The sequence below is a fragment of the Mycobacterium sp. NGS39 genome (assembly GCF_059812765.1).
On record NZ_JCALDH010000002.1, the window covers coordinates 1 to 112,289 of the forward strand.

Below are 112,289 nucleotides of genomic sequence, written 5' to 3' on the forward strand. Positions count from 1 at the left end.
AACACAAGCCCTGTGCCCCCCAATTCTGTTGGGGGGCACAGGCATTCGTGGACCATTTTCGTCTGCTCGCGCGATCGCAGACAAGCGTCGCGTCAGTCGAAAAGTGTCAGCGCCGCGCCTTTTCTACTGCGCTCCAATTGCAGAAGGTGTCGCTTGCGGTCCAGTCCGCCGCCGTAGCCGGTGAGACAACCGCTGGCGCCGATCACCCGATGGCACGGAACGATGATCCCAATCGGGTTGCGCCCGTTGGCAAGCCCTACTGCGCGCGATGCGCCCGGGGCGCCGATCTGTAGCGCAATTTCACCGTAGGACCGCGTCTGCCCGTAGGGAATCGTCTGCAGCGCACCCCATACCCGACGCTGAAATTCGGTTCCCGCCAAGTCCAGCTCGAGATCGAATTCTGTCAGCTCGCCGGCGAAATATGCGCCAAGTTGCTCAACGGCTTGCGGGAAGGCGTCGTCATCGCGTTCCCAGTCGACTCGGCTGGGCTCGTGAGTCTGATCCTGCATTCGCAAGTGCGCCAGGGCATTGCCGCGGCCTGCCAACGTGAGTGGACCTATTGGACTCTCGACGACCCGAAAACGTATGCCGCTCATATCTTCTCCTTCGGTGGCCAGTGGTTCACGGGATGGTCGAGGATGACCCACATGTGCTGGGCCGCATACGACCGCCAGGGGCGCCACCTCTTGCTGTACTCGCTCAACGCGCGTGGCTCTACTGGCAACCCGAGTTGTCTTGCTGCCGTGCGTATTCCACCATCGCCGACAGGAAACGCGTCGGGATCCCCCAGCGCGCGCATCGCCACGACTTCGGTGGTCCACGGCCCGATACCCGGCAGCTCGAGGAGTTGCCGTCGTGCCCGCTGCCAGTCGCAACCCGGCCCGAGCATCACCTCACCTGCGGCCAATGCATGCACCAGCCGAATGATGCTGTGGCAGCGCGTCTTTGGTAGCGCCAGGTCGGACGGATGCAGTGCGGTGAGTCGTTCGGCCGACGGGAACGTATGCGTCAGTGCGCCGTCGGGGTCGGTGATCGGGGTGCCGTACTTCGCCACAATTCGCGCGCAATGCGTTCGCGCGGCCTTGGTGGACACTTGCTGGCCGACCACCGCGCGCACCGCGAGTTCGTGTTCGTCGACGGTGCGGGGTATGCGCTGCCCGGGGTGCTTGGCCACGAGCGCGGCGAGGTCGGCGTCGGCACCGAGGAAGTCGACCACCGCCTCCGGATCGGCATCCAGGTCCAGCAGCCGCCGGCAGCGCGCGATGGCCGTAGCCAGATCCCGAAAGTCATGCAGTCGCAATACGCATCGAACGTGGTCGGGCGCGGGGGTGAGGCTGACGATGCCCGCGCCCCACGGCAGCCGTAACGTTCGCCGGTAGGTGCCGTCGCGGACCTCCTCGCAACCGGGTACCGCGGTGGCCGCCAAGTGCCCGAACACGCCCTCGAACGCGAACGGCGTGCGCGTCGGCAACCGCAGTGACACCGTTCCGGCTCCATGCGCCGTGGCGTCGGAATCCGCCCGGCGGGTGGCCTTTCGGCGCAGGTCGGTGGGCGTGGTGGCGCAGACCTCGCGGACGGTGTCGTTGAACTGCCGGATGCTGGAGAAGCCGGCGGCGAAAGCGACGTCGCTGAACGGCAGATCGGTGGTTTCGATCAGCACCCGGGCCGTCTGGGTGCGCTGCGCCCGGGCCAGCGCCAGCGGACCGGCGCCTACCTCCGCTTGAAGCACGCGCTCGAGCTGGCGCGGGGTGTAGCCGACCTTGGCCGCCAATCCTGCGACGCCATCGCGGTCCACCGTGCCGTCGGCGATCAGCCGCATCGCCCTTGCCACTGCGTCGCCGCGAACATTCCACTCCGGCGATCCCGGGGACGCGTCCGGGCGGCAGCGCTTACACGGTCGGAAGCCGGCCCGCTGCGCGGCCGCGGCGGTCGGATAGAACCGCACGTTGCGCGCAAACGGCGAGCGCGCCGGGCAGCTGGGCCGGCAGTAGATCTTCGTGGTCAGAACGGCAGTGACGAACCAACCGTCGAACCGGGCGTCCTTGGACTGGATCGCGCGGTAGCAGCGGTCGAAGTCGTCGTGCATACATCGACAATGACACGCATCAAGCGACAGCACTGGCGGAAATCCGACATCACGGTCCGGGCTCGGGGATGGCCAACCGCGTCGGCTTGTCGCGGCCGCGTAGCACCACTTCACCGTCGACCGACCAACAGCGGCGTTCGTCGTCGCTGGCCGCTTCGACAGTGGCCGCCGACGCCAGCAGTCGCTGCGGATACGACTTGGCCAGCTCGCACAACCGCGCAGCCTCGTTCACCGGATCACCGATCACGGTGTACTCGAAGCGCTCGTAGGCCCCGACGTTTCCGGCGACCGCCTTGCCGGCCGCCACGCCCACGCCGGCAGGGCATTCCGGTACGTCGTGACGCAGCCGCCGGATGATCGCGCGGGCCGCGGCGAGCGCCTCGTCCTCGGGCCGGGGCAGCCGCACAGGCGCGCCGAAAATCGCCAGCGACGCGTCGCCCTCGAACTTGTTGAGCAGACCATGATGGCGGTCGACTTCCTCGACCACCACCGCAAAGAACCGGTTGAGCAGATCCACCACCTCGATCGGCGGCTTGCTGCTCACCAGCTGGGTCGACCCGATGATGTCGACGAAAAGGACTGCGACATGGCGTACTTCACCGCCCAGTTCGAGCTCCTGCTGCTCGGCGGCGGCAGCGACCTCCCTGCCGACGTGGCGGCCGAACAGGTCGCGCAGCCGCTCCCGTTCCCGCAGCCCATGCACCATCGCGTTGAAGCCGCGCTGCAACTCGCCCAGCTCGGTGCCGTCGAACACCACCAGGTTGCAGTCGAGGTTGCCCTCTTCGACCTTCTTGAGCGCTGTGCGCACCACCCGCACCGGTGTCACGATGAGCCAGGCGACCAGCCACATCAGCAGCGCGCCGAAGAGCAGCGCCACGATGCCCAGGATCAGCACGGCAACGGCGAACTGCGTCTGGGTCAAGTTCTGCAGCGACAGGGAGAACACGGCCAGCAGCACGATGCCCAGCACGATGACGCCCGAGCCGAGCGCCCAGCCCGTCATGATCCGTCCCATGACGCGCGGAGCGAATCGGCGCGGGGGTGGGCCGGCCTCCAGCGCCTGGGCGGCGACGGGCCGCAGCGTGAATTCGGTGAACATGTAGCAGATCGCAGTGACGACGATTCCGCTGAAACTCACGGCGAACAGATACCGGGGGATGAAAGCGGTGTTGACGAGCCCGTACAGCGTAGTCAGCAGCGCCGTCCCGATGCCCCACAACACCAGATGGATGCCTGCGAGCCGCCACGGCGCCATGAAGGCGTTGCGCTGATCCTCGCGCGTTGGTGCGCGGTCCTCGATCGACCAGCGCAGCGACTTCACGATGCGCCGTGTCATCCAGACCACGCCCACGAACAGCGCAGCCCCGATGTAGGCGGGGCTGACGCCGAAGGTCAGCCACAGCGGCGCGTCGGTGAAGATGCTGGGCACCGGAATTGCGACAGTCACGACCAGTAACGCGACGCCGATACCGATGAGGTTCGCGCTGAGCACGAACACGGTGAGAATGGTCTGGATCCGCACGCGTCGGCGTCTAGGGCTTTCTTCGGCTCGGCCCAATATCCAGGTCCCGAAGTCGGGGGTATCCGGCAGTCGGCCGCTTTGCCGTGTCACGCGCTCCGCCAACCGGCCGAGCCGCTGACCTACCGACAACTTGGCAACCATCGTGGCGTCAGCCTAGTGGCGGGACCCGGGCCATAGAGTGAACGCGTGCGTCTCGTGATCGCCCGCTGCACTGTCGACTACCTCGGACGGCTCACCGCACACCTGCCGTCCGCGCGGCGCCTGCTGCTGATCAAGGCTGACGGATCGGTCAGCGTGCACGCCGACGACCGCGCATACAAACCGCTGAACTGGATGAGCCCGCCGTGTTGGCTGACGGAAACCTCGGACGGATCAGAAACCGTCTGGGTGGTGCAGAACAAGGCTGGTGAGCAGTTGCGGATCACAGTGGAGGACATCGAGCACGACTCGTCACACGAACTGGGCGTCGACCCTGGTCTGGTCAAAGACGGCGTCGAGGCGCACCTGCAGGAGTTGCTCGCCGAGCACATCGAGCTGCTGGGCTCGGGATACACCTTGGTGCGCCGCGAGTACATGACCCCGATCGGTCCGGTGGATCTTCTCTGCCGCGACGAACAGGGTCGGTCGGTTGCTGTGGAGATCAAGCGGCGCGGCGAGATCGACGGGGTGGAACAGCTGACCCGCTACCTCGAACTGCTCAACCGCGACAGCCTGCTGGCCCCGGTCAGCGGCGTGTTCGCCGCTCAGCAGATCAAGCCGCAAGCGCGAACCTTGGCCGTCGACCGCGGAATCCGTTGCGTGACACTGGATTACGACGAGATGCGGGGTTTGGACAGCGACGAATACCGGCTGTTCTGATGGCCAAGCGTCGGACACCAGCCAAGCGGCCGCTGCCGCCGATCGCCCGCCGGGTCGAAGCCGGGCCGGACGGCTACGACTACGAGGTGCGGCCCGTGGCCGCCGCACGCGCCACAAAGGTCTATCGCTGCCCCGGCTGTGATCACGAAATCCCTACGGCCACAGCACATCTGGTGGTGTGGCCGGTTGACGCCCATGGCGGTGTCGAGGATCGGCGGCACTGGCACACCCCGTGCTGGACCCACCGGGCCACCCGCGGCCCCACGCGCAAGTGGTCTTAGCGAATCAAGCGGCCGGCTCGACGAGTTCGATCAGTACGCCGCCGGCATCCTTGGGGTGGATGAAGTTGATCCGCGAATTGGCGGTGCCGCGCCGCGGAGCGTCGTACAGCAACCGCACGCCTTGGTCTTCGAGCCGCCGGGTGAGCTCATCGAGGTTGCTGACCCGGTAAGCCAGCTGCTGCAGGCCCGGGCCACGCTTGTCGAGGAATTTCGCGATCGGCGAGGAGTCGTCGATCGGGGCCATCAGCTGCACCTGTGCGCTACCTGCCGGGGCGGCGCGCACGGACAGCATCGCCTCACGCACCCCCTGGCCTTCGTTGACCTCTTCGTGCACGACGATCATGCCGAGGTGGTCGTGGTACCAGGCGATGGCGGCGTCGAGATCGGCCACGGCGATACCGACGTGGTCTATTGCTGTGACCAGCGCACTTGCCAGGACGGGTCGGGCATCAACCTGCTCGGTGGTCATAACGTCAAGGTAACCTAACGACATAGATTCCGCTTCTTGGGCCCATACTTACCCCGATTTCCGGATGCGGACACCAGTTCTGGAGGTATTTATGACGACGTCGGTCATCGTTGCTGGAGCCCGCACCCCGATCGGCAAGCTCATGGGTTCGCTGAAGGATTTCTCGGGAAGCGACCTCGGAGCCATCGCGATCAAGGGAGCACTCGAGAGGGCCAACGTGCCGGCGTCGCTGGTCGAGTACGTGATCATGGGGCAGGTGCTCACTGCCGGCGCCGGGCAGATGCCCGCGCGTCAAGCCGCGGTGGCCGCCGGCATCGGGTGGGACGTGCCGGCGCTGACCATCAACAAGATGTGTCTGTCCGGGATCGACGCGATCGCGTTGGCCGACCAGTTGATCCGGGCCGGGGAGTTCGACGTGGTGGTCGCGGGCGGTCAGGAGTCGATGACCGCGGCGCCGCACCTGTTGATGGGCAGCCGCGCCGGGTACAAGTACGGCGACGTGACCGTCCTCGATCACATGGCTTACGACGGGCTGCACGACGTCTTCACCGACCAGCCGATGGGTGCGCTCACCGAGCAGCGCAACGACGTCGACCGGTTCACCCGGGCCGAGCAGGACGAGTACGCCGCCCGGTCACACCAGAAGGCCGCGGCCGCGTGGAAGGACGGGGTGTTCGCCGACGAGGTGGTGCCGGTCAAGATTCCGCAGCGTAAGGGCGATCCGATCGAGTTCACCGAGGACGAAGGCATCCGTGCCAACACCACCGCGGAATCGCTGGCCGGGCTCAAGCCGGCATTTCGCAAGGACGGCACCATCACTGCCGGCTCGGCGTCGCAGATCTCCGACGGCGCCGCGGCTGTGGTGGTGATGAACAAACGCAAGGCCGAGGAACTCGGGCTCAACTGGCTGGCGGAGATCGGCGCGCACGGAGTGGTCGCCGGACCGGACTCGACGTTGCAGTCCCAGCCGGCCAATGCGATCAAGAAGGCGGTCACGCGCGAAGGCATTTCAGTGGACCAGCTCGACGTCATCGAGATCAACGAGGCGTTTGCCGCTGTCGCGTTGGCCTCCACCCGGGAACTGGGCGTTGACCCCGAGAAGGTGAACGTCAACGGCGGCGCGATCGCCGTCGGTCACCCGATCGGGATGTCAGGCGCCCGGATCACCCTGCATGCCGCGCTGGAGCTGTCGCGGCGCGGCTCCGGTTATGCCGTCGCCGGGCTCTGTGGTGCCGGCGGCCAGGGTGACGCGCTGATTCTTCGGGCGAGGTGACGCCAACGTTGCTGGCGGCGACGTCACGGCGACCGCAAAGCGGGTCATGTGAATTTCGTCATACCGGGCTTCATGACCGGTCCACCGGCCGCCACCGTGGTGCTCCCGCCGTGACAAACTTGATGACGTGAGCCGTCCCCGTCCACCCATTGCGCCCGCGATGGCGGGCGCCGTCGACCTTTCCGCCCTCAAGCAGCGAGCCACCCAGAGCGACACCGGCCCGGCTCCCGGCGCCCAAGCCGGGACAGAGGTCACCGAAGCCAACTTCGAAGCAGAGGTGCTGGTCCGGTCCAATCAGGTGCCGGTCGTGGTGGTCCTGTGGTCCCCGCGCAGCGACGCCTCCGCACAACTCGCCGATACGTTGGCGGGTCTGGCGTCCTCCGACGCCGGCAAGTGGGCGTTGGCCACCGTCAACGTGGACGCCACCCCGCGCGTCGCGCAGATCTTCGGCGTGCAGGCGGTGCCCACGGTCGTCGCAGTGGCCGCCGGCCAGCCCATCTCCAGCTTCCAGGGCAGCCAGCCGCCCGAACAGTTGCGCAGGTGGGTCGACTCGCTCGTCGCCGCCACGGCCGGAAAGCTCAGCGGCACAACCGATTCGGAGCCCGAGCAGGTGGATCCGGAGTTGGCCAGGGCGCGCGAGCTACTGGAGGAAGGCAACTTCGACGCGGCGCTCGCCGCCTACCAGTCCATCCTGGACAAAGATCCGGGCCACCCGGAGGCCAAGGGTGCCGTCCGGCAGATCTCGTTTCTGACGCGGGCCACCAAGCAGCGGCCGGACGCCACGCGGGTGGCTGATGCCAACCCCGACGATATCGAGGCCGCCTTCGCCGCCGCTGACGTCGAGATCCTCAACCAGTTGGTGGATGCGGCGTTCAACCGGCTCATCGAGTTGGTCAAGCGCACGTCGGGCGACGACCGCGCGAAAGTCCGCACCCGGCTCGTCGAGCTCTTCGATTTGTTCGACCCTGCAGACCCGGCGGTCATCACCGCTCGGCGCAACCTGGCCAACGCCCTTTACTGATCCCCAGATTTCGCGACCAGCCAGCTACTCGGGCTCGAACCACAGCGCCGACAGCGGCGGCAACACCATCACCGCGGACGCGGGACGCCCATGCCATGGCTCGTCTTCGGCCTCGACCGCGCCGAAATTGCCGATGCCGGCACCGTTGTAGATGGTCGCGTCGGTGTTGAGCACTTCACGCCACCGCCCGGCGCGCGGCAGGCCGAGCCGGTAGCGGGTGTGCTCGGTGCCCGCGAAGTTGAAGACACACGCCAGCATCGAGCCGTCGCTGCCGAATCGCAGAAAGCTCAGCACGTTGTTGGCGGAGTCGTTCGCGTCGATCCACGAGTAGCCCTCCGGGCTGCTGTCACGTGACCACAGCGCCGGATGGCTGCGATAGATCTCGTTGATGTCATGCACCAGCCGCAGGATGCCGTTCGAGTAGCTGTTTTCGTCGAGCTGGTACCAGTCCACACCGCGCTCTTCGGACCACTCTGCGCGTTGGCCGAACTCCTGCCCCATGAACAGCAACTGCTTGCCGGGGTGGGCCCACTGGTATGCCAGCAGACTGCGTAGCCCGGCGGCCTTCATGTGGTCATCGCCGGGCATCCGGCCCCACAGCGTGCCCTTTCCGTGTACCACCTCGTCGTGGCTGATCGGAAGCACGAAGTTCTCGCTGAACGCGTACAACAGCGAGAACGTCATCTCATGGTGGTGGTAGCTGCGATGGATGGGATCTCGGCTGATGTAACCGAGCGTGTCGTTCATCCACCCCATGTTCCACTTCATCGAAAAGCCGAGTCCGCCAAGGTTTGTCGGACGCGTGACGCCCGGCCAGGACGTGGACTCCTCCGCGACGGTGACGATGCCGGGCGCGATCTTGTGCACCGTGGCGTTCATCTCCTGGAGGAACTGCACGGCTTCGAGGTTCTCGCGGCCGCCGTAGATGTTGGGCGTCCAACCCCCTTCCGGACGGGAGTAGTCCAGGTACAGCATCGACGCCACCGCGTCCACGCGCAGCCCGTCGACGTGGAACTCCTGCAGCCAGTACAGCGCATTGGCGACCAGGAAGTTCCGCACCTCCGGGCGGCCGAAGTCGAAAACATAAGTGCCCCAGTCGAGTTGCTCGCCGCGGCGTGGGTCGGAGTGCTCATACAGCGGAGTTCCGTCGAAGCGGCCGAGCGCCCAGGCGTCCTTCGGGAAGTGAGCGGGCACCCAGTCCACGATCACGCCGATTCCGGCTTGGTGCAGTGCGTCGACCAGTGCCCGGAAGTCGTCGGGGGTGCCGAATCGGGACGTCGGCGCGTAATACGAGGTGACCTGGTATCCCCAGGAACCGCCGAACGGGTGCTCGGCGACCGGCAGCAATTCGACGTGTGTAAAACCCTGAGCGACAACGTATTCGGTGAGTTCAGTAGCGAGCTGACGGTAGCTCAGCCCGGGGCGCCACGACGCCAGGTGCACCTCGTAGGTGCTCATCGGCTCGAACACGGGATTGGTGGTGGCGCGGCGGGCCATCCAGTCCTGGTCCTGCCACTCGTAGCTGCTCGTGGTCACCTTCGACGCCGTGTGCGGGGGCACTTCGGTGGCGAACGCGAACGGATCGGCCCGGTCGGTGACCGCGCCGTCGGCGCCGTGTACGCGGAACTTGTACAGGCCGCCCACTTCGAAACCGGGCCAGAACAATTCCCACACGCCCGAGGAGCCGAGCACTCGCAGCTGAGCCTCGTTGCCGTCCCAGTGGTTGAAGTCGCCGATCAGGCTGACGCCCTTGGCGTTTGGCGCCCAGACCGCGAACGACACGCCCGTCACCTCGCCGTCGGGGGTGGTGAACGTGCGTGGATGGGCGCCGAGGATCTCCCACAGTCGTTCGTGGCGCCCCTCGTTGAACAGATGCAGGTCGATCTCGCCGAGCGTCGGCAAGAAGCGGTACCCGTCGGCGACGGTGTGCACGTCGAGGCGGCCATCGGCTCCGGGGTAACTGATCTCGAGCCGGTAGTCGATCAGGTTCACGAACGGCAGCGCGACCGCGAACAGTCCGCCCTCTAGGTGACGCAGCGGATAGCGCTGCGACCCCACGATTGCGACGACCTCGGCCGCATGTGGGCGGTAGGCCCGGATCACCGTGTGGTCGCCGTACTCGTGCGCGCCCAGCACCGAATGCGGGTCGTGATGCTCACCGGCGAGGATCCGGTCGAAATCCGACCTGTCCGGCGCCAGATGGGCGGTGTGCTGCTTGGATTGCGTCATCGTGTCCTCTTCGCGCAAGCGCTCATCGGCATACGGTCACTTCCTCTGCAGTAGCGACAGCCGGGCCTCCTCCGGCACCCGAGGCAGGTGCAAGATGTGGGCAACGGCTCTCACCGGATCGAGACGGACGTAATTTGCCTGGCCCCAGTGGTATTCCTCGCCAGTGATCTCATCCCGAACCCAGAAGCGGTCGTACCACTCCATACCCAACGCCGGCAGGTCTAACCACACCGTGGCCTCTTCCGGCCCGAACGGGTTGAGCGTCACCACCACCAGCACCGCGTCGCCGGTCGACGGGTCGAACTTGCTGTAGGCCAGCAGCGCGTCGTTGTCGACGTTGTGAAAGTGAATGGTGCGCAGCTGGTGAAGCGCGGGATGCAGGCGGCGGATCTCGTTGAGGCGGGTGATGAATGGTTCGAGGGACTCGCCGCGTTCCAGCGCACCCTCGAAGTCACGCGGACGCAGCTGGTATTTCTCGGAGTCGAGGTATTCCTCGCTGCCCTCGCGGACCGGCCGATGCTCGAACAGCTCATAGCCGGAGTAGACCCCCCAGGTGGGGCCCATCGTGGCGGCCAGCACCGCGCGAATGGCGAACATGCCCGGGCCGCCGTGCTGCAGGCTCTCGTGGAGGATGTCGGGCGTGTTGACGAACAGGTTGGGCCGCGCGTAGTCGGCGTGCTGGGCGATCTCCTGCCCGAATTCCGTCAGCTCCCATTTAGCGGTGCGCCAGGTGAAATAGGTGTACGACTGCGTGAACCCCAATTTGGCCAAGCCGTAGAGCCGAGCCGGCCGGGTGAACGCCTCGGACAAAAACAGCACGTCCGGGTCGACGCTTTTCACCTCTTCGATCAGCCACTCCCAGAAGTTCGGCGGCTTGGTGTGCGGGTTGTCGACGCGAAAAACCTTGACGCCGTGGTCAATCCAATGCCGCACCACCCGCAGCACCTCGTGATAGAGCCCCTCGGGGTCGTTGTCGAAATTCAGCGGATAGATGTCCTGGTACTTCTTCGGCGGATTCTCGGCGTACGCGATGGTGCCGTCGGGCAGCACAGTGAACCATTCGCGGTGTTCGCGCGCCCACGGGTGATCCGGAGCGCACTGCAGCGCCAGATCCAGCGCCACCTCCAGGCCGTTGTCGCGGGCGGCGGCGACGAACGCGTCGAAGTCGTCAATGGTGCCCAGGTCGGGATGGACGGCATCGTGGCCGCCCTCGTCGCTGCCGATCGCCCACGGCGAGCCGACGTCACCGGGTGCGGCGGTGACCGAGTTGTTGCGGCCCTTGCGGTGCACCTTGCCGATCGGATGGATCGGCGGCAGGTAGACCACGTCGAAACCCATCTTCGCGATCCGCGGCAGCGCCTGCGCGGCAGTGGCGAACGTGCCGTGCACCGGCTTGCCGTCGGCGCCCCAACCGCCCGTGGAGCGCGGGAACATCTCGTACCACGAGCCGAACCGGGCCAGCGGGCGGTCGACCCAGATTCCGTACTGCTCGCCGCGGGTGACCAGCTCGCGCAGCGGATACTGCGCCAGCAGTTCGCTGACCTCGTCGGTGGTCGCAGCGGCGACCCGGGTCAGCGGATCACCGGGCGCGCGCAATGACACCGCGGCCTCCAGCAGCGGGTCGCGAAGCTTGCGGGGCAGTCCCATCGCGGCCCGCTCGAACAACTTCGCGCCTACCAGCAAGTCGTTGGACAGCTCGGGTTCGCCCTGGCCGGCGTCGAGTTTGGCCGTGACCGCCCGCCGCCACGACGTGATCGGATCACCCCAGCCGTCCACCCGGAACGTCCACAACCCGACCGTGTCGGGCGTGAACTGACCGTGGAAGACGTCGGGTTCGCTGCCCTGCGACATCGGAAGCAGGATCGGCTTGACCCGTTGCACGCCGGCGGAATGCGCGCCGGGCACGGCCGTCCTGCGGTCGGCCGTCTTGGCCAGCCGCGGGTAGCCACGGCCCAGATAGCGCACCACCAGCGTCGCAGCCACTGCCTCATGGCCCTCACGCCACACTGTCGCCCGGACCGGCATGATCTCTCCGACGACGGCCTTGGCCGGATATCTTCCGCACGAGACGACGGGCCGAACATCATCGATTTCGATCCGACCGGGCACCCGAGACTCCTTGTTTAGCGCGGCACGCGCATGCCGCGGTGGTGGTTCGGCTGTCGCTTCTTTGTTGTCCCGTTCCCACCGTAGTGTCGGTCCCAAACGCCGCCGTCGGGTGATGTGACGTTTGCGACGACTGCGTCGCCGCGAATTCTCAGTAAGGTATTGCCGCGTGAAGGCACTGCGTCGTTTCACAGTCCGTGCTCACCTTCCCGATCGGCTGGCCGCACTCGAGCAGCTGTCGGTGAACTTGCGATGGTCGTGGGACAAGCCGACCCAGGATCTTTTCGCGGCCATCGACCCGACGTTGTGGGAGCGGTGCCGAAAAGACCCGCTGGCGTTGCTGGGCGCGGTGACACCGCAACGCCTCGACCAACTCGCCGTCGACCAGCACTTCCTCGAGCAGCTCGACAGCCTGGCCGACGATCTGCGCGACTACCTGACCCGGCCCCGGTGGTACCAGGAACAAAGCGCGTCCGGTGCGGTGCTGCCCTCGGGGATCGCGTACTTCTCGATGGAGTTCGGGGTGTCGGAGGTGCTGCCCAACTACTCCGGCGGCCTGGGCATCCTCGCGGGGGACCACCTCAAGGCGGCGTCGGATCTCGGTCTGCCGTTGATCGCCGTGGGGCTGTACTACCGCTCGGGGTACTTCCGTCAGTCGCTGACGGCCGACGGTTGGCAGCACGAGACGTATCCGTCGTTGGATCCCCAGGGGCTGCCCTTGCGGCTGCTGACCGCCGAATCCGGCGAACCTGTGCTCATCGCGCTGGCGCTGCCCGACGGCCGTGAGCTGCGGGCGCGGGTGTGGATCGCGCAGGTCGGCCGAATTCCGTTGCTGCTGTTGGATTCCGACGTTCCAGACAACGAGCACGATCTGCGCAGCGTCACCGATCGCCTCTACGGCGGCGACCAGGACCACCGCATCAAGCAGGAGATCCTCGCCGGCGTCGGTGGCGTGCGCGCGATCCGGGCGTTCACCGCAGCCGAGGGCATTCCGGCGCCCGAGGTCTTCCACATGAACGAAGGCCACGCCGGATTCCTCGGTGCGGAGCGGATCCGGGAGTTGATGACCGACGAGAAGCTCGATTTCGACACCGCCCTGACCGTGGTGCGATCCAGCACGGTGTTCACCACGCACACGCCGGTGCCGGCCGGCATCGATCGCTTCCCGGTCGAGATGGTGGAGCACTATTTCGGGAGCGGCAACGGTACCAACGAGTCCGTGCTGCTGCCCGGTGTGCCGCTGGACCGAATTCTCGCGCTGGGGGCCGAGGACGACCCGACGAAGTTCAACATGGCGCACATGGGGCTGCGGCTGGCGCAGCGCGCCAACGGCGTCTCACTGCTGCACGGCCGGGTGAGCCGGCAGATGTTCAACGAGCTGTGGCCGGGATTCGACCCTGACGAAGTGCCGATCGGGTCGGTCACCAACGGTGTGCATGCGTACAGCTGGGCCGCGCCGGAGTGCATCGAGCTCGGTAGCGAACTGATCGGCACTGACCGCCCGACCGACCCGGAGGTCTTCGAGCGGGTGCAACAGCTCGACGCGGAACGCATCTGGGCGATTCGCTGCTTGCTGCGTGAGCGTCTGGTCGCCGATGTCCGTCGCCGGGTGCGGCTGTCGTGGCTGGAGCGCGGTGCTCCGGAAGCCGAATTACGCTGGACGGCAAAGGCTTTCGATCCTCATGTGTTGACGATCGGATTCGCCCGTCGGGTGCCCACCTACAAGAGGCTGACCCTCATGCTGCGTGATCCGGAGCGCCTGGAGCGGCTTCTGCTCGACGAGGAGCGGCCTATCCAGCTGATCGTGGCGGGCAAGTCGCATCCGGCGGACGACGGCGGCAAGGCCCTGATCCAGCAGGTCGTGCGATTCGCCGACCGGCCGGCGGTGCGCCACCGGATCGCCTTCCTGCCGGACTACGACATGTCGATGGCGCGCCTGCTGTATTGGGGCTGCGACGTGTGGCTGAACAACCCGCTGCGGCCGCTCGAGGCGTGTGGCACGTCGGGGATGAAGAGCGCGCTGAACGGCGGGCTGAACCTGTCGATCCGCGACGGCTGGTGGGACGAGTGGTACGACGGCGAAAACGGTTGGGAAATCCCGACTGCCGATGGAGTCTCCGACGAGCGCCGTGACGACCTGGAAGCCGCCGCGCTCTACAATCTGCTGGAATCGACTGTGGCGCCGAAGTTCTACGAACGCGACGAGTCGGGTATACCGCGGCGCTGGGTGGAGATGGTGCGACACACCCTGCAGGTGCTGGGTCCCAAAGTGCTCGCGTCGAGGATGGTGCGCGACTACACCGAGCAGTACTACGCGCCCGCTGCGCAATCTCTGCGTCGCACCGTCGAGCCGGTGAACGGCGAGAAGTTCGCCAACGCCCGGGGATTGGCCGAGTACCGGCGCAAGGTGTCCGACGCCTGGCCGAAGGTGCGGATCATCGAGGTAGACAGCAGCGGACTGCCCGACACGCCGGTGCTGGGGTCCGAGATGACGTTGACCGCGACGGTCGACTTGGCCGGGTTGTCGCCCGACGAGGTCGCCGTGCAGGCGGTGCTGGGCCACGTGGACGCCGACGACTCGCTGCTCGAGCCGGTCTGCGTGCCGATGCAGCACACGGGCATCGCCGACACCGGCGAGCACACTTTCGCGACGACCACGCCCCTGCCGGTCGCTGGTTCGGTCGGCTACACCGTTCGAGTGCTGCCGCACCACGCGTTGTTGACCGGCGACAACGAGCTCGGCTTGGTCACGCTGGCGTGACCGCCTGCGGTCCCGCGCATCGGCGGGCGGTCACGGGTACCGCTTGAAGCAGCGGTTCTCGTCGCCGAGCACACCGGTGCGGAATGCGTCGATCCGCGAGAAACCCGACGGCACCGACTCGCCGTTGACGTCGCCGGCCGCCAGGCCGTTGGTCAGCATGCCGGATACCGCCTCGTCGAGGTCTCCGGCCGCCAATTGGACGGTGTGCCCGTCGACGTTGATCTGCTCGGACATCTTGGTGGTGGCGACGCCCGTCAGGCATGCGGTGCGCAACGCGGCCGCCGCGTTGTCCAGTACCACGCCGCGCTGCTTCTGGAGCGCGACCATGTAGCGCGACACCACCACCGAATATGCGGTGTTGTCGCCCAGCGGCAGGCCGAAGCCGCCCCGTTCTTCGCTTGGCGCGCCCAGCTTTTCGAGCCGCGGCAGGTCGACGGCGATCGTGTTGGTCGCCGGGCAGTACGACGCAGGCGGGCTGGGCCGAGCATCGGGGCACGTGCCCGAAGGGTCGAAGCTCAGGTTGGGCGGGCTGGCAGGGTTGAAGGTTTGCGTCATCGCGTCGACGATCGCGTGCACGGAATCCTGGCTGACCGGCCAGTCGCCGGTGCTGTCTTGGGTCAGCGCCACCGGCAGGTCGCCCCGGCGATGCTTGATCTCGTCCTTGTCGATGTGCGCGCATGCGTCGATGCCGTCGGTGAACCCGAATTGGAAGGCCGATATGCGTTCGAAGGCCGAGCCGTGCTCGTCCGCGCCCGAACCCGGCGCACTTGTCGACTGCAGCGGGTCACGCAACGAAATCACCGCTGCCAGAACGCTATTGAGCCCTTCACCGGTGCTCATCGTGAAGCGCGGCGATTTGTCCTCCGCCACCCAGCGCATGTACACGCCGGCGAAGCAGTCGGCCTGTTGTTCGGCGACCAGCGAGGGTGTGGCCGGGCCGGCCAGCAGCGCCCGGCGCTGCACCGCATGGCCGTACTCGTGGCCCAGCACCAGCGGAACGGAGATGTCACCGAAGGTCCTGCGAAGAATCGGCAGCAGCAGACCGCGGTCCCAGCCGATGGTGTTGTCGTCCCAGCAGTACACCGCGTTGACGAAGTCGTAGGTGTCGTGACCGCAGAACCGGCGAGTGCTGTATTCTGTTGCATCCCAGGAGATTACGGCACTGGCCGGCTGAAACACGCCTTCTAGCGGCTTACGGTATGCGCCGTCCCAGAACTGTTCGACGTCGCTGACCGCCTGCACGGCCAGTTGGTCATCTCTGCCGCCGTCGCCGCCGTCCACCTGGCGGGTGGGGGCGGCGGCGTCTGGCCGCAGCCCGGATGGTCCGTCGGTAGCGGGCAGACCAGCAACGCGGAACGGGTCGGCGAAGATCGAGACCGGTTTGCCGGTGAGTAGGTTCATACAACCGCCGAGCACCAGGGCGGTGCTGGCCGCGACGGCGGCGACGAGCGACAGTCGTCTCATGGCTACCTTTCCGGCTCCTCGCGTCGCGACTTGGTCAGCTGTCAGGATAGAGGGACACGCCGTGGATCGGGCGACGCTGCCTGTCGGCGCTCCGGATGCCGCATCTAGCCACGAGGTCATGACGTGCGTTCCGTCGGCGCTTCGGCGGTGAGCCGGCGCAGTGCACCCAGCGCGGTATCGCGGTCGGTGGTAAACCAGAACGGCGGCAATGACTTTCGTAGGAAGGTGCCGTAACGGGCGGTGGCCATCCTGGAGTCCAGGACAGCGATCACGCCTTTGTCGTCGGTCCGGCGCAGCAGCCGGCCCGCTCCTTGCGCCAACAGCAGCGCGGCGTGACTGGCCGCCACGGCCATGAACCCGTTTCCGCCCCGAGCGGTGACGGCTCGCTGGCGTGCGGTGAGCAACGGGTCGTCGGGACGGGGGAACGGAATCCTGTCGATGATCACCAAGGACAGCGAGGGTCCCGGTACGTCGACACCCTGCCATAGCGAAAGCGTTCCGAACAGGGAGGTTTGGGGATCGGCGGCGAACTGCTCGACGAGCGCTGCGGTGGCGTCGTCACCCTGGCACAGCACCGGCGTGGCGAGTCGCTCACGCATCTCCTCGGCTGCCGCTGCCGCCGCGCGCGTCGACGAGAACAGTCCGAGCGTGCGGCCGCCTGCGGCCGAGATCAGTGCCGCGATCTCGGCCAGCTGCTCTGCGGAACCGGTGCCGTCCCGGCCAGGCGGCGGCAGGTGGCGGGCGACGTACAAGATGCCCGAACGCCCGTGCGCGAACGGGGATCCCACATCGATGCCGCGCCAGCGGACGTCGGCATCGGCCAGTCCCCAGTCCGCAGCGATCGCGTGGAACGACCCGCCCGGCGTGAGCGTCGCCGACGTGAGCACGGTGGTGGCGCCGCTGAACACGCCGCCGCGCAGCAGGTTAGCCACCGACAGCGGAGCCACCCGCAGCTGCACCTGCCCTCGGGTGTCGTCGCGAGCCAGCCAGACGACGTCGCTGCGCTCGGCAATGGGAGCCTGGAACGAGACCAGGATCCTGGTGCAGGTGTCGGCGATGTCGTCCAGGGCGGCGATGGCCTCCGCGCGAGCGCCCGCGGCTCGCGGATCGCTGGCAGTGGTCGGGATGGCACGACGCGCAGCGGCGGCCGCGTCGCGCAATGCGGTCAGATTCGCGGCGAGCCCGGTGTCGAGGTGATCGATGCGCCCCGCCGCGCTGTCACGGATCGCCGAGGTCAACGCGGTCGCGGCCGTGTCGAACCGCTCGGTGAGTTCGGTCGGCACCAGCCGGGCGATCCGGCGACCGGCAACGGTCAGCGGAGTGGCCGAAAGCTCTTGGGTGGCAACCGCTGTCATTTTGTCGACGAGTTCGTGCGCCTCGTCGACGACGAGCGCGTCGTGTTCTGGAAGCACCGGCGCATCCGAGATCGCATTGATCGCAAGCAACGCGTGGTTGGTGACCACGACATCGGCCTGTCCCGCCACCGCCCGAGCCTTCTCGGCGAAGCATTCGGCACCGAATGGGCAGCGCGCCACGCCCAGACACTCTCGCGCGGATACGCTCACCTGGCCCCACGACCGGTCGGGCACACCGGGTTTCAATTCGTCGCGATCACCCGTCTCGGTGCTGGACGCCCATGTGGTCAGTCGCTGTACGTCGCGGCCCATCGCCGTGGTGGCCGTCGTCGTGAACAGCGCGTCGTCTGCGCCGTCAGCACCGCTTTCGGCTGCGCCGTTGTGAACCTTGTTCAGGCACAAATAGTTTCCGCGTCCCTTGAGAATCGCGAAGCTCGGGCGACGCGGAAGCAGACGTTCCAGCGAATCGGCGAGTCGGGGCAGGTCCCGCTCGACGAGTTGACGCTGCAGGGCGATCGTGGCTGTGGAAACCACGACAGGGCAATCTGTTTCGACAGCGCGAGCGATGGCCGGCACCAAGTACGCCAGTGACTTGCCGGTGCCGGTTCCGGCCTGCACGACAAGATGCTCGCCGGTGTCGAATGCCCGCTGGACCGCTTGAGCCATCGCGACCTGGCCAGCCCGCTCACTGCCGCCAAGAGCGTCGACTGCCGCGGCTAGCAGCTTTGTCACCGGGGCCGACGTGATTCCTCCCGCATCGAATCGGCGGCGGTCACAACTCTGGTGGGGATGGCGGGCTCGCCGCGGGAGAGCTTCAAACCGTCCCACGGCAGGCTGGTCAACCCGTCCGCCACACGCGCGCGGGCGGCACGGAGGTCGTCGTCGACGACGGGTTGGCCGCCGCGGACCAGTGGCGCCGTCACGGTCCGGCACGGGTCGCTGGTCGGTGGCGGCCGGCCTGCCGGGTACACGACTTCCTCCACGACGGTTCCGCTGGGCCGCGCCATCCGCATCGCCTCCTTGTGTCCGCCGTGAGATTGCTTGTGACTGCTGCGCTTTTCGACGGGTATACCGTCGACCTCTACGAGCTTGTACACCATCTGGGCGGTGGGCGCTCCCGAGCCGGTGACCAACGACGTGCCCACGCCGTAGGTGTCGACGGGCTCGGCGCGCAACGCGGCGATCGCGAACTCGTCGAGATCTCCGGAGACCACGATGCGGGTGTGCCTGGCCCCGAGGTCGTCGAGCTGACGACGGACTTGGCGGGCCAGCACACCGAGGTCGCCCGAATCGATCCGCACGCCGCCCAGCGACGTGCCGGCGACCTCTACCGCATTGGCCACCCCGGCGGTGATGTCGTACGTGTCGACGAGCAGCGTGGTGTCGACGCCGAGCGCCTCGACCTGAGCGCGAAACGCCGCCCGCTCGTCGGGTCCGGCTGCGGTGCTGTGCAGCAAGGTGAACGCGTGCGCGCTGGTCCCCAGTGCAGGCACGCCGTAGCGGTGTTGGGCCGCCAGGTTCGACGATCCGGCGAAACCGGCGATGTATGCCGCCCGAGCGGCGGCGACCGCCGCTTGCTCGTGCGTTCGCCGGGAACCCATCTCGATGATCGGCCGGCCTTCGGCCGCGCTGACCATTCGTGCCGCCGCAGAAGCAATTGCGGTGTCGTGGTTGAGAATCGACAACGCAAGCGTCTCCAGCACCACGCATTCGGCAAAGGTGCCGCGGACGGTCAGCACGGGCGATCCGGGAAAGTAGAGCTCGCCTTCGGGATAACCGTCGATGTCGCCGCCGAACCGGTAGCCCGCCAGGTAGTCGACGGTTTCAAGGTCGAGAAATGACTGCACCGCGCTCAGAGCGGCGTCGTCAAAACGCAACGAGCGCAACGCTTCCAACAGTCGGCCGGTGCCGGCGACCACTCCGTAGCGGCGGCCTTCCGGTAGCCGTCGGGCGAACAGCTCGAACGTCGTCTGCCGCTGTGCGGTGCCGTCGCGCAGCGCCGCCGAAAGCATGGTCAGCTCGTACTTGTCGGTCAGCAGCGCGGTCGGCTCCGGCGGAGTGCTCACGCGGTAACCGTATCGGCTCGCGCCGCTGAGCCGGACAGATTATCTGTCGGTGTGCGCCGGTATTCTTGACGGCATGGTTACGCCAGCGCGGACCCGTCCGGGAACTCGCGAGGACGTCGGCGCCGAGTCCGTCGACTCCGCCGACACGCCGTGGATCACGATCGTGTGGGACGACCCCGTCAATCTGATGACGTACGTGACCTACGTTTTCCAGAAGCTTTTCGGGTACAGCGAGCCGCACGCCACCAAGCTGATGCTGCAGGTTCACAACGAAGGTAAGGCGGTGGTGTCGTCGGGCAGCCGGGAGGCGATGGAAGCCGACGTGTCGAAGCTTCACGCCGCCGGGCTGTGGGCCACCCTGCAGCGAGATCGCTGACCGGCCCAGGGCTACGGACCGACGGTGCGCAAATGGAAGCGGGTCGACACCGCCGATGGCCCACGCTTTCGGTCCGCCTTGGCCGTGCACGAGGCATCGATATTGCACAGCTTGGTGCGATCGATGCTCGACATGCTCGACGAGCGTGAATCGTCGGCTCCTGCAGACGAACTCGAGCAGATCACCGGTATCAAGGCCGGTAACCCGCAGCGCCCGCAGGACGCCACGATGCGTCGGCTGCTTCCTGATTTCTACCGCGCGGAAAGCAACCATCCGGCCGGCTCGGCCGCGGTGGAAAGCCTGAACGCGGCGCTGCGCAGCCTGCACGAGCCGGCGATCATCGCGGCCAAGCGCGAGGCCGGTGAGCGAATGCTGGCCACGGTGCCGGCCGACGGTGGCCGCTTCGAGCTGAGCCGTGACGACGCCAACGCGTGGGTGGCCGCGGTCAACGACATCCGGCTGGCATTGGGCACCATGCTGGGCATCGGTCCCGACGGTCCGGAGCGGCTGCCTGACGATCACCCGCTGGCCGGACACTTCGATGTCTACCAGTGGCTGACGGTGATGCAGGAATACCTGGTGCTGGCGTTGATGGGACGGCGCTGAGTGGCGCCCGACGCGACCGGGCCGGGGTCGCTCACCGATGTCGGCGGCGTTCTGGTGGGCCACTACCACCGGATCGACGACGCCGCTTCGATGGGCGCCGGCTGGGCCACCGGCACCACCGTGGTGCTGCCGCCGGCGGGCACGGTCGCCGCGGTGGAAGTCCGCGGGGGAGCGCCGGGCACCCGAGAAACCGATTTGCTCGACCCCGCGAACACCGTGCGCTACGTGGACGCGTTGGTGCTCACCGGGGGCAGCGCCTACGGGTTGGCTGCCGCCGACGGGGTGATGCGCTGGCTGGAGGAGCAGGGCCGCGGCATCGTGATGAACGCAGACGACGACGATCACGTGGTGGTGCCTATCGTCCCGGCCGCGGTGATCTACGACCTCGTCGTGGGCGATTGGCGGTACCGGCCCACCGCCGAATTCGGCTACTTCGCGGCACAAGCGGCGGCGACGGAAACGGCGGTCGGTTCGGTCGGCGCGGGCGCCGGGGCACGCGCCGGGGTACTCAAGGGCGGGATCGGCACAGCGTCGACCACGCTGGACTCGGGTGTCACGGTCGGTGCACTGGTCGTGGTCAACTCCGTCGGTGATGTGATCGATCCGGCGACGGGGCTGCCGTGGACCAATTTTGTGACCGCCGCGCTGGGGCTGTCGGCCCCGCCGCCGGACCAGGTGGCCGGGTTCGGCGCGCTGTTCGCCGAATACGACCGGTACGCCAAGGCGTTCAACAGCACGGTTGGCGTGGTGGCCACTGACGCCGCGCTGTCGACGGCAATGTGCCGCCGCGTCGCGATCATGGCGGCCGACGGGCTTGCGCGCGCGATCCGTCCGTCGCATTCGCCGCTCGACGGCGACGCCGTATTCGCCTTGGCGACCGGCGCGGTCGACGTGCCGGCCACCGGGAAGCTGCCCGCATCGATGTCGGACGAGGCGGAGCTGACGGGAGCGGTCGGAGCCGCCGCAGCCGACTGCATGGCCATCGCTGCGGTGCGGGCGGTGACCTCCGCCAACCCCGTCGCCGGAATACCCACCTATCGTGACGTGTTGCCGGGGGCGTTCACGTGAAGGAGACCGCTGGGGTGCGGACACAAGGGGCAAGACAGTGCTGGTGATTCGTGCCGATCTCGTCGACGCGATGGTCGCGCATGCTCGCGCCGACCATCCGGACGAGGCGTGCGGCGTGATCGCCGGGCCGGAGACCTCCGACCGGCCCGAGCGCCACATCCCGATGACCAACGCGGAGCGCTCGCCGACGTTCTACCGCTTCGACTCGGGCGAGCAGCTCAAGGTGTGGCGCGAAATGGACGAGGCCGACGAGGTGCCCGTCGTCATCTATCACAGCCACACCGCCACCGAGGCCTACCCCAGCCGCACCGACATCAAGCTCGCTGCCGAACCGGACGCACATTACGTACTGATCTCCACGCGCGACCCGGACCGCCACGAGCTTCGCAGTTATCGCATCGTCGACGGCGTCGTGACCGAGGAGCCGGTGACCGTCGTCGACTCCTACGAAAGCATTGCTGAAGGAGCACCAAAATGACCGTGAGCGTCTCGATCCCGACGATTCTGAGGAACCACACCAACGGCGAGAAGCGCGTCACCGCTCAGGGCGACACTCTGCAGGCGGTGATTTCGGACTTGGAGTCCAACTACTCCGGCATCTCAGAACGGCTTGTCGACAACGGCAAGCTGCACCGCTTCGTCAACATCTACGTCAACGACGAGGACGTGCGCTTTTCCGGCGGCCTGGACACCGAGATCAACGACGGCGATACGGTGACGATCCTGCCGGCAGTCGCAGGCGGATGACCCGCTACAACTCGCTTTTGCAGGCGCTCGGCAACACGCCGCTGGTCGGGCTGCCGCGGCTGTCGCCGAAGTGGGATGGCCCTGACCACGTGCGGCTGTGGGCCAAGCTCGAGGACCGCAATCCCACCGGCTCGATCAAGGACCGGCCCGCGCTGCGGATGATCGAAGAGGCTGAACGCCATGGGGTGCTGTCGCCGGGGTCGACGATCCTCGAGCCCACCAGCGGCAACACCGGCATCTCGCTGGCGATGGCGGCACGGCTCAAGGGCTACCAGCTGATCTGCGTGATGCCGGAGAACACGTCGATCGAGCGGCGCCAGCTGCTGGAGCTGTACGGCGCGCGCATCATCTTCTCGCCCGCCGAGGGCGGCTCCAACACCGCGGTGGCGCGGGCCAAGGAACTGGCTGCGCAGAACCCGTCCTGGGTGTTGCTGTACCAGTACGGCAACCCCGCCAACACCGCGTCGCACTACGAGGGCACCGGGCCGGAGCTGCTCGCCGACCTGCCGGAGATCACACACTTCGTCGCGGGCCTGGGCACTACCGGAACGCTGATGGGCACGGGCCGGTTCCTGCGCGAAAACGTACCCGGCGTCCAGATCGTCGCCGCGGAACCTCGCTACGGCGAAGGCGTCTACGCGCTGCGCAACATCGACGAGGGCTTCATCCCCGAGTTGTACGACCCCGAGGTGCTCACCACCCGGTACTCGGTCGGCTCCGCCGACGCGGTCCGGCGCACGCGCGAATTGATCGACACCGAAGGCATTTTCGCGGGCATCTCCACCGGAGCGGTGCTGCACGCCGCGCTGGGTATGGCGGCCAAGGCCGTCAAGGCGGGGCAGCGTGCCGACGTCGCGTTCGTGGTGGCCGACGCCGGGTGGAAGTATCTGTCGACCGGTGCCTACGCCGGTAGCCTGGACGAAGCCGAGGACGCGCTGGAAGGGCAGCTATGGGCATGATCGGACCGGGAGGCGGCACCTCGTCGGCACCGGTGCGGCACACCAAGAAGCGGTCCGTGACGCTGACAGGCGGCATCACCATCGTTACGTTCGTCGCATTGCTCTACGTCATCGAGTTGATCGATACGCTCAACCGCCACGACTTGGACGACAACGGCATCCGGCCTCTGGAAACCGACGGACTCTGGGGCATCATCTGGGCCCCGCTGTTGCATGCCAACTGGGACCACTTGATCGCCAATACCGGGCCGGCTCTGGTGCTCGGGTTCTTGATGACGCTCGCCGGGTTGGCGCGGTTCGTCTACGCGACTGCCATCGTCTGGGTCGTCGGGGGATTCGGCACCTGGCTGATCGGCAACGTGGGGAAACCGGCGTATGTGCCGGAGACCAACCACATCGGCGCCTCCGGTCTGATCTTCGGCTGGCTTGCGTTCCTCGTCGTGTTCGGCTGGTTCACCAGGCGGATCTGGGAAATCATGATCGGGGTGCTGGTGTTGATGGCCTACGGCACGGTGCTGCTCGGCGTGCTGCCCGGCACTTTCGGGGTCTCCTGGCAGGGCCATTTGTGCGGAGCGATCGCCGGAGTATTTGCCGCCTACGTGCTGTCCGGCCCCGAGCGCAAGGCGCGCGAACAACGCCGTCGGAAGGCGACGCCATACCTGACGTCGTGACATCTCGATTCGCGCCCATCGGCATCTTCGATTCCGGGGTGGGCGGCCTGACGGTCGCCCGCGCCATCATCGACCAGTTGCCCGACGAGGACGTCATCTACATCGGTGACACCGCGAACGGGCCGTACGGTCCGCTGACTATTCCCCAGGTGCGGGCGCACGCGCTGGCCATCGGCGACGACCTGGTGGCACGCGGGGTGAAGGTTCTGGTCATCGCCTGCAACACCGCGTCGGCGGCGTGCCTGCGCGACGCCCGCGAACGCTACGACGTGCCGGTGGTCGAGGTGATCCTGCCGGCCGTTCGCCGGGCCGTCGCCACGACGCGCAATGGACGCATCGGCGTCATCGGCACCGAGGCGACGATCGGCTCCGGCGCCTATCAGGACGCGTTCGCCGCGGCCCGCGACACCGTCGTCACGGGTGTGGCCTGCCCGCGCTTCGTCGACTTCGTCGAACGCGGCGTCACCAGCGGGCGGCAGGTGCTCGGCCTGGCCGAGGGATATCTGGAGCCGCTGCAGCGCGCCGGTGTGGACACCCTGGTTCTGGGCTGCACCCACTACCCGTTGCTGTCCGGCTTGATCCAACTCGTAATGGGCGATGCGGTGACGTTGGTGTCCAGCGCCGAGGAGACCGCGAAGGACGTCGTGCGTGTGCTCACCGAGCTGGATCTGTTGCGTCCGCACGACGCGCCGCCGGCGGCTCGGCTGTTCGAAGCAACCGGTGAGCCCGAGGCGTTCACAAAGCTTGCGGCGCGGTTCTTGGGCCCGGCGTTGGACGGCGTGCGCCCGGTCAGGCATCACGTTGGCTCGCGGACATGAGACAGCCCACTTGGTCCGAGCGTTTTGCTGCGATGTCTTCGTCAACAGCAGTTGCGGCGTGGCAAGCTAGTGGCTGTGCGAATCACCGTGCTCGGCTGCTCCGGCAGCGTCACCGGACCTGATTCGCCGGCGTCGGGCTATCTGCTGACAGCCCCGGGCGCTCCTCCGTTGGTCATCGACTTCGGCAATGGTGTGCTGGGCGCGCTGCAGCGCCACGCCGATCCCAACGCGGTGCATGTGCTTCTGTCTCATTTGCACGCCGACCATTGCATCGACCTGCCGGCCTTGTTCGTGTGGCGGCGCTACCACCCGGTGCCTGCGGTCGGCAAGGCGTTGATGTACGGACCGAGCGACACCTGGTCGCGGCTGGCTCAGGCCTCGTCTCCGTTCGGAGGCGAGGTCGACGACTTCTCCGACATCTTCGACGTTCGCCATTGGAATGACGGCGAAGAAGTGGAGTTCGGATCAGTGAGAGTGCTGCCGCGGGCGGTCGCTCATCCCACCGAGGCGTACGGGCTTCGGTTCACAGACGACTCGGGAGCGGTGTTCACGTTCAGCGGCGACACCGGCATGTGCGACGCGATCGTGGATCTGGCGCGGGGTGCCGACGTGTTCCTGTGCGAGGCGTCGTGGACGCATGCGCCGGGCAAGCGTCCTGAGCATCTGCATCTGTCCGGCACCGAGGCGGGTCAGATCGCGACGCTGGCCGGGGTGGGGGAGTTGCTGCTGACTCACATCCCGCCGTGGACGTCGCGGGAGGACATCATCACGGAGGCCAAAGCGGAATTCGACGGTCCGGTGCGGGCCGTGGTGTGCCAGGAGACGTTCGAGGTCAGCCGGTAGATGTCGAGCCGAGAGGATGGCCGCCTCGACGACGAGCTTCGGCCCGTCACCATCACACGGGGCTTCACGTCTCACCCCGCGGGCTCGGTGCTCGTCGAGTTCGGCGAGACCAGGGTGATGTGCACAGCCAGCGTCATCGACGGGGTTCCGCGCTGGCGCAAGGGAACCGGCGCCGGCTGGCTGACCGCGGAGTACGCGATGCTGCCGGCGGCTACGCACACCCGCTCGGATCGGGAGTCGGTGAAGGGCCGTCTCGGCGGGCGGACCCAGGAGATCAGCCGGTTGATCGGCCGGTCGCTGCGGGCGTGCATCGACCTGGCCGCATTGGGCGAGAACACCATCGCGCTCGACTGCGACGTGTTGCAGGCGGACGGCGGCACCCGCACCGCGGCGATCACCGGCGCGTACGTCGCGCTGGCCGACGCGGTGACCTATCTGTCGGCGGCCGGCAAGTTGTCGGACCCCAGACCGCTGTCGTGCATGATTGCCGCCGTGAGCGTGGGGGTGGTCGACGGGCGGATTCGCGTGGACCTGCCGTACGAGGAGGACTCGCGCGCCGAAGTCGACATGAACGTCGTCGCTACCGACACCGGAACGCTGGTCGAGGTCCAGGGGACCGGCGAGGGTGCGACGTTCCCGCGCTCGACGCTGGACAAGCTACTGGACGCGGCGCTGGGTGCCACCGAGAAGTTGTTCGACATCCAGCGGGCGGCGTTGGAATTGCCGTATCCCGGCGTGCTGCCGGAACGCCCCCCGCCGAAGAAGGCGTTCGGCAGCTGAGGTGACCCGGCTGCTCGTGGCGAGCCGCAATGCCAAGAAGTTGGCGGAGCTGCGGCGGGTGCTGGAAGCGGCGGGGTTGGCGTTCACCCTGCTGTCGCTGTCCGACGTGCCGGCGTTCGACGAGGCACCCGAAACCGGTGCGACGTTCGAGGAGAATGCGTTGGCCAAGGCCCGCGACGCGTTCGCCGCGACGGGGTTGCCGTCGGTGGCCGACGACTCCGGGCTCGAGGTGGACGCGCTGAACGGGATGCCGGGCGTGCTGTCGGCGCGCTGGTCGGGTTCTCACGGTGACGATGCTGCGAACAATGCGTTGCTGCTGGCTCAAATGCGCGACGTTCCGCTCGAGCGGCGGGGCGCGGCGTTCGTCTCGGCGTGCGCCTTGGTGCACGCCACCGGCGAGGTGGTGGTGCGCGGGCGGTGGCCGGGACGGATCGGGTCCGCACCACGCGGCGACGGCGGCTTCGGATATGACCCGATCTTCATTCCCGACGGACTCGAGTGCAGCGCGGCCGAGCTCAGTCCTGCTGAGAAGGACGCTCTTTCACACCGGGGTAGGGCGCTGGCCGCGCTGGTGCCGGCGTTGCGTACGCTCGCCCAGTCCTAGCTCGGGGCTACACCTTGAACTTGTCTTTGACCTCTCGAGTGCGGACCTGCTCGAGGATGATGCCGAGCAGCGGAATGGTTCCGGCGAGCAGGGTGCCGACGGTGGTCCACAGCGGCCAGCGGACCTTCACGGCCAGATTGAGCGTCGCCAATAGGTAGACGAAATAGACCCAGCCGTGCACGACGCCGATCCACGACGGCGGGTTCTCCACCTGCACCACGTATTTGACGACGATCTCGTAGCAGAGCGCGATGAGCCAGACGCCAGTCGCCCACGCCATCACCCGGTATGCGGTCAGGGCCGTGCGGATCTTGCTTGTCTCCGTGCTGCTTTCAGCGGTCATCGAATTGTCCTGTCGTGTCTCTTGTCGGCTTCGGCGAGTTCGGCTAGGTAGGCGTTGTATTCGGCGAGTGTGGGGTCTTGGGGTTCTTCGCGCGCCGGCCTCGGGCGCTCGGGCAGAAGATGTGGCGGGATCTCTGTCACCGTGTCGGGCTTGCGCAGCTGCGGCGGCTCTTCCTCGTAGCGGACGAACTTGCGGTAGGCATAGACGACGAACGCCGCGAACACCGGCCACTGCAGGGCGTAGCCCAGGTTCTGGCCGGTGCCGGAGGCGGACTCATAGCGTTGCCATTGCCACCACCCCAGCGCGAGGCAGGCCGCGGCGGCGACGATCACCAGCACGACGAGTGCTGGCCTTCTACGCCGTGTAGTGGGCATAGCTTGACGGTACCGCTGCGCACTCCAGCCCGACGAATTCATCCTCACCAGCGCGAACGTGAACTGGTTGCGCCGACACGCCGGGTCGGGCCGCAACCAGTTCACATTCGCGAAGTCAGGCCGTTGGATGCAAAGCGGTACGATCGCGAAGCCGCGGGCGTGGTGAAATTGGCATACACGCGGGGTTTAGGTCCCCGTGCTCGCAAGAGCGTGAGGGTTCGAGTCCCTCCGCCCGCACTCAACTCGACAGCCTGCTCTGCCGATCGTCAATGTGTTTTTCCCGCAAGCACCAACGGCCTCGCCGAGACGAGGGCGGTTGCGCCCGCCTAGGAGCGACAGTCGCGATGGTCAGGTGCGCCGCACTCCGCGGTCCAGAACCGAGGCCTCGAAATAGCTGGCCCGCGGCGGGTAGTGGCGCTTGGGGGCCTTCGTCCGCGGCGTGCGCGTGCGCCAATGTGGCAATTCGATACCTGCGATCGTCATCGGACTGACCTTTCGTGCTGGGCGTTCGATGACGTCGAAGCTATGTGCGGTCAGCGGCGGTGGCGTGCGTAGTCGACTACCCCACTGGTGTCGTCGACAACTGCGTCACGGCTGAGCCGACTGCTGCTGAGCGGCCTGCCGCGCGAGCCGGTCGTCGTGAATCCGCACCAGTTCCCGGAACCCCAGCCGGTGATACTTCGGCACCGGCTGGATCCCCCACTGGTCTTGCGCGGTGTCCTTCCCTTCAGCGCCCTCCGGGGGCCCCAGCACCGGATACGGGTACTTGCACTCCAGCGTGTCGTCGGAGTACCGCACCTTCAGCAGCTCGCTGCAGATCTCGGTCAGGCTCAACGTCGGATAGCCGTAGTAGATCGCCATGAAGGGGAGCGTGAACGCGCCTTCGATGACGAGCGCAACGAGGCACACCAGGACCGCCCGCTTGATCCACTTGTGCATGCGGGCGTAGTACGGGGTGGTGCCCGGCGGGAGCTCGGCGGCCTTGTCTTGGGGATCTGTGGTTGACGACGTTGTCATGCGGTGCTCCTTCGAAAGGCGTTCAGTCCGAGAAGATTTCGCGGTTGACGGTGTGCAGGTAGGGGATTGCGAGGAAGGGTGTGATGTAGAAGATGTCGTAGAGCCACCAGCCGATGACGGGGAAGACGACGCCGGCGTAGCGCACGTCGGCGTACATGGTCATGTTAAACACGTAGCCGATCCAGATCACCGCGCCCATCCAGCAGGTGATCACCATCCACTGGTGGCCCCAACGCTTCATCTGCAAAAACCCGATAGCGGCAGCGCACCTCATCGAGAAAACGGTGAGGATGAGCCCAGCGACCCAAGCCTTTTCGCCCGGGCCGGCCGCCCCACCCACCCACAGCTCGTTGTAGTGCCAGAAGTAGCCGGCGTCGAACATCGCGCCCCACCCGACCATCAGCACCCGGTTGATCAACGTGTGGTTCGCGACGAGGTCCAGCGCCCAGCCGAGGCTGTTGAGCGCGCCGTCGATCAACACCAAGTAACCGATCAGCGTGACGATCATCGGCCGAACCGAGAGCCCGGCGCGAAGAGCCTCACGTTGCAACCACACTCCGCGCATGAAGATCGGAAAGCCGACGATCCCCGGCGCCCACATCCCCATCAACGCCGCACCGGCGATCATCCACTTGTCGGCTCGGCGCTGGGCGTGGCGGGACGCGTTCTCATGCTCGTCGAGGCCCACAGCGCCCGAACGACGATGCAGCAGAGGCACATTCACAACTCCCACCAACCCCGGGCGAACGACATGTAGAGCTGGATGAGAAACATCACCAGCAGATAGCCGTAGATGAATATCTGAAAGACGATGAGCGCTCTTTTGCGTTTGCGTTCCTGCTGGTCCATCGTCGGCGCCCCTTTCTAGTGGTTGGTGAGCAAGCTCGCGGCGGCGATCTCCCGCAGCCCGTCGTGGATGGCTCCGTCAGTGGTCAGCGGCGCGAGGATGCATGCTTCTGCCGCCTCCATCTCGCGCGCGCCGGCTGCGATCAGCTGGGCCGCGGTCACCAGTGCCCGAGTCGACGGCGGCTCGAAGTGGAAGACTTGGTCTGCGGTGCGGATCGCGTTGGCGCACTGGACAAGTCGCCGGGCTGTCGACAGCTCCACCCCCGACTCCGCGACCACCACCTCTGCCTCTCGCTCGGGCGGCAGGTAATTCATGGGCAGTGTGGCGAACCGTTGCCGGAACGACGGTTTCAGTTCTTTCAGTGAGCTGCGGTACGCCGGGTTGTACGAGCACACGAGCATGAACGAATCCGGTGCTTCGACGACCTCACCCGCTCGGTCCAGGTACAGGCAGCGCCGGTGGTCAGTCAGCGAATGCAGAATCGCCAGGGAGTCGTGGCGCGCCTCGACCACTTCGTCGAGGTAGCAGATCGCTCCGGCCTTGACCGCCTTGGTGAGCGGCCCGTCCGTCCACACCACATCTCCGCCCGCCACCACGAATCGGCCGACGAGGTCGGAGCTGGTGAGGTCGTCGTGGCAGCTGATGGTGACAACAGGCCGTTCGAGCAGCAGACCCATGTGCTCGACGAGCCGCGTCTTCCCGCATCCCGTCGGCCCGGTGAGCATGACAGGTATGCGCTGGCGGTAGGCCCGCTCGAACAGCTGGACTTCGTTGCCGTTGGCCAGGTAGAGATCGGTTGTCATCTGTCCCCTCGGGTTTCGACGCTCACGCGGCGACCAGTTCGCGGTGCACATGTGCCAAGACGCGAGGCAGGTCCTCGACCCGCCGAATCCGTTGTGACCGCCGGGGTCCGAACACCTCCGGCAGCGGATCGACTCGCGTGGGACCCACGCCGACGTAGTAGACGGACACGCCCGCGTCGTTGGCTTCTTCCACGGCGTGGGCTACGTCGGCCCACGCATAGCGGCCCTCGTAGCCTTCGTCGGACATCAGCCCGTCACCGATCACGATGAGCAGTCGCCGTTGCGACGGCTGGGCCAGCAGCCTGCTCGTCAGGTGCCGCACCGGGGCGCCCAACCTGGTGTAGCCGCCGGTCGTCAGCCCCAGGCCACTGGGCGCCACGAATCGTGCATCGTGAAAGTCCTTGAGGCAGTGCACTTCGACGCGATGTCGCGTGTTGCCGGTGAACGCGAAGATGCCGTGTCGCTCTCGCGCGCGATTCATCGCTCGGGACAACGCGTCGGCGCACGCCAACTCCAGACGGAATATCCGGCCGCCGTGGACGCCCAACGACGAACTCGCGTCGAGCAACAGCGCTGTCGTGACGTCTCGGCCGCTGGGCAGCAACTCGCGAAAGATGAGCGGCTCCTTGGCTTCACCGCTCATCAAGTCGACGAAGTGGCTCACGTAGGAGTCGACGTCGAGGTCGGACCCGTCTTCGAGACGGTTGGTCATCGCGCGAAGTGTGTGCTCTTCGAACCACTTCCGCAGGTCGGCGAACACCGTCGCCGGGTCGGTCCGGTCGGTCCAGCGCGTGCGTTCGATGACGGCGACATGGTCCGGCAAGAAGCTGTGCGTCCACATGTTCCATTCGGGGTAGGGCACGCCTTGCCTGCGGTTCGGTGTGGCTTCGAGGTCGTCGTCTCGAGGTCTGCTGGGTGGGGGCAGGTTGGGATTGCGGACGCCGCCATCACCCCCGACCGGTACGGAATACGGTCGGGGACGGCGCTTTTGAGCGCTGGTCCAGGGCATCCTGCCGAATCTGCGAATGGCATCTGGTAGCCCATGAGAGGTGACCGACGCCGACGGCAAGGTGCCCAGGAGGGGATACTCCGGCAGCTCGTGTCTGGTGCGCGCCAGTTCGATCGCGCGGTCGAACATCGAAGCGGCATCGGTGTCCTGGTCGGCGACCTCGAGGCCGGGCAGCTGGCGGCGCATCTCGGCGAGCAGCCCAGGCCAACGCGCCGCCACCCAACCCAGCGCGACGCTACCCTCGACGAGCCTCAGTGCGTGACGTTCACGCGCCGACAGGTCGCTCAATCGGTATTGAGCGACAACGTCTTTCGACGGCGAGCACTGCAGTGCGACTCCGCACGTCAACGTCCGCCGCGTCCAGTCCGGCGCCGGCGGATAGGGGACATGCACGACGGTCGATGCCCGGTTCAACCCGAAGCTGCGACGCTCGCCGGTCACCAGGCGCGCCCCCTCGCGACGTCCACCGCTCAGGGCGACGGCCGTCAACGAACAGCTGTGCTCGAGCGCCAGCGGATCAGCTTCAGCGACGTCGGGCACGGTTCAGAAGGTGCCGATACTGGAGAACATCCAATACCAGAACGCGATGATGAGACAGGTGCCGCCCCAGGCGGCGACGTATCGAAGGATCTCCCATACCCAGGTCATGATCAGGACCTCCTAATTGTTCGGATGGCTGACGCCGGTCGGTGAGTGGAGTCAGTCGGAGAAGATTTCGCGGTTGACGGTGTGCAGGTAGGGGATTGCGAGGAAGGGTGTGATGTAGAAGATGTCGTAGAGCCACCAGCCGATGACGGGGAAGACGACGCCGGCGTAGCGCACGTCGGCGTACATGGTCATGTTAAACACGTAGCCGATCCAGATCACCGCGCCCATCCAGCAGGTGATCACCATCCACTGGTGGCCCCAACGCTTCATCTGCAAAAACCCGATAGCGGCAGCGCACCTCATCGTGAAGACGGTCAGGATGAGGCCGATCTCCCAGCCCTTTTCGCCGGGGCCGGCCGCCCCGCCGATCCACAGCTCGTTGAAATGCCAGAAGTAACCGGCGTCGAACATGTTGCCCCAGCCGGTGAGAAGCACCCGGGCCAGCAGGGTGTGGTTGGCCACCATGTCGAGAGCCCAACCGACGGTGTTGATGGCGGCGTCGATGATCACCAGGTAGCCGAGCAGGGTGACGAGCATCGGACGCACGGACAATCCGGCGCGGTGGGCGCGGCGCAGCAGCCACACTCCGCGCAGAAACAAGGGAAGCCCGAAGATGCCGAGCGCGGCGGTGCCGATGAGCATGCTGCCCGCGATCAACCACTTGTCGGCCTGCCGCTGCGCGAGCCGCGACTGTTCCATGTGCTCGTCGAAGCCAAGTCCGTCGGGCTGGACGGTCGCAGTCCCCGCTTTGCGGCGTCGGGTCGACAACGGCAGATTCACGGCATCTACCTTCGGACAAATACTGACTTAAGTCAATGAGTACGGCGTCTTCAGCGTCGGCCCTGCCGAATCTCGATGCTGCGCAGCGTTCTTGTGACGTAGTCGTCGAGCATCGCCTCGCGCGTCGGCCACGCGCTGGTGGTGGTCAACAGCGCATAGAGCCCGAGAAGGAAGAACACCGCGCTGTTCATGGGTGTCACTTCGGGGTCGACCTCACCACGCCGCTGCGCACGCTCGATCTCCTGAGCCACGGCAACGATCAAGGGGTGGTCCTTCTCGTTCTCGGACGGCGGCCGCGTCGGCGAGAAATGCAACGCCAGGAAATCCTTGAACAGCGCGTCGCCGAGTCGGCGCTCGAGGCCCACCACCAACCGGACCGCCTCTCGCAAGGTGGACACTAGATCTGGTGCTGACTCCAGAAACCGCTTGATTTGCTTGGCAATTCGGTCTTCCTCGCGGCGCTCCAGCTCTAAAAGGACGTGTTCCTTGGTGGGGAAGTGGAAGAAGAAGGTGCCGTGGGCGACGCCGGCGGCGGTGACGATTGCGCTGACGTCGGCGTCGGCGATGCCGGAGCGTTTGAATTCGGCGACGGCTGCACCCATCAGACGTTCCCTGGTTTGCAGGCGCTTGGCTTCCCGTGCCGAGGGCCGGTCGAGCGTTGCCAATCTTGTCGCCCTTCTTCCGTAACTGCCACGACCGTATCGCGTCTCAGCTGCGCCGGCCGCCACGATATTGACTTGAGTCAGTTTTCTACTTTAGATGAGCAGATCCCGTCGTCGCGGTGTCTTCCGAGGAGCTTGCATGGCGCTTGAGCAATTCGACTTGTCAGGGCAGGTCGCGATCGTCACCGGCGCCGGCAAGGGCGTCGGTGAGGGCATCGCCCGAGTCCTGGCCGAGGCCGGCGCGGCCGTCGTGGGCACGGCCCGCACGGAGTCGGACATCACGGCAACGATCGCCGACATCGAGAATGCAGGTGGAACCGGGCTCGCGGTTGTCGCCGACGCGATGAGTCGCGCGGACAGCGAACGCGTGGTGAACTCCGCGATGGAACGCTTCGGACGCATCGACATCCTGGTCAACAATGTCGGCGGCTCGACGTACGCGCGGTTTCTGGACATCACCGACGAGGATTTCAGGCACACCTTCGACTGGTGCGTGACATCCGCATTCGTCATGAGCCAGCTCGTCGCACCGCACATGCTGGCCGCCGGTCACGGCTCGATCGTCAACATCTCCTCCGGTGCTGCCCGATTCGGCATTCGCGCCCTGACCGCGTATTGCGTCGCCAAGGGCGCTTTGGAAGCGCTCACCCGAGCGATGGCGCAGGAACTCGCGCCGAAGATCCGCGTCAATGCAATCGCGCTCGGATCGTTCGCTACGGCGGGACTGCAAGGAAGTCTGGATCTGATGCCGGGGTCGCTGGAGAAGATGCTGGAAGCCACGCCGCTGCACCGCCTCGGCGACGTCGAGGACTTGGGACGGCTCACCGTGTATTTGGCGACCCGCGACTGCTACGCCACCAACGCGATCTTCCACGTGGACGGCGGCATCGACTCGAACAATTCACCACTGCCCATACCGGACTACTAGGGGTGGGTATGCGCAGGGTCATACAGTTCTCCACGGGCAACGTGGGCCGGCATTCGTTGCGAGCTGTGATCGGCCGCCCGGATCTGGAACTCGTCGGAGTTCATGCCGCCAGCCCCGAGAAGGTCGGTCGCGACGCGGCCGAACTGTGCGGGCTCGACCAACCGACCGGCGTTGTCGCCACCGACGACGTCGACGCGTTGGTGGCGCTGGGCGCGGACTGCGTCGTCTACACCTCCCGCGGCGAGACGCGGCCGATGGAGGCGATCGACCAGATGGCCAGGTTCCTGGCAGCCGGCACGAACGTCGTCGGTACCTCGATGGTGTGGCTGGTCGCTCCACACCACGCTGAGGAATGGCTGCGAGAGCCGTTGGAGCGGGCATGCGAGGCAGGCAATTCCTCGCTGTACGTCAACGGCATCGACCCCGGCTACTCATGCGACACCCTGGTGCACGCGGCGCTGTCGCTGACGACACGCGTCGTCTCGATCACCGTGCAGGAGATCTTCGACTACGGCAACTACGACGATGCCGAATTCACCGGTGCCGCAATGGGTTTCGGATCGAGTCCCGACGATGATCCGCCGCTGCTGTTCTTGCCCGGTGTCATCGTGTCGATGTGGGGCGGACAAGTGCGCAGCTTGGCGGACAATCTCGGCATCACACTCGACGAGGTGCGTCAACGGGCCGAGCGCTGGTTCACACCAAAGCGCATCGACTGCAGGATGATGACGGTGCAGCCCGGACACATGGCCGCCGTTCGGTTCGCCACCGAAGGCATGCGTGCCGGCGAACCGATCATCACGGCCGAACACGTCACCAGGCTGACGCCGGCCGCCGCGCCGGACTGGGCCTTCCCTCCTGACGGACATACCGGCGTGCACCGCGTCGTCGTGGACGGCGAACCGCGGGTGGAGATCAACACACATGTTTCGCATCCGGTCCTCGACGCCACCGACGCCGGCTGCATGGCCACTGCGGCTCGCGTGGTCAATGCGATCGAGTGGGTGTGCTGCGGCCCCAAGGGATTGATCGGCATCGACGACATCCCGCTGGCAGCCACCATGCGAGGTTTGGCCTGGAGGTAGGGATCCGGCCACATCTGCAAGCGCGACACCGTATGTTCGCGGGCGATGAACCTTGATCCGGACAACGCCTCCTCACTGAGGCTGAGGGTCGTCGAGTTGGGCACCACGGCCGGTAACGACGTCGAGGAGCCGTCTGGGCCGGTGATCGCGGTCGGTTCGGCAGCTGACATAGCGGCTCGACCGGCCTGGGTGCAAAACGCGACGTTCACCCTCACCGGCGACGAGGTGGCGGATCGCCGGGTCATCACCGTGCCCTCTGTCCAGGCCGCCGTTGCGGAGCTCGAGCAGCGCATCCAGCGGTGGCCTCAGGCCGCCGCGGCGTGTGACGACGTGTTGCGGGCGATCGATCCTGGGGCGCCGACGTGGAGCGGTCTGGTCACCGAGTCGCTGGCCTACTCGACGCTGCAGTCCGGGCGTGAGTTCGCCGAGTGGCTGCAAGCCCGGGGTGCCGCCAGGATGCCCACCACTGCCGAGCCGATTCTCGTCGAACGCCAGGGCGACTCGCTGGTCATCTGGCTGAACCGGCCGCAGCGGCACAATGCGTTCTCCACTGACATGCGCGCCGCGCTTCTCGATGCGCTGGCCGTCGCACGTGTCGACGACGCGGTGCGGGAGGTGGTGCTGGCGGGGCAGGGGCCGTCGTTCTGCAGCGGCGGTGACCTCGCCGAATTCGGGTCGTTCGCCGATCCCGCCACCGCACACTTTGCCAGGACCCGCCACAGCCCGGCGCGCGTCCTCGACGATCTCGCCAGCCGACTAGGGGAGCGCCTGGTCGCCCGTGTCCACGGCCAGGTGCTCGGCAGCGGCCTGGAGATGGCTGCGTTCTGCGGCCGGGTCGAGGCGCACCCCGAATCGCGAATAGGCCTGCCCGAGTTGGCCATCGGACTGATTCCGGGTGCGGGCGGCATGGTCAGCATCACCCGGCGGATAGGCCGCTGGCGCACGGCGTATCTCGTGTTGTCGGGGCACGTGCTGACCGCCGCAACCGCACTCGAATGGGGGCTGGTTGACGCGGTTACACAATGAAGCCATGAGCTCGTTCGCGCTGCCGGTGTCGCTGGTGTCGCAGGCTCGGCAGATCGCCGCCACTGTGGCCGAGCGCGTGACGGCACTGGGCGGGCGCCCGGTGCAGCTCGACGCCGACGAGCTCATCACCGGACGCGCGGCGTTGCTGGGTCTAGGACCCCCGACACGCATCTCGTCCGGTGGCGCAAGCCGACTGCTCAGGGCCCGAGACGGCTGGTGTGCATTGACGCTCAGCCGCCCCGACGACCTCGACGTGGTGCCCGCGTTGCTCGAGTCGCCCGACGTGGGCGCCAATCCGTGGCCTGCGCTGACCGCCGCCGTCGCCGCGTGCGAGGCCGCGGAGTTCGCGGCCCGCGCCAGGCTGCTCGACCTGCCTGTCGCCGTGCTCGGCGAAGTCGGCGCGAGGCCGCCTACGGTGGTCCGCCACGACACCGCGTCGACGCGTCCGATCACCGAGCTGTTGGTGGTCGACCTGTCGTCGATGTGGGCCGGCCCGCTCTGCGGCCGACTGCTTGCCGCTGCAGGCGCCATCGTCGTCAAGGTCGAATCCTCCGCGCGCCCGGACGGCACCCGCCGCGGCGACCCGCGCTTCTTCGCCTGGATGAACAGCGGAAAGCTCTGCTATTCAACAGAATTAGGTTCACCCGATCTTACCCGGCTGCTTCGCGCCGCCGATGTGGTGATCGAAGGATCCAGGCCGTCGGCCCTCGCACGCCACGGGCTGTCCGCTGACGCTGTCCCCTCGCGGCCCGGCCGGATTTGGTTGCGCATCAGCGGATATGGCGCCGCGCATCCGGACCGGACAGCATTCGGTGACGACGCCGCCGTCGCCGGGGGACTGGTCAACACCGGCGCAGACGGCCCGGTCTTCTGCGGCGACGCGGTCGCCGATCCGCTGACGGGGCTGACCGCCACCGCGACGGTGCTCGAGGCGCTGGCACACGGCGGCGGCGTGGTCGCCGACGTCGCGATGGCACCGGTTGCGGCGACGTATGCCCCTGTCCCGGGCGGCCCGGTCGAGGCCGTCGCACCCCAGAGTTCGGCGCTGCCAACAGAACCCGCCCACGAGTTGGGAGCCGACAACGCCCTCGTGCGCGAACTGGTCGAGACGCGGCTCGTCGCATGCTGATTCGGCGGGCGGCTCTGTTCGACGGTCGGGTCGTCGACGTCCGCGTCGACCAACAGATCACCGACGTCGCACCAACTCTGCCCGCCCGACCCGGCGAGACAGTCGTCGACGCCCGAGCGGGCGCTGTATTGCCAGGACTGCATGATCACCACCTGCACCTGCGGGCCGCTGCCGCCGCGCTTGATTCGATCTCTGCCGGAGAGGGGTTTGCCGACACGATCGCAGCGGCCACACCGCATCGTGACGGCTGGATCCGCGTGGTGGGCTACCACGAATCAATGGCGGGCTCGTTGACTCGAGCGATGCTCGACACCCTGCGCCCGGACGTTCCGCTTCGCGTCCAACATCGCAGCGGCGCCCTGTGGATACTCAATTCTCTTGCGCTGCAACGCATCGGCCACCCAGACCATCCAGACGGCCGCATTCCGAGCACCGATCCTCCTCTCGACGCCGTGCCGCGCCGCGCCCACGATTTCGAGGCGCTGAGCCGACAACTGGCACACTACGGCGTCACCGGTGTCACCGACGCCACCCCTGACCTCGAGCCCGGCGAGATGGCCCACCTGGCAACAGCTCTCAGGCAGCGTGTACGGTTTCTGGCTCCGGGCAAGAAGATTCTGCACGACGACGATCTCGACGTCGACGGGCTGACCGCGTGGATCGCCGACTGTCATGATGCCGGGGTGCCGGTCGCCATCCACTGCGTCACCGCAGCCCAGCTCGTGGTCGCCATGGCCGCGCTGCGCGCCGCCGGCGCACATGCCCGCGACCGCATCGAACACGCCGCGATGGTGCCCGACGGATGCCTCGGCGAACTCGCGACGCTTGGTGTGACGGTGGTGACCCAGCCGAATTTCATCGGTGAACGAGGCGACGAGTATCGAACCGACATCCCGGTCGACGAGCACTGTCAACTGTGGCGTGTGGCCTCGCTGATGCGCGCCGGCATCCGGGTCGCCGGCAGCACCGACGCCCCGTTCGGCGCGCTGGACCCTTGGGCGGCGATGCGCGCCGCGGTGACTCGCGCCACGCCGGCAGGGGAGGTTCTCGGCCCACATGAACGCATCGGTGCGCCGCGGGCGTTGCAGATGTTCCTCGGGTCGCCGGATCGTCCGTCCGAGCCGCGACGCGTCGAGCCCGGGCAGCCCGGTGACCTATGCATCCTGGCCGCCGCACCCCGCGAGGCTCTGCAGACGCTTTCCTCCGACATGGTGGTGGCCACGGTCGTCGGCGGCGAGATCGCCCAAGCACGCTGAAGACCGGTGCACGCGGAAACGCAGAAATGTATTCTGCCCGAGTGCAGAATCGGATCGCCTCGGCCGCGACCGCAGCGGTGCTCGTGGTCGCCGGTCTTTCCGGCTGCTCGTCGGACAAGCAGCCGAATCACCCCAGCCAGGCGACGGTTACCGTCAACGGCAATACGGTGGCCAGTAAACAGGCCGTGAAATGCATTCAGCAGCAGTGGTATTGGACCATCTCGATCGGCGACCAGAACGTCTCCGGGGTGAAGGCGATGGTCAACCGGGCCGGTGACAAGTTGACGGCCGAGTCCGTGCACATCGTGAACTTGGGTGGGTTCACCGGCACGTACTCCAAAGGCGACGGCGGTGACGCCAGCGCCAGCTTCGGCGCCGAGACCTTCACCATCAGCGGCACAGCCCAAGGTTTCAACACGTCCAAGCCCAGCGAGCCGGCAACCGCGACGTTCAAAATCGTCGCGACCTGCTAAGGCCGGGGTTCGCAAGCGCTCAGCTGCGGTTGCGCCGAACCTCTTTGAACGGCACACCGCGATCGGCCGCATATTCGCGCGGAAATCCCAAGACGCGTTCGCCGATCACATTGCGGGCCACCTCGGTGGTGCCGCCGCCCAGTGAGGCGGTCTGCCGGGACAGGAAACGCTCGCCGAAGCGGATCAAGCCGTCGCCGCAGTCCACCACGCCGGCACTGGCGGCGATCGCCATCGCGGTGTCGATCTCGAGCTGATGAGTCTCGGCGTGGGTGATCCGGATGATCGAGCCCGCCGCCGGCGGCAGCGAGCCGTCGTTCACGGCGTGATAGATGTGGTCGATCAGCTGCTCCTGTACGGCGCGGTGGACCAGCGCGCGGCCCGCCATCTCCTGCAGTCGCTCATTGTCGGCTTGTCCCAACGTTTCCAGGAGTGCTGCGAAGTCCACCGGCACGTCCGTCGTGCCCTCCGCGCCGATCCCGCTTGCGAATTCGGACCCGCCGCCGACAGCCCGGCGTTCGTGGTACAGCTGGCGTGATGCGACGCTCCAGCCGTTGTTCACTTCGCCGACGACCGCGTCGTCCCCGACTTCCAGTCCGTCGAAGAACTCTTCGCAGAACTCCTGTGAGCCGTTGACCTGTTTGATGCGGCGCAACGTGATTCCGGGACTCTTGATGGGCACCAAGAACATCGTCAGGCCCTCGTGCTTGGGCACGTCCCAGTCGGTGCGCGCCAGCAGCAGTCCGTAGTCTGCGGCGAACGCACTGGTGCTCCATGTCTTGGCGCCGTTGATAACCCACTTGTCGCCCACACGGTCAGCCCGGGTGATCACACCGGCGAGATCGGAGCCGCCGCTGGGTTCCGACAACAGCTGCACCAGCACTTCGTCGCCGCGGATCGCAGCCGAAATGTGCTGACGCTTCTGCTCTTCGCTGCCGGTGTCGAGAATCGTGGCACAGCAGATTGTGAACGTGGGCGTGTTGAGGATGATCGGCATTTCGTAGGAGCGGGTTTCCGCGTCGAATGCCTTCTGGTACTCGATCGGCAAACCGAGTCCGCCGTATTCACGCGGGAAGCAAATGCCCGCGAATCCGCCCTCGTACAGCCGCTTCTGGAGTTCTCGCGCCCGCAGCCATGGTCCTTCTTCGCCGCGTTCGACGCCGGGCGGCTTGTCGGGATCGATCCGCGGCATGTTTTCCGCCAGCCACGCCCGGGCCCGGGCGGCGAATTCGTCGACCGTCTCCGCGACCGGTGGCGGTGCCGATGCCGTCTCCGTCATGCCGACTCCAATTGTCGCGTCAGCGCGTACACACGCAGATTGTGATCCTCCGGGGTGCCGAACATCGAGCGGTACAAGGTGACGCGCCGCAGATACAGGTGCAGATCATGCTCCCAGGTCACGCCGATGCCGCCGTGCAGCTGGACGCAGTCCTGCACCATGGCCGGTGCCCGTTCACCCACATACGATTTCGCGACACTGACCGCCATCTCGGCCCCCGCCGACCGCCGCGACACCTCGCGGACAGCCGCGCGGGTGGCGGCACGGCAGGCCTCCAGCCCGATCTTCAGATCGGCGAACCGATGCTTGAGCGCCTGGTAGGACGCCAGCGGGCGGCCGAACGAATACCGGTCGAATGCCCACTGAATAGTGAAGCCGACCACGGTGTCGAGGATGCCTACCACCTCCGCGCACTGCAGTACCTGCGCGATCTGGGCCTGCCGCTCGATGAGCGCAGCGGTCTGCGCCGGTGTGCCGACCGCAGCAGATTCGTCAACCTGCACGCCATCGAATTCGACTCGGGCATAACGCTTCACCAGATCAACGGATCGCTGCGGCTCGACTCGCACACCCGGCGCATCGGCGGAAACCAGGAACTGGCGGACGGCTCCGTCGCACGCGGCGGCGACGAGAAACAGCGAACTCTCGGCGCCCGCCTCCACGCGGTCCTTGATGCCGTCGATGCGGAATCCCGACGACGTCGGGGTGGCCGTCACCGTCGCCTGCAGCGGCGCCCACGGTCTGCCCGGTTCGTACACCGCCCACGAGGCAATTGCCTCCCCGGACATCAGCGCCTCGATCGTCGTTGCGTGACCGGTGTTTTCGCTCGCGTCGACGAGACCGGCCAGTACTGTGCTCACCGGATGCAGCGGTCCCGGCGCGACGGTCTTGCCGATCAGCTCGGCGACAAGAGCCAGGTCCTCGATGCCGTTTCCGGAGACGCTTCCCCCGCCCAGCTCCTCGGGCACCAGCAGGCTCGTCCAGCCCAGTTCGGCTGCACGGCGCCACCATTCGGGCTCGAATGAAATGCCGGCAGCGTGCAGCTCACGAACTCGGCTAAGGGATGCCTCCTTCTCGAGGAACGACTGCGCTGTCGACGCGAAGAGCAGCAGCTCCGGGTTGGCGGCATTTGTCATGCGGGAATGACCAGCGGCGGCACGTCCGCGTTGTGGACGATCTCGTTGGGCACGCCGAACAGCTCGATCATGTTGCCGCCCATGACCTTTCGCTGGCCCTCTTCATCGAGGCCGGCCAGATCGTCGATGAGTTTGGTCGGCTCGGCCAGGCCCTCGGGGTGTGGCCAGTCGGAACCGAAGATCACCCGGTCGACGCCGATGAGGTCGGCCATCTGCTTGAAGTCGTCCTCCCAGAACGGCGCCACGTACACACAGCGCTTGAACGCCTCGATCGGGTTCTCCGGGAACTCCTGCGGCATCTTCTTGTAGGTGCCGTCGAACTGCTTGAACAGATACGGCACCCAGTCCGCGCCGTTCTCGATCGACAGCACGCGCAGATCGGGATTGCGGGTCAGCGCACCGTGGCAGACCAGCGCCGCCATCGAGTCCTCGATCGGCCGCTTACCCATCGACACCATCCGGAACGCGGTCGGCTTGAACGGCAGGTACTCGTCGGCGGGCTCCCAGTCGTTGAGGTACTCGGCGTAACCGGAGTCCGACGCGTGCATGGACACCGGGATGCCGGCCTTCACGCACGCATCCCAGAACGGGTCGAATTCGGGAAGCCCGAACGACCGAGTGCCCTTGAGGCCGGGCACCGGGGCCGGCCGAACCAGCACCGTCTTGGCGCCACGCTCCAGACACCACTCGAGTTCCTCGAGTGCGCGGTCCATGATGCCGAGGTTGATGACCGGCGTGGAGAAGATCCGGTCTTGGTAGTTGAACTGCCACGTCTCGTACATCCACACGTTGAGCGCGTGGATGACGTCGGCGATGAGCTCGGGATCGTCCTTCATCCGCTCCTCGACCAAGCTCGCCAGGGTCGGGAACATCAGCGAGTAGTCGAGTCCCAGTGAATCCATGACCTCCAGCCGGGCCGCGGGTTCACGGAACGCCGGGATCGCCTTCATCGGCTTGCCCATCACCTCGCGGAAGCTCTTGCCGCCGCTGCCGTGGCGGAAGTACTCCTCTTGGGCGCCCGGGCGGGCGACGACCTCGAAGGTGGGGTTCGGGATGTAGTCGCTGACCTGGTTGCGCACCATGATCTTGGTGCGGCCCCGGACCTCGATGTAGTCGATGACGTTCTTGCGATGGTCGGGCAAGAACTTGGTCAGCGCCTCTTTGGGTTCGTAGAAGTGGTTGTCGGCGTCGAACACCGGGAAGGGAAGCTGCCGGGCTGCCATGACCGTCTCCTGAAAATCTCGTTAGTCGAAAGTGGTAATGACATTACCACGCCCGGACCAGCCAGTCAGCTGCGGTCCGCGGCGCGGCCGATGCCGTGGACGCAGAACTCGAAAATGTGGTCGGAGTCGATCGGGACGCCGTTGAGTTCCGCGCCGAGCACCCGCAGTCGCATCGCGCCCAACACTGTCTGCATGATCAGCGCGGCCGTCGTCTCCACGTCGAGCTCGGCGCGGATGCTGCCCTCGGCGATGCCGCGGCGCAGGATGTCCTGGATCAACTGGTGCAGCGGCAGCAGCACGCGCGCGTATTCACCCGGGCGACTCTCGGCCAGATGGTCGTTGTAGAAGGTCAGGCCGCGGTTGATGCTGTCCTGGGTGTGCGACGCGGCGGGTGCGCAGATCCGGTCGACGAGCAGACGCAGCGCGGCGATGCTTTGCAGATTCGACGTTTCCTCGCGCCACCTGCCGGTGGACTCGGCCATGATCTTGTCGATCAGCGCCAGCAGCAGCTCGTCCTTGGACGAGAAGTGCTGATAGAACGACCGCAGTGAGGTCTTCGACCGCTCCACCACCTCGAGCACGGTGAAATCCGTGCGCCCGGTTTCGCCCAGAATGGCCAACGCGGACTTCATGAACCGGCTCGCGCGCGACTCGGTATCGGATGTCGCGGACCGACCGGCTCCGGTCTCCGTCGGTTGACCGGTCGGCTTCGCCATCGGCTCACCCTTCACGTCAGCGCTACAGGTATGAGAATGACGTTACCGCTTCCTCCACGCTCTAGGTACTGTGTTGCTCCGGTGCGCAATGGGGTCGACGAGTGAGGAAGACATGACGACGGATTCAGGGCAGACGCAATGGTCGGTCACCGGCCTGCTCGAGTTGTTCGACGTGCAGCCGAGCGGTGAGGATCGCTTCACCGCCCCGACGGGCATCGCCGGTGATGACGAACGTCAGGTGGTCGAGGGTTCCCAGGTGCTGTCGCAGTCGATTGTTGCTGTGGCAAAACGCTTTTCGGACAAGTCGGTGCGCTCGGTGCACGGGGTTTTCAGTCGTGCCGTGCTGGTCGGTACTCCGGTCGAGTTGATCGTCGACGTTGTGCACGAGGGCCGGTCCACCGCCACCGCTGTCGTGTCGGCCCAGCAGAATGGCAAGCGCTGCATGACGTTCACGGTGTTCGCCGACGTGCCGTCGGACGACGTGATCCGCCACCATCTGCCGCGGCCCCAGGTGGCGGCGCCGGCCGAGGCGAACCACTCCGAGATGCCGATGATCGGACGGCAGCTGCGCCTGGTCGACGTGGTCGACGTCAACAGTCCCGACGAAGTGGGGCCGCCCGAGTTGTACGCGTGGCTGCACTACGACCCGATTCCCGCCCGCGATGATCTGGCCAAGGCGTTGATCGCGTATTTTACTGGCCACCTTGGCATTTCGACCACGATGCGGGCACATGAAGGCATCGGGACCAGCCAGGCTCACCTCACGGTGTCGACGGCGCCGATGACGATCACGGTCAGCTTCCACGAGCCGGTGCGCTGGGACGGATGGCTGCTCTACAGCCACGAGAGCACACAGGTGGGCGCGGGCATGTCCTATGTGAGGGGCACCGTGCATACCGAGGAGGGCGAGCTGATTGCGTCGTTCACGCAGGACGCGATGATCCGTCCGCTGCGCACCACCGATACCGCGATCAAAGAGCAAGCGCGCCTGTAGCCGCCGTCGTGATTTCGGCGCGCTTACGCTGAGCATCGTTCAGCGCGCGGAAATCGCGCGCAGTTCGCGCTTGAGCACCTTGCCGTAGCTGTTCTTCGGCAGCTCGTCGACGAACACGTAGCGCTTGGGCCGCTTGAACCGGGCGATGCGGTCGAGCAGATGCGCGTCGAGCTCGGCCGGGTCGACATCGCCCACCACGAACGCCACCACCACCTCACCCCACTCCTCGTCAGGTGCACCCACCACGGCGGCCTCGGCGACACCGGGATGCTGCACCAGCACCTCCTCGACCTCGCGTGGGTAGATGTTGCTGCCGCCGCTGATCACCACGTCTTTGGAGCGGTCGCGCAACGTCAGATAACCCCGGACGTCGAACGAACCCATGTCGCCGGTGCGCAGCCAACCGTTCTGCAGCGTGGCGGCGGTTGCGCCCGGGTTGTTCCAATAGCCCGACATCACGACGTCTCCGCGGCAGACGATTTCGCCGATCTCGCCGATGTCAGCCTGCGTGCCGTCGTCCCGCAAAACCGCGACCTGGACACCGGACCGGGGGTATCCGACCGACCCCAGGATGGCGTCGTCAGCGTTCAGGTGGTCGGCTCGGCGCAGGCCGGTGATCGTCATCGGCGCTTCACCCTGCCCGTACAGCTGAGTGAAGATCGGTCCGAACGCCGACATCGCCTTCTTCAGGCTGTCGACATACATGGGGCCGCCGCCGTAGACCACAGTCCGCAGATTGCGTGGGCGGGGTCGTCCTGTCTGCACCAGACGGTGCACCATCGTCGGCGCGAGGAACGCGCTGCAGCCGGGATGGTGCTCGCACAGATCGAGGAACTCGTCGGGGTCGAATGCACCCGATTGCGGAATCACCTGGCGCGCAGCGCGTAACACGTACGGAGGGATGTAGAGCCCGGAGCCGTGCGACATCGGCGCGCCGTGCACCAAACTGCAATTCTCGTCGGGCGAATCGAAATCCGCGAGATGGGCAACCGTCATCGCCATCAGATTGCGGTGGGACAGCATCGCGCCTTTGGATCGGCCGGTGGTTCCGCTGGTGTAGAACAGCCATGCCAGCGCCGACGGATCCGTCACCGGCGGCGCAGCAAGGTCCGCAGATAGCCAGCGCGAGTACCCCTCGCTCCCAACGACTTCCACCGGTACGGCACTGACGGACGACAGCTCGGCGGCAATTTTGGCCGACGCGAACACCTGCACGGCACCGGCATCTTCGAGAATCTGCACCATCTCGCGCGGATGAAGCTTGTAATTGACCGGAACCACCACACATTCGGCCGCCCAAATCGCGAACATCAGCTCGACGATCTCCGGGCGGTTCTCGCTGGCGATCGCCACGCGTGCGCCCGGACCGCCCACCGCGGCGATCGAGGTGGCCAGGCGCAATGCGCGCTCGCGCAATTCGCTCCAGGTGCTCACGCAGTGAGCGCCGTGGTAGACCGCGCCCCGGTCGCCGAACCGTGACGCCGCCTGGTCCAGCAGCGCGAAAAGGTTCACCGCGGCATCCACTCCGAGGTCAGGGCGAAGTCGGACAGATATTTCGTGGAACTCCAGCCGCCGTCGACGACGATCGTCTGCCCGTTGATGAAACTGCCACCCTCCGAGCACAAGAACGCCACCGTGCTCGCGATGTCGTCCACGCGGCCGAGCCGCGGATACGGCGTCATCTCGACATTGATCTTGCGGAACCGCTCGTCCTCCAGCCGGTGCGCCACCATCGGCGTCAGCGTCACGCCCGGTGCCACGGCGTTGCAGCGGATGCCTTGCGGGCCGTACTGGCATGCGATGTGCAAGGTCAGCGCCGTCAGGCCGCCCTTGGCCGCCGAATAGGCACCACCGCGAAGCCCTCCCACCACCGCGAACGTCGACGTCACGTTGACGATCCCGGACCCGGATTGCATGTGCGGCAACACGTCTCGCGCCAGCCGGAACGGGGCGCGCAGCATCACGTCCAGGAAGGAGTCGAGTGTCGCGTCGTCGGTCTCGTGCAGTGGCTTGGGACTGCCGAGGCCTGCGTTGTTGACCAAGAAGTCGATGCGCCCCCACCGTTCGACGGCGTCTTCGACGATCCGGCGCGGCGCGTCGTCGCCGGTAACGTCGACGGCCAGCGTCGCGATACGTCCGGGGCCGTCGATTGCGTTCTCCAAGTCGGCAAGCCTGCTCTGGTCACGACCGACACCGAGCACCGCCATCCCCATTTCGGCCAGCTTGACCGCGCAACCGAATCCGATCCCGCTGCTTGCCCCGGTGACGATTGCTACCTGCACAGCCGACCCCTTCTGATCTTCCCGCAAGCGTTCATCGTGATGTCTCGATCAGCGCCGCCCGGATCTTGTGCTTGAGCACCTTGCCCGCGTCGTTCTTCGGCAGTGACTCCCATATCACCACTTGCTCCGGGGATTTGAACCGAGCCACCCCATGATCGGCCAAGAAGCTGCCCAATTCCGCGACGCCGGGCATGACGGCGGCCCCCGCCGGCACCACCACCGCGCAGGCTCGCTCGCCGGTGCGCTCGTCGGGCAGCCCGACCACCGCCACCTCGGCGATGCCCGGATAGCGGGCCAAGATGTCCTCGACTTCTTTCGGGGAGATGTTCTCCCCATTGCGGATGATGATGTCCTTTGCCCGCCCCGTCACCACCAGGTAGTCGCCGTCGACCCAGCAGCCCAGATCGCCGGTGCGGAAATACCCCTCGGCGTCGAACGCGTCGGCGTTGTCTTCTGGATGCAGATAACCGACCAGCATCTGCGGGCCGCGGGCACAGATTTCCCCGGAGCCGGCCGGGGCAGCGTCGTGGTCGACCAGCTTGACGTCGGCGATGCCGGGGCGCCCGTCGGTGTCCGCCGCATGGTCGATGTCGCCGGGCTCCGGCGAGCCGACCGTCGTCACCGGCACCTCCGTCGAACCGTAGACCCGGGTGACCACAGCCCGGTCGAAATACGATGCGGCCCTTCGGATCAGCGCAGGCGAGACAGCTGCGCCGCCACAGATGAACACCTTGAGGTCCGGCAGTCGGGTGCCTGCGCGGCCGGCCGCGGCGAGCAAGCGATCCAAAAACGGGGTGGCTCCGGCCATGTGCGTGCAACGCTCCCGCTGCATCAGCGTCACCGCGACATCCGGATCCCATCGATCCATCAGCACCGCGGTGGTGCCCAACAGCAGCGGGCATTCGAATGCATAGATCGACCCGCCGATGTGAGCGATCGGGGACGGCACCAGGAACCGGTCTCCCGGGCTCACCATCCAGTAGTCCCGGATTTGGCAGATCAGCGCATGAATCGAGTTATGGCTGTGCAGAACACCTTTCGGGCGCCCGGTGGTTCCGGACGTGTAGAGGATCATCTGCACCGCATCGGGATCCAGAGCCGGCAGCTGTGCATCGGCGCCGCGCAACAGCGACGGGTACGGCGTGTGTCCCGACGGCTCACCGCGCACCACGACGACCTCCGGCGCGGACGGCAGCTGCGCGGTGACCCGAGTCAGCATCGCCACGTAGTCGTAACCGCCGAAGTGCGCTGCGATGAACACCATCCGGCTCTGGGAATCCGTGAGGATGAACCGCAGCTCGTGGTCACGCAGCGACGGCAGAATCGGGTTCACGACCATCCCCGCCAATGTCGCCGCGAGGTAGACCACCGCCGCCTCGTGCCAGTTCGGCAGCATGAACGAGACCACGCTTGCCGGTGGCAAGCGGGTCAGCATGGTCTGCGCCAACGCGCTGGCCTGGCGTTCCAAGCTCGCGCAGTCGATGCGAATATCGTTGTCGACCAGCGCAATTCGGCGGGGCGTGGTATGAGCGGCCTCGCGCAGTGAGTCGGCGAGCGTGGTGCGCACCCACCCACCTCGGGCGTTGGTGTCGGCCGTGGGCACGCCGGCCTAGCCCTTCACCCGGCGCATGGTCATCGAGTGGCGGAACCGTGACGCCGGGTGGGTGTTGATGGTCACCTGAGCCACCTCGCCGTCGGAGGTGGTATAGGTGCGGCGCATCTCCAGGGCTGCGCTGCCCGTGCTGACCTTCAGGCCGTCGGCAAGCTCGGGGGAGACCACCACCGCCGAGATCTGTTGATGTACCTCGACGACGCTCACTCCGAAAAGATCTTCGATCAGCGGAAAGATCGGGCCGGTGTGGCGCTGCAGCAGCCGGCCCACCGCCGCGAATGCGCGGTTGATGAAGTACTCGGTGCGGCAGATCGGTGCAGAGGCGCCGTCGCCTTGTCGGTAGCCCGCCACGGCCAGCCACTCGGTGCCGGCGGCGAGTCCGGTGCGGGCAGCCAGTTCGTCGTCGACGGTCACCGGCGCATTCGACTCGATGGTGAACTGGGTGCCGGCCGCGAACGCGATCAGGTCGTCTATCGACATCACATCCTGCGCATAGGAATTCGACGCCGGGCGGGGCACCACCAACGTGCCTGCTCGCGGCCGCGAGGCTACGAGGTTGTCTTCGCGCAGCCGCCGCAGCGCCTCCCGAACGGTGTAGCGGCTGACTGCGAATCGCTCGCACAGCTCGTGTTCGGTGGGCAGCTGTGAACCCACCGGGTAAACGCCGTCGACGATTTCCTTCCGGAGGGTGCGCGCCACCTGCAGATAGCGGTGCTCGGTCGGCGAAAGCGTCATCTTTCGGCCCGGCGCAACGCCAGCACGCTGCCGTCCCCGTCGGCAGAGACGAAAAGCGTGCCGTCAGGTCCGACGGCGATTCCCGCGAACGGGCCCTGGGGACCGGAGAACGGCGGCAAGCCCTTGAGCGGCTTGGGCACCACACCGGGCGGCGGGCCGATCGGCAACCCGGCCGCTATCGTCTTCCGGGATGGCCCCGCGAGGTCGAATTCTTCGACGGTCTTGGCACCGGCGTCGACGATGTAGAGCCGCTGGCCGGCCACGAGAATGCCCTGGGGAGTGTGCAATTCGTCGACGACGGTCTCTGCGCCCGAACCGCTCAACCGCACGACGCGGCCGGCGCCCGACTCGGCGACCAGCACGCCGCCGTCCGGGGCGATCGCCACGCCCACAGGATCGTGCAGGCCCGACGCGAGCACGTCGACCTTGCCCGCGTCGACCGACAACACGCGTCCCGTCCCTAACTCCGCGACGACGATGCCGCCCGGTCCGATGGCCACGCCGTACAGCTGATCGAATCCGTCTGCCAGAACGTCGGTTTCGCTCACCGCCGGCCGGTAGCGCGATACCTGGCCGCCGGACGTTGTCACGACGAACTCACCGGCGCCCGCAGGTGCCACGCCCCGCACGAAGCCGGGATAACCGGGCGAGAACAACATGCCGACGGTCTGCAGGCTTCCGTCGGAGCCGACGACGTAGAAGTACGTGCCGTCGGCCACATACAGCCAGCCGTCGGCAGCGACCGCGAGGTCCAGGGGCCAGTTGAAGCCGCCCGGCAGCAGCGTGCGCGCTTCGCCACCCGGGAGAACCTCGGTGATCTCGCCGCCGATGTTCGACACCAGCAGCCTGCCGTCCACGAAAGTGCAGTTGTCCAGGCCGGGATTGAGCTGGGCGAGCAGCGACTTCTCACCCGTGCGCGGGTCGATGCGCAGCACCTGGCCGCTGGCCACCTGGGTGGACACGATGTAGCCCTCGGAGTCGAACTTCACCGAGTCCGGGACGCCCAGGTCGGCGGTGACCCGTTGTGGTTCACCGCCATCGGGGTCGATACGCCAGATCTCATTCGTGCCCATCACGGGGAAGTACAGCAGGCCGTCGGGCCCCACCTCCATTGCGTTGAGCAGCGGCATGTTCTCGACCAGCACACGCGGCCGGCCGCCGTCCAGATCGAGCTCGAGCAGCCGGCCGCCCTCACGGCATTCTCCGATGAACAGCCGGTCGCGGTACACGGTGATGCCGTTGGCCGACGGCAGGTCGTCGCGGAGGACCTTGGCGCGGCCGTGCGTGTCTAGCACGCTCACCCGGCCGTCCATCACCTCGGTGGCGTAGAGATTCCCGCGCGAATCGAACGCGACGTCGTCGGGGGCGATGATGTCGCCACCCTTCGCGGTCACCGTATCCAGCGCTCCGGTCTCGAGGTCCAGCGCGCTGATCTGGCTTCCCGTCACCTGGGCGACGTAGACCCGGCCGTCGCGGCCGGTGCGCAGGCCGTTGGCACCGAACAGCCGGCTCGGCCCGGTCACCCGCTCGAGTCGCCAGCCCGGCGCCACATCCGGCGTGACGGCGACGGGATAGCGGTTGCCATTCAGCGACATGGCATCTGACGCTATCAATTGCTCCTAGTCCAGACAATAGGCGCGGCGAGCACGTTAGTCAGCCTTGACGCCGTCGTTGCCGCTGCGGAATAGTGTTCTGCAATATGCAGAGTACGGTATGTTGTCCGGACAAATCGGTCGATGGCTGAGCTGCTGAGCCTCGCCGGCCGCACCGTGGTGGTGGCCGGCGCCGGCGGTGGTGGCATCGGGACGACGATCACGCGGATGGCCGCCCAGGCAGGCGCGACCGTGATCGCGGTGAGTCGGTCGAAAGAGAACCTCGACGAACACGTCGTCCCGCTGGCGCGGCAAGGACTCGCGGTGCTCCCGGTGCCCGCCGACGTGTCGACCGACGACGGCATCGGTGCAGTGCTCGAGCATGCCCGCCGGGCCGAGGGCACCCTTTACGGACTGGTGAATGTCGCCGGCGGCGCTGCACCGCAGACGTGGATGCCGTCGACCAGGGTCACTCGCGAGGACTGGCGGCAACTGTTCACCGCCAACCTCGAGACCGCGTTCTTCATGAGTCGAGCCGTGGCCGCCGAATTGCGGGCGAATGGGCTTGGCGGATCGATCGTGTCGCTCTCGTCGATCAGCGGCATGAACACCGCGCCGTTTCACATCGCGTACGGAACCGCCAAGGCGGCGGTCGCCGCGATGACGCGCACCATGGCGGTCGAACTCGCCCTGGACGGCATCCGGGTCAACGCCGTGGCGCCCGGGGTGACCGAGACCGCGGCGTCGCGCACATACGTCGACGAGGATCCCGAGCGGGATCGTCGTGCGATCGCCATGGGCCGGCGCGGGCGACCAGAGGAGCAAGCCGGCGTCATCTTGTTCTTGCTGTCGGACCTGTCGAGCTACATCACGGGGCAGACCCTTCTCGTCGACGGCGGTCTGAGCCTGCGCTGGAGCCACCTCGGCGCCGACAACACCTCGCTCTTCCTGAAGGACGAGTCCTTCCGCAGCGCAATCAGTCGACCCTGAAAGGAGGCTGTGATGGCAGAACCGAATGGTCAAGTGGCAGAAGAACTGTCAGAGCCGATGACCATCGGCGTGGAGGCGTACATCTCAGAGGACTATGCCCGTGCCGAGCGTGACAAGCTGTGGCGCAAGGTCTGGCTGCAAGTCGGCCGGGTCGAAGAACTTCCCGACGTGGGCAGCTACCTGACCTACGACATCCTCGACGATTCAATCATCGTCGTGCGCATCGGGCCCGACGAATTCGCGGCACACCACAACGTCTGCATGCACCGGGGCCGGCGGCTGATCGACACTCCCGACGGCGCCAAGAATGCGGTCGGCCGCACCCGCAAGTCGTTTGTCTGCGGGTTCCACGGCTGGACTTACGGGCTCGACGGTGCCTGCACACACATCCGCGAGCGCGACGACTGGAAAGGCGCGCTCACACCGCAGAACACGCACCTTGCACCGGTCCGGGTAGACACGTGGGGCGGATGGCTGTGGATCAACATGGATCCCGAGTGCGAGCCGCTGATGGATTACCTGTTCCCGGCCGCCAAGATCCTCGACCCGTTCGGCTTGGAGAACATGCGCTACAAGTGGCGCAAGTGGTTGTACTTCGACTGCAACTGGAAGGTCGCACTGGAGGCCTTCAACGAGACCTACCACGTCTACACCACCCATCCGGAATTCAACAGGTTCGGCGAATTCAAGGGCTGGGCCAAAGCGCAAGGCAAGCACAGCAACATCGGCTACGACGCGCCTGAGGATCTCGAGGAGACCAAGTCCAAGATCCGGTTGGGCACCGGTAAGGATCCGCGGGTGTCGACCGCCGAAATGCAGGTCTACACAATGGAAGAGACCAACGCCACCACCACCCAGACGCTCGTGAACGCCGCGCTGCGGCTCGTCGACGAGCTGCCCGAGGGCACCCCCGCCGACAAAGTGCTGGCGCATTGGCTGGATTCTGCCCGCCGCGACGACGAGGCCCGGGGCGTGTTCTGGCCGACGATCCCGCCGGAAGTGCTGGGCCAGAGCGGGACAGCGTGGCAGATCTTCCCGAACTTCCAGATCGGCCAGGGCCTGACCAGTGCGCTGTGCTATAGCGCCCGACCGCATCCCAGCTACGACCCCAACAAGTGCATCTTCGAAGTGTCGGTGTTCGAGCTGTACCCCAAAGGCCAAGAGCCGCAGACGGAATGGGAGTACACCCCGGTGGGTGATCCGCGCTGGCGCTCAGTGCTGCCGCAGGACTTCTCGAACATGGCAGCGGTGCAACAAGGAATGAAATCCCTTGGCTTCCCGGGCACCATGCCCAACCCGTATCGCGAACGCAGCACCGTGAATCTGCACTATCAGCTGTCCAAATACATGGGAACCGGCGCACCACGCGAACTCGCTAAGGAACCGCTTGCCCGGGAAGCGGACGGCGAAGGAGAAGCTCACACATGACAATGTTCGACACCTGCGGGCCCACCGAGACGCCCGACGACATCGACATCGAGGCGCTGCGGCAAAAGTATCTCTACGAGCGTGACAAGCGGCTGCGGCCGGAAGGCAGCAAGCAATATCTGGAGCTGAAGGGCGAGTTCGCCGACTTCTACGAAGTCGACCCGTACACGCCGGTGACACCCCGCGACCCGATCAACGCGGACATCGAGGTCGCGGTGCTCGGCGGCGGCATCGCCGGTTTGCTCGCGGGCGCCTACCTCAAGAAGGCCGGCGTGGACGATGTTCACATCGTCGAGATGGGCGGCGACTTCGGCGGTGTCTGGTATTGGAACCGCTTCCCCGGTATCCAATGCGACAACGACGCGTATTGCTACATCCCGATGCTCGAGGAGCTCGGCTTCATGCCGTCGAAGAAGTTCGCGGACGGCGCAGAGATCTTCCAGCACTGCCGCAATATCGGCAAACACTTCGGACTGTACGACGGAGCAATCTTCTCGACGCAGGTCTGCCAGATGCGTTGGGACGACTCGGCCAACCGCTGGCGGCTGAGTACCAACCGCGGTGACGACATCCGGGCACGCTTTGTCGTCATGACGCAGGGGTCGTTCAACCGTCCGAAGCTGCCCGGCGTTCCCGGCATCACGGATTTCAAGGGTCACCAGTTCCACTCGGCTCGCTGGGATTACGACTACACCGGCGGCGACGCCAATGGCGGCCTGCACAAACTGAACGACAAGCGGGTCGCGCTGGTCGGCACAGGGGCGACCGGTGTGCAGCTGGTTCCGCATCTGGGCCGAGATGCCCAGCACCTCTACGTGTTTCAGCGCACGCCGTCATCGGTGGACGTGCGAGCCAACACGCCGACCGATCCGCAGTGGGCGGCCTCCCTGCAACCGGGCTGGCAGGAGGAACGCAAGCGCAACTTCCACCGCTGGTCCCCGTTGGGCGAGGGCGCGGTGTTCGACGAGCCCGATTTGGTCTGCGACTTCTGGACCGAGTTGGGGCGCAACCTGACCGCGCGCATCGCTGCGTTCGAGGACCCTACGTCACTGACGATCGAGCAGATCATGGCCATCCGGGAGGAAGAGGACTACAAGGTCATGGAGCGCCTGCGGCGCCACGTCGAGGCCGTCATCGACGACCCCGTGACCGCCGAGGCGCTCAAGCCGTACTACCGCTTCATGTGTAAGCGACCCTGCAGCAGCGACGAGTACCTGCCGACCTTCAACCGACCGAACGTGACGCTGGTCGACGTCTCGGATTGCAAAGGGGTCGAACGGGTGACGGAGAAAGGGCTCGTGGCCAACGGGGTCGAGTACGAGGTCGACTGCATCATCTGGGCCAGCGGCTTCGAGATCACCACCGAGATCAGCCGCCGCTACGCCATCGACGCCATCGAAGGCCGCGACGGCCTGTCATTGTTCGACCACTGGCGCGACGGCTACAAGTCGCTGCACGGGATGACAAGTGTGGGCTTTCCGAACCAGTTCTTCACCGGCTTCATCCAGGGCGGCGTTTCGGGCAACACCACCGCGATGTTCGAGCAGCAGGCCGAGCACATCGCCTACATCATCTCCGAAGCAATCGCACGCGGCGTCACGACCGTCGAGCCGAGCCAGCAAGCTCAGGACGACTGGGTCAAGACGATTCGCGAACTCTCCGTGGACATGACGGAGTTCGCGGTCTCGTGCACGCCCGGCTATTACAACAACGAAGGCGGAGGTGGCGGAGAAGGGATCCGGTCTGCCATCGGTGAGCCGTATTCGCCCGGCTTCTATGCTTTCGGTGACCTGCTCAAGGCCTGGCGCGACAAGGGCGATCTCGACGGCCTGGTTCTCGGAAGTTAGATGCCAGAACGCAGATTCGACGATCGCGTCGCCGTCGTCACCGGCGCCGGCCGCGGGCTGGGCCGGGCGTACGCGCTGCTTTTGGCCGCGCGCGGCGCGAAGGTGGTGGTCAACGACCCCGGAGTCAGCCTGTCCGGCAAGGGCATCGACGACGGACCCGCCGCCGGCGTGGTGTCCGAGATCGAAGCGGCCGGCGGCCATGCCGTTGCAAGCACCGATTCGGTCGCCTCACCGGAGGGCGGTAAGGCGATCATCCAGACCGCCCTCGACCACTTCGGCCGCATCGACATATTGATCCACAATGCCGGCATCGTCCGGCGCGCCTCGCTGTGCGACATGACGTACGAAGATTTCGACGCGGTCGTCGACGTCCACCTCAAAGGCGCGTTTCATGTTGTGCGGCCGGCGTTTCCGGTCATGTGCGGGTCCGGTTACGGGCGCATCGTGCTCACGTCGTCGATCGGTGGCCTGTACGGGAACCACGCGGTGGCCAACTACGCAGTAGCCAAGGCCGGGCTGATCGGATTGTCGAACGTCGCGGCGCTGGAGGGAGCACCGCACGGCGTGACGTCGAATGTGATTGTTCCAGCAGCGGTGACGAGAATGGCCGAGGGCATCGACACGTCGGCCTATCCGCCGATGGGCCCGGACCTGGTGGCGCCGGTCGTGGGGTGGTTGGCTCACGAAACATGCTCGCTCACCGGCGAAATGCTCGTCGCGCTCGCCGGCCGGGTGGCCCGAGCGATGATCGCCGAGACACCGGGGGTATACCGGCCGTCGTGGACGGTGGAAGACGTCGCCGACAACATCGACGCCATCCGCGACGCAACCGGGCCGGTGATTTTTCCCGTCGTGCCCGACGGCCACGGCGACCACATCCGCTACAGCTTCGCGATGGCCGGCCGGCAGGAAGCCCACCATGGCTAGTCCCGAGTCGACGGGCCCGCTGGCCGGGGTGCGCGTCATCGACCTGACCGCGATGGTGATGGGCCCGTACTGCACGCAGATCATGGCCGACATGGGCGCCGACGTGATCAAAGTCGAACCGCCAGAAGGCGACAACACCCGCTACATCTCGGTGGGTCCCGCTCCGGGCATGAGCGGGGTGTTCGTCAACGTCAACCGCGGCAAGCGCAGCGTAGTGCTGGACCTGCGCACCGACGACGGAAAACGCGCGTTGCGCAAGCTGATCGAGACCGCCGACGTGTTCATCCACTCGATGCGAGCCAAGGCCATCGCCAAGCTCGGTTTCAGCTATCCAGACGTCGCCGCGATCAATCCGGCCGTCGTCTACACCAACTGCTATGGGTACGGCCGCCGCGGTCCGGACCGTGACCGTCCCGCATACGACGACACCATCCAGGCCGAATGCGGGCTGCCGGCCGTACAACAGCAGCTGACCGGAGAAGCGAACTACGTCGGAACGATCATGGCGGACAAGGTCGCTGGGCTCACCGCGCTTTACGCGACGATGATGGCGCTGTTTCACCGCGAGCGCACCGGCGAGGGCCAGGAGGTCGAGGTCGCGATGTTCGAAACCATGGCCTCGTTCATCCTCGTCGAGCATGCCAACGGCGCGATGTTCGACCCGCCGCTGGGACCTGCCGTCTATCCGCGCACCGTGGCGCCCAACCGCAAGCCGTACCGCACCAGCGACGGCTACATCGCCGCGCTGATTTACAACGACAAGCACTGGAACGCGTTCGTGGACGCGGTGAAGCCGCCGTGGGCCAGCGACCTGTACGCCACACTCGAGCGGCGCGCGCGCCAGATCGACACGGTGTACGCGCTGGTGGCCGAGACCATGACGCAACGGACCACCGACGAATGGCTTGCGCTGTTCGCCGAACTGGAGATCCCGGCCGCGCCTATCCACACGCCGGACTCCTTATTCGACCATCCGCACTTGAACGCGGTCGGCTTGTTCGAGACGGTGCAGACTTCGCAGGGCCCCGTGCGGTTTCCCGGTGTGCCGACGTGGTTTTCCCGTACGCCGGGCCGGGTGGCCGGCCCCGCTCCCGAGTTGGGTGCCGACACCGCCGAGGTTCTCGACGAACTCGGTGTCGGGGCCGACGCCGAACCCGTGTTGGGGTCAGGGTAGGAGCGGCCGTGGACTTCGAGATGGGACCGCAAGCCACACAACTTCGCGCGGAGCTGCGCGAGCTCGTCAAAACCCATGTGCCGTCGGATTATCTGGGCGCATTCACCGACGATCCAGCAGATCTCGAAGTGGCGCAGCGGTTCTGCCGGCTGCTCGCCGAGCGGGGCTTGCTGTGCCTGTCTTGGCCGGAAGAGTTCGGCGGCGGCGGCGCGTCGGTGTGGGAGCAGACTGTGGTGCGCGAGGAGATGTGGGCGCATCACGAACCGCGCGGCGCCCAGTACATGGGTGTGAACTGGGTCGGCCCGGCGATCATGCGGCACGGCACACCCGAGCAGCAGGCCAAGCATCTACCGCCGATCGCGCGCGGCGAAGTGATTTGGTGCCAAGGCTTTTCCGAACCGGAGGCCGGTTCGGACCTCGCGTCGCTGCGCACCACGGCACGCCGCGACGGTGACGGCTGGCGGGTCAGCGGCCAGAAGATCTGGACGTCCTACGCGACGATGGCGCAGTGGTGCTTTCTGCTCGCCCGGACATCGCGAGGTGAAAAGAAGCAGCAGGGCCTGACGATCTTTCTGGTGCCGATGGACGATCCCGCGATACAGGTCAGGCCCATCCGCACCATGCTCGGCCCGCACCATCTCAACGAGGTGTTCTTCGACGAGCTGCGGGTGGCCGAGGCCGACGTTCTGGGCCAGGTGGACGGCGGCTGGTCGATCGTGCATGACGTGCTGTCGTTCGAGCGGGTCGGTATCGCCCGCTACGCCCGCTGCGAACGGCTGCTGCAGGCAGCACCCGATGTGCTCGGCGACCGGTGGGAGACTCTGCCCGCTGAACTGCGGGGCCGGTGGGCACGCATGCTGATCCACTGCCGCCGGGCCCGATTGCTGGCCTACCGTGTGGTGTCGCTGCAGAGCGCCGGACAGGTTCAGCCCGTCGACACCGCGGGCTACCGGATCGCTGTCACACGATTGGACCAGGACAGCGCCGAGGTGCTCATGGAGATCATTGCGGCCGTGCCGCGTGACGACGCCGACGCGCGCTATTTCCGCAGTGAAGTCGAGGACCACTGGCGGTATTCGCAAGCCGCCACCGTGGCCTCGGGCAGCATCGAGATGCAGCGAATTCTGTTGGCGCGCGGCCTGTTGGCGGCGTCATGATCCTCGATTTGGGCGACGACGCCAAAGAATACGGCCGGCAAGCACGTCGAGCGTTCGAGGCCGCAGGCGGCGACCAGTTGGTGCAACAGGCGGAGGCCAAGCCCGAGACGCGCGAGGCGCTGGTCGCTCCGGTGCTCGCCGAGCTGGGGGCGTGGGAACTCGACCCGCGCAGCGATTCCGACGCATGCGAAGCGGCCGCGGCGCTGTGCCGCAGCGCGGGTTACTGGGCGGTGCCGTATCCGGTCGCTGAACGACTGGCCAAACCGGCAGACCTCGACGTGGACGGGTTGATCGTGGTGGCCGACGACGATCCGGCTGGTGCCATCGCCGGTCTTGGAAACCGTTGGGCCGTCACCACTTTGGCCGGAAATCGCAGTCTGGTGAGTGGCGCACGGCGCAGCGGCCAAGCGTTCGTCGCACAGCTCGGGCTGACATCCATCGATGACGCCAGCCCCGGCGACGTCGTGCTCGCGCTGGTGCTGCCGTGCTGGACGTTGCTGGGAATGCTGGACCGGGCAATGGAACTGACTGTCGCACACGTCAAGATGCGCAAGCAGTTCGGCCAGCCGCTCGCGTCGTTTCAAGGGGTGCAATTCCAGCTGACTGACGCCGAGGTCGAACGCAGCGGGCTCGAGATGCTCGCCAAGTACACACTGTTCAGCGCCGGCCGGGGCCATGTCGACGCGCTCGACGACGCGCTTGCGCTGCGCGTTGCCGCAATCGAGGCCGCAGACGTGGTGTTCCGGGTGTGCCACCAGCTGCACGGCGCGGTCGGATTCTGCGACGAGACCACGCTGTCGTGGCTGTCGCGGTACAGCCAGCCGCTGCGCCGACTTCCCTTCGGGCTCTCCGCAACTCGCGACCTACTGACCGGGCGGCTGGGCCGGCACGGGCTGACGGGCCTGTTCTCGTGAACCCCGGCCTCGACGACTTCCGCGCTGGCGTTCGCGCCTGGTGCCGCGACCACATACCCGCGGACTGGCGGCGCTCCCAGACAGAAGTCAGCGACCACGAATTCGTCAGCTTCCAAAAGTGGTGGTTTCAAGAGCTGCGCAGCGCCGGTTTCGCGGTGCCGCACTGGCCCAGCGAATGGGGCGGCGGGATGCCGGTGGACCGGCAGATCGTCCTGTACCAGGAGCTGGCGGCCCATGACGCCCCGCGGCTGGTGCTCGCGTTCGTCGGCATCCACCACGCCGCAGCCACCCTGCTCGCAGCGGGCACCGACGAGCAGCGGCGCCGGCACCTGCCGGCGATCCTCGACGGCGAGATCTGGGTGCAGGGCTTTTCCGAGCCGGAAGCCGGTTCGGATCTGGCGAGCCTGCGCACGTCCGCGCGCAAGGACGGCGACACCTACGTCGTCAACGGACAGAAACTATGGGCGAGCGGGGGGATGCATGCCGACTGGTGCCTGCTGCTGGCCCGCACCAACCCCAATGCGCCCAAGCGGCATGGCATTTCATACTTCCTGCTCGACATGTCCACATCCGGCATCGACGTGCGACCCATCCGGCAGGCCACCGGGGAAGCCCATTTCTGCGAGATTTTCCTCAACGACGTGGTGATTCCGGCGACCAACCTGGTGGGCACCGAGAACGCCGGCTGGCAGGTGGCCCAGGCGACGCTGGGCGCCGAACGCGGGCTCACGATGCTCGAACTGGCCGAGCGTCTCGGCCACGCCGGGTTCCGGTGGCTGGTCGCGGCGTGCAAAAAGGCGGAACTTCTCGACGACGGGCGGGTCGCCGATCGCCTGGCGCAATTCGACACCGAGATCACCGGGCTGCGCGCGCTGTGCCGAGATCTCGTGGAGCGGACCGAGGCAGGTACTGCCGGGCCGGCCGACGCCTCGATGGTCAAGCTGTTCTACAGCGAACTGCTGCAACGGCTCACCGATTTCGGAGCCGAGGTGGGCGGCCTGGCCGCCCATACGCAGCTGGCCAAACCTTTGTCGAGCGGCTGGGAGTCGGGCAACTGGGTGCTCGACTTCATCGGCTCGTGGGAGTGGACGATTCCCGGCGGGGCGAGCGAGATCCAGCGCACCATCATCGCAGAACGCGGGTTGGGTTTACCGCGGGAACCGGCGGCGATCTGATGTCCCGAGTCCACGACGACGACGTCCGCGACGAGCTTCGCTCGGTGGCCAGAGAGCTGCTGGCGAAGAACCGCGAACCGGATTCGGCGCTGCTGGCACAGGCCGGCTGGCTGGGGCTCGAGGCGCCCGAGGACGTCGGGGGAGCGGGGGTCACGTTCTGCGAGGTGGCGGTCGTGGCCGAAGAACTCGGCCGAGCCGCGGCGCGCAGTGGCTATCTCGGCGGTGCCGTGCTGACCGTTGCCACGCTGAAGTGGCTGCAGCCCAGCGGGTTTCGCGATGTTCTGCTCAAAGATTTGGTGTCGGGGGCAATCCGAAGTGCGGTCGTGCTCTCGAGCGATCACGAATGCCTCGTCGGTGAACCGCCGTTCGAGATCACTCGAACCGCAGACGGCCTGACACTTCACGGCCGGTCGCTGTTCGCACCGGATGCCGCAGACGCCCAGCGGCTTCTGCTGCTCGCTCGCGACCCGGCTGGCGAGCCGGTGATCGTCGACATGCCTGGTGATGCAACCGGTCTCACGATCACCGCACAACCGGTCATCGACGAGACACGACGCCTCGCCGCGGTGACCGCGGCGAACGTCGCGGTGGCCGAGTCGACGCTCGCGCGGTTCGACGGTGACGCGGCAGCGCGGGTGCGCACCTTGTACGAGCGGGCCGCGGTCGCCGTCGCGTGCGACAGCCTCGGCCTCGCCGAAGCGATGCTGGCGGCCACGGTGAATTACGCGGGGGTCCGCCACCAATTCGGTCGCCCGATCGGTTCGTTTCAGGCGGTCAAGCACGCGTGCGCGGACATGGCAGTCCACACCGCCGTGGCTCGCCGGCTCGTGGAAGCGGCCGCAGAGGCGGTGGCCGACGAAGCGCCCAACGCGGGCATCGCCGCCTCGATGGCCAAGGCTTACACGTGCGCCGCCGCCGTCGACATCGTCGGCAAGGCAATGCAACTGCACGGCGGCATCGGCTACACGTGGGAAAGCGGAATTCACACCTACCTCAAACGTGCCGTGCTGAACCGGTCGTTGTTCGGCTCGCCCGCCGCCCACCGAAAACACCTCGCCCAGCGGTATCAATAACCAGGAGTATCGAAAATGGCTGTGCCGGTTTACCAGAGAATTCTCGACCTGTTCGAGGCCGAGGGCATCAACACGCTGTTCGGCATCCCCGACCCCAACTTCGTGCACATGTTCTCCGAGGCGGAGGCGCGCGGGTGGAAAGTGGTTGCGCCGCATCATGAAGAGAGTGCGGGCTTCATGGCCGAAGCCGTCTCGCGCATGACCGGCAAGCCTGGCCTCTGCATCGGCACGCTCGGCCCGGGTGTCGCGAACATCGCCGGCGCGATGATGTGCGCGAAGGTGGAGAACTCGCCGGTGATCTTCCTCGGCGGCCAGCGCGCCCGGATCACCGAACGGCGGGTGCGGCGCGGCCGCATCCAATTCGTGCGTCAGGAGGCGCTTTTCGCGCCATCCGTCAAGTACAGTGCGTCGATCGAGTACGCCGACCAAACCGACGAAATCGTGCACGAGGCGATCCGCCGTGCGATGTCCGGCACACCGGGACCTGCCTATATCGAGTACCCCTCGCACGTGATCCTCGAAGAGCTCGACGTGGCGGATCCGTTGCCGCCCAGCGCGTATCGACTCGTCAACCAGGGCGCCGGTGCCCGCGAGATCGCTGAAGCTGCTGCACTGATCCGGCAGGCCAAGAGCCCCATCCTGCTCGTCGGACACGGCGTGCACACCTCGCGCACGGGCGCCGCCGTGAAGCGACTCGCCGATTTGATGGCATGCCCGGTCATCCAGACCTCCGGTGGCACGTCGTTCATTGCGGGCCTGGAGGACCGCACGTTTCCGTACGGGTTTTCCTCGGCCGCGGTCGAGGCCGTGGTCGGTTCGGATTTGTGCGTCGCGCTCGGCACCGAACTGGGCGAGCCGGTGCACTACGGCAAGACCCGGCACTGGGCGGACAACGACGCGCACCGCAAGTGGATCTACGTCGAGCAGGACCCGACGGCGATCGGCGTGAACCGGCCCATCGACGTGCCGCTGGTCGGCGACCTTCGCGGGGTGGTGCCACAACTCGTCGACGCGCTCCAAGACACGCCGCGCCAGCCGTCTGCGGATCTGGACCGCTGGATCAAACAGGATGCCGACCACCTCGCCGAGCTCGCCGAGGGCGCGCCCAGCGGCCGGTCGCCGATACATCCCGCGCGTTTCGTCGTCGAAGCCACCAAGGCGTTTCCCGCCGACGGCATCATGGTGCGCGACGGCGGCGCCACTGTGATCTTCCAGTGGACCTATTCGCAGGCCAAGCCCCACGACGTGATCTGGAACCAGAATTTCGGCCATCTGGGCACGGGGCTGCCGTATGCGGTCGGCGCGTCGGTGGCCGACGGCGGCAACCGGCCGGTCATGCTGCTCACCAGCGACTCGTCGTTCCTGTTCCACATCGCCGAACTGGAGACCGCCGCCCGCCTCAAGCTGCCACTGGTGTGCGTGGTGGGCGTCGACAACCAGTGGGGTCTGGAGGTCGGTGTCTACAAACGCACGTTCGCCCAGCCGTCGCCGCAGCCCGGCGTGCACTGGAGCAAAAACGTGCGCTTCGACAAAATCGCCGAGGGCCTGGACTGCCACGGCGAATTCGTCGACAAGGAAGAGGAGATCGGCCCGGCCATCAAGCGGGCGTACGCGAGCGGGCGGACCGCGGTGGTGCACGTGTGTATCGACCCGAAGGCCAATTCGGAGGAAATGCCTAACTACGGGGAGTTCCGGACGTGGTATGCAGAAGGCACGCAATAGGCGAAGGGCGACAACGATGCGCGAATATCTGAAGTTCTACATCGACGGCCAGTGGGTGGACCCGGCCGAACCGAAAACTCTGGACGTCGACAACCCGACCACCGAAGAGGTGTCCGGCCGGATCGCGGTGGGATCGGCGGCCGACGTGGACCGGGCCGTGAAGGCAGCCCGCAAGGCGTTCGCCACCTGGTCGCAGAGCAGCCGCGAAGAGCGGCTGGACTTGCTGCAAGCCATCCTCGCCGAGTACCAGAAGCGTTCGGGTGACCTCGCCGACGCGGTCAACGAGGAGATCGGTGCCCCGCCGTCATTGGCATCGGGTCCGCAGGTCGCGCTCGGCATGGGGCATTTGATGACGGCCATCGACGTGCTCAAGAACTTCCAATTCGAGGAACAGCACGGCTCGACGCTGGTGGTCAAAGAACCCGTCGGCGTGTGCGGCCTGATCACCCCGTGGAACTGGCCGATCAACCAGATCGCGTGCAAGGTGTACCCGGCGCTGGCGACCGGTTGCACGATGGTGCTCAAGCCGTCCGAGGTCGCGCCGTATTCGGCGCAGATTTTCACCGAGATCATGGACGCCGCAGGCGTGCCCGCGGGTGTCTACAACATGGTGTTCGGCGAGGGACCGACTGTGGGAGCGGCGATTTCGAGCCATCCCGACGTCGACATGGTGTCGTTCACCGGGTCCACCCGCGCCGGCATCGATGTCGCCAAAAACGCTGCGCCGACGGTCAAGCGGGTAACCCAAGAGCTCGGCGGCAAGAGCCCTAACATCGTGCTCGACGACGAAGGCTTCGAGGAAAGCGTGCGCAAAGGCGTGACCGCGATGATGCCGAACTCCGGGCAGAGCTGTAACGCGCCGTCGCGAATGCTGGTGCCGAATGCCCGCATGGACGAAGCCATTTCGATCGCCAAGCAGGTCGCCGAACAGGTCAAGGTGGGCGATCCCGGCGAGAAGACCGCGATCGGCCCGGTCGCGTCGAGGGCTCAGTTCGACAAGATCCAGCGCTTGATCGAGAAGGGCATCGAAGAAGGAGCCACGGTGGTTGCCGGGGGGCCGGGCCGCCCGGATGGACTCGACAAGGGCTACTACGTCAAGCCGACGGTGTTCGCGAACGTGAGCAATGACATGACGATCGCCCGCGAAGAGATCTTCGGGCCGGTGCTGTGCATCATCGGCTACGACGACCTCGACCAGGCCGTGGAAATCGCCAACGACACGGATTACGGTCTGGCAGGCTATGTTTCGGGCGCCGACGTCGAAAAGGCCCGCGAGGTCGCGCGCAAGATTCGCGCCGGCAGCGTGGCGATCAACCACGCGTTCGACTTGAATTCGGCCTTCGGCGGCTACAAGCGCAGCGGGAACGGTCGTGAGTGGGGCGAGTTCGGCTTCCACGAATACCTGGAGATCAAGTCCACGATGGGTTACGCGCCGGAGAAGGCGGCCGGCTAGCGGGTCCGACCACCACTTCGGTCCAGGCCGGACAGATGCGCTTCGCGATCACGCACCCGATCATCAGCCACCCTTGCCATCCGGAGTTGGTGTCCGGGCGCGGCGTCGGTGAGCTTGCCGCCGCGGCCGAGGCCGCCGGTTTCCATGGTTACGGCTTCACCGATCATCCGGCGCCTACGCAGCGCTGGCTCGAGGCGGGCGGTCACGACGCGCTCGACCCGTTCGTCGCGATGGGCTTCGCTGCTGCGCGCACCACGAGGCTGCGGCTGATCCCCAACATCGTCGTGCTGCCGTACCGCAACCCGTTCCTGGTCGCCAAGGCCGGGGCCACGCTGGACCTGCTGTCGGAGGGCCGGTTCACACTTGCGGTGGGTGCGGGTTACCTCAAACGCGAATTCGCAGCTCTGGGAGTGACTTTCGACGAACGCAACGAGCTGTTCGACGAGGCGCTCGAAGTGATCAGGGCAATCTGGACCGCGGACGACCTCACCGTCGAGGGCAGGCATTTCACCGCGCGCGGCATCACCGCACACCCCAGACCGTCGACCACGCCGCATCCGCCGATCTGGATCGGCGGCAACACCGGCACCGCGCGGCAGCGCGTGGTCGACCACGGCGACGGCTGGTGCCCATTCGCCGCGCCGGCGGGCCTGGCCAGCACGGCCGGAACGTCGGCGATGGACACCGTCGACCGGCTCGCGCAGGCCGTCGACGACCTGCGGCGCCGCTTCGACGCCGCCGGTAAGGACTGGTCGTCGGTCGACATCAGCTTCACCAATTTCGCCGGGGGGAGCCCGGGGCAGGCAGGCTTCGACGCCGACGCCTACCTGTCCGGGCTCGAGAAGCTTGGGGCCATCGGCGTGACCTGGGTGCAGGTCGGGCTGCCCGGCGACGGGCTGACCCACGCGCTGGAGGCGATCGAAGTGTTCCGCGAGCAGGTGATCGAGAGAACCTGATGGCACTGAGCCGCGACGCGGTGTCGCTCGAGGGCCGAGTTGCGGTGGTCACCGGCGGCGGTGCGGGCATTGGCAGGGGCATTGCGGCGGGCTTCGCTGCGTTCGGTGCGCGCGTCGCGATCTGGGAGAAGGATCCGGACACGGCGGAGTCCGCGGCGGCCGAGACCGGTGGGCTGGCGTGCGTCACCGATGTGCGCGACGCCGGTCAGGTGGACGCGGCGCTGGCCGCCACGCTCGAATCGCTCGGCGTACCAACGATTTTGGTGAACAACGCGGGAGGAGTGTTCTGGTCCGGCCTGCTGGACACGTCGCCCGGCGGCTGGGACGCGTTGATCCGGTCGAACCTCAGCCATGTGCTGCTGTGTACACAGCGCGTGGCGCGGGCCATGGTCGACGCGCGCCTGGGCGGAAGCGTCGTCAACGTCACCTCGATCGAGGCATTCCGTGCCGCGCCCGGTTACGCCGCGTATGCGGCCGCCAAGGCCGGCGTCGTCAACTTCACCAAGACGGCCGCGCTCGAACTCGCGCCGCACGGCATCCGGGTGAACGGGCTGGCTCCCGACGTCACCGTTACCGAGGGCATCGAGGCCATGGCCTCTCCGGGCTTCCGGGAGCGCACCAGCCTGATGGTCCCGATGGGCCGGCTTGGCCACGTCGACGAAGTGGCCGGCGCGGCAGTGTTTTTGGCGTCCGAGCTCAGCTCGTATGTCACCGGTCAAACGGTTCATGTCGACGGCGGGACGGCTGCGGCCGGGGGCTGGTATCACCATCCCGACGACGGCCACTACGTGTTGGGCCGCGGCGAATGAGAACATGGTTTCCGCTTTTGGGTAATGCCATTGTACGATCACCGCATGCAGAAGGCGCTCGCTCCCGAGATCTCGACCTGGCCTGACGACAATCCGCAGCTCATCGGTAGCAAATGCGGCGCCTGCGCTGCCGCCACGTTCCCGCGCCAGGACCGTTGTCCGCGCTGCAGTGCCGCTGACATGTCGGAGTTGCTGCTGCCGCGCCGCGGCACGCTGATCGCGTGGACCACGCAGGGCTTTCCGCCCGGGCCGCCGTATGCGGGACCGACCGGGAAGGACTTCGTCCCGTTCGGGGTGGGGCTGGTGCAGCTCGACGACGTGATCCGGGTCGAGGGCCGGCTCACCGAGAACGACCCGGGCAAGCTGGAGTTCGGCATGGACGTCGAGCTGACCATGGTTCCGTTCACCACCGACGAAGAGGGCAACGAAGTGGTGACGTTCGCCTTCCGGCCGGTGAGTTAGAGGAGGTTTGCGATGAACGACGTGGCGATCATCGGCGTGGGCCTGCATCCATTCGGCCGTTTCGACAAGACCGCGATGCAGATGGGCGCCGAGGCGATCCAGGCCGCACTGGCCGACGCCGGGATGGACTGGAAAGACGTCCAGTTCGGCGTCGGCGGCAGCTATGAGGTGTCCAACCCGGACGCGGTGACTCGGCTCGTCGGCCTCACCGGCATCCCGTTCACCGACGTGTTCAACGCATGCGCCACCGCGGCCACCGCCACCCAGGTGTGCGCGGACACCATCCGGCTGGGCAAGTACGACATCGGCATCGCGATCGGCATGGACAAGCATCCCCGCGGGGCGTTCACCGACGACCCGGCCAAGTTGGCATTGCCGCAGTGGTACGCGCAGAACGGACAATTCGTCACCACCAAGTTCTTCGGCATGAAGGCCAACCGCTACATCCACGAACACGGCATCTCTCAGGCGACGCTGGCCAAAGTGGCCGCGAAGAACTTCCGCAACGGCGCGCTGAACCCGAATGCGTTCCGCCGCAAGCCAATTCCGGAGGAAGAGATCTTGAACTCCGCGGTGCTGAACTACCCGCTCACCCAGTACATGTTCTGCGCCCCCGACGAAGGCGCGGCCGCAGTGATCATGTGCCGCGCGGACATCGCTCACCGGTTCACATCCAAGCCGGTGTACCTGCGGGCGGCGGAGATTCGCACGCGCCGCTACGGCGCCTACGAGGTGCACGCGACGTCGGCCCCGCTCGACGAGGACGTGTCGCCGACGGTGTACGCATCGAAGGCGGCGTTCGAGGCGGCCGGGGTGGCGCCCGAGGACGTCGACGTGATCCAGTTGCAGGACACCGACGCTGGCGCCGAGGTGATCCACATGGCCGAGGCGGGCTTCTGCGCCGATGGCGATCAGGAGAAGCTGCTGGCCGACGGCGCCACCGAGATCGGCGGCCCGATGCCGGTCAACACCGACGGCGGGCTGATCGCCAACGGCGAGCCGATCGGCGCGTCGGGTCTGCGTCAGGTGCACGAGCTGGTGCGCCAGCTGCGCGGCGAGGCCGGCGACCGCCAGGTGCCCGGCGAGCCGCGGGTCGGATTCGCCCAGGTTTACGGCGCCCCGGGAACTGCCGCGGCCACTATCCTGACGCTCTAGCCTCGTTCGGCGAGCGTGCGTGTCTGATCAGCGACACGCCGCCCCAGACGTGCAAGCGTGCACGCTCGCGGAGGGTCGAAGGAGCGTCGCATGCCTGACATCGAGTAAGACTGTCCCGCCGGGCCCCTGCCTGGCTATCTCGCTGTGCCGTCAGGAGCGGGGCCGTGGCCGGGCGTGGTCGTCGTGCACGACGCGTTCGGCTTGACGGCCGACATTCGTCGCATCACCGACCGCTTCGCGGCCAACGGCTACCTGGCCCTGGCGCCGGCGCTGTACCGGCGCGGCGCGAAGCCCATGTGCGTGGTCCGCACGTTGAGGGCGATGCAGACCGGCAGCGGAACCGCCGTCGACGACTTGATTGCCGCGCGCGACCATTTGGTCGGTGACAGTCGATGCACCGGCAAGGTAGGCGTGGTCGGCTTCTGCATGGGCGGTGGCTTCTGCCTGCTGCTGGCGCCGCGAGGCGGGTTCGACGCCGCCGCACCGAATTACGGTAACTGGCCGAAAGACGTCGATGCGCTGCGGAAGTCGTGTCCAACGGTAGCGAGCTATGGTGCGAAGGACCGCCTGCTGCCGGGCGCGGCGGCCAAACTCGAGACGCTGCTCGCCGACGTCCCGCACGACGTCAAGGAATACCCCGATGTGGGGCACAGCTTCATGAACGACTGGGGCACTCCGTCACTGCTTGAACCTGTCGAAAAGATTGCGGGCCTTGGCTATTCGGAGCCGGAAGCCGAAGACGCCTGGCGGCGCATTCTCGCGTTCTTCGGAACCCACCTCGGCGCCTGACCTGCACTGCGAGGGCACTCACCAGGTATGTAGCCGGCCCTGTTCGCGGTACCAGTCCAAGAGGTCTGGGTTGTCGATCGCCCGCGGATCCACGGCGACGTCGGTGCGGCCGGCCAGGATGCCGGTGATCGGCACCTCGAGTTTCTTGCCGGTGCGGGTATGCGGGATCGCCGGCGCCTCGATGATCTCGTCAGGGACATGCCGCGGCGACAGTTTTGAGCGAATCTCGTTGCAGATCTTGGCCTTCAGCTCCTCGTCCAACTGCTTGCCCGGTGCCATCGCGACGAACAGCGGCATCCAATATCTACCGTCGGGGCCGTCGATGCCGACGACGAACGCCTCGCTCACCTCGTCGATCGCCTCGACGACCTCGTAGATGTCGGCCGACCCCATCCGGATGCCGTGCCGATTCAGCGTCGCGTCGCTTCGGCCGTGGAAGATCAGAGAGCCGCGGTCGGTCAACGTGATCCAGTCGCCGTGCCGCCAAATCCCCGGCGCCGGGCCGTTCTCCCACTCGTGGTCGAAATACGCTGCGCGGTACTTGGATCCGTCGTCGTCGTTCCAGAACCCCACCGGCATCGACGGCATCGGCGCAGTGATGACCAGCTCGCCGACCTCGTTGCGCCGAGGCTCACGCGTGGGTGACCAACAATCAAGTGCCACACCGAGATAACGCGCTGCCAGCTCACCAGCCTGTGCCGGCACTTCCGGTGTTCCGCCGGCGAACGCGGTGCACACGTCGGTTCCTCCGCTGATCGACGACACCATCACGTGGTCTCCGACGTGCGTGCCCACCCACTCGAAAAGGTCGGCGGCCAACGGCGACCCGGTGCTGCCCACTGTGCGCAGGCGGCTCAGGTCGTGTGACGAGCCGGGGGTGAGTCCGGCTTTGCGCGATGCCAGCAGATGCCCGGGACTGGTGCCGAAGTACCTGACCCGTTCGTCGGCGACCAGCTGCCACAGCCGGTCGGCATCGGGATACAGCGGATGACCGCTGTAGCAGAGCACCGTCGACCCGCACAGCAGCCCCGACAAGCGGAAGTTCCACATCATCCAGCTCAACGCGGTCTGCCAGAAGAACACGTCGCCCGGACCCAGATCGGCGTGCAGGCCAACGGCTTTCAGGTGCTCGAGGACGATCCCGCCGTGCCCGTGCACAATGCCCTTCGGCCGGCCGGTGGTACCGGAACTGAACAACACCCACAGCGGATGGTCGAACGGAACAGCCGTCACGTCGATGGGGGCCGGCGCGCTGACGAGATCTCGGTAGGCCTCGCCTCCGACGACGATCTGCGCTGGGTTGTCGAGCAAGCCGAGTAGTTCGGTGGTGTGTGCCGTCTTGTCGATCCACCGGCCGTTGAGCTGGTAGCCGTCGGCGCTGAACAACACCTTCGGACGCAACTGGGACAGCCGCGACGCGGCGCCCTCGGGCGCATAGTCCTGGCCGCACGACGACCACACCGCCCCCAACGATGCGGTAGCCAGAAAGGCGACCATCGCCTCGGCGACGTCGGGCAGATAGGCGGCGACGGTGTCGCCGCGGCCCACTCCCAGACGGCGCAGCTCGGCCGCCACCGCACCGACCTGCCCCGGCAATTCCGACCAGCCGATCTCGGTGCGGGTGCCGTCCTCGTCGACGCCGACGATCGCCGCGCCGTTCTGCTGGGTATGCCGCAGCACCTGGTCGACGTAGTTCAGCTCGACGCCCGGAAACCATTGCGCCCCAGGCATAGACGCATCGGCGAGGATGCCTGCGTCGCCGTCGGCGGGCGCGGTTCCGCGGACGTCGAAGAACTCCCAGATCGCCCGCCAGAACCGCGCCGGGTGGTCGACCGACCACTGCCATAACTGCGCGTACTCGCCGGCCGGCGCGCCGTGGTGCTGCGCCGCGAAGTCCGCGAACTCGCGCCACCGCGGTCGCGTCATCGCCCGCTCAGCCTCACGATGTGCTGAGCGCGGCGCAGGATCGGCATGTCGACCATCTTGCCGTCCAACTGAAAGACCCCGCGGTTGTCACGGGCCGCGGCCACCACGCGCCGCGCCCACTCGACCTGCTCGGGTTCCGGGGTGTAGGCGGCCCGGATCACCGGAACCTGGCTCGGATGGATCGCAACTTTGGCGTCGAACCCCACCGCGACCGCGTCGTCAGCCTCCGCCCTCAGCCCGTCGAGATCCCTGATGTCCAGGTACACCGAATCCAACGCAAAACGCGAAAACGCTTTCGCGGCAAGCAGCGACGTCGACCGCACATGGCGGGCAACGTCGCGCAGTGTGCCGTCGGCGGTGCGGTTCGCGGTGCCGCCCAATGCGGCGAACAAGTCCTCCGAACCCCACATCACGCCGACCGCGTTGTCCACCTGGACGCTGTCGGCGACCCGGACCGCTCCTAGCGGCGTCTCCACCAACACGATCACGTCGCGCGGTGCGAGCGCCGCAACCTGTTCGGGTGATTCGCATTTTGGCAGCATCACGGTGGTGTAGGAGGTGCGCACCAGCGCCTCGAGGTCCGCGCAATGATCGGACGTCCCGGCGGCATTGACCCGCACGACGGTCTTGGCGGGGTCAAGGGGGTTGTCCACCAACGCTTTTCGTGCGGCGTCGCGGTCTGAAGCGGCAACGCCGTCCTCCAAGTCGAGGATGACGACGTCCGCTGCTGCGGCCGCTTTGGCGAACCGCTCCGGGCGATCCGCCGGACAGAACAACCATGCTGGTCCCAGCTGCAGCGTCATGCGGGTTGCGTCCTGACCATGGTCTTGCGGGTCGCGGTCGCGACGATGTCGCCGTGCTGATTGCGGCCGACGTGGCTGAACGTCACGATGCCCTCGCCGGGACGGCTGCGCGACAACCGTTTGTCGGTCACCACCGATTCGGCATACAGCGTGTCGCCGTGAAACAGCGGCTTGGGGAAAGCGATCTCGCTGAAGCCGAGGTTGCCGACGATCGTGCCCTGGGTCAACTGGGTCACCGACAGCCCGACGAGCGTGGACAGCGTGAACATCGAGTTGACCAGCCGCTGGTGAAACGGGGGCTGAGCTTCCGACCAGGCGGCATCCAGATGCAGCGCTTGGGTGTTCATGGTCAACGTCGTGAACAGCACGTTGTCGGCCTCGGTGATGGTCCGGCCCGGCCGGTGCAGATACCGCACGCCGAGTTCGAATTCCTCGTACCACAGGCCGCGCTGTTCGACCGTGCGTTCCGTCGCGTCTTGCGTCATAGCCAGATTCTCTGCGACCGCTAGCCGATGAACAGATCCGGGATGGGCTGAAGTCCGCCGCCGTAGCGGGACAAGTCGTAGCCGCCCGCCGCCACCAGCACGTCTTCGTCGATGAAGCAGTTCGCCGTGGTGTCCGGCGCAGGCCGCGACACGATCTCGGCGGCGGCGTCGCCCATGATCTCCGGGCTGCGAGACGCCTGCAGCAATTTCTGCCCGTCCGGCAGATTCGCCACCGCCGAGGTGCCGATGTAGGTCTGCGGCCACAGGCAGTTGAAAGCGATGCCGGCGTCGGCGAATTCGGCCGCCCAACCCAGCGAAAGCAACGTCATCCCGTACTTCGACAGCGTGTAAGCGGGGTGCGCGCCGAGCCAGCGCGGGTTCATGTTCAGCGGCGGAGAGATCGTCAGTACGTGAGGATTGACGGAGTTGCGCAAGTGGGGAACGCACGCCTGCGTCATCAAGAAGGTGCCCTTGATGTTGATGTCGGACATCAGCTCGAACTTCTTCACCGGCAGCGCTTCGGTGGGCTCGGTGGCGATCGCGCTGGCGTTGTTCACGCAGACGTCCACGCCGCCGAACGTCTCGACCGCGATGTCCACGGCGCGGCGCACGTCGTCGGCGTTGCGCACGTCGCCCACCACGGCCTTCGCCTTACCGCCCGCGGCCTCGATCTCGGCCGCGGCGGTGTGCACGGTGCCCGGCAGCTTGGGGTGCGGCTGGTCGGTCTTGGCCAACAAGACGACGTTGGCGCCGTGGCGCGCGGCCGAGAGCCCGATGGCCAGGCCGATGCCGCGGCTGGCGCCGGAGATCACGAGGGTACGGTCGGCGAGCGCGTTCAACTGACCAGGCATCCGTCTCCTTCTGTTGCCGCGGGAATTCGCGCGCACAGCGGCACGCCACACGTCGTCGGCCCGTGTCGTTATCACGCAATGGTATTGGCATTCTCATTTTTTGCAAGTACGGTATTCATTGATGGAAGAGCAGGTACAGACCTCTTCGGGGATTCCTCTGAAGCCGGTGTACGGGCCGGCTGACCGGATCACCGAGCCGCCAGACCCGGGGGAATTTCCGTTCACGCGGGGCAACTTCTCGTCCGGTTACCGAGGCCGGCTGTGGACATTTCGCCAGTACTCCGGGTTCGGCACCGCCGAGGAGTCCAACCGCCGGTACCGCTATCTGCTGGACCAGGGCGGTACCGGTTTGTCGGTGGCGCTGGACCTGCCCACGCAGTGCGGCTTCGACTCCGACGATCCCGAGGTGGCCGAAGAGGTCGGCCGGGTGGGGGTCGCCGTCGACACGCTCGCTGACGCCGAGATCCTGTTCGACCAGATTCCGCTCGACAAGATCAGCACCAGCTTCACGATCAACGGCACCGCGGCTATCCTGCTCGCGTTCTACGTCGCCGCCGCAGAACGCAAAGGGGTGCCGCGCGCCAAGCTCACCGGCACCATCCAGAACGACATCCTCAAGGAATACGCGTCTCGCGGCACATGGATCTGGCCACCGCAGCCGTCGCTGCGCCTGATCGCCGACACCATCGAGTTCTGTGCCGCCGAGGTGCCCAAGTTCAACGCGATCTCCGTGGCCGGTGCGCACTTCCGCGACGCCGGCGCCACCGCGGTGCAGGAAATGGCGTTCACGCTCGCCGACGGGGTGACGTACTGCGACACCGTGGTCGAGCGCGGCCGGATGACGATCGACGAGTTCGCCCCGCAGGTCTCGTTCTTCTTCTACACCCACGGCGACTTCTTCGAAGAGATCGCCAAGTACAGGGCGGGCCGCCGCCGCTGGGCGACGATCGTGCGCGAACGCTACGGCGCGAAGACTGACAAGGCGTCGATGTTCCGGTTCGGCTGCGTGTCCGGCGGGGCGTCTTTGTATGCGCCGCAAGCGCGCAACAACCTGGTTCGGGTCGCCTACGAGGCGATGGCGTCGGTGCTCGGCGGCGTGCAGTCGATGTTCACCGCCGCGTGGGACGAGCCGTTCGCGCTGCCCAGCGAGGAGTCCGCCACGCTGGCGCTGCGCACTCAGCAGATCCTTGCCTACGAGACCGGCGTGACCCGGGTCGCCGACCCACTCGGCGGCTCGTATTTCGTCGAGGCGCTCACCGACGCCACCGAGGAACGCATCGTCGAGATCATGGCGGATCTGGAAAGCCACGGCGGCATGGTCCGGGCCATCGAGGACGGCTATCTACAGGGGTTGATCGCCGACGAAGCGTACCGGCTGCACCAGGACATCGAGTCGGGGAAGCGCCCGGTGGTGGGCGTCAACAAATTCGTTTCCGACGAGCCGCCGCCGGACGTGACGATGTACGAACTCGACGCGGAAGGGCGTGACCTGCAACTGAAACGCCTCAGCAAGGTGAAGGCCGAACGGGACGGCGCAGCCGCCGCCGACGCACTCGCCGCGCTGTCACGCGCCGCGGAGGGCACCGACAACCTGATGCATTACCTGATCGACTGCGCCAACGCGTATTGCACTGTGGGCGAGATGGTTTCGGCGCTCAAGAAGGTCTGGGGCGAATTTCAGCAACCGGTGGTGTTCTGATGCCGGCTCGCGTGCTGGTGGCAAAGCCGGGTCTCGACGGGCACGACCGCGGCGCGAAGATCGTCGCGCGCACGCTGCGCGACGCCGGCTTCGAGGTGATCTACACCGGCATCCGACAGCGCATCGAGGACATCGTGTCGATCGCCTTGCAGGAAGACGTCGCACTGGTGGGCCTGAGCATCCTGTCGGGTGCGCACGTCGCGCTGACCAGGCGAACCATCGAGGCGTTACGAGCCGCCGACGCCGCCGACATCCCGGTCGTGGTGGGCGGGACGATCCCGCAGGGCGATGTGGCGAAGCTGCTGGAGGCCGGCGCCGCGGCGGTATTCCCGACCGGCACGCCGCTGGATGTGCTTGTGCGTGAGGTGCGTTCACTGACCGGGCAGAAGGTGGCGGACTAGATGAGTTGGCGTTCGCCGAGCGTGAGCTCAGTGCGGATTTTCGGCCGATTTTTCGCAATGGGTTCACGTTCGGCTGGCAGCGCCGCGAGAAGTGAGGCTTGACATGAGACTTGGCGTGATGATCGGGGCCGAACGCGGCGACATGTCGCGCAAGGTCTCAAAACTCGTATCAGACATCGAATGGGCGGAGTCGGCTGGATTGGACACTGCTTGGATGCCCCAGGTCCCCAACGACTTCGACGCATTGGCCATGGTGGCGCTGATGGCGGCACACACCTCACGCATCGAACTGGGCACCGCGGTGGTGCCGCTGCAAGCGCAGCACCCGATCGCCCTTGCGCGGCAAGCACTTTCGGTGCATGCCATCGCGGGGGGCCGCACGGTGCTCGGTGTCGGCCCGTCGCATCACTGGATTGTGCGGGACATGCTCGGCCTGCCTTACGAGAAGCCGGCTGCCTACACGCGCGACTACCTCGAGGTGCTCAACGCGGCGCTGGCCGGCCCGGGCCCGGTCGACGTCGAGAACGACACGTTCACGGTGCACAACCCGACGGTGCTGGGCGCCGACCCGCCGCTGCCCGTGCTGGTCGCGGCGCTGGGGCCGGTGATGCTGCAGATCGCCGGGGAACTCGCCGACGGCACCGTGCTGTGGATGGCCGACGAGCGCGCGATCGCCGACCACATTGCCCCCAAGATCACCAAGGCCGCAGCCGACGCGGGCCGCCCGGCGCCGCGCATCGTCGCCGGCATCCCAGTGTGTTTGTGCGCGAACTCCGAGATCGACGCCGCAAAGGAACGCGCGAATCGCATTCTGGCCGAGGCTGAAACGTCGCCCAACTACCAGAAGCTGCTGGAGCGTGGCGATGCCCGCGACGTCGGTGATCTGTGTGCGGCCGGGGACGAAGAGTCGATCCTGGCGCGGTTCAAGAAGTTCGCCGACGCGGGCGTGACGGATCTCTCGGTGCGGCTGCTGCCCATCGGCGAGAACCGCGACGAGCTGATCGCCTCGAAGCAGCGCACACGCGAGGTGATCGCCGAGTTGGCCACGCAAGTCCGGTGAGTGGTACCGGCCCGCTGTCGGGTATCCGCATTCTCGAAGTCGGCACCATGCTCGCCGGGCCGTACGCGACGATGATGCTGGCCGACCTCGGGGCTGAGGTCATCAAGATCGAACCGCCCGGCGGCGAGATCTCCCGGCAGGTCGCCGACAGCTACTTCGCCAGCCTCAATCGCAACAAGCGCAGCGTCGTGCTGGAGCTCAATACCGAAGCGGGGCAACGGCTGCTGGGTGAGCTTGTCAAAGACGCGCATGCGCTGCTGGTCAACCTCAAACCGTCGGCGATACGACGGCTGGGCCTTACCTACGACACACTCAAGCGGCACAACGAGAAGATCGTCTGCGTCGCGCTCACCGGGTTCGGGCTGGACGGCGGCGACGAACCCGCATTCGACTACGTCGTGCAAGCCGCGACCGGAATCGCTGCGCTCACCGGCGATCCCGACGGGCCGCCGACCCTGCCGGGATACTCCTCGGCCGACAACTCGACCGGCTTGACCGCGGCGCTGGGTCTGCTCGCGCAGATCGTCTCGGGGCGTGGCGGCCAGGTGGACGTGTGCCTCCAAGACGTGATGCTGTCCCAGCTGAACTATCGCGCGTCGGCCTACCTCAACGACGGTGTCGAGCCGCGCCGCTACCCGTTTGGCGCACACTCGTATTACGTCCCCGCGCAACTGTTTCCCACTGCCGACGGCTACCTTGCGCTGTTCATCACCCACGATGCGTTCTGGAAACTCTTCGCGACCGAGGCCGGCATCACCGGGTTCGACACGATGGCTGAGCGCGTGTCACGACGCGACGACGTGCTCGACGTCGTCACGAAGATCCTGGCGAAAGACACCGCGAAGGGATGGGAGGCCCGGCTTCGTCCACTCGGGATCCCCGCCGCGGCGGTGCGCACGCTACCCGAAGCGCTGGAAGCTGACCCCGGAATCGTCGTCAGCGCAGGCGAGTTCAAGCTCGTCGGCAGCCCGATCCGGGTTGTCGGCTACATGCCGCAATACCGTCCGCCGCCGAAACTCGGCGAGCACAACGACGTGCTGCCTCACTCGTAGACGACGGTCACCGACTCGCTGTCGGGAACACCCTGGCAGGTCAGGATGTACCCGTCGGCGATCTCGTCCTCTTCGAGGACGTCGTTGTTGCGCATGGTCGCGGTGCCTTCGGTGAGTTTGGCGATGCACGTACCGCAATTGCCCGCTTCGCACGAGAACGGCGGCGCGAGGCCGGCCCGGCGCGCGCTTTCCAGCAGCGTCTCGCCGGCGATCCGCGGCACTGTCACCTTTTTGCGGTCCAGGTGAATGGTCACGGTGCCGCCCGTCTTCGCCGATGACTCCGCGGGGGTAGGGGCGGCGACCTTCGGTTCGATTTCGAAGTCCTCGACGAACACCCGTCCCGGCCCGGACAGCGCAGACTTCACGACGTTCATGAAGCCCTCCGGCCCGCACACGTAGCTGTCGGCGTCGATGTCAGGGCCGACAAACATCCGCACCGTCGCCGCGTCGAGCAAGCCCCGTTCGGCGTCGATGTGTCGCACCACCTCCAGGCGGTCCGGATAACGGTCCACCAGCTCGGCCATCGCCGCGTCGAAGATCACCGACTGCCGGTCGCGGTCGGCGCAGAGCAGCCGAACCTTGCGCTGCGTCGTGGCCAACGCACTTTTCGTCAGCGACAAGATCGGCGTGACCCCGCTGCCCCCGGCGAACCCCAGCAGCGGCGCCGAGCTGGAGTCCAGGCAGAACGTGCCCGCGGGCCGGGTGAGCACGACCTCGTCGCCTTCGGCGAGGTTGTCGAGCATCCAGTTCGAGACCTTGCCGGTGGGCACACGTTTGATCGTGGTGGCCAGGTCGGCGTCGGTCTCGGGCGCGCTCGACATCGAATACGAGCGGTACAGGTCTTCGCCGTCGACGGTGACGCGGAAGGTGCAGTACTGACCGGCCCGATAGGTGAACGGCTCGTCGGGGACCAGCACAAAGGTGCTCGCGTCAGGCGTCTCCTTGATGATCCGTGCCACGGTGGCCCGGTGGAACACGTGGGTGATCGCCATGCCACCTCCCTTTGGTATTAAGATTCTATCAATAAGAGAATCAGGTTCTCAATCACGGTAGGATCCTCTCGATGCCCTTACGCAGCCCCGCCGTTCTCGCGTTCGGGGAGCGGCAGTACAGCCGCGCCGAGCTCGACGCACGTGCCGACGGGCTGGCTGGCCTGCTGCGTCACCACGGTGTGCGCGGCGGCCAGCGGGTTGCGCTCATGTCGTCGAACCGCCCGGAATTCGTCGCCGCGGTGTTGGCCATCTGGCGGCTCGACGCCGCGGTGGTGCTGCTCAGCCCAGCCTGGAAGGCCGCCGAGGTGCAGCACGCCCTCACGCTCACCGAGCCGGGCCATGCCGTCGGCGACCATGCCGTTCTGGCGGATCTGATGCCGATGCTCCACCTCGACCAGCCCAGCCCCGCATCGACAGGGAATTCGACGGGTGCAGCGGCTTCGCCCACCCCGGATGCCGACGCCCTGCTGGTGTTCAGCTCCGGCACCACGGGACTGCCCAAAGCCGTCCGGCACACCCATCGATCGTTCAACGCTGCGGTCCGGCACTGGCGCGACGCGCTGCACATGACGTCCGAGGATCGGATGCAGGTGGTAACACCGGCATCGCACATCCTCGGCCTGCTGAACATCATGACGGCTCTTGACACCGGTGCCTGGGTTCGGCTGCATCAGCGCTTCGACATCGACCTGATGCTGCGTCACATCGAAAAGGACCGCATCACCATCGAAATGGCCGTCGCGCCAATAGCATTGGCGCTCGCCGCTCATCCAGGGCTGGAACACTTCGATCTGTCGTCGCTGCGCTACATCATGTGGTGTGCCACCCCCGTGACGCCGAGTGTCGCCGAGACCGTCACCCGCCGGACCCGAGCGCGGTGGCTGAGTGCTTACGGCACAACCGAATTGCCGGTGATCGCCTGTAACCCGCTCGACGATGTCCGGCTCGACACAGTGGGCCGTCCGGTTCCGGGTGTCGACGTCCGTATCGGCGAACACGGTGAGATCCAAGCCCGCTCGGAATCGCTGATGGCCGGGTACCTTCCCGACGAAGCAACCGCCGGCGCGTTCCGTGACGGCTGGTACTGCACCGGCGACGTGGGATGCCTCGACGACGACGGCTACCTGCGGATCACCGACCGCTCCAAGGAGATGATCAAGGTCCGGGGATTTCAGGTCGCTCCGGCGGAGATCGAAAAGATCCTGCATAGCCACCCCGCCGTCGACGACTGCGCCGTGTTCGGCGTGCCCGATCCGGTCAACGGAGAGGCGATCGTGGCAGCTGTTGCCGCCCACACGTCAGTCAGCGCCGACGAGCTCACCGCGGTCGTCGGTGAGCGGCTGGCGTCGTACAAACGGCCCGCCGACGTAGTGTTCGTGCCGGAGATCCCGCGACTGCCCTCCGGCAAGGTGCTGCGGCGAGTTCTGAAGGAGAGATATGGATGTCCGGCTGAACAGTGAGCAGCGCCAATTGCGCGACGCCGCAGCGAAATTGGCGGACGACCTTGGTACCGGCTCGGTCGCCGAGCTGTCCGACGAGAGCCGGATCGCACGGCTGGAGAAGGCGGTGGACGCGACGGGGTGGCGCTCGCTGCGCTCCGATGGCGCCTCCGGCGTCGAGGTCGCCATCGTGGCCGAGGAGTTCGGCCGCGGACTCGTCGACGTGCCGTTCCTCGGTCCTGCGCTGGCCGACGAGCTGCGACGACTGGGCGTGGAGGTATCCGCGGCCGATATCCGGCAGAACGTGGCGACAGCGGACCTCACGAAAGCGGCTGCAGGCCTGCCTGCACAGCACGCCGTCGAGAAACTGGCCGGCGAAGACAGCCAGCGCTTCCGCGCGCTCGCGATCGTCGTCACCACCGCCGACATCCTGGGCGCCGCCCGCGGCGCGCACGCGCTCGCTTGCGACTACGCGAAAATCCGTGAGCAGTACGGCAAACCGATCGGCAGCTATCAAGCGGTGGCGCACATGCTCGCCGAAGGGCTAGCGCTGATCGAGGGCTCGATCAGCGTGCTGCGCCACGCGGCTTGGGGTGTCGACGAACTCGAGCCCGCCGAAGCGGTGCGGGCAGCGGCGATCGCGAAGGTGTACTGCGCACGTGCGGCCCGAACCGTCTGCGAGACGGCGATTCAAGTGCACGGCGGCATCGGCAACACCTGGGAATGCCTCGCGCACGTCTTCTTGCGGCGTGCGCTGACATCGACCGAGCTCTTCGGAGTCCGATTGGAGGAGATCGACTTTGGACTTTCGTGACTCCCCGCAGGAAGCCGAGTTCCGAGCGCGCCTGCGCGACTGGCTGACCGAGCAGGCCGGCACGTTCCCGACTTCCGGCGACGACTATTGGGCGCGGCAGGGCGAGTGGCATCAGGCGTTGTACTCGGCAGGCTTCTTCGGCATGTCGTGGCCGCGCGAATACGGCGGGCATGATCTGCCGCCGGTTTACGACGTGATCGTCGACGAGGAGCTGGCCCGCGCCGGCGCTCCGCCGCGACCGAGCCTGGGCTATCTCGTCGTCGGTCTTGGCCACCACGGCAGCAAGGAACTCCAGCAGCGTTTCCTGCCCGGCATGATCAATGGAACCGAGCGGTGGTGCCAAGGCTTTTCGGAACCGGGCGCGGGCTCAGACCTGGCGTCACTGCGCACTAAGGCGACCCGTGACGGCGACAACTACGTCATCCACGGCCACAAGATCTGGACCAGCTACTCCGATGTCGCCGACTGGTGTCTGCTGCTGGCCCGCACCGACCCGTCGGCCCCCCGGCACAAAGGTATTTCGGCGTTCATCGTCGACATGCACCAGGCGGGCATCGAGCAGCGTCCATTGCGGATGATCAACGGCGTCACCACCGAATTCGGCCAGGTGTTGTTCGACGGTGCCACCGTGCCGGCCGACCAGATGGTCGGCGCACCGGGGGAGGGCTGGGCGCTGGCGATGACGGTGGTCAGCCACGAGCGGGAGCCGTCGACGTTGGGCTACTCCGCGCGGTACGGAAAGCTGGTGCGGCAGATGGCCTCTCGGGTCGACGGCGCGATGCCGTCCGAATTGGCCTGGGCCGCTGTGGAATCCGAGATGCTGAGACTGCATGTGCGGCGCCGGCTCTCCGAGCAGCTCGACGGCCTCACGCACGGACCGGACGGCTCGCTGGACAAACTGCTGATGACCTGGACCGAGCAGTCCGTCGGGCATGCGGCGCTCGCTGTCGGCGGTACGGAAGATCCAGACCTGCTCAACGCCTACCTGTACAGCCGCGCGCAGAGTGTGATGGGCGGGACGTCGCAAATCCAGAAGAACATCATCGCATCCCGCATCCTCGGGTTAGGAGTCTGACGTGTACGACATGCCACCGGAAATCGAGGTCGAGGCCGACGGTGCGCTGCGCATCATTCGGCTCAACCGGCCGGACGCGCTGAACGCGGTCAACGACGCACTGCACGTCGGGCTGGCACAGCTGTGGCCGCGCCTCAACGAAGACCGCGACGCGCGGGCGGCGGTGATCACAGGCAACGGCAGGGCGTTCTCGGCGGGCGGCGATTTCGCCTACCTCGACGAGATCCGACGAGACCCCGACCTTCGCGCGAAGACGATCCTGCACGGCCGCGAGATCGTGCTGGGCATGGTGCGCACGAGGATTCCCGTGGTGGCCGCCGTCAACGGCCCGGCGGTTGGGCTGGGCTGCAGCCTGGTCGCGCTGTCCGACATCGTGTACATGGCCGAAACCGCCTACCTTGCCGACCCGCATGTACAGGTGGGCTTGGTCGCCGCCGACGGGGGGCCGCTGACCTGGCCACTGCAGATCAGCGTGCTGCAGGCCAAGGAGTATGCGTTGACCGGAGCCCGGATCTCGGCGCAGCGCGCCGTCGAGATCGGCTTGGCGAATCATGTTGTCGCCGATCCGCTTTCGGAGGCGATAGCCTGTGCGAAAAAAATCATGGAGTTGCCGCGTCAAGCTGTCGAGAGCACCAAGCGCATGCTCAACATGCACGTGGAGCGAGCTGTGCTGAATACGCTGGACTACGCCAACGCCGCTGAAGACCAATCCTTCCAGACCGAAGATTTCCGGCGGATCGTCGAGCGCCTCAACGCACCGAAGGGCTGACCCCCCTTCTCCCCCTTCTCCGCGAGCGTGCATCCTTGTACGCACGTCACCGGCGTGTTGCCGTACCGACACGCACGCTCGCGCCAAGGTGAGCGAGGAGCTATCAGCTCGGCGGTACAAGGGATTCCGAGCGCTGGACTGTGCCGGTGATGCCGCTCGCGTCCTGGCGGGCCAGCAGCACGGCGGCATTGGCCATCGCCTCCGGCGGCTCCACCATCTCCGGCGGAATCTCTTGGCCGCCCCCGCCCGCGGCCCATCCTTCGGTGAGCACCACACGCGACGGGCTCAGACAGTTCACCGCGATGTTGTCCGCCTTCAGGTCCGCGGCCAGCCCGAGGTACAGCCGCTCGACGGCGGCCTTCGACACCCACTACGCGTTGGCCCCGGGCATCGTCACGCCCGTCGTCGTGATTGCCACCAGCGATCCGCCGCCACGCGCCCGAACGTGCGGGATCACCGCGCGCGTCACCAGAAACGTTCCGGTCAGATTCACATCGAGGCACAACCGCCAGCGCTTGAGCGGCGTCGACTCGATCGGCCCGAGCCACAGCACACCAGCGTTGGCAATCAGCACGTCGATACCGCCGAACACCGAAACCGCCTCGGCCACCGCGCAATTCACCGACTCCTCGTCGGTGACATCACACCGCACGGCATGCGCGCGACCGCCCGCCGCGGTGATCCGCGAAGCCACCGCATGGATCGTGCCGGGAATGCGGCCTTCGGATTCCGATCGCGCCGCCACCGCAACAGCAGCGCCGTGCGCCGCCAACGCGCACGCCACCGTCGCGCCGATGCCGCGGCTGGCGCCCGCGACGAACGCGACCTTGCCGGCGAGCGAGCCGGTCACTTCGGGGCGAAGCGCAGCGCCCCGTCGAGGCGAATGACTTCGCCGTTGAGGTAGTCGTTTTCGACGATGCTGGCCACCATCGCGGCGTACTCGGACGGCTGGCCCATCCGCTTGGGGAACGGGATCTGCGGGCCCCAATGCGCTTCGAGTTGCTCGGCCGGCACCGGGTATGCCGGCGTCAGGAACATCCCGGGCGCAATGGTGACCACCCGGATGCCCAGCGGCGAGAGGTCGCGCGCGGCGACCAGGGTCATGCTGATCACGCCGCCCTTCGCCGCCGCGTAGGGGATCTGACCGATCTGGCCCTCATAACCGGCGATCGACGCGGTGTTGACGATGACCCCGCGCGCGCCGCTGTCGAGCGGCTCCTGGCGGGCGATCGCTGCCGCAGAGAGCCGCATGACGTTGAAGACGGCGGTCAGGTAGTACTCGATGGTCGTCTTGAAGCCGTCGAGGTCCAGGGCAGACCCGTCCTTGCCGACGAGACGCCCGCCGCTGGCCGGCCCGCCGTGGCAGTCGACCGAGATGCGCAGGGGTCCCAGAGATTCCGCCTCTGCCAGTGCGGCGTTCACGTCCTCGGGGCTGGTCGCGTCGGTGCGGACGTAGCGGATGCCCAGCTCGCTTTCCAGCGCCTTGCCCTTGTCGTCGGCGACATCGGCAACCACGACCTTGGCGCCGGCCCTGTGCAGTCGGCGGACGGTGGCTTCACCGAACCCACCGGTGCCGCCGACGACGATCGCGGAGCTTCCGCTGATCTGCATGTGATTCCCCTTCTTGCAACTGGCACTCTCAGCTTGAGAGAATAAGATTCTCACACCTGAGCACATTGGAGACCAGTCATGCCTGAAGCCGTCATCGTGTCCGCGCTGCGCACTCCCATCGGCACCGCGATGAAGGGCACGCTGCGCGACACCGACGCGTACGACCTGGCAAATCACGTCGTGGGCGCGATCGCCGGCGAGCTCGACGGCCACCCCGTCGACGACGTGATCCTCGGCGAGGGACTCTACGGCGGCGGGGTGATCGCCCGCCACGCCGCGCTGACCGCCGGGCTCACCAATGTGCCGGGCCTCGCCCAGAACCGTCACTGCGCGGCCGGTCAGGCCGCTGTGCAGAGCGCCGCGGCCAGCATCAAAGCCGGCATGGACGAACTCGTGATCGCCGGCGGCGTCAACTCCGCGTCGACGTCTCCGCGCTTCACCAGGGCCATCGGCGGCGAGCCGGCTGCCTGGTTCCCGCCCACCCATCCCGACCGGCCGGACGCGCCGAACATGGACATGTCGATCACCGTCGGGTGGAACGCCGCAGTCAAGGCTGGCGTCAGTCGCGAGGAGATGGATGCGTGGGCGCTGGGTTCGCACCGCAAGGCGGTGCAGGCGATCGACGAGGGCCGCTTCAAGGAGGAAGTCGTCCCCATCCAGACCCCGCACGGGTTGTTCGCCGTCGACGAGCATCCCCGCCGCGACACCACGATGGAGAAACTGGCCGCGCTCAAGCCGCTTCACCCCGAGATCGAGGGCTTCTCGATCACCGCCGGCAACGCGTGCGGCGCCAACGATGGGGCAGCGGTGCTCGCGATCGCCAGCGATGCACTCGGGCTTCCTGCACTGGCGACCGTGCGGGCGTGGGCATCGGTGGGCGTCGACCCGGCCATCACCGGGCTGGCGCCGGTCGAGGCGATCCCCAAAGCGCTTGAGCGAGCCGGCCTTTCACTCGACGCCGTCGACCTATTCGAAATCAACGAAGCATTCGCGGCGATGTGCGTGGCCACCGCCAAGCTGCTCGAGATCGATCCGGACAAGGTCAATCCCAACGGCAGCGGCTGCTCGCTGGGCCATCCGGTCGCCGCGACGGGCGCGCGGATGCTGGTCACCCTGGTGCATGAACTGCGTCGCCGCGGCGGCGGCATCGGCGTGGCGGCAATGTGCGCCGGCGGCGGAATGGGCTCCGCGACGGTGATCGAAGTTCCCGCGCCGTAAGCGCGTTCGGCCGTAAGTTCTTCTCGATGCGGGATATCCAGGAGCTCATCGCGGCCGCCCGAGGCGGGTCCACGCGGGCCGCCGGCCGGCTGCTCACCCTCGTCGAGAGCGCGCGCCGCGACGAGGTGCTGGCCGCCCTGGGTAACTCCACGGCGCGCGTCATCGGAATCACCGGACCGCCCGGCGCGGGCAAATCGACGACCATCGCCGCACTGGTCGGCGCCTACCGTCAGCAGGGTCTCCGCGTCGCGGTGCTCGCGGTCGACCCGTCGTCGCCGTACAGCGGCGGAGCGCTGCTTGGCGACCGGATCCGGATGGCCGCCCACATCAACGATCCCGGCGTGCTGATCCGCTCGGTGGCCAGCCGCGGCCACCTCGGCGGACTCGCGGCGGCGGTGCCGGCCGCGATTCGGGTGCTCGCCGAATTGGGTTACGACGTGGTGCTGCTCGAGACCGTGGGCGTCGGCCAGTCGGAGATCGAGATCGCCGCGGTCGCCGATCCGACCGTTGTCATCCTCAACCCCGGCGCGGGCGACGCCGTCCAAGCCGCCAAGGCGGGACTACTCGAAGTCGCCGACATCGTCGTGGTCAACAAGGCCGACCGGGAAGGCGCCAAGCAGACGGTTCGCGACCTGCGGGCCGAAACCGATGCCCCGATCGTGTTGCTGGTCGCGGCACAAGGTGAGGGCGTGCCCGAATTGGTCGAAACCATTGACGCCCACTTCCGCAACGACACCCCGGCCCGCAGGGCCGCGCGGGCACGCGCGCAGATCCTGTCGCTGGCGCAGACCATGCTCCGCTCGCACCACAATCTCGATCGCCTTGCCGCGGCCGTCGCCGACGGACGCCAGGACGCCTACACCGCCGCAGGCAAGCTGCTCAGCGGTTCGGACACGGTGGCCGCCGAGATGACGCCTGGCTTCCATGCCGCCCGCACCCCGGACCGAGCCGCGCTTGTGATGGGAACCAGCGGCGACGTGGTGACCTACCGCGAACTCGAGGAGCGCTCCACCCGGCTGGCGCGAGCGCTGCGATCGCGCGGGCTGCGCGTTGGCGACCACATTGCGATCCTAGTGGAGAACAGGCCGGAATTCCTCGAAATTGCTTGGGCCGCACAGCGATCCGGGCTGTACTACACCGCAGTCAACTGGCATCTGCGCGCCGGTGAAGTGCAGTACGTGCTCGACGACTGCGGCGCCAAAGCACTGTTTGCCAGTGACACGATGGCGCAGGTGGCCGCCGATCTGGACCTCTCGCGGCTATCGGTGCGTATCGCGGTGGGAGCGGGGCTCGGCGGATTCGAACGCTACGCCGACGTGGTGGCTGTGGAGCCCGCGACGCCCCTCGACGACGAGTGCGAGGGCCGCGAAATGCTGTACTCGTCGGGCACCACCGGCCGGCCGAAGGGTGTGCGCAAGCCACTGCCCGCCACGCCGCTGGGCGACCCGAGTTGCGCACCGGTGCAGATCGCGCGCGGGCTGCTCGGCACCAACGACGACGCAGGCGGCGACTCGGTGTACCTGTGCCCGGCTCCGCTGTATCACTCTGCGCCCCTTGTGTTTTCGATGTCCTGGCAGAGGCTGGGCGCCACGGTGGTACTGATGGAACGGTTCGATCCACGGGAGTGCCTCGAGCTGATCGAGCGCTACCGCGTCACCCATGCACAGTTCGTCCCGACGATGTTCATCCGCATGCTGCGGCTGCCCGAAGCCGAGCGCCGCCGCTACGACTTGTCGAGTCTGCGCCGCGTCACCCACGCCGCGGCGCCGTGCCCTGTCGCGGTCAAACGGCAGATGATCGACTGGTGGGGTCCGATCATCGACGAGTATTACTCGGGCACCGAGGACATCGGCTCCGCGTTCATCTCCGCCGAAGAGTGGCTGGCCCATCCCGGCTCGGTGGGCCGACCGTTCGAGGAATGCCACATCGTCGGCCCTGACGGTAAAGAGCTGCCCGCCGGAGAGGTCGGGGTTGTGTACTTCGGCGGCGGCCGCGCGTTCGAGTACCACAACGACCCGGACAAGACCGCGTCGGTGACCAATGCGCAGGGCTGGCGAACCCTCGGCGACATCGGCTACCTCGATGCAGACGGCTACCTTTATCTCACCGATCGTCAGGCGCACATGGTCATCTCGGGGGGCGTGAACATCTACCCGCAGGAGGCCGAGAATGTGCTGGCGGCTCATCCCGCCGTCGCCGACGTCGCGGTGTTCGGCGTGCCGGACGACGAGATGGGGGAGGCGGTCAAGGCCGTGGTGCAGCCGACCGACCCGGCGGCCGCCGGCGACGAACTCGAAACGGAGTTGATCGCCTACTGCCGGGCCGAGTTGGCGACGTACAAGTGCCCGCGCAGCGTCGACTTCGTCGACGAACTGCCGCGCGACCCCAGCGGCAAGCTGTACAAGCGGCTTCTGCGCGAGCGGTATTGGCAGGGGCACGAGTCGCGGGTCATCTGAGGCGTTCGCTGACTTTCCCGTCGAATTGCGATTCGGCGATGCAACCGGGGTAACCAGGAGAAGGCGTCTACCAGAGCCGCCCTCACGAAGGGACGATCGATGTTGACCGTCGTACTCGCAGTGGCTGTCGTCGGCATCGCCCTGCTGGCCGCGGCGGTGCTGACCGAGAACACGATCATTGCGCTGGCCGCCATCGCGCTGGCCGCGGTGGGCCTGATCCTGCTCGCCCGCGACTGGCTGGCCGAACGTCGCCGCACCGAGCAGCCCCCTGCCGAAACTGAGCCCACAAAGGACGTTGCCGAACATCCGCATGTGGCGCACGAAGCCGCGCTGGAACCCGACGAGTTCGAGCCCGACGTGCCCTACGACGAAACCTTCGACGACCAAGACGTCGACGAAGCCGGAGGAGGCGCCGGCGACGAGCGCGAGGTCAAAGCCTCCGGCAACGACACCACACCGCAGTAACCGCGCGCTCAGCCGGAGGTGTGGACGATCAGCACGTCGATCTGGGCGCGGCTCGCGATGCTTCCCGGAATCGAGAACACCCGCCCGAGGATCGCCGAGCGTGCATTAAGCCCAACGTTGCCGACCACCAGCAGATCGGCTTTGACCTGTTCAGCCAGGTCGACGAGCGCGTCGACCGGCGCATCCTCGATCGGCCGCTCCTCGATGTTCTTCGCCCCGGCGGCGGCTGCCCTGCTGTGCGCTTCGCGCAGGATCGCGAAAATCGGTGCCCGGCCGTGCATCTTGTAGCCCTCGTCTTTGAGGATGTCGGCGGCCCGCAAGTCTTCTCGCTGAGGGAAATAGCCGGTCGCGATGTAGAGCGTCGCGTCGCTCTCAGCGGCGATCTCGCCCGCCCGGTCGACCGCACGCAGTGACGACTCCGAGCCGTCAGTTCCCACCACCACGGTTCGATAGGTGTTCATCGGGCCTCCCAGGGTCTCGGCAATGGCCAGACCCTAACGTGCAAACGCACTGCCGCGGCCCGATTCGGCGGCTATCCGGGCAGGTCGATCAGCCGCCGCATGTAGTGCAGCAGGTGCCGGCGCAACTCGTCGTCGCCGATGTCTTCGACCAAGGGATGCATCACCGCAACACTGATCGCGCCTGACAGCATCGCCGCCTCGATCCTGGCTTCGGCGCCCGTGTCCTCGCCCAGCAGCGCCGCGTAGAGCCGGCCGATGAACTGCTGGAACGGTTGGTGTTCGGTAAGCAGCCGCACCACCACGGGATCGAACTGCAACGTGCTGACCATCCCGCGCCGTTCGATGGCCAGGTCGATCACCCGGGTGAGCAGCATCTCGCGCGCCCGCGGCTTGCACTCCTCGGCCTCGGCGGCCTCAAGAGCGGCCGCGAGCCGGCCCAGTTCGCGTTCCGTCAGGGCGATGACGATCTCGTCTTTGGTCTTGAACTGGTGGTACACCGCGGCTTTCGTGACTCCGACCGCGTCGGCAATCATCTGCAACGACGTTGCGCTGACGCCGTGCACCGCGATCAACTCGAGTGCCGCATCCAAGATGCGGATCTGCGCGGCGCTGCGCCGCACATCGGCCAGCCCCGACGTGATCGACGGCGCCGACGAAACCATTCACCGAGAGTAGCCGATCGGCTATTGACCGTGCCCGAACCGCCGGATAGCCTCGCGCCTAGCCAATCGGCTAGCTACTGCGATCCGGGAGCTCACATGTCCAGCGTTGCCGACAACGAGGTGGTAACCGTGGCGCCCGCCTCTGTCACCGGACAGTCGCTCATCCTCTGGATCACACCGGTTGCGGCCGCCGTGCTGCTCGTCGCGTTCGTGTCATTTCCCGGGTTCCTCCCGCCGATGTCGCCGCGACTGACGCCGCAGCAGGTGGCGTCGTTCTATGCCGAGAACACGACGATGATCCGGTTCAGCATGGTGACCTACAACCTCTTCGGCATCATGCTCGTGCCGTTCTTCGCGTTGATCGTCGCGCAGATGAAGCGCATGGCCACACCCACCCAGGTGCTTGCGTACAGCTACCTGACCGCGCTGGTGAGCGGTGCCACGCTGTTCGCACTTGCCGATCTCTTCTGGCTCATCGCGGCGTTTCGGCCCGAGCGCGACCCCGAATTGACCATGCTGCTCAACGATTTGGCGTGGATCACGTTCGTCGCGCCGGTCGGCATGCTCGTGGTGCAGAACCTCTGCCTTGCGCTGGCCGTGTACCTCGACCGCAGGGCCGAGCCGATCTTTCCGCGCTGGGTAGCGCCGTTCAGCGTGCTCACCGCGCTCGCGATGACACCCGCCGCGTGCGCAGCCGTCGTGAAGACCGGACCGTTGGCGTGGGATGGCGCCGTATCGTTTTGGCTGCGGATCGGCGCCTTCGCCGTGTTCGTCGTGGTCATGTTCTTCGTCGTCCGCGCAGCGATCAACCGCCAAGCCGCCGGCGGACGGACGCACTCATGAGCCTGGCCCCCACAAAATTGCTTGCCGCACAAGGCGATCAGAGTGACGCCGGATCCAAGCGCGATCTCTGGATCTGCTGGTGGGTGGTGCCGATCTTCTACACCTTGTTCGGCGTGATCTTCGTGCCGCTGGCCAGGGTGATGCCGCCGCCGCGGCCCGACCGCACCATTGACGGCGCCGTGGCGTTCTTCCACGCCCACGCGTTGACCATTCAGATCGGGTTCGGTCTGTTGATGGTCGTGATCGGGTTCGCCGGGGTGGCCAACGGCATCGTCGCGTTCCAGATGCGCCGGATGTCGGTGAGCCCGGCGTTCGCCTACGGATATCTCGGCGCGCTGGCGGTGGGTGCGCTGCCGGGGTGCCTGTTCGCGGCGTTGTGCTTTCTGGCCGCGACGTTCCGCCCCGACCGCGACCCGCAGGTGGTCGCTCTGCTCTACGACACGGCGCTGCTGTCGTTCGTCGGCTCGCTGGGGTGCTTCTCCGCGGCGTACCTGGTATTCGCATTGGCGATTCTGTTGGACCGCAACGAGATCTTCCCGAAGTGGCTGGCGTATGTGACCGTCTGGCAGATCGTCACTGAAGTGCTAGCGGCACCGGTGTTCATCTTCAGGTCGGGTCCGCTGTCGTGGAACGGATCGATCAGCTTCTGGATGGGCACGGCGATCTTCGCGTTCTGGCAGGGATGTGTCATCGTCATGCTGCGCCGAGCAGTTCAGCGCCAGCCGGCCGGTGAAGTGCTTGTCGATTAAGGACATTCGAGTCTCATGACGAACACCGAAAACGCCGTGGCCGCCCGCGACGAGGCCGCGCCCAGGCCGGCCCCACACTTGCCCGGTGAAAGCAGCATGTGGGTCTTCGTCATCGGCGACCTGGTGATCTTCTCCGGGTACTTCGTCATCTTCATGGTCCACCGCACCCAGGAGCGGGCGCTGTTCTTGGAGTCGCAACAGCATCTGGACCTCACCATCGGTCTGGTCAACACGCTGTTGTTGATCACCAGCTCATGGTTCGTCGCACTCGGGGTGCAGTCCTCCCGAGAAGGCGACTACCAGCGCGCGGTGCGGCTGACCGTATGCGGCGGGGTCTGTGGGCTGCTTTTCGTGGCCGCCAAGGTCTACGAGTGGACGTCGAAAGTGGTTGCGGGACTGACGTTTCCGAGTAACGACTTCTTCATGTTCTACTACATGCTGACCGGCGTGCACCTTGGCCATGTGCTGCTCGGCCTGGTGATTCTGGGCATCGTGGTCCGCGAACTGCGCAATCCGCACGGCCGCAAAGTCGTCGTCGCGGAGACCGGTGCCACCTACTGGCACATGGTCGACTTGCTGTGGGTCGTCATCTTCGCGCTGCTGTACGTGATGAGGTGAAACGATGAACAGCGCCGCCCGAGTCACCTATGTGTGGCTTCTGCTTTCGGCGATAACGGTGCTGTCGTGGTGGTTCGCGCCGGCACGCATACACGGCAGCGTATCGGCGAGCGTGCCGATCACCATTGGCGTCCTGGCGATGGCCTTGGTCAAGGTGCGGCTGATCATCCAGCATTTCATGGAGGTGCGCACCGCTCCACGGTGGCTGCGGGTGTTCACCGACGTCTGGCTTCTGGTGCTGTTCGGTGCGATCCTGGGGATCTACCTGTACTGAGATACCGCCATGTGCGCCGAACGTGATGGCACTGCGAAAAATCGGCCGAAATGTCGCGCTGTGCTCACGCTCGGCGAGGGGTCTCGCTCAGAGGTGCGCTACACCTGCAACGAACGGCCGGTGGCCGCGGTGAAGCCGCAGCGGTAGCCGAAAACCATTGCCGGGCCGAGCGTTCCACCTGCGCCGCCGTAGGCCTTGCCGGTCACACCGGCCATCGCATTGCCGGCTGCATAAAGCCCGGGGATGACGGCCCCGCTGACGTGCATGACACGCCCGTCGCGGTCGGTGCGCGGCCCGCCTTTGGTTCCCATCGCGCCGATCTTCACCGGCACCGCGTAGTACGGCGGCGTGTCGATCGGGCCGAGTGTCTTGCCGGCCTGGGTGGCGGCCTTGTCGTCGCCCCAGTAGCCGTCGTAGGCGCTCGCGCCGCGACCGAACTGCGGGTCACGCTCCTGCGCGACGTTTTTGTTCCACTCCTCGAGCGTGCGCGCCAGCCCGTCAGCGTCGATTCCGGTCTTGGCGCCGAGCTCGCCGATGTCGGACGACGGCGAAAACCATTCCGGCGCAGCCTCTCCCGGCGCGACGCCGAGGAATCCGTAGCGCTTCAGATGGAGCGCGTCGAACACGATCCACGCCGAGTCGTTGACGTATCCGTTTTTGGGATCGAGGTACTGGAACGCGCCTGCCATCGAGTTGTACTCGCCGGCCTCGTTGAGGAAGCGTCTGCCCGCGCGGTTGACGATGATGCTGCGGGGCCTCGTGCGTTCCAGTCGTACGCTTCGGCTGCGCTGCCTGCCGCCGATGGTGTCGCCGGGCATCTGCACGATCGGCACCCACCACGCCTCACCCATGTTGGCCAGGTCGGCGCCGTGGGCCATCGCCATCCGCAGCCCGTCGCCGGTGTTGTTCGGTGGCGACACCGCGCCACGCATCGGCCCGCGCAGGTAGGCCTCGACCAGCCGGTTGTCCCATTCGAAGCCGCCAGTGGCCAGAACCACGCCGCGACGGGCGTGCACCCTGATCTCGCTGCCGCCCAAGCTGATTCGGGCACCGGTGATGGCGTTACCGTCCGAGATCAGCTCCACGGCACGGGCATTCGTGCGCGGTGTGACGCCCCGGTCGAGCAATGCCTTGAGCAGCCCGGCGATCAAAGCCGTGCCGGCGACGCAGAGATCGCCGGCCGCGTCGTCCACCGACGCGTGAATCCTCGCGCGTGTCTCGGCGTCGATCCCGACGTTGCTGAAGTCGGCCGGAAACGACGTGATGCGGTCGCGCCATTCGCCGAGCTGCGACAGGTCGTACGGCTTTGCGTTCAGCGACCGGCCGCCTTTTGGCCGCCCACCCGGCAGCTCCGGCTTGTAGTCGGGAAAGCCCTCGGCGATCTCGAACCGCAGGTCGCTGTGCGCCTCGACGAAATCGAGCATCGGCGCGCCGGTCCGCACAAATGTCTCGACGAGATCGTCGTCCATGTAGCCGAAAGACTGCGCGCGCAGATAGCTCATCGCGTCGTCGACCGTCAGTTCACCGCCGGCCGCGCGGCGATGCGCCGGTATCCAGACGATGCCGCCGGACACCGCGGTGGTTCCGCCCACGGTCGGGGCCTTCTCGTACACCTCGACCGAGGCACCGTTGACCGCGGCGGTCAGGGCAGCCGTGAGCCCGGCGCCTCCGCTGCCGAGCACCACGACGTCGACCTCGTGGTCCCACGTGCTCATCGAAGCCTCCTCTCGCGGCCCGGTCCTCAGCTGAGGATCGCCGACAGTTCCTGCGCTGCCTTTACGACTGCGTCGCGGCCGGCCATGACGACGTCTTCCCGGTGGGAGATCAGGTTGATGCACGTGGGCGGCGACGGCGGCCGACGGCGCACCGGAACCGCGAGTCCGTACGTGTTGGGCTCGATCTCACCGTGGGTCACCACCCACCCCTGTTTGCGGGTGCGCGTCACCAGCTCGCGCTCACCGGGCCGCGGCGGCATGCTGGCCAGCAACGCGATACCGGCGGCGCCGCGGTCCAGCGCATATCGGCTGCCCTCGTGGAACGACAGCTGATACATCACGTGCGTCGGGACGATGACCGCGATAGCGACCTGCTGGTCACCCTCGGCGACCAGCAGCGACACCGTCGCGCCGAGATCGTCCGCCAGCGCGCGCAGCGTCGGCAGGCTGAGCTGACGCACGTTGTTGTCGAACGCGGCGCCCAGCACTGCGAGCGCCGCCGCCGGCCGGTACCTGCCGTCTTCGCCCTTGGTGACGTAGCGGAACTGCGTCAGCGTGCCGAGCAGGCGATAGGCGATGGTGCGATGCACGCCGACGTAGTCGGCGACCTGCTGAACCGTGACTCCCGACGGCGCGGTGGCGACTGCCTGCAGCGCGCTCAGCCCCCGGGCCAGCGTCTGCGAGCCAGCGGTCATCCGCTCGTCGCCCGGCTGCTTGACAGACCTGGTCATGAGGATGATGCTCTATGCATAGTGCACATCAATGTGCGATTTTAGCACATTCGATTCGCGCGTAGCGAGAACAAGATTTCCGCAGCGTGGGCGACGGCGAGGTGGCAAGTGGCGGAGTACGAGAGCATCTGGAGCGATCTCCAGGGCGTCCCGTTCTCGCAGGGTTACCTCGACGCGCGCGGCGTGCGCACGCGCTACCTGCATGCCGGTGATCCGGACAAGCCGGCGCTGGTGCTGCTGCACGGTTCCGGCGGCCACGCCGAGGCCTACGTCCGCAACTTGGAGGCGCACGCCGAGCACTTCTCCACGTGGTCGATCGACATGCTGGGCCACGGGTATACCGACAAACCCGGCCACCCATTGGAGGTCCGTCACTATGTCGACCACCTGGTCGCGGTGCTCGACACGATCGGCGCCGACCGTGCGCACGTGTCCGGGGAGTCGCTGGGCGGCTGGGTGGCCGCCCGGATCGCCATCGACCATGCCGACCGGGTGCAGCGACTGGTGCTCAACACCGCGGGCGGCTCGCAAGCCGATCCCGCAGTGATGCAACGGATCATCACGCTGTCGATGGCGGCGGCCGAGAACCCGAGCTGGGACACGGTGCAGGCGCGGATCAAATGGCTGATGGCCGACAAGTCGAAGGATTACGACGACCTCGTCGCGAGCCGGCAGCGGGTGTACCGCCAACCCGGGTTCGTCGCCGCGATGCGCGACATCATGGCGTTGCAGGATCCGGAAATCCGCGCGCGCAACATCCTCGGGCCCGACGAGTACGGGTCCATCACCGCGCCGACGCTGGTGCTGTGGACCAGTGACGACCCCACCGCCGACGTCGCCGAGGGGCGCCGGATCGCGTCGATGATTCCCGGGGCACGCTTCGAGGTGATGTCGGGCTGCGGCCACTGGCCTCAGTACGAGGACGCCAAGACGTTCAACAGGCTGCACATCGACTTCTTGCTGGGGCGGCAATGAACCCGGATGTCGTGATCGTCGGCGCCGGGCCGGTCGGCCTGACGTTGGCGAACATCCTTGGGCTGCAAGGCGTCCAGACCCTGGTGGTGGAGGAACGCGACACGCTCATCGACTATCCGCGCGGCGTCGGCCTCGACGACGAGGCACTGCGCACGTTCCAGTCGATCGGCCTGGTGGATCAGATTCTGCCGCACACCGTGCCCAACCAGATCCTGCGGTTCTTCGACGCCAAACGCCGGCTGCTCGCCGAGATGGCGCCACCCGACGCGCGATTCGGCTGGCCCAAGCGCAACGGCTTCGTCCAACCGATGGTCGACGCCGAACTGCTCGCCGGATTGGACAGATTCGACCACGTGCAGCTGAGGTGGGGGCACCGCATGGAAGGCTGCGAACAGTCCGCTGACGGTGTCACGGTCCAACTGGTGTCGAGCTCCGGATCGTCGAAGGTCAACGCGCAGTACGTGATTGGCTGCGACGGCGGTCGCAGCGCCACCCGCCGGCTGATGGGTGTGTCGTTCGACGGCACCACCTCGTCGACGCGCTGGCTGGTGGTCGACGTCGCCAACGATCCGCTCGGCCATCCCAACAGCGAGGTGGGCGCCGACCCCGAGCGTCCCTACGCGTCGATTTCGATTGCCCACGGCATCCGGCGCTTCGAGTTCATGATTCACGCCGACGAATCCGACGACGTCGCCGAGGACCCCGCTTTCATCAGACGCATGCTGGGGCGGCTGGTACCGCACCCCGAACGGGTCGACGTGATCCGCCACCGCGTCTACACCCACCACTCGCGCATCGCCGGCGCGTTCCGCAGTGGACGACTCCTGCTGGCCGGTGACGCCGCCCATCTGATGCCGGTCTGGCAGGGGCAGGGCTACAACAGCGGCATCCGCGACGCAGCGAATCTGGGCTGGAAACTCGCCGCGGTGGTCAATGGCCAAGCGGAGGACGGGCTGCTGGACACCTACGACATCGAGCGCCGCAAGCACGCCAGGGCCATGATCGACCTGTCCACGATGGTGGGGCGGGTGATTTCGCCGACCAACCGTCGCGTTGCAGGCTTGCGCGACAAGGCGATTCGAGCCGCCTCGGTGGTGCCCACGCTGAAGCGCTACGTGCTCGAGATGCGGTTCAAGCCGATGCCGCGCTACGAGCAGGGGGCGGTGTACCACGAGGAGCCGCGCTCGGCGACTTCCCCGGTGGGCACCCTGTTCGTGCAGCCGCCGGTGGACACCAGAGACCGCCGCGATGTGCTGCTCGACGACGTGCTGGGTCCCGGATTCGCGGTGCTGTGCTGGAACAACAATCCCCGCGCGCTGCTCGAAGACCAGGTGTTCGAGCGCTGGAAAACGTTGGGCGCCAAGTTCGTCGAAGCACGTCCCCTCACTCAGCTGCACTGGCCGGGTCACGATCACCCCGACGTGGTGGTCGTCGGAGACCGTACAGGCAGTCTGAAGGCGTGGTTCGACGCGCACACCGAATCCGTGCTGTTTTTGCGCCCGGACCGCTGCATCGCCGGAGCGTGCATCGCGCAGCGAGCACCCGAGATCAGCACCGCCCTGTTCGACGTCCTAGGTCTGACGCAGAGAGGAGGCAAAGGATTCGATGAAGGCGACTCTGGCGCTGTGCTGTATGTCGCACAGCCCGCTGCTGAACCTTCCCGGACCGTCGCAGGATCTCCTTGACGACGTCACCACCGCACTGTCGGCTGCGCGAGAGTTCGTGCGGCAGTTCGATCCCGAGCTCGTCGTGGTCTTCTCGCCGGACCACTACAACGGCTTCTTCTACAAGCTGATGCCACCGTTTTGCATCGGAACCGCGGCCACCGGCGTCGGTGACTTCGGCACCCAGGCCGGTCGGCTTGACGTGCCCGACGACATCGCGACGGACTGCGCCCAAGCCGTGCTCGACGCGGGCGTGGACGTCGCAATCTCGGCGAGCATGGAAGTGGACCACGGCACCGTTCAGCCGCTGCAGACCTTGTTCGGCGATGCCACGGCCCGCCCGGTGGTGCCGATCTTCATCAACTCGGTCGCCACGCCGCTCGGGCCGGTGAAGCGCGCCCGCGCGCTGGGCGCCGCCGTCGGCCGGTTCGCCGCCACCCTGAGCAAGCGCGTGCTGATCGTGGGATCCGGTGGGCTGTCGCATGATCCGCCGGTCCCGACGCTCGCAACGGCGCCCGCCCCTGCGTTGGAGCGCATCCTGCACGGACGGCCGATGACGACCGAACAACGCCAGGCGCGGCAGACCGCGGTGATCGGCTTCGCCCAAGGGTTCGCTGCGGGCCGCGGCCCGATGCACCCGCTGAATCCGCAATGGGATCAACGCCTCCTGGACATCTTCGACCGCGGTGACCTGACCGAGCTCGACAGCTGGTCGAACGACTGGATCGCGCGCGAGGCCGGCAACTCCGCCCACGAGATCCGCACGTGGCTGGCGGCGTTCGCGGCACTCGCCAGCCAGGGGCCGTACCAGACGCAGGTGCGCTACTACCGTGCGGCACCCGACCTGATCGCGGGTTTCGCGGTGCGGACGGCAGTCGGCAGGGCCGCCGATGAGTGAGGACTTCGACCGCGTCGTCGACGTCCTCGTCGTCGGCTCCGGTGGCGGCGGAATGACGGCGGCGCTGGCCGCCGACGCGTCCGGGCTCGACACGCTGGTGGTCGAAAAGGCGGACTACTTCGGGGGATCCACCGCCCTGTCGGGTGGCGGCATCTGGGTTCCGGGCGCTCCGGCACAGCGCCGAGAAGGCTATCGACCCGCACCGGACGAAGTCTTCGACTATCTGCGCCAGATCACCGGCGGCCTCGTCAGCGACGCCCGCCTGCGCCAGTACGTCGACGCCGCGCCGGAGATGATGGAATTCTTGGAGAACCTCAGCCCGTGGTTCGAGTTCGTCTGGAAGCCCGGCTACGCCGACTACTATCCCGAACTTCCCGGCGGCTCCGAACGGGGCTCCACCATCAATGTGCCGGCGATCGATCTGCGCAAGCTCGGTGACGACGAACAGAACCTGCTGCAGCCGCTGGCGTTGGCGCCCAAAGGCATCTGGCTGGGACCCAAGGATCTGCGGCTGTTCTACCAGGTGCGCCAGTCGTGGCGCGGCAAAGCCGTTCTGGTCAAGCTGATCTGGCGCATGTTCCGGGCGCGCGTGTTCGGGGAGCGGATGGCCGCAATCGGCCAGTCGCTGGCGGCCCGGATGCGTCTGGCGATGAAGGACCGCGGCATTCCGCTGTGGCTGGGTGCGCCGATGACGGAGCTGATCACCGGTCCTGACGGTGCGGTGGTGGGCGCAGTCGTCGAGAGCAACGGCCAGGCATTGCGGATCGGCGCCCGCGGCGGCGTAATCCTTGCCACCGGTGGTTTCGACCACGACATGGCCTGGCGCAGGCAGCACCTGCGGGTGCTGGACCGCGTGCGCGAGGTCAGCGGCGACAAGGGGGACTGGAGCTTCGGCAACCCGCTGGCGATGGGCGACGGAATCCGCGCTGGCCAAAAAGTCGGAGCCGCAACCGATTTACTCGACGAGGCGTGGTGGTTTCCGGCGATCTGCTGGCCCGATGGCCGGTTGCAGTTCATGCTCAACGAGCGGATGATGCCGTCGCAGTTCGTGGTCAACGGCGAGGGTGAGCGGTTCGTCAACGAGGCGGCGCCGTACATGGATTTCGCCCACGCGATGATCGAGGGCGAGAAGTCGGGCGTCAGGCACATCCCGTGCTGGCTGATCACCGACATCAGGTCGTTTCGCCGCTATGTGGTGGCCGGGCACCTGCCGATACCGAAGGTGCCGTTCGCGCCCGTACCCACTGGCCGCAAAGTTCCTCGGGCATGGCTGGATTCGGGCGTGGTGAGGGAAGCCGACAGCTTCGAGGAATTGGCCGCCAAGATCGGAGTGCCGCCCGATAACCTGCGCCGGACGGCCGAGCGCTTCAACGAGTTGGCCCGCAACGGCCACGACGACGACTTCAACCGCGGCGACAGCGCCTACGACAACTACTACGGCGATCCGACACTGCCGAATCCGAATTTGTATCCGCTCGGCAAGCCGCCGTACTACGCGTTCCAGATCATTCTCGGCGACCTCGGGACGTCGGGCGGGCTGCGCACCGACGAATTCGCCCGCGTGCTACGCGACGACGGCACCGCGATTCCCGGACTGTATGCCACCGGGAACACCTCGGCTGCCGTCATGGGACGCAGCTATGCCGGCGCCGGTGCCACCATCGGTCCGGCCATGACATTCGGCTACGTGGCCGCCAAGCACATCGCGACTCATCTGCCGGCTCACCAAAACACCAGTGCGACTAGTGAATCGACGCTCAACCGGAGGTAGCACATGAAGATATCGCTTTTCTACGAGTTTCCCTTGCCCCGGCCGTGGGCGCCGGACGACGAGCACAAGCTGTTTCAAGACGGGCTCGACGAAGTGGAGCTGGCCGACAAGGCCGGCTTCTCCACGGTGTGGCTGACCGAGCACCACTTCCTCGAGGAGTACTGCCACTCGACGGCGCCGGAGATCTTTCTGGCCGCCGCCAGTCAGCGCACCAAGAACATTCGCCTGGGCTTCGGCATCATGCATCTTCCCCCGGCGGTCAACCACCCGGCGAGGGTGGCAGAGCGCATCGCCACGCTCGACCTGCTGTCCAACGGCCGCGTCGAATTCGGCACCGGTGAGTCGTCGTCCGTGGGTGAGCTCGGCGGCTTCGGGATCGACCCGGCAGACAAGCGTGCCATGTGGGAGGAAGCCCTCGAGGTTGCGATTCGCTGCATGATCGAAGAGCCGTTCAGCGGGTTCAAAGGCCAGCACGTCGAAATGCTGCCCCGCAACGTGATCCCCAAGCCGCTGCAGAAGCCGCACCCGCCGGTGTGGGTGGCGTGCACCCGGCCGGCGTCGGTGCAGATGGCCGCCCAAAAGTGCTTGGGCGCACTGAGTTTCGCCTACACCGGGCCCGGCCCTCTCGCCGAACGCGTCAACGGCTACTACAAGGAGCTCGAGGAGAACGGCGTTCCTGTCACGCCGCAGGTCAATCCGAACATCCTCGCCATCGGCGGCGACCTGTCGATGATGGTTGCGCCGACCGACGAGCAGGCGGTGCAACGCATAGGCAAGGGCGGCGGATTCTTCGCGTTCGGGATCATGCACTACTACATGACCGGAATGCACACGCCCGGTCGGACCGGCGTCTGGAAGCGGTACCTCGAGGAGATCGAGAAGGATCCGACGGTCGCGTACGGCCCGGGCCGCGGGGCAATCGGCAGTCCCGCGACGGTGCGTGAATTCCTGCGCGGCTACGAGGAGAGCGGCGTCGACGAACTCATCTTGCTGCTGACGCCGCGCACACACGAGGCGACGATGGAATCGATCGAGCTGATGGGCAAGGAGGTGCTGCCGGAATTCATCGAGCGCGACGACAAGGCCAGGGCGGAGAAGGCCAAGCGGCTGGAGCCGATCATCGAGAAACTCGAAGCGCGCCGGCCGCCCTCGACTGCCCCCGAGTTCGACGACAGCTATGCGTTCGGAGGACTGCCCACCGGCCGCAACAGCTACACCGCCAACGAGGTGTCACTGGCGATGGACGAGATGACCGCCGGCATCGAGGAGGCCTCCAAGAAGCTCAAGTCAGGGGAGGGCTGGACCAGCAGAAACCCGGAGGCCGATACCCGGACTCGCAAAGGACAGCAGGTCTAGTGCAAAACTCGTGATCGATGGAAGAAATCGAGCAGCTGTGGCGCTACGACGGCAAGCGGGTCGTCGTCAGCGGCTGTGCTTCCGGGATCGGTGAGCACGTCGCGCGGCAGCTGTCGCAGCTCGGGGCGGAGGTCGTCGGCCTCGACCGGCGGCGGCCTGCCCTGCAGCTCAAGGAGTTCCATGAAGTCGACCTTGCCGAACCGGCGTCGATCGACCGTGCAGTGTCGGCGGTTGGCGGGCACGTCGACTCGCTGTTCAACGTCGCCGGCGTGTCGTCGGGCATCGGCAACCCGCTGCTGGTTACCACGATCAACTTCCTCGGGACTCGCCACCTCACCGAGGCGCTGTTACCCGCGATGCGCGCCGGCTCGTCGGTCGTGTGCGTCTCGTCGCTGGCCGCGGCCGACTATCTGGACCACCGACAGTCCACCGCCGGGCTGGTGCGGACCAGATCGTTCGAAGAGGGGCTGCACTGGTGCCGGCGCCACCCGGAGGAACTGGCCGACGGGGGATACCGGCTGTCGAAGGAAGCGATCATCTTGTACTGCATGACCAACGCCGCCCCGCTGGGCGCCCGCGGCATTCGCATCAACTGCACCGCGCCGGGCGTGACGGAGACGCCGATCCTCGACCAGCTGCGCGCGTCGTACGGGCAGGCGTACCTCGACACCATTCCCAAGCCGCTGGGCCGGGTGTCCGGGCCGGCCGAACAGGCGGCGGTGCTGGTGTTCTTGAACAGCGCTGCCGCCAGCTACATCACCGGTCAGGTGCTGTGGGTTGACGGCGGCAACGTCGCCAGCCGCATCGCCGCCACCTTGGGAGGACGCGAATAGTGGCCTCTCTCAAGGAGTTCCGCCGCGTCGCCGACGACGTGCGCAACTGGGGCCGCTGGGGTGACGACGACGAGCTGGGCACGCTGAACTTCATCACCGCCGAGAAGGTGCAGCAGGCCGCCAGTCTGGTCAGGCACGGCAAGGTGTTCCCGCTCGGCGTCGACTTCGGCTCGTCGGGTCCGCAGGGCGCATTCCACTACCGGCCCAACCCGCTGCACGTGATGACCGTCGACGGCGGGGACGCGCGCACACTGGTGGAGTACGGGCCCAAGTGGTTGCGAAACCCCACGGCCGTGCAGTTGAGCGGCTACTCCGAGAGCGGGCCGATGCGATTCAACGACGACATGATCATCATGCCGTTGCAAGCGGCCACCCAATGGGACGCGCTATCCCATGTGTATTACGACGAGCAGCTCTACAACGGTTTCCCGGCCAGTTCAGTGACCAGCCTGGGGGCGTTTCACTGCGGCATCGACAAGGTCGACGTCAAGGGCATCACATCACGCGGCGTCCTGCTGGACATCGTGCGGCTGCGCGGTGTCGCGACGTTCTGTGAACTGGGCGATCCGATCACGCCGGAAGAGCTCGACCAAGCGGCTCGCACGCAGGAAGTCACCGTGCAACGCGGCGACATCGTGCTGGTCCGAACCGGTTGGTGGGCAAGGTTCCTCGAAACCGGCGACGGATCGGAGCCGGGAGCCGGTCTGGATTGGCGCTGCGCGTCGTGGATGCACGACCACGACGTTGCGGCGGTGGCAGCCGACAACCTGATGGTCGAGAATCCCGTGTCCGGGGTCGACGGCGCGATCCTGCCGATGCACATGCTGTGCCTTCGCGACATGGGGCTCATGCTCGGTGAGTACTGGAACCTCACCGCGCTGGCCGAGGACTGCGCTGCCGACGGTGTCTACGAATTCCAGCTCGTCGCACCGCCATTGCGTGTTACCGGAGGCGTCGGGTCTCCACTCAATCCGATTGCGATCAAGTAGGTGGACATGACGGCAAGCTCAACAACCGCCAGTGGAATCGTCGACGACGACCGGCGCAGGCCCCTCATCGTGGGGCTCGGCGGCACCCTGCGGGCGAACTCGTCGACCGAGCGGGCATTGCGGTACTGCCTGGAGGCGGTGGAGCGGCAAGGCGGCCGCACGAGGCTGTTCTGTGGCCGCGACATCGATCTGCCGATGTACGCGCCGCACGAACTGTCCCGCACACCGAAGGCCGCAGAGCTGGTCAACGCGCTGCGCGACGCGGACGCGGTAGTCGTGGCCTCGCCCGGCTACCACGGCAGCGTGTCGGGGTTGATCAAGAACGCGTTGGACTACATCGAAGATCTGCGCGAAGACGAGCGGGTGTACCTGGACAACACGCCGTGGGGATGCATCACATGCGCCTATGGCTGGCAGGCCGCCGTCGGCACGCTCACCCACCTGCGCAGCATCGGGCACGCGTTGCGCGCGTGGCCTACCCCGCTGGGCGTCGCGATCAACTCAGCGGACCGGATTTTCGACGAGAACGGCGAGCTGATCGACGAGACCATCAAGAGCCAGCTCGAATTGATGGCCACCCAGGTGCTGACCTTCGCCCAGTCCGCCGGCGGGGCGAGCTGAGCAGTGCCGGCGCAGCGCAAAACCGTCGACGTCGGGGGGCTTGTCACCAGTTATCTCGAAGCCGGACAGGGCGATTCGGTGGTGCTGCTGCACGGCGGCGAATTCGGGGCGAGCGCCGAACTGGGCTGGGAGCGCAACATAGGCGCCCTGGCCGAGCGTTACCGCGTGCTGGCTCCGGACATGCTGGGGTTCGGGCATTCGGCGAAGGTAATCGACTTCACCGACGGCCGCGGCATGCGGATCAGGCACATCGCCCGGTTCTGCGCCGAAGTAGGCGTTGCGTCAGCACATTTCGTGGGGAACTCGATGGGCGCCATCAACCTGCTTGTCGACGCGACGTCCGACGCACCGGTGCTGCCGGCCCGCAGCATCGTCGCGATCTGCGGTGGCGGTGACATCGAGCGCAACTCCTACGTCGATGCGCTGTACGAGTACGACGCGACATACGAGGGCATGCGCCGCATCGTCGAGGCACTGTTCTTCGACCCGTCGTTCCCCGCTGACGACGACTACGTGCGGCGGCGCTACGAGTCGAGCATCGCGCCTGGTGCGTGGGAAGCGCTGGCGGCGGCAAGGTTTCGACGTCCCGGACTCGAGCCGCCGCCGTCGCCGTCGAGTGCACGTGCGTACGAGCGCATCGCAGTGCCCACGCTCGTCGTCGAAGGGGGATGCGACAAGCTGCTTGCCTCGGGTTGGGCGGCGAGAATCGCCGATCAGATTCCGCACGGCCGGTCCGCTGTGATCGAGGCCGCCGGGCATTGCCCGCAGATCGAGCAACCCGAAGTGGTCAACTCGCTTCTGCTGCAGTTCTTCTCCGAGGCAAGCGATTTCGACGTGCAGACCGACGCGAAGGGACAGCCGCGATGAGTAGCGACCTGGCGGGGAAGGTGGCCATCGTCACCGGCGGTGCCTCCGGACTCGGGTATGCCACCGTGGAGAAATTCGTTGCCGAGGGCGCACGAGTGGTGATCGCCGACCTCGACCAAGACAACGGTGCGGCGTTGGCAGAAAAATGTGGAGATGGCGCAGCGTTCCGGCGCGTCGACGTGTCCGACGGCGAACAGGTGAGCGCGTTGGTGGCGACCGCGGTCGACTTGTTCGGGGGCCTGCATGTCATGGTCAACAACGCCGGCATCCCCAGCCGGATGCACAAGAGCCTGCTGCACGACGATTTCGGGGACTTCCAGCGAGTCATGGCCGTCAACCTGCTCGGTGTCATGATCGGAACCCGCGAAGCCGGCAAACACATGTCGCAGCACGGCGGCGGGTCGATCGTCAACGTGTCATCGATCGGCGGCATCCAGGCCGGCGGCGGGGTGATGACGTACCGGGCGTCGAAGGCCGCGGTGTTGTACTTCACCAAGTGCGCGGCGATCGAACTGGCCCCGTACGGAATTCGCGTGAATTGCCTTGCGCCGGGTAGCATTCCGACACCCATTCTCGCGGCGTCGGCCAAGCAGTTCAGCGAAGAGGCGCGCGAGGCGTTCGTCAAGGCGTCGCGACAGACCATGCGGGACAACCGGCCGCTGGAGCGCGAAGGCACACCGGAGGACGTCGCCGAGGCGGCGCTGTATTTCGCCAGTGACCGCTCGGCCTATGTCACCGGCACCGTGTTACCGGTCGACGGCGGCACCGTAGCAGGCACGCCGATTCGGCGCCGGCCGAAAGGAGATGGGTCATGACATCCTCCGTCGTTGTCGTCATCGGCGTGGGCGGCATGGGCGACGCGATCGCCCGGCGGCAGGGGACCGGCCGCACCGCGCTGCTCGCCGACTTCGACACCACTGCGCTGGACGCTGTGGCGTCGAGTCTGGAGCGTGACGGGTACGACGTGGTGGCCCAGCGGGTCGACGTCGGTGACGCGGACTCGGTCGCCGCGCTCGTGAACACCGCCACGTCCAAAGGAGCGGTGAGTCAGGTCGTCCACACCGCGGGTCTGTCTCCGGTGCAGGCCAGCGTGGAAGCCATTCTGCGCGTGGACCTGTACGGTGTCGCGGCGGTATTGGCGGCTTTCGGCGACGTGATCGCACCGCAGGGCGCCGGGGTGGTGATCGCCAGCATGGCGGGCCACATGCTGGGAGAGCTTCCGCCGGACCAGCAGAAGGAGCTGGCTACCGCGCCCCCCGACCGGCTGCTGACGCTTCCGTATTTGCAATCCGACCACATCTCGCAGCCAGGACACGCCTACGCGCTCGCCAAGTACGCAAACCGCTTGCGTGTCATGGCCGAAAGCGTTCGATGGGGCAAGCGCGGCGCCAGGGTCAACTCCGTCAGTCCCGGGGTGATCTCCACGCCGATGGGACGCGCCGAACTCGAAGGAGGAAGCGGCCAAGCCATGCGTGCGATGGTCGACGCGTCCGGAACGGCAAGGGTCGGTACGCCGTTCGACATCGCGAACGCGGTGGCGTTTCTCCTCGGCCCGGATTCGTCGTTTCTCACCGGGACCGACCTCCTCATCGACGGCGGGGTCGTCGCGGCGATGAGGTCCGGCGCCCTCGGGTGATTCGCTGCCAGCGGGCTATGGCTTTTTGCGCCCGGATCGGCTGAGCCGCCACTCCGGCGGAAAGTTGAGATCGTTGTCCTTGACGACGTTGTTGAGGCCCTTGCCGAATGTTCCTTCGGTGAGGTCGACTTCGTCGTCCTGGTCATTGGCGATCAACGGCAGCATTCCCTCGATCATCCCGGTCAGCAGACTGCCAAAGTATTCGCCCTTGTACTGCTTGTACAGCTCCAGGAACGTCTTCTGCACCGCAACCGTGTCCGTCGGGCGCGAACGGGAACACGCCATCGCGTACTTGAGTGTCTCGTCCTCCAGCTTCTCGCGCGGCACCACGCTGTTGACGAAGCCGCAGTCGTACATCTCCTTGGCGGTGAAAGGCCGTCCGGTGAAGAGCATTTCGGAGAACTTGCGCAATCCCATGGTCTCGGCCCACCACCACAGCCGAGGTCCCCAGCCGACGTAGCGGAATGCGGGGTGACCGAACAGGGCGTCGTCCGAGGAGACCACCAGGTCCGCATCGGCGGCCTGATAGAAGTGCCAGCCGTAGCAGTAGCCCTTGGCTTCGACGATGCTGATCTTGCGCAACTCTTGAAGCGGCCGATTGCCTGCGCGCGCTTTCGCGTAGAAGTCGGTGACGGTGGACAGATAGCGATAGGAGCCGCCCGGCGGATATTTCACGTTGTCGTCGTTGATCGCGAGCTCGTGCAGAAGCGGCATGCCCGGGTTCTCCAGCATGTCGCGCTGCTCGGGTAGGTCGCCGCCGCTGCCGAAATCATCGCCCTCGCCCCGGATGACGACGACTTTCACCTCGTCGTCGACGTTGCACTTGTGGATCAGGTCGGCGTAGTTGTGACGCATGCCCAACGTGGTGGAGTTCTGTGCGTCCGGGCGGTCGAAGGTGATATAGGCGATCCTATTCGTGACGTCCTTCTCGAACTTGATGTATTGAGCGGCTTCGCGCTTCATCTCTTCGTAGTCGTAATCAGGCATATCCCTCTCCGGTCAGATGGTTTGCGTTGACGTCGTCGATGTCGTCGCTCTCGGCGCATGCGGCGGGAGCTGCCGTCAGTGTCTCAGCGTCGGCTGCCATTCGGGCTGTTTCTACTCTCCGCTTAGAACGCGGGGAGACCTCGGCTGTCCAGCCGTTAAATCAGTCGCTTGACTTAACCGGACGGGCGTGCTGGACTGAGCGCCATGAGCACCGCCTCGCGGGCGTCGTCGCGATGACCACGGCCAGAGCGCTGCGCAGTGATCGCGCCAACGGCACTCGGGAAGCGATTCTGACCGCCGCGGAGCGGCTGTTCGCGGAGCACGGCGTGTATGCCGTGTCCAACCGTCAGGTCAGCGAGGCCGCGGGGCAAGGCAACAACGCCGCGGTGGGCTACCACTTCGGCACCAAGACCGATCTGGTGCGCGAGATCGAGCACCGGCACCGCGTGCCCATCGAACGGCTGCGCGAGCAGATGGTCGCCGAGACCGGCGACTCTGCCGAGCTGCGCGACTGGGTGGCGTGCCTGGTGTGCCCGCTCACCGATCATCTCGCCGAGCTCGGCAACCCGAGTTGGTATGCGCGGTTCGCCGCCCAGGTGATGGCCGACCCCGCCTACCACAAGATCGTGGTCAAGGACGCGCTCAGCTCGCCGTCGCTGGTGCAGGTCATCGGCCGGATCAACCGCTGCCTTCCCGACCTACCCAAACACGTACACACCGAACGCAGCGTGATGGCGCGAAACCTGTTGATGCACACCTGCGCTGAACGGGAACGCGCGATGGCGGAGAACGCGCCGCTGGCCCGGCCGGGCTGGCAGGCGGCCGCATCCGGTCTGATCGACGCGATCGTGGGCCTGTGGCTGGCACCGGTGACGAACACCGGGAGGCGGGGACGATGAAAGTTGTTGTCGACCAGGACAAGTGCGTGTCATCGGGCCAGTGCGTGCTGAACGCAAGCACCGTGTTCGACCAGCGCTATGACGACGGGGTAGTGGTGCTGTTGACCGAGCACCCGCCTGCCGATCAACAAGAGAACGCCCGCAAGGCGGCTGCGGCCTGTCCGGCGCAGGCCATCGCCATCGAGGAATGAGAACAGTGCCATGTCTGACACGCTGACCGCGACGGCCGCCGGCACGACCGCTGAGATTCCCGACTACCCGATGGAGCGCTCGCCCGCGTGCCCGTTCGCTCCGCCGCCAGGAGTTCGCGAACTCGCCGCCCGAAAAGGGTTGAGCAGAGTCAAGATCTGGGACGGCAGCACACCGTGGCTGATCACCGGCTACGAGGAGGCGCGCACATTGTTCGCCGACTCGCGGGTGAGCGTCGACGACCGGCGGCCCGGGTTTCCGCACTGGAACGAAGGAATGCTCGCCACCGTCCACAAGCGGCCGCGGTCGGTGTTCACGTCCGACGCCGAGGAGCACACCCGGTTTCGCCGCATGCTGTCGAAACCGTTCACGTTCAAGCGTGTCGAGGGTCTGCGGCCGGCGATCCAGAAGATCACCGATGACCACATCGACGCGATGCTCGCCGGGCCCCAGCCGGCCGATATCGTCACCGCGCTCGCGCTGCCCGTCCCGTCGCTGGTGATCAGCGAGATGCTCGGGGTGCCATACGAAGACGCCGGGTTCTTCCAGCAGCACGCCAACATCGGGCTGGCCCGCTATGCCACCGCCGAGGACACCGCGAAAGGCGCTGCGGGACTTGCCAAGTACTTGGCCAATCTGGTGCAAGCCAAGATCGACAACCCTGCCGAGGACGCGGTATCCGATCTGGCCGAGCGGGTCAAGGCAGGCGAGCTGAGCGTGCGGGAGGCTGCTCAGCTGGGCACCGGCCTGCTGATCGCCGGCCACGAGACCACCGCGAACATGATCGGGTTGGGCGTACTGGCCCTGCTCGAACATCCCGACCAGCTGGCGGTCATCCGCGACACCGACGACGCAGGTGTGGTTGCGGCCGCGGTCGAGGAGCTGATGCGCTACCTGTCGATCATCCAGAACGGGCAGCGGCGCGTCGCCATCGAGGACATCGAGATCAGCGGCGAAGTCATCAAAGCGGGCGAGGGCATCATCATCGACCTTGCGCCGGCGAACTGGGATCCCAAGGCTTTTCCCGAACCCGACAAGCTCGATCTGCGGCGGTCCGACGCCGCCCAATTGGGGTTCGGATACGGCCGGCACCAGTGTGTCGGCCAGCAGCTCGCCCGCGCGGAGCTGCAGATCGTCTTCGCCACGCTGTTCCGGCGGGTACCGACGTTGCGGCTGGCCAAGCCGATCGGCGAGATCGCGTTCAAGCACGACCGGCTTGCATACGGCGTCTACGAACTGCCGGTCGTCTGGTGATCCGGCGACGTTCCTGAGGTTTCGACAACGGAGGTCAAGCAGATGTCCACTTCAACCACCGCCACGTTGTATCCACCGGGCGGTTTCGGCGCGCCCAAGGACCGCCGGGGTCACGCGATCGGGTCCGTCGGTCTTCCCGAAGGCACCGAGGTGTTTTCGGCGGACAACCACATCTCGCTGGCCGACGACATCTTCTACGAGCGCTTCCCCGACGACCTCAAAGACAAGGCGCCGCGGATCTGGTACGAGGACGGCGCCTACATGGTCGGCCGCAAGGGCCAGAACTTCTTGCCGGGTGACTTCAGCCGGGTGCTCATGCAGTACGACGACCTGCCCGGCGCCGCCACCAAGGACATCCAGGCGCGAATCCGCGAACTGCACGAAGACGGCGTCGACAAGGAGCTCGCGTTCCCCAACGCCGTGCTCGCGTTGTTCCACTTCCCCGACAAGCAGATTCGGGAACGTGTGTTCCGCATCTACAACGAGTACATGGCCGATCTTCAGGAACGGTCCAACGGTCACTTCTACGGCGTCGGACTGATCAACTGGTGGGATGCCAAGGGCACGCGCCGCACACTCACCGAGCTGAAGTCACTGGGACTCAAGACTTTTCTGATGCCGGTCAATCCCGGCAAAGACGACGACGGCAACGTGATCGACTACGGCAGCACCGTGATGTCAGCGGTATGGGACGAGATCGAAGAGGCCGGATTACCGGTGTCGCACCACATCGGCGAGACCCCGCCGAAGACGCCGTGCGAGTTCAACAGCGTCGTCGTCGGCATGATGATCAACGTCGACGGCTTCCGCGAGGTGTTCTCCAAGTACATCTTCAGCGGCATCCTCGACCGCCACCCGAAGCTGCGGATCGGCTGGTTCGAGGGCGGAATCGCTTGGGTGCCATGGGCTTTGCAGGATGCCGAACATCTGCTGGCCTCATATCAGCACATGTTCAACCACAAACTCGAGCATGACATCCAGTACTACTGGGACACCCACATGAGTGCGTCGTTCATGGTCGATCCGCTGGGACTGCAGTTGATCGACCGGATCGGCGTGGACAAAGTGATGTGGTCGTCGGACTATCCGCACAACGAAAGCACATTCGGGTACTCGGAGAAGTCGCTGGCCGCGGTCGTCGAGGCGGTGGGGCCGCAGAACGCCGCGCGAATCTGCAGCGGCAACATCAAGGAGTTCCTGGGTCTCACATGACCGCCTCTGTCTCCCCGTCGTCTGGCTTGCAGATTCCGGTCGAACCGGACTTCGCCCGGATGTACCGCGAAACCGGCGCCCGGCTACGGTCGGCGATGGCCGACAGCGGTGTCGACGCGCTGCTTCTGCTCGGCAACGGCAACGTCGTCTACGCGACCGGGGCCGCCTGGCCGCTGCTGGACGCCGGTCTGTCGCACGTCGAACGGCCGGTGGCCATCGTGCTGGCCGCCGACGAGCATCCCCACCTGTTCATGCCGTTCCGGGAAGGAGCCTCGTTCGGGTCGCAGGTTCCGGCCGATCACCTCCACCCGCCGCTCTACCTCGAATTCGACGAGGGTGTCGAGCATTTGGCGCGGGTGCTGGCCGAGCTCGTCCCGCCGAAAGCAACCATGGCGGTCGACGAGCTGACCGGCGCGATGCGTCGCGCAACCGGCCGGCTTTTTCCCGGCGGCACGCCGTCGGACGCGGCGGCTGTGGTGGGGGCAGCCAAGCTGGTCAAGACCGTCGACCAGATCGCCTGTATTCGCACCGCGTGCCGCATCACCGAGCAGGCGGCGGCCGAGGTGCAGAAGGAGTTGGTGCCGGGGGTACGGCAGATCGACCTGTCGGCGATGTTCGTGCGCCGCGCCTTCGAACTGGGCGCCACCACCAACATGCTCGAGGCGATCTGGCAGGTGATGCCCGGCACCAAAGGGCAAGGCGTCTGGACCACCCACGGCGACCTCGCGCTACCGCTGCTCACCACGGAGCGAGCGCTGAGGAAGGGCGACGTGCTGTGGACCGACGTCAGCATCACCTACGCCGGATACTGCTCGGACTTCGGCCGGACCTGGCTGGTGGGCGAGCAGCCGACGCCGCGGCAGGCCGAGCAGTTCCACCAGTGGCGGCACATCCTCGAGGCGGTCCTCGACGTGACGAAAGCCGGTGCGACATCGGGAGATCTGGCCCGAGCGGCGATCGCCGCCAACGGCGGGCGCAAACCGTGGTTGCCGCATTTCTACCTGGGCCACGGCATCGGCACCAACGCGGCCGAAATCCCGATGATCGGCACTGACCTCGGCGAGGAGTTCGACGACAACTTCGTGTTCCCGGCCGGCATGGCCCTGGTGCTGGAGCCGGTGGTGTGGGAGGACGGCACCGGCGGTTATCGAAGCGAGGAGATCGTGGTCATCACCGAAGACGGCTGGATGTCACTCACCGACTACCCGTATGCGCCGTATGGCGACTGAAATCCTGCCCGACGCGCGGGCACTGCGGATCAGCCGCCGAGAGCGGGCGTTCGCTGCGATGGCGGCCCACGACCTCGACGTGCTGGTGTTGGGTCGACAAGCCAACGTCCGGTATTTCACTGGAGCCCCCCAACTTTGGGTGGCGGGCACGCGGCCGTTCGGGCCGATCTGCACGGTGGTCCGCGCCACTGGTGAGATCTACCTGAACAGCACCTGGGACGAAGGGATACCGGACGACATCCCACACGACCACCTCTACGGGCTGGCGTGGAACCCGATGACGTTGATCTCTGTGCTGCAGAGCCTCGACGGTGCGAGCAGCGCACGCAGGGTCGGAACAGACGCGCTGTCGCCGACTTTCGCCAACCTGCTTCCGATGGCCTTCCCCCAGGCGGAGATCGTCGACGGCGAGTTGGCGATGCGGGCGGCGCGCAGGATCAAGACTGCCGAGGAGGTCGCCGCCATTCGTTCGGCCCTGCGGGTCGCTGAGGACGGGCTGGCCGCCGGGGTGGCCGAACTGCGGCCCGGGATCAGCGAAAAGTCATTGGCCGGTGCGCTTCTGGAGGCGATGGCGGCGGGCGGCGTGAGCACCCCCGCCACGCAGGACGCGGCGTGGGTGACCTCGCGTGAACATCCGTGGCGGCGGGCCCGCGGTGACGGCCGCGTGCAGGCCGGCGACCTCGTGGCGTTCTCGGCCGGGGTACTGGCTGACGGTTACGTCGGCGAGGTGGGCCGGACGTGGCCGGCTGACGGCGACGATGCCGAGCCCGTCCGTCAGCTGTATCGGCGCTCGAATGCGT

110 protein-coding genes, 1 tRNA gene and 2 pseudogenes (1 of these 113 running past the window's edge) are annotated in these 112,289 nt (G+C 66.7%); 73 read left to right on the forward strand and 40 right to left on the reverse strand.

Features of this window, described 5'->3' with window-relative positions; genetic code table 11:
• Window positions 1-92 precede the first annotated feature (92 nt).
• From AC5Y39_RS02335 to AC5Y39_RS02345, 3 genes are read right to left on the reverse strand one after another with little or no spacing between them, the layout of a single operon-like run.
• On the reverse strand, window positions 93-596 hold the full coding sequence (locus AC5Y39_RS02335; RefSeq protein ID WP_500015558.1) for a methylated-DNA--[protein]-cysteine S-methyltransferase: 504 nt from the start codon (window positions 594-596) through the stop codon (window positions 93-95).
• The gene (locus tag AC5Y39_RS02340; RefSeq protein ID WP_500015556.1) at window positions 593-2,086 is read right to left on the reverse strand and encodes an AlkA N-terminal domain-containing protein; all 1,494 of its coding nucleotides are present in this window, start codon (window positions 2,084-2,086) and stop codon (window positions 593-595) included. The genes AC5Y39_RS02335 and AC5Y39_RS02340 overlap by 4 nt, the downstream gene beginning before the upstream one ends.
• Before the next feature lie 49 nt (window positions 2,087-2,135).
• Window positions 2,136-3,749 (reverse strand): adenylate/guanylate cyclase domain-containing protein, encoded by a 1,614-nt coding sequence (locus AC5Y39_RS02345; protein ID WP_500015555.1) that lies wholly within the window; start codon window positions 3,747-3,749, stop codon window positions 2,136-2,138.
• A gap of 45 nt (window positions 3,750-3,794) precedes the next feature.
• Between AC5Y39_RS02345 and nucS the strand changes: the two genes are divergently transcribed.
• Window positions 3,795-4,466 carry an endonuclease NucS gene (nucS, locus tag AC5Y39_RS02350; protein WP_500015554.1) on the forward strand — a complete coding sequence of 224 codons (672 nt, stop codon included), beginning with the start codon at window positions 3,795-3,797 and terminating at the stop codon, window positions 4,464-4,466.
• The gene (locus AC5Y39_RS02355) at window positions 4,466-4,747 is read left to right on the forward strand and encodes an Rv1322 family protein (protein ID WP_500015553.1); all 282 of its coding nucleotides are present in this window, start codon (window positions 4,466-4,468) and stop codon (window positions 4,745-4,747) included. The genes nucS and AC5Y39_RS02355 overlap by 1 nt, the downstream gene beginning before the upstream one ends.
• A 4-nt stretch (window positions 4,748-4,751) precedes the next feature.
• On the opposite strand, the gene mce is transcribed toward AC5Y39_RS02355, so the two are convergent.
• On the reverse strand, window positions 4,752-5,216 hold the full coding sequence (gene mce / locus AC5Y39_RS02360; protein WP_500015551.1) for a methylmalonyl-CoA epimerase: 465 nt from the start codon (window positions 5,214-5,216) through the stop codon (window positions 4,752-4,754).
• 91 nt (window positions 5,217-5,307) lie between these two features.
• Between mce and AC5Y39_RS02365 the strand changes: the two genes are divergently transcribed.
• Together AC5Y39_RS02365 and AC5Y39_RS02370 are read left to right on the forward strand one after the other, a co-directional pair.
• Entirely contained in the window at window positions 5,308-6,489 is a 1,182-nt protein-coding gene (locus tag AC5Y39_RS02365) for an acetyl-CoA C-acetyltransferase (RefSeq protein ID WP_500015549.1), read from the forward strand.
• Window positions 6,490-6,616: 127 nt separating this feature from the next.
• Entirely contained in the window at window positions 6,617-7,510 is an 894-nt protein-coding gene (locus AC5Y39_RS02370) for a tetratricopeptide repeat protein (protein WP_500015548.1), read from the forward strand.
• A gap of 24 nt (window positions 7,511-7,534) precedes the next feature.
• On the opposite strand, the gene glgB is transcribed toward AC5Y39_RS02370, so the two are convergent.
• Entirely contained in the window at window positions 7,535-9,739 is a 2,205-nt protein-coding gene (glgB, locus tag AC5Y39_RS02375) for a 1,4-alpha-glucan branching protein GlgB (protein ID WP_500015546.1), read from the reverse strand.
• 36 nt (window positions 9,740-9,775) lie between these two features.
• Window positions 9,776-11,848 (reverse strand): alpha-1,4-glucan--maltose-1-phosphate maltosyltransferase, encoded by a 2,073-nt coding sequence (locus tag AC5Y39_RS02380; RefSeq protein ID WP_500015544.1) that lies wholly within the window; start codon window positions 11,846-11,848, stop codon window positions 9,776-9,778.
• Window positions 11,849-12,014: 166 nt separating this feature from the next.
• Here AC5Y39_RS02380 and glgP point away from each other — a divergent pair, with 166 nt between their 5' ends.
• Window positions 12,015-14,606 carry an alpha-glucan family phosphorylase gene (gene glgP / locus AC5Y39_RS02385; RefSeq protein ID WP_500015542.1) on the forward strand — a complete coding sequence of 864 codons (2,592 nt, stop codon included), beginning with the start codon at window positions 12,015-12,017 and terminating at the stop codon, window positions 14,604-14,606.
• Between the two features lie 30 nt (window positions 14,607-14,636).
• Here glgP and AC5Y39_RS02390 read toward each other — a convergent pair whose 3' ends face one another.
• From AC5Y39_RS02390 to AC5Y39_RS02400, 3 genes are all read right to left on the reverse strand, one after another.
• Window positions 14,637-16,070 (reverse strand): neutral zinc metallopeptidase, encoded by a 1,434-nt coding sequence (locus AC5Y39_RS02390; protein WP_500015540.1) that lies wholly within the window; start codon window positions 16,068-16,070, stop codon window positions 14,637-14,639.
• A gap of 116 nt (window positions 16,071-16,186) precedes the next feature.
• Complete coding sequence (locus tag AC5Y39_RS02395; RefSeq protein ID WP_500015538.1) at window positions 16,187-18,157, reverse strand: ATP-dependent DNA helicase; 1,971 nt, start codon at window positions 18,155-18,157, stop codon at window positions 16,187-16,189.
• Window positions 18,154-19,491: a nicotinate phosphoribosyltransferase gene (locus AC5Y39_RS02400; protein WP_500015536.1), complete on the reverse strand. Its 1,338-nt coding sequence runs from the start codon at window positions 19,489-19,491 to the stop codon at window positions 18,154-18,156. Before AC5Y39_RS02400 ends, AC5Y39_RS02395 begins: the two co-directional genes overlap by 4 nt.
• A gap of 73 nt (window positions 19,492-19,564) precedes the next feature.
• Between AC5Y39_RS02400 and clpS the strand changes: the two genes are divergently transcribed.
• From clpS to rdgB, 11 genes are all read left to right on the forward strand, one after another.
• Complete coding sequence (gene clpS, locus AC5Y39_RS02405) at window positions 19,565-19,867, forward strand: ATP-dependent Clp protease adapter ClpS (protein WP_499909277.1); 303 nt, start codon at window positions 19,565-19,567, stop codon at window positions 19,865-19,867.
• 24 nt (window positions 19,868-19,891) lie between these two features.
• On the forward strand, window positions 19,892-20,473 hold the full coding sequence (aosR, locus tag AC5Y39_RS02410) for an oxidative stress transcriptional regulator AosR (protein ID WP_500015535.1): 582 nt from the start codon (window positions 19,892-19,894) through the stop codon (window positions 20,471-20,473).
• Window positions 20,474-21,541: a P1 family peptidase gene (locus AC5Y39_RS02415; RefSeq protein ID WP_500015533.1), complete on the forward strand. Its 1,068-nt coding sequence runs from the start codon at window positions 20,474-20,476 to the stop codon at window positions 21,539-21,541.
• A 37-nt stretch (window positions 21,542-21,578) separates the two neighbouring features.
• Window positions 21,579-22,019 carry a M67 family metallopeptidase gene (locus AC5Y39_RS02420; RefSeq protein ID WP_500015531.1) on the forward strand — a complete coding sequence of 147 codons (441 nt, stop codon included), beginning with the start codon at window positions 21,579-21,581 and terminating at the stop codon, window positions 22,017-22,019.
• Window positions 22,016-22,288: a MoaD/ThiS family protein gene (locus AC5Y39_RS02425; RefSeq protein WP_500015529.1), complete on the forward strand. Its 273-nt coding sequence runs from the start codon at window positions 22,016-22,018 to the stop codon at window positions 22,286-22,288. The genes AC5Y39_RS02420 and AC5Y39_RS02425 overlap by 4 nt, the downstream gene beginning before the upstream one ends.
• On the forward strand, window positions 22,285-23,247 hold the full coding sequence (locus AC5Y39_RS02430) for a cysteine synthase (protein WP_500015527.1): 963 nt from the start codon (window positions 22,285-22,287) through the stop codon (window positions 23,245-23,247). The genes AC5Y39_RS02425 and AC5Y39_RS02430 overlap by 4 nt, the downstream gene beginning before the upstream one ends.
• Window positions 23,238-23,918: a rhomboid family intramembrane serine protease gene (locus AC5Y39_RS02435; RefSeq protein ID WP_500015525.1), complete on the forward strand. Its 681-nt coding sequence runs from the start codon at window positions 23,238-23,240 to the stop codon at window positions 23,916-23,918. Before AC5Y39_RS02430 ends, AC5Y39_RS02435 begins: the two co-directional genes overlap by 10 nt.
• Window positions 23,915-24,736 (forward strand): glutamate racemase, encoded by an 822-nt coding sequence (gene murI / locus AC5Y39_RS02440; RefSeq protein WP_500015523.1) that lies wholly within the window; start codon window positions 23,915-23,917, stop codon window positions 24,734-24,736. Before AC5Y39_RS02435 ends, murI begins: the two co-directional genes overlap by 4 nt.
• Window positions 24,737-24,805: 69 nt before the next feature.
• Window positions 24,806-25,579: a cyclic nucleotide-degrading phosphodiesterase gene (locus tag AC5Y39_RS02445; RefSeq protein WP_499909259.1), complete on the forward strand. Its 774-nt coding sequence runs from the start codon at window positions 24,806-24,808 to the stop codon at window positions 25,577-25,579.
• Window positions 25,580-26,359 carry a ribonuclease PH gene (gene rph / locus AC5Y39_RS02450; RefSeq protein WP_500015521.1) on the forward strand — a complete coding sequence of 260 codons (780 nt, stop codon included), beginning with the start codon at window positions 25,580-25,582 and terminating at the stop codon, window positions 26,357-26,359.
• A 1-nt stretch (window position 26,360) separates the two neighbouring features.
• Complete coding sequence (gene rdgB, locus AC5Y39_RS02455) at window positions 26,361-26,963, forward strand: RdgB/HAM1 family non-canonical purine NTP pyrophosphatase (protein WP_500015519.1); 603 nt, start codon at window positions 26,361-26,363, stop codon at window positions 26,961-26,963.
• Window positions 26,964-26,970: 7 nt separating this feature from the next.
• Here the strand turns inward: rdgB and AC5Y39_RS02460 are convergent, their stop codons facing one another.
• Window positions 26,971-27,306 carry a DUF3817 domain-containing protein gene (locus AC5Y39_RS02460; RefSeq protein WP_500015517.1) on the reverse strand — a complete coding sequence of 112 codons (336 nt, stop codon included), beginning with the start codon at window positions 27,304-27,306 and terminating at the stop codon, window positions 26,971-26,973.
• Entirely contained in the window at window positions 27,303-27,680 is a 378-nt protein-coding gene (locus AC5Y39_RS02465; protein ID WP_500015515.1) for a hypothetical protein, read from the reverse strand. The genes AC5Y39_RS02460 and AC5Y39_RS02465 overlap by 4 nt, the downstream gene beginning before the upstream one ends.
• A gap of 153 nt (window positions 27,681-27,833) precedes the next feature.
• Between AC5Y39_RS02465 and AC5Y39_RS02470 the strand changes: the two genes are divergently transcribed.
• Window positions 27,834-27,917 (forward strand) — tRNA-Leu (locus AC5Y39_RS02470).
• 111 nt (window positions 27,918-28,028) lie between these two features.
• On the opposite strand, the gene AC5Y39_RS02475 is transcribed toward AC5Y39_RS02470, so the two are convergent.
• The 8 genes from AC5Y39_RS02475 to AC5Y39_RS02510 form a co-directional block, all read right to left on the reverse strand.
• Window positions 28,029-28,163, reverse strand: a complete 135-nt coding sequence (locus AC5Y39_RS02475; RefSeq protein ID WP_500015513.1) for a hypothetical protein — start codon at window positions 28,161-28,163, stop codon at window positions 28,029-28,031.
• Window positions 28,164-28,268: 105 nt separating this feature from the next.
• Window positions 28,269-28,697 carry a hypothetical protein gene (locus AC5Y39_RS02480; RefSeq protein WP_500015511.1) on the reverse strand — a complete coding sequence of 143 codons (429 nt, stop codon included), beginning with the start codon at window positions 28,695-28,697 and terminating at the stop codon, window positions 28,269-28,271.
• A gap of 22 nt (window positions 28,698-28,719) precedes the next feature.
• Window positions 28,720-29,421 (reverse strand): hypothetical protein, encoded by a 702-nt coding sequence (locus AC5Y39_RS02485; RefSeq protein ID WP_500015509.1) that lies wholly within the window; start codon window positions 29,419-29,421, stop codon window positions 28,720-28,722.
• The gene (locus AC5Y39_RS02490) at window positions 29,418-29,546 is read right to left on the reverse strand and encodes a hypothetical protein (RefSeq protein ID WP_500015507.1); all 129 of its coding nucleotides are present in this window, start codon (window positions 29,544-29,546) and stop codon (window positions 29,418-29,420) included. Before AC5Y39_RS02490 ends, AC5Y39_RS02485 begins: the two co-directional genes overlap by 4 nt.
• Before the next feature lie 15 nt (window positions 29,547-29,561).
• Window positions 29,562-30,347: a CbbQ/NirQ/NorQ/GpvN family protein gene (locus AC5Y39_RS02495; RefSeq protein WP_500015506.1), complete on the reverse strand. Its 786-nt coding sequence runs from the start codon at window positions 30,345-30,347 to the stop codon at window positions 29,562-29,564.
• A gap of 22 nt (window positions 30,348-30,369) precedes the next feature.
• The gene (locus AC5Y39_RS02500; RefSeq protein WP_500015504.1) at window positions 30,370-31,896 is read right to left on the reverse strand and encodes a nitric oxide reductase activation protein NorD; all 1,527 of its coding nucleotides are present in this window, start codon (window positions 31,894-31,896) and stop codon (window positions 30,370-30,372) included.
• Between the two features lie 159 nt (window positions 31,897-32,055).
• Complete coding sequence (locus AC5Y39_RS02505) at window positions 32,056-32,703, reverse strand: hypothetical protein (RefSeq protein ID WP_500015621.1); 648 nt, start codon at window positions 32,701-32,703, stop codon at window positions 32,056-32,058.
• Between the two features lie 131 nt (window positions 32,704-32,834).
• Window positions 32,835-33,449 carry a TetR/AcrR family transcriptional regulator gene (locus tag AC5Y39_RS02510; protein ID WP_500015503.1) on the reverse strand — a complete coding sequence of 205 codons (615 nt, stop codon included), beginning with the start codon at window positions 33,447-33,449 and terminating at the stop codon, window positions 32,835-32,837.
• Between the two features lie 136 nt (window positions 33,450-33,585).
• Here AC5Y39_RS02510 and AC5Y39_RS02515 point away from each other — a divergent pair, with 136 nt between their 5' ends.
• From AC5Y39_RS02515 to AC5Y39_RS02540, 6 genes are read left to right on the forward strand one after another with little or no spacing between them, the layout of a single operon-like run.
• Entirely contained in the window at window positions 33,586-34,374 is a 789-nt protein-coding gene (locus AC5Y39_RS02515; protein WP_500048136.1) for an SDR family NAD(P)-dependent oxidoreductase, read from the forward strand.
• An 8-nt stretch (window positions 34,375-34,382) separates the two neighbouring features.
• Window positions 34,383-35,459, forward strand: coding sequence for an NAD(P)H-dependent amine dehydrogenase family protein (locus tag AC5Y39_RS02520; protein ID WP_500015499.1), 1,077 nt, complete (start codon window positions 34,383-34,385; stop codon window positions 35,457-35,459).
• 45 nt (window positions 35,460-35,504) lie between these two features.
• A complete protein-coding gene (locus AC5Y39_RS02525) occupies window positions 35,505-36,485 on the forward strand; it encodes an enoyl-CoA hydratase/isomerase family protein (protein ID WP_500015497.1) in 981 nt (326 codons plus the stop codon).
• A 4-nt stretch (window positions 36,486-36,489) separates the two neighbouring features.
• A complete protein-coding gene (locus AC5Y39_RS02530; RefSeq protein WP_500015495.1) occupies window positions 36,490-37,614 on the forward strand; it encodes a CoA transferase in 1,125 nt (374 codons plus the stop codon).
• The gene (locus AC5Y39_RS02535; protein WP_500015493.1) at window positions 37,608-38,870 is read left to right on the forward strand and encodes an amidohydrolase family protein; all 1,263 of its coding nucleotides are present in this window, start codon (window positions 37,608-37,610) and stop codon (window positions 38,868-38,870) included. Before AC5Y39_RS02530 ends, AC5Y39_RS02535 begins: the two co-directional genes overlap by 7 nt.
• 41 nt (window positions 38,871-38,911) lie before the next feature.
• Window positions 38,912-39,343, forward strand: coding sequence for a lipoprotein LpqH (locus tag AC5Y39_RS02540; RefSeq protein WP_500015491.1), 432 nt, complete (start codon window positions 38,912-38,914; stop codon window positions 39,341-39,343).
• A gap of 19 nt (window positions 39,344-39,362) precedes the next feature.
• Here the strand turns inward: AC5Y39_RS02540 and AC5Y39_RS02545 are convergent, their stop codons facing one another.
• The 4 genes from AC5Y39_RS02545 to AC5Y39_RS02560 form a co-directional block, all read right to left on the reverse strand.
• Window positions 39,363-40,619: an acyl-CoA dehydrogenase family protein gene (locus AC5Y39_RS02545; RefSeq protein ID WP_500015489.1), complete on the reverse strand. Its 1,257-nt coding sequence runs from the start codon at window positions 40,617-40,619 to the stop codon at window positions 39,363-39,365.
• Window positions 40,616-41,755: an acyl-CoA dehydrogenase family protein gene (locus AC5Y39_RS02550; protein WP_500015488.1), complete on the reverse strand. Its 1,140-nt coding sequence runs from the start codon at window positions 41,753-41,755 to the stop codon at window positions 40,616-40,618. Before AC5Y39_RS02550 ends, AC5Y39_RS02545 begins: the two co-directional genes overlap by 4 nt.
• Window positions 41,752-42,978, reverse strand: coding sequence for an amidohydrolase family protein (locus AC5Y39_RS02555; RefSeq protein ID WP_500015486.1), 1,227 nt, complete (start codon window positions 42,976-42,978; stop codon window positions 41,752-41,754). The genes AC5Y39_RS02550 and AC5Y39_RS02555 overlap by 4 nt, the downstream gene beginning before the upstream one ends.
• 65 nt (window positions 42,979-43,043) lie before the next feature.
• A complete protein-coding gene (locus AC5Y39_RS02560) occupies window positions 43,044-43,694 on the reverse strand; it encodes a TetR/AcrR family transcriptional regulator (RefSeq protein WP_500015485.1) in 651 nt (216 codons plus the stop codon).
• 112 nt (window positions 43,695-43,806) lie between these two features.
• Between AC5Y39_RS02560 and AC5Y39_RS02565 the strand changes: the two genes are divergently transcribed.
• Entirely contained in the window at window positions 43,807-44,688 is an 882-nt protein-coding gene (locus tag AC5Y39_RS02565; protein WP_500015483.1) for an acyl-CoA thioesterase, read from the forward strand.
• A 39-nt stretch (window positions 44,689-44,727) separates the two neighbouring features.
• On the opposite strand, the gene AC5Y39_RS02570 is transcribed toward AC5Y39_RS02565, so the two are convergent.
• Genes AC5Y39_RS02570 through AC5Y39_RS02590 form a run of 5 tightly spaced genes read right to left on the reverse strand, consistent with a single transcriptional unit; the run spans window position 44,728 to window position 50,912 of the window.
• The gene (locus tag AC5Y39_RS02570) at window positions 44,728-46,200 is read right to left on the reverse strand and encodes an AMP-binding protein (RefSeq protein WP_500015481.1); all 1,473 of its coding nucleotides are present in this window, start codon (window positions 46,198-46,200) and stop codon (window positions 44,728-44,730) included.
• On the reverse strand, window positions 46,197-46,970 hold the full coding sequence (locus AC5Y39_RS02575; RefSeq protein ID WP_500015479.1) for an SDR family NAD(P)-dependent oxidoreductase: 774 nt from the start codon (window positions 46,968-46,970) through the stop codon (window positions 46,197-46,199). The genes AC5Y39_RS02570 and AC5Y39_RS02575 overlap by 4 nt, the downstream gene beginning before the upstream one ends.
• A 31-nt stretch (window positions 46,971-47,001) precedes the next feature.
• Window positions 47,002-48,573 carry an AMP-binding protein gene (locus AC5Y39_RS02580; protein ID WP_500015477.1) on the reverse strand — a complete coding sequence of 524 codons (1,572 nt, stop codon included), beginning with the start codon at window positions 48,571-48,573 and terminating at the stop codon, window positions 47,002-47,004.
• 6 nt (window positions 48,574-48,579) lie between these two features.
• Window positions 48,580-49,317, reverse strand: coding sequence for a GntR family transcriptional regulator (locus AC5Y39_RS02585; protein ID WP_500015475.1), 738 nt, complete (start codon window positions 49,315-49,317; stop codon window positions 48,580-48,582).
• Window positions 49,314-50,912, reverse strand: coding sequence for an SMP-30/gluconolactonase/LRE family protein (locus tag AC5Y39_RS02590; protein WP_500015474.1), 1,599 nt, complete (start codon window positions 50,910-50,912; stop codon window positions 49,314-49,316). Before AC5Y39_RS02590 ends, AC5Y39_RS02585 begins: the two co-directional genes overlap by 4 nt.
• 141 nt (window positions 50,913-51,053) lie before the next feature.
• On the opposite strand from AC5Y39_RS02590, the gene AC5Y39_RS02595 reads away from it, so the two are divergent.
• From AC5Y39_RS02595 to AC5Y39_RS02670, 16 genes are all read left to right on the forward strand, one after another.
• Window positions 51,054-51,899 (forward strand): SDR family NAD(P)-dependent oxidoreductase, encoded by an 846-nt coding sequence (locus tag AC5Y39_RS02595; RefSeq protein WP_500015472.1) that lies wholly within the window; start codon window positions 51,054-51,056, stop codon window positions 51,897-51,899.
• A 12-nt stretch (window positions 51,900-51,911) separates the two neighbouring features.
• Window positions 51,912-53,327, forward strand: a complete 1,416-nt coding sequence (locus tag AC5Y39_RS02600) for an aromatic ring-hydroxylating oxygenase subunit alpha (RefSeq protein ID WP_500015470.1) — start codon at window positions 51,912-51,914, stop codon at window positions 53,325-53,327.
• A complete protein-coding gene (locus AC5Y39_RS02605; protein WP_500015468.1) occupies window positions 53,324-55,174 on the forward strand; it encodes a flavin-containing monooxygenase in 1,851 nt (616 codons plus the stop codon). Before AC5Y39_RS02600 ends, AC5Y39_RS02605 begins: the two co-directional genes overlap by 4 nt.
• Window positions 55,175-56,101, forward strand: a complete 927-nt coding sequence (locus AC5Y39_RS02610) for an SDR family NAD(P)-dependent oxidoreductase (protein ID WP_500015466.1) — start codon at window positions 55,175-55,177, stop codon at window positions 56,099-56,101.
• Entirely contained in the window at window positions 56,094-57,275 is a 1,182-nt protein-coding gene (locus AC5Y39_RS02615) for a CaiB/BaiF CoA transferase family protein (RefSeq protein ID WP_500015464.1), read from the forward strand. The genes AC5Y39_RS02610 and AC5Y39_RS02615 overlap by 8 nt, the downstream gene beginning before the upstream one ends.
• 20 nt (window positions 57,276-57,295) lie before the next feature.
• Window positions 57,296-58,432, forward strand: a complete 1,137-nt coding sequence (locus tag AC5Y39_RS02620; protein ID WP_500015619.1) for an acyl-CoA dehydrogenase family protein — start codon at window positions 57,296-57,298, stop codon at window positions 58,430-58,432.
• Window positions 58,429-59,346 carry an acyl-CoA dehydrogenase family protein gene (locus AC5Y39_RS02625; protein WP_500015462.1) on the forward strand — a complete coding sequence of 306 codons (918 nt, stop codon included), beginning with the start codon at window positions 58,429-58,431 and terminating at the stop codon, window positions 59,344-59,346. Before AC5Y39_RS02620 ends, AC5Y39_RS02625 begins: the two co-directional genes overlap by 4 nt.
• Window positions 59,343-60,521, forward strand: a complete 1,179-nt coding sequence (locus AC5Y39_RS02630; protein ID WP_500015460.1) for an acyl-CoA dehydrogenase family protein — start codon at window positions 59,343-59,345, stop codon at window positions 60,519-60,521. The genes AC5Y39_RS02625 and AC5Y39_RS02630 overlap by 4 nt, the downstream gene beginning before the upstream one ends.
• Window positions 60,521-61,594: an acyl-CoA dehydrogenase family protein gene (locus tag AC5Y39_RS02635; protein ID WP_500015458.1), complete on the forward strand. Its 1,074-nt coding sequence runs from the start codon at window positions 60,521-60,523 to the stop codon at window positions 61,592-61,594. The genes AC5Y39_RS02630 and AC5Y39_RS02635 overlap by 1 nt, the downstream gene beginning before the upstream one ends.
• A gap of 15 nt (window positions 61,595-61,609) precedes the next feature.
• Window positions 61,610-63,316, forward strand: coding sequence for a thiamine pyrophosphate-binding protein (locus AC5Y39_RS02640; RefSeq protein WP_500015456.1), 1,707 nt, complete (start codon window positions 61,610-61,612; stop codon window positions 63,314-63,316).
• A 16-nt stretch (window positions 63,317-63,332) separates the two neighbouring features.
• Window positions 63,333-64,769: an aldehyde dehydrogenase family protein gene (locus AC5Y39_RS02645; RefSeq protein ID WP_500015454.1), complete on the forward strand. Its 1,437-nt coding sequence runs from the start codon at window positions 63,333-63,335 to the stop codon at window positions 64,767-64,769.
• A 35-nt stretch (window positions 64,770-64,804) separates the two neighbouring features.
• Window positions 64,805-65,725, forward strand: a complete 921-nt coding sequence (locus AC5Y39_RS02650) for an LLM class F420-dependent oxidoreductase (protein ID WP_500015452.1) — start codon at window positions 64,805-64,807, stop codon at window positions 65,723-65,725.
• Window positions 65,725-66,534, forward strand: a complete 810-nt coding sequence (locus tag AC5Y39_RS02655; RefSeq protein WP_500015450.1) for an SDR family NAD(P)-dependent oxidoreductase — start codon at window positions 65,725-65,727, stop codon at window positions 66,532-66,534. Before AC5Y39_RS02650 ends, AC5Y39_RS02655 begins: the two co-directional genes overlap by 1 nt.
• A gap of 45 nt (window positions 66,535-66,579) precedes the next feature.
• Window positions 66,580-66,996: a Zn-ribbon domain-containing OB-fold protein gene (locus AC5Y39_RS02660; protein WP_499909179.1), complete on the forward strand. Its 417-nt coding sequence runs from the start codon at window positions 66,580-66,582 to the stop codon at window positions 66,994-66,996.
• A gap of 12 nt (window positions 66,997-67,008) precedes the next feature.
• Complete coding sequence (locus AC5Y39_RS02665; RefSeq protein WP_500015449.1) at window positions 67,009-68,151, forward strand: thiolase family protein; 1,143 nt, start codon at window positions 67,009-67,011, stop codon at window positions 68,149-68,151.
• Between the two features lie 126 nt (window positions 68,152-68,277).
• Window positions 68,278-68,940: a dienelactone hydrolase family protein gene (locus tag AC5Y39_RS02670; RefSeq protein WP_500015617.1), complete on the forward strand. Its 663-nt coding sequence runs from the start codon at window positions 68,278-68,280 to the stop codon at window positions 68,938-68,940.
• An 18-nt stretch (window positions 68,941-68,958) separates the two neighbouring features.
• Here the strand turns inward: AC5Y39_RS02670 and AC5Y39_RS02675 are convergent, their stop codons facing one another.
• From AC5Y39_RS02675 to AC5Y39_RS02690, 4 genes are read right to left on the reverse strand one after another with little or no spacing between them, the layout of a single operon-like run.
• Entirely contained in the window at window positions 68,959-70,866 is a 1,908-nt protein-coding gene (locus tag AC5Y39_RS02675) for an acetoacetate--CoA ligase (protein ID WP_500015448.1), read from the reverse strand.
• On the reverse strand, window positions 70,863-71,669 hold the full coding sequence (locus AC5Y39_RS02680) for an HpcH/HpaI aldolase/citrate lyase family protein (protein ID WP_500015446.1): 807 nt from the start codon (window positions 71,667-71,669) through the stop codon (window positions 70,863-70,865). The genes AC5Y39_RS02675 and AC5Y39_RS02680 overlap by 4 nt, the downstream gene beginning before the upstream one ends.
• A complete protein-coding gene (locus tag AC5Y39_RS02685; RefSeq protein WP_499962628.1) occupies window positions 71,666-72,154 on the reverse strand; it encodes a MaoC family dehydratase in 489 nt (162 codons plus the stop codon). Before AC5Y39_RS02685 ends, AC5Y39_RS02680 begins: the two co-directional genes overlap by 4 nt.
• Before the next feature lie 20 nt (window positions 72,155-72,174).
• A complete protein-coding gene (locus AC5Y39_RS02690) occupies window positions 72,175-73,005 on the reverse strand; it encodes an SDR family oxidoreductase (protein ID WP_500015444.1) in 831 nt (276 codons plus the stop codon).
• Window positions 73,006-73,126: 121 nt separating this feature from the next.
• Here AC5Y39_RS02690 and AC5Y39_RS02695 point away from each other — a divergent pair, with 121 nt between their 5' ends.
• The 4 genes from AC5Y39_RS02695 to AC5Y39_RS02710 all read left to right on the forward strand — a co-directional run bounded on the left by AC5Y39_RS02695 (window position 73,127) and on the right by AC5Y39_RS02710 (window position 77,217).
• Window positions 73,127-74,704 carry a methylmalonyl-CoA mutase family protein gene (locus tag AC5Y39_RS02695; RefSeq protein WP_500015442.1) on the forward strand — a complete coding sequence of 526 codons (1,578 nt, stop codon included), beginning with the start codon at window positions 73,127-73,129 and terminating at the stop codon, window positions 74,702-74,704.
• Window positions 74,704-75,105 carry a cobalamin B12-binding domain-containing protein gene (locus AC5Y39_RS02700; protein ID WP_500015440.1) on the forward strand — a complete coding sequence of 134 codons (402 nt, stop codon included), beginning with the start codon at window positions 74,704-74,706 and terminating at the stop codon, window positions 75,103-75,105. Before AC5Y39_RS02695 ends, AC5Y39_RS02700 begins: the two co-directional genes overlap by 1 nt.
• A 103-nt stretch (window positions 75,106-75,208) precedes the next feature.
• Entirely contained in the window at window positions 75,209-76,165 is a 957-nt protein-coding gene (locus AC5Y39_RS02705; protein ID WP_500015438.1) for an LLM class F420-dependent oxidoreductase, read from the forward strand.
• A complete protein-coding gene (locus AC5Y39_RS02710; protein WP_500015436.1) occupies window positions 76,162-77,217 on the forward strand; it encodes a CaiB/BaiF CoA transferase family protein in 1,056 nt (351 codons plus the stop codon). Before AC5Y39_RS02705 ends, AC5Y39_RS02710 begins: the two co-directional genes overlap by 4 nt.
• Here the strand turns inward: AC5Y39_RS02710 and AC5Y39_RS02715 are convergent.
• Window positions 77,208-78,209, reverse strand: a complete 1,002-nt coding sequence (locus AC5Y39_RS02715; RefSeq protein ID WP_500015434.1) for a 2Fe-2S iron-sulfur cluster-binding protein — start codon at window positions 78,207-78,209, stop codon at window positions 77,208-77,210. The genes AC5Y39_RS02710 and AC5Y39_RS02715 overlap by 10 nt on opposite strands.
• A 71-nt stretch (window positions 78,210-78,280) precedes the next feature.
• Here AC5Y39_RS02715 and AC5Y39_RS02720 point away from each other — a divergent pair, with 71 nt between their 5' ends.
• Genes AC5Y39_RS02720 through AC5Y39_RS02735 form a run of 4 tightly spaced genes read left to right on the forward strand, consistent with a single transcriptional unit; the run spans window position 78,281 to window position 82,306 of the window.
• Window positions 78,281-79,669, forward strand: a complete 1,389-nt coding sequence (locus AC5Y39_RS02720; protein ID WP_500015432.1) for a class I adenylate-forming enzyme family protein — start codon at window positions 78,281-78,283, stop codon at window positions 79,667-79,669.
• Complete coding sequence (locus AC5Y39_RS02725; protein WP_500015430.1) at window positions 79,647-80,462, forward strand: acyl-CoA dehydrogenase family protein; 816 nt, start codon at window positions 79,647-79,649, stop codon at window positions 80,460-80,462. Before AC5Y39_RS02720 ends, AC5Y39_RS02725 begins: the two co-directional genes overlap by 23 nt.
• Entirely contained in the window at window positions 80,449-81,537 is a 1,089-nt protein-coding gene (locus AC5Y39_RS02730) for an acyl-CoA dehydrogenase family protein (RefSeq protein ID WP_500015428.1), read from the forward strand. The genes AC5Y39_RS02725 and AC5Y39_RS02730 overlap by 14 nt, the downstream gene beginning before the upstream one ends.
• 1 nt (window position 81,538) lies before the next feature.
• Window positions 81,539-82,306 (forward strand): enoyl-CoA hydratase/isomerase family protein, encoded by a 768-nt coding sequence (locus AC5Y39_RS02735; protein ID WP_500015427.1) that lies wholly within the window; start codon window positions 81,539-81,541, stop codon window positions 82,304-82,306.
• A 103-nt stretch (window positions 82,307-82,409) separates the two neighbouring features.
• Here AC5Y39_RS02735 and AC5Y39_RS02740 read toward each other — a convergent pair.
• Together AC5Y39_RS02740 and AC5Y39_RS02745 are read right to left on the reverse strand one after the other, a co-directional pair.
• Window positions 82,410-83,156, reverse strand: a pseudogene (locus tag AC5Y39_RS02740) (SDR family NAD(P)-dependent oxidoreductase).
• On the reverse strand, window positions 83,153-83,917 hold the full coding sequence (locus AC5Y39_RS02745) for an SDR family NAD(P)-dependent oxidoreductase (RefSeq protein WP_500015426.1): 765 nt from the start codon (window positions 83,915-83,917) through the stop codon (window positions 83,153-83,155). Before AC5Y39_RS02745 ends, AC5Y39_RS02740 begins: the two are co-directional and overlap by 4 nt.
• A 78-nt stretch (window positions 83,918-83,995) precedes the next feature.
• Here AC5Y39_RS02745 and AC5Y39_RS02750 point away from each other — a divergent pair, with 78 nt between their 5' ends.
• From AC5Y39_RS02750 to AC5Y39_RS02765, 4 genes and pseudogenes are all read left to right on the forward strand, one after another.
• Window positions 83,996-85,135, forward strand: a complete 1,140-nt coding sequence (locus AC5Y39_RS02750) for a thiolase family protein (protein WP_500015424.1) — start codon at window positions 83,996-83,998, stop codon at window positions 85,133-85,135.
• Window positions 85,136-85,161: 26 nt separating this feature from the next.
• Window positions 85,162-85,953, forward strand: a pseudogene (gene meaB, locus AC5Y39_RS02755) (methylmalonyl Co-A mutase-associated GTPase MeaB); the annotation flags it as partial.
• A gap of 90 nt (window positions 85,954-86,043) precedes the next feature.
• Complete coding sequence (locus tag AC5Y39_RS02760) at window positions 86,044-87,591, forward strand: acyl-CoA synthetase (protein ID WP_500015615.1); 1,548 nt, start codon at window positions 86,044-86,046, stop codon at window positions 87,589-87,591.
• 99 nt (window positions 87,592-87,690) lie between these two features.
• Window positions 87,691-88,056: a hypothetical protein gene (locus AC5Y39_RS02765; RefSeq protein ID WP_500015422.1), complete on the forward strand. Its 366-nt coding sequence runs from the start codon at window positions 87,691-87,693 to the stop codon at window positions 88,054-88,056.
• Window positions 88,057-88,064: 8 nt separating this feature from the next.
• On the opposite strand, the gene AC5Y39_RS02770 is transcribed toward AC5Y39_RS02765, so the two are convergent.
• Entirely contained in the window at window positions 88,065-88,517 is a 453-nt protein-coding gene (locus AC5Y39_RS02770; protein ID WP_499909138.1) for a universal stress protein, read from the reverse strand.
• 71 nt (window positions 88,518-88,588) lie between these two features.
• Window positions 88,589-89,179, reverse strand: coding sequence for a TetR/AcrR family transcriptional regulator (locus AC5Y39_RS02775; protein WP_500015421.1), 591 nt, complete (start codon window positions 89,177-89,179; stop codon window positions 88,589-88,591).
• A 96-nt stretch (window positions 89,180-89,275) separates the two neighbouring features.
• On the opposite strand from AC5Y39_RS02775, the gene AC5Y39_RS02780 reads away from it, so the two are divergent.
• Genes AC5Y39_RS02780 through AC5Y39_RS02795 form a run of 4 tightly spaced genes read left to right on the forward strand, consistent with a single transcriptional unit; the run spans window position 89,276 to window position 91,663 of the window.
• The gene (locus tag AC5Y39_RS02780) at window positions 89,276-90,022 is read left to right on the forward strand and encodes a hypothetical protein (protein ID WP_500015419.1); all 747 of its coding nucleotides are present in this window, start codon (window positions 89,276-89,278) and stop codon (window positions 90,020-90,022) included.
• Entirely contained in the window at window positions 90,019-90,771 is a 753-nt protein-coding gene (locus AC5Y39_RS02785; protein ID WP_500015417.1) for a hypothetical protein, read from the forward strand. The genes AC5Y39_RS02780 and AC5Y39_RS02785 overlap by 4 nt, the downstream gene beginning before the upstream one ends.
• 15 nt (window positions 90,772-90,786) lie before the next feature.
• Complete coding sequence (locus AC5Y39_RS02790; protein WP_500015415.1) at window positions 90,787-91,389, forward strand: cytochrome c oxidase subunit 3; 603 nt, start codon at window positions 90,787-90,789, stop codon at window positions 91,387-91,389.
• A gap of 4 nt (window positions 91,390-91,393) precedes the next feature.
• Window positions 91,394-91,663, forward strand: a complete 270-nt coding sequence (locus AC5Y39_RS02795; RefSeq protein ID WP_500015413.1) for a cytochrome C oxidase subunit IV family protein — start codon at window positions 91,394-91,396, stop codon at window positions 91,661-91,663.
• Between the two features lie 98 nt (window positions 91,664-91,761).
• Here AC5Y39_RS02795 and AC5Y39_RS02800 read toward each other — a convergent pair whose 3' ends face one another.
• Both AC5Y39_RS02800 and AC5Y39_RS02805 read right to left on the reverse strand, forming a co-directional pair.
• Window positions 91,762-93,378: an FAD-dependent oxidoreductase gene (locus AC5Y39_RS02800; RefSeq protein ID WP_500015411.1), complete on the reverse strand. Its 1,617-nt coding sequence runs from the start codon at window positions 93,376-93,378 to the stop codon at window positions 91,762-91,764.
• A gap of 26 nt (window positions 93,379-93,404) precedes the next feature.
• Window positions 93,405-94,109 carry an IclR family transcriptional regulator gene (locus AC5Y39_RS02805; protein ID WP_500015409.1) on the reverse strand — a complete coding sequence of 235 codons (705 nt, stop codon included), beginning with the start codon at window positions 94,107-94,109 and terminating at the stop codon, window positions 93,405-93,407.
• A gap of 108 nt (window positions 94,110-94,217) precedes the next feature.
• On the opposite strand from AC5Y39_RS02805, the gene AC5Y39_RS02810 reads away from it, so the two are divergent.
• Genes AC5Y39_RS02810 through AC5Y39_RS02860 form a run of 11 tightly spaced genes read left to right on the forward strand, consistent with a single transcriptional unit; the run spans window position 94,218 to window position 105,719 of the window.
• The gene (locus AC5Y39_RS02810) at window positions 94,218-95,084 is read left to right on the forward strand and encodes an alpha/beta fold hydrolase (RefSeq protein WP_500048137.1); all 867 of its coding nucleotides are present in this window, start codon (window positions 94,218-94,220) and stop codon (window positions 95,082-95,084) included.
• The gene (locus AC5Y39_RS02815) at window positions 95,081-96,769 is read left to right on the forward strand and encodes a bifunctional 3-(3-hydroxy-phenyl)propionate/3-hydroxycinnamic acid hydroxylase (RefSeq protein ID WP_500015407.1); all 1,689 of its coding nucleotides are present in this window, start codon (window positions 95,081-95,083) and stop codon (window positions 96,767-96,769) included. The genes AC5Y39_RS02810 and AC5Y39_RS02815 overlap by 4 nt, the downstream gene beginning before the upstream one ends.
• Window positions 96,717-97,646 carry a 3-carboxyethylcatechol 2,3-dioxygenase gene (locus AC5Y39_RS02820; RefSeq protein ID WP_500015613.1) on the forward strand — a complete coding sequence of 310 codons (930 nt, stop codon included), beginning with the start codon at window positions 96,717-96,719 and terminating at the stop codon, window positions 97,644-97,646. Before AC5Y39_RS02815 ends, AC5Y39_RS02820 begins: the two co-directional genes overlap by 53 nt.
• On the forward strand, window positions 97,639-99,417 hold the full coding sequence (locus AC5Y39_RS02825; RefSeq protein WP_500015405.1) for an FAD-binding protein: 1,779 nt from the start codon (window positions 97,639-97,641) through the stop codon (window positions 99,415-99,417). Before AC5Y39_RS02820 ends, AC5Y39_RS02825 begins: the two co-directional genes overlap by 8 nt.
• Before the next feature lie 3 nt (window positions 99,418-99,420).
• On the forward strand, window positions 99,421-100,773 hold the full coding sequence (locus AC5Y39_RS02830) for an LLM class flavin-dependent oxidoreductase (protein WP_500015403.1): 1,353 nt from the start codon (window positions 99,421-99,423) through the stop codon (window positions 100,771-100,773).
• Between the two features lie 17 nt (window positions 100,774-100,790).
• Complete coding sequence (locus AC5Y39_RS02835; protein ID WP_500015401.1) at window positions 100,791-101,606, forward strand: coniferyl-alcohol dehydrogenase; 816 nt, start codon at window positions 100,791-100,793, stop codon at window positions 101,604-101,606.
• Window positions 101,606-102,595: a cyclase family protein gene (locus tag AC5Y39_RS02840; RefSeq protein WP_500015399.1), complete on the forward strand. Its 990-nt coding sequence runs from the start codon at window positions 101,606-101,608 to the stop codon at window positions 102,593-102,595. The genes AC5Y39_RS02835 and AC5Y39_RS02840 overlap by 1 nt, the downstream gene beginning before the upstream one ends.
• 6 nt (window positions 102,596-102,601) lie before the next feature.
• Window positions 102,602-103,216, forward strand: coding sequence for an NADPH-dependent FMN reductase (locus tag AC5Y39_RS02845; protein ID WP_500015397.1), 615 nt, complete (start codon window positions 102,602-102,604; stop codon window positions 103,214-103,216).
• A gap of 3 nt (window positions 103,217-103,219) precedes the next feature.
• A complete protein-coding gene (locus AC5Y39_RS02850; protein ID WP_500015396.1) occupies window positions 103,220-104,083 on the forward strand; it encodes an alpha/beta fold hydrolase in 864 nt (287 codons plus the stop codon).
• Window positions 104,080-104,898, forward strand: a complete 819-nt coding sequence (locus AC5Y39_RS02855) for an SDR family NAD(P)-dependent oxidoreductase (RefSeq protein ID WP_500015395.1) — start codon at window positions 104,080-104,082, stop codon at window positions 104,896-104,898. Before AC5Y39_RS02850 ends, AC5Y39_RS02855 begins: the two co-directional genes overlap by 4 nt.
• Entirely contained in the window at window positions 104,895-105,719 is an 825-nt protein-coding gene (locus AC5Y39_RS02860) for an SDR family oxidoreductase (RefSeq protein WP_500015393.1), read from the forward strand. The genes AC5Y39_RS02855 and AC5Y39_RS02860 overlap by 4 nt, the downstream gene beginning before the upstream one ends.
• A 15-nt stretch (window positions 105,720-105,734) precedes the next feature.
• On the opposite strand, the gene AC5Y39_RS02865 is transcribed toward AC5Y39_RS02860, so the two are convergent.
• Complete coding sequence (locus tag AC5Y39_RS02865) at window positions 105,735-106,706, reverse strand: enoyl-CoA hydratase/isomerase family protein (protein ID WP_500015391.1); 972 nt, start codon at window positions 106,704-106,706, stop codon at window positions 105,735-105,737.
• Window positions 106,707-106,939: 233 nt separating this feature from the next.
• Here AC5Y39_RS02865 and AC5Y39_RS02870 point away from each other — a divergent pair, with 233 nt between their 5' ends.
• The 6 genes in view from AC5Y39_RS02870 to AC5Y39_RS02895 are tightly spaced (at most 42 nt apart) and all read left to right on the forward strand, a layout consistent with a single transcriptional unit that may run on beyond the window.
• A complete protein-coding gene (locus AC5Y39_RS02870; protein WP_500015390.1) occupies window positions 106,940-107,605 on the forward strand; it encodes a TetR/AcrR family transcriptional regulator in 666 nt (221 codons plus the stop codon).
• Window positions 107,602-107,796, forward strand: coding sequence for a ferredoxin (locus AC5Y39_RS02875; RefSeq protein ID WP_500015388.1), 195 nt, complete (start codon window positions 107,602-107,604; stop codon window positions 107,794-107,796). Before AC5Y39_RS02870 ends, AC5Y39_RS02875 begins: the two co-directional genes overlap by 4 nt.
• A gap of 10 nt (window positions 107,797-107,806) precedes the next feature.
• A complete protein-coding gene (locus tag AC5Y39_RS02880) occupies window positions 107,807-109,048 on the forward strand; it encodes a cytochrome P450 (protein WP_500015386.1) in 1,242 nt (413 codons plus the stop codon).
• Between the two features lie 42 nt (window positions 109,049-109,090).
• The gene (locus tag AC5Y39_RS02885) at window positions 109,091-110,260 is read left to right on the forward strand and encodes an amidohydrolase family protein (RefSeq protein WP_500015384.1); all 1,170 of its coding nucleotides are present in this window, start codon (window positions 109,091-109,093) and stop codon (window positions 110,258-110,260) included.
• Window positions 110,257-111,489, forward strand: coding sequence for a M24 family metallopeptidase (locus tag AC5Y39_RS02890; RefSeq protein WP_500015382.1), 1,233 nt, complete (start codon window positions 110,257-110,259; stop codon window positions 111,487-111,489). Before AC5Y39_RS02885 ends, AC5Y39_RS02890 begins: the two co-directional genes overlap by 4 nt.
• Window positions 111,479-112,289: the 5' portion of a M24 family metallopeptidase gene (locus AC5Y39_RS02895; protein ID WP_500015380.1), read on the forward strand. 332 nt of this gene lie beyond the right edge of the window; 811 of the gene's 1,143 nt are visible here — the first part of the coding sequence; its start codon is at window positions 111,479-111,481; the stop codon falls past the right edge of the window. The genes AC5Y39_RS02890 and AC5Y39_RS02895 overlap by 11 nt, the downstream gene beginning before the upstream one ends.

Excerpts from the sequence above, each read along its gene's own strand:
- AC5Y39_RS02335 (WP_500015558.1), bottom strand. The coding sequence starts at position 596 with ATGAGCGGCATACGTTTTCGGGTCGTCGAGAGTCCAATAGGTCCACTC.
- AC5Y39_RS02340 (WP_500015556.1), bottom strand. The coding sequence starts at position 2,086 with ATGCACGACGACTTCGACCGCTGCTACCGCGCGATCCAGTCCAAGGAC.
- AC5Y39_RS02345 (WP_500015555.1), bottom strand. The coding sequence starts at position 3,749 with ATGGTTGCCAAGTTGTCGGTAGGTCAGCGGCTCGGCCGGTTGGCGGAG.
- AC5Y39_RS02355 (WP_500015553.1), top strand. The coding sequence starts at position 4,466 with ATGGCCAAGCGTCGGACACCAGCCAAGCGGCCGCTGCCGCCGATCGCC.
- mce (WP_500015551.1), bottom strand. The coding sequence starts at position 5,216 with ATGACCACCGAGCAGGTTGATGCCCGACCCGTCCTGGCAAGTGCGCTG.
- AC5Y39_RS02365 (WP_500015549.1), top strand. The coding sequence starts at position 5,308 with ATGACGACGTCGGTCATCGTTGCTGGAGCCCGCACCCCGATCGGCAAG.
- glgB (WP_500015546.1), bottom strand. The coding sequence starts at position 9,739 with ATGACGCAATCCAAGCAGCACACCGCCCATCTGGCGCCGGACAGGTCG.
- AC5Y39_RS02390 (WP_500015540.1), bottom strand. The coding sequence starts at position 16,070 with ATGAGACGACTGTCGCTCGTCGCCGCCGTCGCGGCCAGCACCGCCCTG.
- clpS (WP_499909277.1), top strand. The coding sequence starts at position 19,565 with ATGGTTACGCCAGCGCGGACCCGTCCGGGAACTCGCGAGGACGTCGGC.
- AC5Y39_RS02425 (WP_500015529.1), top strand. The coding sequence starts at position 22,016 with ATGACCGTGAGCGTCTCGATCCCGACGATTCTGAGGAACCACACCAAC.
- AC5Y39_RS02430 (WP_500015527.1), top strand. The coding sequence starts at position 22,285 with ATGACCCGCTACAACTCGCTTTTGCAGGCGCTCGGCAACACGCCGCTG.
- AC5Y39_RS02435 (WP_500015525.1), top strand. The coding sequence starts at position 23,238 with ATGGGCATGATCGGACCGGGAGGCGGCACCTCGTCGGCACCGGTGCGG.
- rph (WP_500015521.1), top strand. The coding sequence starts at position 25,580 with ATGTCGAGCCGAGAGGATGGCCGCCTCGACGACGAGCTTCGGCCCGTC.
- AC5Y39_RS02460 (WP_500015517.1), bottom strand. The coding sequence starts at position 27,306 with ATGACCGCTGAAAGCAGCACGGAGACAAGCAAGATCCGCACGGCCCTG.
- AC5Y39_RS02465 (WP_500015515.1), bottom strand. The coding sequence starts at position 27,680 with ATGCCCACTACACGGCGTAGAAGGCCAGCACTCGTCGTGCTGGTGATC.
- AC5Y39_RS02475 (WP_500015513.1), bottom strand. The coding sequence starts at position 28,163 with ATGACGATCGCAGGTATCGAATTGCCACATTGGCGCACGCGCACGCCG.
- AC5Y39_RS02480 (WP_500015511.1), bottom strand. The coding sequence starts at position 28,697 with ATGACAACGTCGTCAACCACAGATCCCCAAGACAAGGCCGCCGAGCTC.
- AC5Y39_RS02490 (WP_500015507.1), bottom strand. The coding sequence starts at position 29,546 with ATGGACCAGCAGGAACGCAAACGCAAAAGAGCGCTCATCGTCTTTCAG.
- AC5Y39_RS02495 (WP_500015506.1), bottom strand. The coding sequence starts at position 30,347 with ATGACAACCGATCTCTACCTGGCCAACGGCAACGAAGTCCAGCTGTTC.
- AC5Y39_RS02505 (WP_500015621.1), bottom strand. The coding sequence starts at position 32,703 with ATGGAACAGTCGCGGCTCGCGCAGCGGCAGGCCGACAAGTGGTTGATC.
- AC5Y39_RS02515 (WP_500048136.1), top strand. The coding sequence starts at position 33,586 with ATGGCGCTTGAGCAATTCGACTTGTCAGGGCAGGTCGCGATCGTCACC.
- AC5Y39_RS02520 (WP_500015499.1), top strand. The coding sequence starts at position 34,383 with ATGCGCAGGGTCATACAGTTCTCCACGGGCAACGTGGGCCGGCATTCG.
- AC5Y39_RS02525 (WP_500015497.1), top strand. The coding sequence starts at position 35,505 with ATGAACCTTGATCCGGACAACGCCTCCTCACTGAGGCTGAGGGTCGTC.
- AC5Y39_RS02530 (WP_500015495.1), top strand. The coding sequence starts at position 36,490 with ATGAGCTCGTTCGCGCTGCCGGTGTCGCTGGTGTCGCAGGCTCGGCAG.
- AC5Y39_RS02535 (WP_500015493.1), top strand. The coding sequence starts at position 37,608 with ATGCTGATTCGGCGGGCGGCTCTGTTCGACGGTCGGGTCGTCGACGTC.
- AC5Y39_RS02545 (WP_500015489.1), bottom strand. The coding sequence starts at position 40,619 with ATGACGGAGACGGCATCGGCACCGCCACCGGTCGCGGAGACGGTCGAC.
- AC5Y39_RS02550 (WP_500015488.1), bottom strand. The coding sequence starts at position 41,755 with ATGACAAATGCCGCCAACCCGGAGCTGCTGCTCTTCGCGTCGACAGCG.
- AC5Y39_RS02555 (WP_500015486.1), bottom strand. The coding sequence starts at position 42,978 with ATGGCAGCCCGGCAGCTTCCCTTCCCGGTGTTCGACGCCGACAACCAC.
- AC5Y39_RS02560 (WP_500015485.1), bottom strand. The coding sequence starts at position 43,694 with ATGGCGAAGCCGACCGGTCAACCGACGGAGACCGGAGCCGGTCGGTCC.
- AC5Y39_RS02565 (WP_500015483.1), top strand. The coding sequence starts at position 43,807 with ATGACGACGGATTCAGGGCAGACGCAATGGTCGGTCACCGGCCTGCTC.
- AC5Y39_RS02585 (WP_500015475.1), bottom strand. The coding sequence starts at position 49,317 with ATGACGCTTTCGCCGACCGAGCACCGCTATCTGCAGGTGGCGCGCACC.
- AC5Y39_RS02590 (WP_500015474.1), bottom strand. The coding sequence starts at position 50,912 with ATGTCGCTGAATGGCAACCGCTATCCCGTCGCCGTCACGCCGGATGTG.
- AC5Y39_RS02595 (WP_500015472.1), top strand. The coding sequence starts at position 51,054 with ATGGCTGAGCTGCTGAGCCTCGCCGGCCGCACCGTGGTGGTGGCCGGC.
- AC5Y39_RS02600 (WP_500015470.1), top strand. The coding sequence starts at position 51,912 with ATGGCAGAACCGAATGGTCAAGTGGCAGAAGAACTGTCAGAGCCGATG.
- AC5Y39_RS02605 (WP_500015468.1), top strand. The coding sequence starts at position 53,324 with ATGACAATGTTCGACACCTGCGGGCCCACCGAGACGCCCGACGACATC.
- AC5Y39_RS02610 (WP_500015466.1), top strand. The coding sequence starts at position 55,175 with ATGCCAGAACGCAGATTCGACGATCGCGTCGCCGTCGTCACCGGCGCC.
- AC5Y39_RS02615 (WP_500015464.1), top strand. The coding sequence starts at position 56,094 with ATGGCTAGTCCCGAGTCGACGGGCCCGCTGGCCGGGGTGCGCGTCATC.
- AC5Y39_RS02620 (WP_500015619.1), top strand. The coding sequence starts at position 57,296 with ATGGGACCGCAAGCCACACAACTTCGCGCGGAGCTGCGCGAGCTCGTC.
- AC5Y39_RS02625 (WP_500015462.1), top strand. The coding sequence starts at position 58,429 with ATGATCCTCGATTTGGGCGACGACGCCAAAGAATACGGCCGGCAAGCA.
- AC5Y39_RS02635 (WP_500015458.1), top strand. The coding sequence starts at position 60,521 with ATGTCCCGAGTCCACGACGACGACGTCCGCGACGAGCTTCGCTCGGTG.
- AC5Y39_RS02640 (WP_500015456.1), top strand. The coding sequence starts at position 61,610 with ATGGCTGTGCCGGTTTACCAGAGAATTCTCGACCTGTTCGAGGCCGAG.
- AC5Y39_RS02645 (WP_500015454.1), top strand. The coding sequence starts at position 63,333 with ATGCGCGAATATCTGAAGTTCTACATCGACGGCCAGTGGGTGGACCCG.
- AC5Y39_RS02650 (WP_500015452.1), top strand. The coding sequence starts at position 64,805 with ATGCGCTTCGCGATCACGCACCCGATCATCAGCCACCCTTGCCATCCG.
- AC5Y39_RS02655 (WP_500015450.1), top strand. The coding sequence starts at position 65,725 with ATGGCACTGAGCCGCGACGCGGTGTCGCTCGAGGGCCGAGTTGCGGTG.
- AC5Y39_RS02660 (WP_499909179.1), top strand. The coding sequence starts at position 66,580 with ATGCAGAAGGCGCTCGCTCCCGAGATCTCGACCTGGCCTGACGACAAT.
- AC5Y39_RS02665 (WP_500015449.1), top strand. The coding sequence starts at position 67,009 with ATGAACGACGTGGCGATCATCGGCGTGGGCCTGCATCCATTCGGCCGT.
- AC5Y39_RS02675 (WP_500015448.1), bottom strand. The coding sequence starts at position 70,866 with ATGACGCGACCGCGGTGGCGCGAGTTCGCGGACTTCGCGGCGCAGCAC.
- AC5Y39_RS02680 (WP_500015446.1), bottom strand. The coding sequence starts at position 71,669 with ATGACGCTGCAGCTGGGACCAGCATGGTTGTTCTGTCCGGCGGATCGC.
- AC5Y39_RS02685 (WP_499962628.1), bottom strand. The coding sequence starts at position 72,154 with ATGACGCAAGACGCGACGGAACGCACGGTCGAACAGCGCGGCCTGTGG.
- AC5Y39_RS02690 (WP_500015444.1), bottom strand. The coding sequence starts at position 73,005 with ATGCCTGGTCAGTTGAACGCGCTCGCCGACCGTACCCTCGTGATCTCC.
- AC5Y39_RS02695 (WP_500015442.1), top strand. The coding sequence starts at position 73,127 with ATGGAAGAGCAGGTACAGACCTCTTCGGGGATTCCTCTGAAGCCGGTG.
- AC5Y39_RS02700 (WP_500015440.1), top strand. The coding sequence starts at position 74,704 with ATGCCGGCTCGCGTGCTGGTGGCAAAGCCGGGTCTCGACGGGCACGAC.
- AC5Y39_RS02705 (WP_500015438.1), top strand. The coding sequence starts at position 75,209 with ATGAGACTTGGCGTGATGATCGGGGCCGAACGCGGCGACATGTCGCGC.
- AC5Y39_RS02715 (WP_500015434.1), bottom strand. The coding sequence starts at position 78,209 with ATGGCGATCACCCACGTGTTCCACCGGGCCACCGTGGCACGGATCATC.
- AC5Y39_RS02720 (WP_500015432.1), top strand. The coding sequence starts at position 78,281 with ATGCCCTTACGCAGCCCCGCCGTTCTCGCGTTCGGGGAGCGGCAGTAC.
- AC5Y39_RS02725 (WP_500015430.1), top strand. The coding sequence starts at position 79,647 with ATGGATGTCCGGCTGAACAGTGAGCAGCGCCAATTGCGCGACGCCGCA.
- AC5Y39_RS02745 (WP_500015426.1), bottom strand. The coding sequence starts at position 83,917 with ATGCAGATCAGCGGAAGCTCCGCGATCGTCGTCGGCGGCACCGGTGGG.
- AC5Y39_RS02750 (WP_500015424.1), top strand. The coding sequence starts at position 83,996 with ATGCCTGAAGCCGTCATCGTGTCCGCGCTGCGCACTCCCATCGGCACC.
- AC5Y39_RS02760 (WP_500015615.1), top strand. The coding sequence starts at position 86,044 with ATGACGCCTGGCTTCCATGCCGCCCGCACCCCGGACCGAGCCGCGCTT.
- AC5Y39_RS02765 (WP_500015422.1), top strand. The coding sequence starts at position 87,691 with ATGTTGACCGTCGTACTCGCAGTGGCTGTCGTCGGCATCGCCCTGCTG.
- AC5Y39_RS02770 (WP_499909138.1), bottom strand. The coding sequence starts at position 88,517 with ATGAACACCTATCGAACCGTGGTGGTGGGAACTGACGGCTCGGAGTCG.
- AC5Y39_RS02775 (WP_500015421.1), bottom strand. The coding sequence starts at position 89,179 with ATGGTTTCGTCGGCGCCGTCGATCACGTCGGGGCTGGCCGATGTGCGG.
- AC5Y39_RS02780 (WP_500015419.1), top strand. The coding sequence starts at position 89,276 with ATGTCCAGCGTTGCCGACAACGAGGTGGTAACCGTGGCGCCCGCCTCT.
- AC5Y39_RS02785 (WP_500015417.1), top strand. The coding sequence starts at position 90,019 with ATGAGCCTGGCCCCCACAAAATTGCTTGCCGCACAAGGCGATCAGAGT.
- AC5Y39_RS02790 (WP_500015415.1), top strand. The coding sequence starts at position 90,787 with ATGACGAACACCGAAAACGCCGTGGCCGCCCGCGACGAGGCCGCGCCC.
- AC5Y39_RS02795 (WP_500015413.1), top strand. The coding sequence starts at position 91,394 with ATGAACAGCGCCGCCCGAGTCACCTATGTGTGGCTTCTGCTTTCGGCG.
- AC5Y39_RS02800 (WP_500015411.1), bottom strand. The coding sequence starts at position 93,378 with ATGAGCACGTGGGACCACGAGGTCGACGTCGTGGTGCTCGGCAGCGGA.
- AC5Y39_RS02805 (WP_500015409.1), bottom strand. The coding sequence starts at position 94,109 with ATGACCAGGTCTGTCAAGCAGCCGGGCGACGAGCGGATGACCGCTGGC.
- AC5Y39_RS02815 (WP_500015407.1), top strand. The coding sequence starts at position 95,081 with ATGAACCCGGATGTCGTGATCGTCGGCGCCGGGCCGGTCGGCCTGACG.
- AC5Y39_RS02820 (WP_500015613.1), top strand. The coding sequence starts at position 96,717 with ATGTCGCACAGCCCGCTGCTGAACCTTCCCGGACCGTCGCAGGATCTC.
- AC5Y39_RS02825 (WP_500015405.1), top strand. The coding sequence starts at position 97,639 with ATGAGTGAGGACTTCGACCGCGTCGTCGACGTCCTCGTCGTCGGCTCC.
- AC5Y39_RS02830 (WP_500015403.1), top strand. The coding sequence starts at position 99,421 with ATGAAGATATCGCTTTTCTACGAGTTTCCCTTGCCCCGGCCGTGGGCG.
- AC5Y39_RS02835 (WP_500015401.1), top strand. The coding sequence starts at position 100,791 with ATGGAAGAAATCGAGCAGCTGTGGCGCTACGACGGCAAGCGGGTCGTC.
- AC5Y39_RS02845 (WP_500015397.1), top strand. The coding sequence starts at position 102,602 with ATGACGGCAAGCTCAACAACCGCCAGTGGAATCGTCGACGACGACCGG.
- AC5Y39_RS02855 (WP_500015395.1), top strand. The coding sequence starts at position 104,080 with ATGAGTAGCGACCTGGCGGGGAAGGTGGCCATCGTCACCGGCGGTGCC.
- AC5Y39_RS02860 (WP_500015393.1), top strand. The coding sequence starts at position 104,895 with ATGACATCCTCCGTCGTTGTCGTCATCGGCGTGGGCGGCATGGGCGAC.
- AC5Y39_RS02865 (WP_500015391.1), bottom strand. The coding sequence starts at position 106,706 with ATGCCTGATTACGACTACGAAGAGATGAAGCGCGAAGCCGCTCAATAC.
- AC5Y39_RS02870 (WP_500015390.1), top strand. The coding sequence starts at position 106,940 with ATGACCACGGCCAGAGCGCTGCGCAGTGATCGCGCCAACGGCACTCGG.
- AC5Y39_RS02875 (WP_500015388.1), top strand. The coding sequence starts at position 107,602 with ATGAAAGTTGTTGTCGACCAGGACAAGTGCGTGTCATCGGGCCAGTGC.
- AC5Y39_RS02880 (WP_500015386.1), top strand. The coding sequence starts at position 107,807 with ATGTCTGACACGCTGACCGCGACGGCCGCCGGCACGACCGCTGAGATT.
- AC5Y39_RS02885 (WP_500015384.1), top strand. The coding sequence starts at position 109,091 with ATGTCCACTTCAACCACCGCCACGTTGTATCCACCGGGCGGTTTCGGC.
- AC5Y39_RS02890 (WP_500015382.1), top strand. The coding sequence starts at position 110,257 with ATGACCGCCTCTGTCTCCCCGTCGTCTGGCTTGCAGATTCCGGTCGAA.